This window comes from Saccharothrix coeruleofusca (assembly GCF_014648515.1).
GTDB classification, from domain to species: domain Bacteria; phylum Actinomycetota; class Actinomycetes; order Mycobacteriales; family Pseudonocardiaceae; genus Actinosynnema; species Actinosynnema coeruleofuscum.
In genome coordinates this window covers 12,512-98,888 of sequence record NZ_BMRG01000016.1, presented here as the reverse complement: position 1 = coordinate 98,888, position 86,377 = coordinate 12,512, and the positions used below count along the sequence as shown (strand labels likewise).

General features: G+C 73.0%; 65 protein-coding genes. 45 read left to right on the top strand and 20 right to left on the bottom strand.

Annotation, left to right across the window (positions count from 1 at the left end; all coding sequences use genetic code 11):
• The 8 genes from IEZ00_RS28645 to IEZ00_RS28610 all read left to right on the top strand — a co-directional run.
• Positions 1-520, top strand: a 520-nt coding sequence (locus IEZ00_RS28645) for a helix-turn-helix transcriptional regulator (RefSeq protein ID WP_229796172.1), incomplete at its 5' end; no start/stop codon positions are given.
• Positions 521-635: 115 nt separating this feature from the next.
• The gene (locus IEZ00_RS28640) at positions 636-3,722 is read left to right on the top strand and encodes a DUF11 domain-containing protein (RefSeq protein WP_189226466.1); all 3,087 of its coding nucleotides are present in this window, start codon (positions 636-638) and stop codon (positions 3,720-3,722) included.
• A 28-nt stretch (positions 3,723-3,750) separates the two neighbouring features.
• Positions 3,751-4,452 carry a Pvc16 family protein gene (locus IEZ00_RS28635; RefSeq protein WP_189226465.1) on the top strand — a complete coding sequence of 234 codons (702 nt, stop codon included), beginning with the start codon at positions 3,751-3,753 and terminating at the stop codon, positions 4,450-4,452.
• A complete protein-coding gene (locus IEZ00_RS28630; protein ID WP_189226464.1) occupies positions 4,449-6,500 on the top strand; it encodes an ATP-binding protein in 2,052 nt (683 codons plus the stop codon). The genes IEZ00_RS28635 and IEZ00_RS28630 overlap by 4 nt, the downstream gene beginning before the upstream one ends.
• A gap of 228 nt (positions 6,501-6,728) precedes the next feature.
• A complete protein-coding gene (locus tag IEZ00_RS28625; protein WP_189226463.1) occupies positions 6,729-8,258 on the top strand; it encodes a phage tail sheath family protein in 1,530 nt (509 codons plus the stop codon).
• Between the two features lie 41 nt (positions 8,259-8,299).
• The gene (locus IEZ00_RS28620; RefSeq protein WP_189226462.1) at positions 8,300-8,740 is read left to right on the top strand and encodes a phage tail protein; all 441 of its coding nucleotides are present in this window, start codon (positions 8,300-8,302) and stop codon (positions 8,738-8,740) included.
• Positions 8,737-9,201 carry a hypothetical protein gene (locus tag IEZ00_RS28615; RefSeq protein ID WP_189226461.1) on the top strand — a complete coding sequence of 155 codons (465 nt, stop codon included), beginning with the start codon at positions 8,737-8,739 and terminating at the stop codon, positions 9,199-9,201. Before IEZ00_RS28620 ends, IEZ00_RS28615 begins: the two co-directional genes overlap by 4 nt.
• Entirely contained in the window at positions 9,198-9,356 is a 159-nt protein-coding gene (locus IEZ00_RS28610) for a DUF6760 family protein (RefSeq protein ID WP_189226460.1), read from the top strand. The genes IEZ00_RS28615 and IEZ00_RS28610 overlap by 4 nt, the downstream gene beginning before the upstream one ends.
• 646 nt (positions 9,357-10,002) lie before the next feature.
• Here IEZ00_RS28610 and IEZ00_RS28605 read toward each other — a convergent pair.
• Complete coding sequence (locus IEZ00_RS28605) at positions 10,003-10,446, bottom strand: hypothetical protein (RefSeq protein WP_189226459.1); 444 nt, start codon at positions 10,444-10,446, stop codon at positions 10,003-10,005.
• An 829-nt stretch (positions 10,447-11,275) separates the two neighbouring features.
• Here IEZ00_RS28605 and IEZ00_RS28600 point away from each other — a divergent pair.
• The 12 genes from IEZ00_RS28600 (at position 11,276) to IEZ00_RS28545 (ending at position 21,560) form a co-directional block, all read left to right on the top strand.
• Entirely contained in the window at positions 11,276-12,253 is a 978-nt protein-coding gene (locus IEZ00_RS28600; RefSeq protein ID WP_189226458.1) for a hypothetical protein, read from the top strand.
• Positions 12,250-12,675 (top strand): phage tail protein, encoded by a 426-nt coding sequence (locus IEZ00_RS28595; protein WP_189226457.1) that lies wholly within the window; start codon positions 12,250-12,252, stop codon positions 12,673-12,675. Before IEZ00_RS28600 ends, IEZ00_RS28595 begins: the two co-directional genes overlap by 4 nt.
• A 19-nt stretch (positions 12,676-12,694) precedes the next feature.
• Positions 12,695-13,423, top strand: coding sequence for a CIS tube protein (locus IEZ00_RS28590; protein ID WP_209618203.1), 729 nt, complete (start codon positions 12,695-12,697; stop codon positions 13,421-13,423).
• Entirely contained in the window at positions 13,420-15,123 is a 1,704-nt protein-coding gene (locus tag IEZ00_RS28585; protein ID WP_189226456.1) for a VgrG-related protein, read from the top strand. The genes IEZ00_RS28590 and IEZ00_RS28585 overlap by 4 nt, the downstream gene beginning before the upstream one ends.
• Before the next feature lie 44 nt (positions 15,124-15,167).
• Entirely contained in the window at positions 15,168-15,482 is a 315-nt protein-coding gene (locus tag IEZ00_RS28580; RefSeq protein ID WP_189226455.1) for a PAAR domain-containing protein, read from the top strand.
• Positions 15,479-15,889 (top strand): GPW/gp25 family protein, encoded by a 411-nt coding sequence (locus IEZ00_RS28575; RefSeq protein WP_189226454.1) that lies wholly within the window; start codon positions 15,479-15,481, stop codon positions 15,887-15,889. Before IEZ00_RS28580 ends, IEZ00_RS28575 begins: the two co-directional genes overlap by 4 nt.
• The gene (locus tag IEZ00_RS28570; RefSeq protein ID WP_189226453.1) at positions 15,889-17,826 is read left to right on the top strand and encodes a putative baseplate assembly protein; all 1,938 of its coding nucleotides are present in this window, start codon (positions 15,889-15,891) and stop codon (positions 17,824-17,826) included. The genes IEZ00_RS28575 and IEZ00_RS28570 overlap by 1 nt, the downstream gene beginning before the upstream one ends.
• Positions 17,823-18,362, top strand: a complete 540-nt coding sequence (locus IEZ00_RS28565) for a phage tail protein (protein WP_189226452.1) — start codon at positions 17,823-17,825, stop codon at positions 18,360-18,362. Before IEZ00_RS28570 ends, IEZ00_RS28565 begins: the two co-directional genes overlap by 4 nt.
• Entirely contained in the window at positions 18,359-19,405 is a 1,047-nt protein-coding gene (locus IEZ00_RS28560; protein WP_189226451.1) for an NADase-type glycan-binding domain-containing protein, read from the top strand. The genes IEZ00_RS28565 and IEZ00_RS28560 overlap by 4 nt, the downstream gene beginning before the upstream one ends.
• Before the next feature lie 148 nt (positions 19,406-19,553).
• On the top strand, positions 19,554-20,585 hold the full coding sequence (locus IEZ00_RS28555) for an NAD-dependent epimerase/dehydratase family protein (RefSeq protein WP_189226450.1): 1,032 nt from the start codon (positions 19,554-19,556) through the stop codon (positions 20,583-20,585).
• Positions 20,586-20,713: 128 nt separating this feature from the next.
• Entirely contained in the window at positions 20,714-21,337 is a 624-nt protein-coding gene (locus IEZ00_RS28550; RefSeq protein WP_229796171.1) for a helix-turn-helix transcriptional regulator, read from the top strand.
• A 1-nt stretch (position 21,338) separates the two neighbouring features.
• Positions 21,339-21,560 carry a hypothetical protein gene (locus tag IEZ00_RS28545; protein ID WP_189226449.1) on the top strand — a complete coding sequence of 74 codons (222 nt, stop codon included), beginning with the start codon at positions 21,339-21,341 and terminating at the stop codon, positions 21,558-21,560.
• Here the strand turns inward: IEZ00_RS28545 and IEZ00_RS37875 are convergent.
• Positions 21,553-25,044 (bottom strand): ATP-binding protein, encoded by a 3,492-nt coding sequence (locus IEZ00_RS37875; RefSeq protein ID WP_189226448.1) that lies wholly within the window; start codon positions 25,042-25,044, stop codon positions 21,553-21,555. The two genes, IEZ00_RS28545 and IEZ00_RS37875, sit on opposite strands and share 8 nt — an antisense overlap.
• Before the next feature lie 19 nt (positions 25,045-25,063).
• Positions 25,064-28,441, bottom strand: coding sequence for an ATP-binding protein (locus tag IEZ00_RS28535; protein WP_189226447.1), 3,378 nt, complete (start codon positions 28,439-28,441; stop codon positions 25,064-25,066).
• Positions 28,442-29,049: 608 nt separating this feature from the next.
• On the opposite strand from IEZ00_RS28535, the gene IEZ00_RS28530 reads away from it, so the two are divergent.
• Positions 29,050-29,532: a YybH family protein gene (locus IEZ00_RS28530; RefSeq protein ID WP_229796170.1), complete on the top strand. Its 483-nt coding sequence runs from the start codon at positions 29,050-29,052 to the stop codon at positions 29,530-29,532.
• Between the two features lie 45 nt (positions 29,533-29,577).
• Positions 29,578-29,934 carry a hypothetical protein gene (locus tag IEZ00_RS28525; protein ID WP_189226446.1) on the top strand — a complete coding sequence of 119 codons (357 nt, stop codon included), beginning with the start codon at positions 29,578-29,580 and terminating at the stop codon, positions 29,932-29,934.
• Between the two features lie 52 nt (positions 29,935-29,986).
• Here the strand turns inward: IEZ00_RS28525 and IEZ00_RS28520 are convergent, their stop codons facing one another.
• Genes IEZ00_RS28520 through IEZ00_RS28505 form a run of 4 tightly spaced genes read right to left on the bottom strand, consistent with a single transcriptional unit; the run spans position 29,987 to position 35,313 of the window.
• Positions 29,987-31,264, bottom strand: a complete 1,278-nt coding sequence (locus IEZ00_RS28520) for a cation:proton antiporter (RefSeq protein ID WP_189226445.1) — start codon at positions 31,262-31,264, stop codon at positions 29,987-29,989.
• Positions 31,265-31,277: 13 nt separating this feature from the next.
• Positions 31,278-32,669 carry a cytochrome P450 gene (locus IEZ00_RS28515; RefSeq protein ID WP_229796169.1) on the bottom strand — a complete coding sequence of 464 codons (1,392 nt, stop codon included), beginning with the start codon at positions 32,667-32,669 and terminating at the stop codon, positions 31,278-31,280.
• Positions 32,666-33,745: an alpha-hydroxy acid oxidase gene (locus IEZ00_RS28510; RefSeq protein ID WP_189226444.1), complete on the bottom strand. Its 1,080-nt coding sequence runs from the start codon at positions 33,743-33,745 to the stop codon at positions 32,666-32,668. The genes IEZ00_RS28515 and IEZ00_RS28510 overlap by 4 nt, the downstream gene beginning before the upstream one ends.
• Entirely contained in the window at positions 33,742-35,313 is a 1,572-nt protein-coding gene (locus tag IEZ00_RS28505; protein ID WP_189226443.1) for an NAD(P)-binding domain-containing protein, read from the bottom strand. Before IEZ00_RS28505 ends, IEZ00_RS28510 begins: the two co-directional genes overlap by 4 nt.
• A gap of 361 nt (positions 35,314-35,674) precedes the next feature.
• Between IEZ00_RS28505 and IEZ00_RS28500 the strand changes: the two genes are divergently transcribed.
• Positions 35,675-36,739 carry a spore photoproduct lyase family protein gene (locus IEZ00_RS28500; RefSeq protein WP_209618226.1) on the top strand — a complete coding sequence of 355 codons (1,065 nt, stop codon included), beginning with the start codon at positions 35,675-35,677 and terminating at the stop codon, positions 36,737-36,739.
• Between the two features lie 127 nt (positions 36,740-36,866).
• Here the strand turns inward: IEZ00_RS28500 and IEZ00_RS28495 are convergent, their stop codons facing one another.
• Entirely contained in the window at positions 36,867-46,943 is a 10,077-nt protein-coding gene (locus IEZ00_RS28495; protein WP_189226532.1) for a non-ribosomal peptide synthetase/type I polyketide synthase, read from the bottom strand.
• Between the two features lie 2 nt (positions 46,944-46,945).
• Positions 46,946-48,127, bottom strand: coding sequence for an MFS transporter (locus tag IEZ00_RS28490; protein WP_189226442.1), 1,182 nt, complete (start codon positions 48,125-48,127; stop codon positions 46,946-46,948).
• Positions 48,128-48,912: 785 nt separating this feature from the next.
• Here IEZ00_RS28490 and IEZ00_RS28485 point away from each other — a divergent pair.
• The gene (locus IEZ00_RS28485) at positions 48,913-49,551 is read left to right on the top strand and encodes a response regulator transcription factor (RefSeq protein ID WP_189226441.1); all 639 of its coding nucleotides are present in this window, start codon (positions 48,913-48,915) and stop codon (positions 49,549-49,551) included.
• 498 nt (positions 49,552-50,049) lie between these two features.
• On the opposite strand, the gene IEZ00_RS28480 is transcribed toward IEZ00_RS28485, so the two are convergent.
• From IEZ00_RS28480 to IEZ00_RS28455, 6 genes are all read right to left on the bottom strand, one after another.
• Complete coding sequence (locus IEZ00_RS28480) at positions 50,050-51,000, bottom strand: aminotransferase class IV (protein ID WP_229796185.1); 951 nt, start codon at positions 50,998-51,000, stop codon at positions 50,050-50,052.
• A 46-nt stretch (positions 51,001-51,046) separates the two neighbouring features.
• The gene (locus IEZ00_RS28475) at positions 51,047-51,394 is read right to left on the bottom strand and encodes a winged helix-turn-helix transcriptional regulator (protein WP_189226439.1); all 348 of its coding nucleotides are present in this window, start codon (positions 51,392-51,394) and stop codon (positions 51,047-51,049) included.
• A 318-nt stretch (positions 51,395-51,712) separates the two neighbouring features.
• The gene (solA, locus tag IEZ00_RS28470) at positions 51,713-52,930 is read right to left on the bottom strand and encodes an N-methyl-L-tryptophan oxidase (protein ID WP_189226438.1); all 1,218 of its coding nucleotides are present in this window, start codon (positions 52,928-52,930) and stop codon (positions 51,713-51,715) included.
• Positions 52,930-53,211: a hypothetical protein gene (locus IEZ00_RS28465; protein WP_189226437.1), complete on the bottom strand. Its 282-nt coding sequence runs from the start codon at positions 53,209-53,211 to the stop codon at positions 52,930-52,932. Before IEZ00_RS28465 ends, solA begins: the two co-directional genes overlap by 1 nt.
• A 3-nt stretch (positions 53,212-53,214) precedes the next feature.
• A complete protein-coding gene (locus tag IEZ00_RS28460; protein WP_189226436.1) occupies positions 53,215-54,033 on the bottom strand; it encodes a DODA-type extradiol aromatic ring-opening family dioxygenase in 819 nt (272 codons plus the stop codon).
• A gap of 9 nt (positions 54,034-54,042) precedes the next feature.
• Positions 54,043-55,101, bottom strand: coding sequence for a Gfo/Idh/MocA family protein (locus IEZ00_RS28455; protein WP_189226435.1), 1,059 nt, complete (start codon positions 55,099-55,101; stop codon positions 54,043-54,045).
• 188 nt (positions 55,102-55,289) lie between these two features.
• Here IEZ00_RS28455 and IEZ00_RS28450 point away from each other — a divergent pair, with 188 nt between their 5' ends.
• From IEZ00_RS28450 to IEZ00_RS28350, 21 genes are read left to right on the top strand one after another with little or no spacing between them, the layout of a single operon-like run.
• On the top strand, positions 55,290-56,123 hold the full coding sequence (locus tag IEZ00_RS28450; RefSeq protein WP_209618233.1) for a transketolase: 834 nt from the start codon (positions 55,290-55,292) through the stop codon (positions 56,121-56,123).
• Positions 56,120-57,046, top strand: coding sequence for a transketolase family protein (locus tag IEZ00_RS28445; RefSeq protein ID WP_189226433.1), 927 nt, complete (start codon positions 56,120-56,122; stop codon positions 57,044-57,046). Before IEZ00_RS28450 ends, IEZ00_RS28445 begins: the two co-directional genes overlap by 4 nt.
• Before the next feature lie 2 nt (positions 57,047-57,048).
• Positions 57,049-58,305, top strand: a complete 1,257-nt coding sequence (locus IEZ00_RS28440) for a hypothetical protein (RefSeq protein ID WP_189226432.1) — start codon at positions 57,049-57,051, stop codon at positions 58,303-58,305.
• Positions 58,302-59,306: a phosphotransferase family protein gene (locus tag IEZ00_RS28435; protein WP_189226431.1), complete on the top strand. Its 1,005-nt coding sequence runs from the start codon at positions 58,302-58,304 to the stop codon at positions 59,304-59,306. Before IEZ00_RS28440 ends, IEZ00_RS28435 begins: the two co-directional genes overlap by 4 nt.
• Complete coding sequence (locus tag IEZ00_RS28430; RefSeq protein ID WP_189226430.1) at positions 59,299-60,864, top strand: FAD-dependent oxidoreductase; 1,566 nt, start codon at positions 59,299-59,301, stop codon at positions 60,862-60,864. The genes IEZ00_RS28435 and IEZ00_RS28430 overlap by 8 nt, the downstream gene beginning before the upstream one ends.
• Positions 60,861-63,266, top strand: a complete 2,406-nt coding sequence (locus tag IEZ00_RS28425) for an amino acid adenylation domain-containing protein (protein ID WP_189226429.1) — start codon at positions 60,861-60,863, stop codon at positions 63,264-63,266. The genes IEZ00_RS28430 and IEZ00_RS28425 overlap by 4 nt, the downstream gene beginning before the upstream one ends.
• Positions 63,263-66,274, top strand: coding sequence for a type I polyketide synthase (locus IEZ00_RS28420; RefSeq protein ID WP_189226428.1), 3,012 nt, complete (start codon positions 63,263-63,265; stop codon positions 66,272-66,274). Before IEZ00_RS28425 ends, IEZ00_RS28420 begins: the two co-directional genes overlap by 4 nt.
• On the top strand, positions 66,267-67,136 hold the full coding sequence (locus tag IEZ00_RS28415; RefSeq protein ID WP_189226427.1) for a 3-hydroxyacyl-CoA dehydrogenase family protein: 870 nt from the start codon (positions 66,267-66,269) through the stop codon (positions 67,134-67,136). Before IEZ00_RS28420 ends, IEZ00_RS28415 begins: the two co-directional genes overlap by 8 nt.
• A gap of 3 nt (positions 67,137-67,139) precedes the next feature.
• On the top strand, positions 67,140-67,409 hold the full coding sequence (locus tag IEZ00_RS28410; RefSeq protein ID WP_189226426.1) for an acyl carrier protein: 270 nt from the start codon (positions 67,140-67,142) through the stop codon (positions 67,407-67,409).
• Positions 67,406-68,542: an acyl-CoA dehydrogenase family protein gene (locus IEZ00_RS28405; protein WP_189226425.1), complete on the top strand. Its 1,137-nt coding sequence runs from the start codon at positions 67,406-67,408 to the stop codon at positions 68,540-68,542. Before IEZ00_RS28410 ends, IEZ00_RS28405 begins: the two co-directional genes overlap by 4 nt.
• Positions 68,539-69,618 carry an HAD-IIIC family phosphatase gene (locus IEZ00_RS28400; RefSeq protein ID WP_189226424.1) on the top strand — a complete coding sequence of 360 codons (1,080 nt, stop codon included), beginning with the start codon at positions 68,539-68,541 and terminating at the stop codon, positions 69,616-69,618. The genes IEZ00_RS28405 and IEZ00_RS28400 overlap by 4 nt, the downstream gene beginning before the upstream one ends.
• On the top strand, positions 69,615-70,238 hold the full coding sequence (locus tag IEZ00_RS28395) for a class I SAM-dependent methyltransferase (protein ID WP_189226423.1): 624 nt from the start codon (positions 69,615-69,617) through the stop codon (positions 70,236-70,238). The genes IEZ00_RS28400 and IEZ00_RS28395 overlap by 4 nt, the downstream gene beginning before the upstream one ends.
• Entirely contained in the window at positions 70,238-70,993 is a 756-nt protein-coding gene (locus IEZ00_RS28390; RefSeq protein WP_189226422.1) for an SDR family NAD(P)-dependent oxidoreductase, read from the top strand. The genes IEZ00_RS28395 and IEZ00_RS28390 overlap by 1 nt, the downstream gene beginning before the upstream one ends.
• Entirely contained in the window at positions 70,980-71,567 is a 588-nt protein-coding gene (locus tag IEZ00_RS28385) for an LOG family protein (protein WP_189226421.1), read from the top strand. Before IEZ00_RS28390 ends, IEZ00_RS28385 begins: the two co-directional genes overlap by 14 nt.
• Positions 71,568-71,577: 10 nt before the next feature.
• Positions 71,578-72,897: a UDP-glucose dehydrogenase family protein gene (locus IEZ00_RS28380; RefSeq protein WP_189226420.1), complete on the top strand. Its 1,320-nt coding sequence runs from the start codon at positions 71,578-71,580 to the stop codon at positions 72,895-72,897.
• On the top strand, positions 72,894-74,171 hold the full coding sequence (locus tag IEZ00_RS28375) for an MFS transporter (protein ID WP_189226419.1): 1,278 nt from the start codon (positions 72,894-72,896) through the stop codon (positions 74,169-74,171). Before IEZ00_RS28380 ends, IEZ00_RS28375 begins: the two co-directional genes overlap by 4 nt.
• 2 nt (positions 74,172-74,173) lie before the next feature.
• Positions 74,174-75,418 carry an ATP-grasp domain-containing protein gene (locus tag IEZ00_RS28370; protein WP_189226418.1) on the top strand — a complete coding sequence of 415 codons (1,245 nt, stop codon included), beginning with the start codon at positions 74,174-74,176 and terminating at the stop codon, positions 75,416-75,418.
• A gap of 39 nt (positions 75,419-75,457) precedes the next feature.
• Positions 75,458-76,189, top strand: coding sequence for a methyltransferase domain-containing protein (locus IEZ00_RS28365; RefSeq protein WP_189226417.1), 732 nt, complete (start codon positions 75,458-75,460; stop codon positions 76,187-76,189).
• Complete coding sequence (locus IEZ00_RS28360) at positions 76,189-76,971, top strand: tRNA ligase subunit PheS family protein (protein WP_189226416.1); 783 nt, start codon at positions 76,189-76,191, stop codon at positions 76,969-76,971. Before IEZ00_RS28365 ends, IEZ00_RS28360 begins: the two co-directional genes overlap by 1 nt.
• Before the next feature lie 22 nt (positions 76,972-76,993).
• Positions 76,994-78,913, top strand: a complete 1,920-nt coding sequence (locus tag IEZ00_RS28355; RefSeq protein ID WP_189226415.1) for a phenylalanine--tRNA ligase subunit beta — start codon at positions 76,994-76,996, stop codon at positions 78,911-78,913.
• Between the two features lie 58 nt (positions 78,914-78,971).
• Positions 78,972-80,021 (top strand): helix-turn-helix transcriptional regulator, encoded by a 1,050-nt coding sequence (locus IEZ00_RS28350; protein ID WP_189226414.1) that lies wholly within the window; start codon positions 78,972-78,974, stop codon positions 80,019-80,021.
• Between the two features lie 435 nt (positions 80,022-80,456).
• Here the strand turns inward: IEZ00_RS28350 and IEZ00_RS28345 are convergent, their stop codons facing one another.
• Genes IEZ00_RS28345 through IEZ00_RS28325 form a run of 5 tightly spaced genes read right to left on the bottom strand, consistent with a single transcriptional unit; the run spans position 80,457 to position 85,902 of the window.
• Positions 80,457-81,485: an isocitrate/isopropylmalate dehydrogenase family protein gene (locus IEZ00_RS28345; RefSeq protein WP_189226413.1), complete on the bottom strand. Its 1,029-nt coding sequence runs from the start codon at positions 81,483-81,485 to the stop codon at positions 80,457-80,459.
• A gap of 10 nt (positions 81,486-81,495) precedes the next feature.
• Positions 81,496-82,692, bottom strand: a complete 1,197-nt coding sequence (locus tag IEZ00_RS28340) for a pyridoxal phosphate-dependent aminotransferase (protein WP_229796166.1) — start codon at positions 82,690-82,692, stop codon at positions 81,496-81,498.
• Positions 82,689-83,297: a 3-isopropylmalate dehydratase small subunit gene (gene leuD, locus IEZ00_RS28335; protein WP_209618258.1), complete on the bottom strand. Its 609-nt coding sequence runs from the start codon at positions 83,295-83,297 to the stop codon at positions 82,689-82,691. The genes IEZ00_RS28340 and leuD overlap by 4 nt, the downstream gene beginning before the upstream one ends.
• A gap of 11 nt (positions 83,298-83,308) precedes the next feature.
• Entirely contained in the window at positions 83,309-84,721 is a 1,413-nt protein-coding gene (gene leuC, locus IEZ00_RS28330; RefSeq protein WP_189226411.1) for a 3-isopropylmalate dehydratase large subunit, read from the bottom strand.
• A complete protein-coding gene (locus tag IEZ00_RS28325; protein ID WP_189226410.1) occupies positions 84,721-85,902 on the bottom strand; it encodes a LeuA family protein in 1,182 nt (393 codons plus the stop codon). The genes leuC and IEZ00_RS28325 overlap by 1 nt, the downstream gene beginning before the upstream one ends.
• Between the last annotated feature and the right edge of the window lie 475 nt (positions 85,903-86,377).

Below are 86,377 nucleotides of genomic sequence, written 5' to 3'. Positions count from 1 at the left end.
CGAGACCTCGCGCGCGGCGGTGGCGCTGCTGGTGGTCGACGAGCTGGACGAGAGCTCGGTTCGGCTGCTGCGCAGGCTCCAGCGCTCGTCGTCCACCCGCACTGGAGTGGTCGCGGGCCGCTTCGACCAGGACGCGCTGCAGGTGGCGGTGGACTGCGGGGTCGCGGCGGTGGTGCGCCGCGCCGAGGCCGATCAGGACCGGCTGGTCAACGCCGTGGTCGCGGTGGCCAAAGGAGAAGCGGTGCTACCCGGCGACCTGCTGGGCACGCTGCTCGACCACGTGGGCAGGTTACAGCGCAGCGTGCTGGACCCCGACGCGCCCACGCTGTCCACTCTCACCGCACGGGAAGCGGACATGCTGCGACTGGTGTCCGAGGGGTTCGACACCTCCGAGATCGCGGTGAAGATGTCGTTCTCGGAGCGCACGGTCAAGAACGTCCTGCACGAGGTGACCACGCGGCTGCACCTGCGCAACCGCGCCCACGCCGTGGGCTACGTGATGCGGCACGGCCTGATCTGACGCGGCCTGCCCGAACGTCCCCCGTGCCTTTCCCCGGTGCTGCCCGCGCGGACCTCGGCACCGCACCGGCGCGGCGGCCACGATTCCGGGCAGACCCGCCACCGGAGGTGTGAAGTTGTCCATCAGGGCGAGAACCCGAGGCGTCGCCGCGGCCACCGCGCTGGCCGTGCTGTGCGCTGTGGTCGTGGTGCGCGACGTGAGCGCACCGGCCCCGGCGGCGGCACGCCAGGACGAGCCCGCCGTCGCGGGCCGCATCGCCTACGCGGGCACCGGCCACCGCGGCATCGGCGCGGTGGCCGATCCGGTGCCCGACCGGCTCGACCCCAGTGAGCCGCTGATGGGCGCCGGACCCGCGCACTTCGACGACCACGTCTCGGCACGCGGGGGCCTGGTGGTGTTCACCAGCCTGCGCGACGGGCCGCGGCCCCAGGTCTACCTGCGCGCCGCCGACGGCTCGGTGCGCAGGCTCACCGAGGACCACGACGCGGGCCACCCGCAGCTGTCGCCGGACCTGCGCACGGTGGTGTTCGACTCCGCCGAGGACGGGCAGCGCGACCTGTGGCTGGTGGGCGTGGACGGCACCGCCCCGCGCAGGCTCACCACCGGTCCCGCCGACGAGACCTGGCCGACGTTCTCGCCCGACGGCGCGCAGATCGCCTTCTCCGCCGACCGCGACGGCGCCCCGGAGCTGTACCGCCAGCCGGTCGCGGGCGGCGCGGCGGTGCGGCTGACCGACGAACCCGACGGCGCGGCGGTGGAACCCGCGTGGAACCCGCGCGACGGCCGCATCGCCTACACCCTCGACCGCGGCGCGGACGCGCCCGCCCAGGTGCGGGTGCTCGACGGCGACGGCGCCGCCACCCCGCTGCTGGGCGGCGACCAGGCCGGGTGGCGCAGCCGCTGGCCGGTGTGGCGGCCCGACGGCGCGGGGCTGCTGTTCCTCAGCCACGACCAGGTGTGCAGCTGCCCGGCCGACCCGAACGTGGAGAAGGTCTACCTGGCCGACACCGCGCCGGGGCTGCCGGTGACCGCCCCGCCCGGCCTGCTGCTGGCCGAGGACCGGCAGGTCGGCTCCCCGGCATGGCTGGCGGGCACACCGCCGCGGCTGCTGGTCTCCCGCACCACCGCGCCCACCCGCTCCACGGCCACCCTGCAGGACATCCGCCCCGACGGCGGCGACCCGCGCGACCTCGGCCTGCCCGTGCTGCGCGAGGACCCGGAGAGCGTCAACGACCCCAACCTGCTGTTCCACCCGCGTCCCGGATTCGACCCGTGGACCCAGCGACAGGCGTACTCCCCGGACGGGCGCGGCATCGTGGTGACCCGGTTCGAGAACGTGGAGGACACCCGAGTTCAGCGGCTGTGGCTGGTCGACGCGGACGGGGGCGACCCGCGCAGGCTCCCGGTGGCCGACCGGGAGGTCGCGGACTGGGAGTTCGACCCGGCGTGGTCGCCGGACGGCCGGTTCATCGCCTTCGCCCGCCGCTCGCCCGGCGGCGTGCCGCCCAACGCCGGGAACAGCCGGATCGTGGTGGTGGAGGTGGCCACCGGCGCGGTGGTCGGGCAGCTGCGCCCACCGCCCGAGGCCGCCGGTCTGGAGGACACCCAGCCCGCGTGGTCCCCGGACGGCACCACCCTGGCCTTCACCAGGGGACTGGTGACGCAGGGGCCGGAGGGCGAGGTCCGCGACAACCACATCTGGACCGCTCGCGCGGGCGAGCTCGACCAGCAGCGCGACCTGTCCCGACAGGTGTGCGGGTTCGACTGCGAGGTCACCGACGACAGCGCGGCGTTCCGCCCCGACGGCGGCGCGCTGGTGTTCAACCGGGAGTTCGACGGCCTGCTGGAGGTCTCGCTGCCCGACGGCGCGTGCCGGGTCGTGCTGCCCACCGGGCCGGGCACCTGCGCCACGCCGCAGACCGCGCCGCCGACCGGGCCGTTCCAGCCCAGGGACGCGGCCTTCGCCCCGGACGGCGACCGGCTGGCGGTCACCGCCCGCCGCGTGGGCGACGTGCGCTCCCCGGAGGAGCTGGGCGTGCTCGACCCCACCACCGGGGAGCTGGGCAGCATCACCCGCACCCTGCCGGGCAGGCAGAAGGAGCCCACCTGGCAGCCGTCGGTGGACCTGGCGGTGCAGGCGCCGCCCGCCGTGCCCGAGCTGGAGACCGGGGCCACCACCACCGCCACCGTGACGGTGCTCAACCGCGGCCCGGCGACCTCGCCGGGCACGGCGTTGACCATCGCGGTGCCCGGCGGCGTCCGCGTGGCCGACCTGCGCCCGGACCGGGGCTCCTGCGACGCGACCGCGCTGCGCTGCGACCTGGGCGCGCTGGAGGACGGGGCGAGCGCGCGGGTCGCCGTGGACCTGGTCGGCCTGGTGCCCGGCCGCGACCGGGTCACCTGGTCGGTGACCGGCGGCGTGCTGGACGTGCGGCCCTCGGACAACGCCGCGCGGACCGAGGTCCCGGTGCGCGAACCGGTGACCGACCCGCCCCAGCCCTCCCCGTCCCCGCAGCCCACCCCGTCCCAACCCGTTCCGCCGCCCCCTCCGCCTCCTGCGGCGGGCCCCGGCGTGGCCGTGGTGGTGCAGCCGGACCCCTCCTACGTCGGCGGGCGGGCCACCGCCACCTACACCGTGCGCAACGGGGGCGGCGGCCTGGCCACCGGGCTGCGGCTGGACTTCCAGCTGCCCGAGCGGGTGCCGGTGGCGGCGCTGCCGCCGGGGTGCTCGGCGGCGGGCTGCGCGCTGCCCGACCTGGCGCCCGGCGCGTCCCTGGTGGTGCAGGTGCTCTTCGCGCCCGACGCGCCGCTGCAGACCACCGTGCGCGGCGCGCTGCGCACCACCGGCACCGACGCCGACCCCCGTGACAACGCCGCGAGCGCGCCGATGCGGGTGCTGCTGCCGCGCATCGTGGCCGTGCCGCCGATCGGCGAGCCCGGCTTCGTGACCTCGGTGCGCGGCGTGGACTTCCCGCCCGGCGTCCCGGTCCGGCTGACCTGGTCGCCCGGCATCACCGCGGCCGCGGCGCCGACGGTCCCGCGCGCGGACGGCGGGTTCACCGCGCAGCTGCTCATCCTGCCCAAGGACCAGACCGGACCCCGCACGATCACCGCCGCCGGCCTCGGCTTCCGCCCCGCCACCACGCCGTTCCTGGTGGTGCCCGGCTCCATCGGACCGCCGGACATGGTGGCCCGCCGGTGATCCCGAGGACGAAGGAGGAGGAGCGCCCGTGATCCACGAGGTGGACGAGGGCATCCGCAGGCTGCTGGTGGACGCGGGCGTGCCCGGCGGTGGTGGCGAGCTGGCGTTCGACCCGCCCACCAAGGAGTGGACCGCGCGGCGCACCGCCCCGGCGGTCAGCGTGTTCCTCTACGACATCCGCGAGGACCGGGCCCGCCGCAGCTCCGGCTCGCTGGAGGTGCACGACGACGACGGCGTGCTGCTGGGCTGGCGCGGCCCGACGCGCTGGTTCGTGCTGTCCTACCTGGTCACCGCGTGGACCAACCGACCGCAGGACGAGCACCGCCTGCTGTCCCAGGCGCTGACCTGCCTGGTGCGCACGGAGAAGCTGGCCTCCCGGTGGCTGACCGGCTCGCTGGCCGAGCTGGGGCTGTCGGTGGCCTTGGAGGCGGCCGGACCGGTGTCGGAGGGCCGCGCGGTCGCCGACCTGTGGTCCGCGCTGGGCGGCGAGCTCAAGCCCGCCATCGACCTGAAGGTGACCTCGCCGCTGGCGGGCGAGTGGACCCCCGCCGGTCCGCCGGTGACCGAGGGCGTGGTGCTGCGGGCGCTGCCCGAGCACGCGGCGGGCGAGGCGGCGCGCAGGCTGCGCTACGAGGGGCCGACCACCGCCGAGGGCGAGGGGTTCGCGGTCACCAGGCCCCGACCGCTGCCCACCGGGCGCCGCCCCCGCGGCGGCGGACCGATCCGATGACCGACCCGGAGCGGACCGATCCGCGGCGCGAGGCCGACCTGCGCTACCTGTGGGCCCGGCTCGGCGCGGTGGAGGCGCGGGTGCGGCGGGCGGTGGACGCGCGGCTGGCCGACGACCCCGATCCCGGCGACCCCTACCGCGGGCTCTACCTCACGCCCGAAGCGGTGCAGGGGGTGCTGGCCGAGCCCCGGCAGCCGCCGCTGGAGCACCCCGAACCGGGCTCCGGACCGGACAGCGGCCCCGAGCCCCGGCTCGTCGCGCTCGCCCGCGACTTCGGCCTCACCCCCCTCGACGTGGAGTTCCTGCTCGTGGCGATGGCCCCGGACGTGGACGCGCGCTTCGAGAAGCTCTACGGCTACCTCAACGACGACGTGACCCGACGACGCCCGACGGTGGGGCTGGCGCTGCGGCTGTGCGGCGCGTCGGTGGCCGGACCGGGGCGCTTCCGCCTCGCGGCCACCGCGCCCCTGGTGGCGGGCGGCCTGGTCGAGGTGCGCGACCCGACGGCCCCCGCGCTGTCGCGGGTGCTGGGCGTGCCGGACCGGGTGGTGGCGCACCTGCTGGGGGACGACACCCCCGATCCGGCGGTGGCCCGGCTGGCGCGGATCGTGCCGCGGGCGCACCACCTGGACGGGGAGCTGCCCGAACGGCTCGGCGCGGGACTGCGTGCCGGGGTGACCCCGGTGCACCTGCGCGACACCGGCGGCGACGCGGGGACCGCGGCGGTCGCGGCGCTGGCCGCCGCGGGCCGGGCCGCGGTGGTGCTGGACGTGGCGGCGCTGGCCGAGCGGGACGACGCCGAGCTGCCCGCCGTGCTCGCCGCCGTCGTGCGCGAGGCCAGGCTGCGCGGCGCGGGCATCGTGCTCGGCCCGCTGGAACCGCTGGTGCCCGCGCGGGTGCGGCTGGTGCGCGAGCTCGACGCGGTCGCGGGTGATGTGCCGGTGGTCCTGCACAGCGGGCAGCACTGGGATCCGAGGTGGACCGCGCGGCCGGTGCTGTCGGTGCCGCTGGCATCGCCGCCGCCCGCCGCCCGCGCGGCGTGGTGGGCGCGCGCGCTCGGCGGCGAGCCCGCCTTCTCCGCCGAGCTGGCGGGCTACCGGCTGGGCTCGGCGGAGATCGACCGGGCGGTGGCGGTGGCCACCCGCCTGGCGACGCTGGAGGGCAGGCCGGTCGGCCTGGACCACGTGCGGGCCGGGGTGCGGGCGCAGAACGCGGCCGGGCTGGACCGACTGGCCAGGCGGGTGGTGCCGGGGGTGGGCTGGGACGACGTGGTGCTGCCCGAGCGGACCCGCAGCCAGCTCGCCGAACTGGTCGTGCGGGCGCGTCACCGGGAGCGGGTGCTGGGGCAGTGGCGGATGCGCCCCGGCGGTGGGCGCGGGCGCGGTGTGGTGGCGCTGTTCGCGGGCGAGTCCGGCACGGGCAAGACCATGTCCGCGGAGGTCGTCGCGGCCGAGGTCGGCATGGACCTGTACGTGGTGGACCTGTCCACGGTGGTGGACAAGTACGTCGGTGAGACGGAGAAGAACCTGGAGCGGATCTTCACCGAGGCCGCCGGGGTGCACGGCGTGCTGCTGTTCGACGAGGCCGACGCGGTGTTCGGGAAGCGATCGGAGGTGCAGAGCGCCCACGACCGCTACGCCAACGTCGAGTCCGCCTACCTGTTGCAGCGCATGGAGTCCTTCGACGGGATCGCGGTGCTGACCACTAATCTGCGCTCCAATGTGGACGAGGCGTTCACCCGGCGCATCGACGTCATCGCGGACTTCCCGATGCCCGATGTCGAGCAGCGCCGGGCGCTGTGGGAGCGCTGCCTGGGACCGGGACTGCCCAGGGCGGACGACCTGGACCTGGAGTTCTGCGCCGAGCGCTTCGAACTGGCGGGCGGGTCGATCCGCGCGTGCGCGGTGACCGCGGCGTACCTGGCCGCCGCCGCGGACCGCCCGGTGACCATGGCCGACCTGGTGACCTCGGTGCGCCAGGAGTACCGCAAGCTCGGCAGGCTCGTGCTGGAGAGCGAGTTCGGGCCGTGGTTCGCGGTGCCGGGGTGACCCCGACAACACCGTGAACCGAGCGTTCGAGCACCGCGAACGGAGCGTTCGAGGACCGTGAACCGAGCGCCCCGGTGCCATCGGCACCGGGGCGCTTCGCCGTGTGCCGCGGCGGATGCCTCTAGAGGCAACGGCACTGCCCCCGGTCGAGGTCCGCAGGACCTGCCCGCGCGCGAGGGTTGGCAGCAGGCTGGTGCAGGCAGCAGCGGACACCAGACAGGAGCGACCATGCCGCAGTACCTCTCGCCAGGCGTGTACGTGGAGGAGGTCCAGTCCGGAGCGCGGCCGATCGAGGGCGTCGGCACGGCGGTGGCCGCCTTCGTCGGCTTCGCCGAGAACGGTCCCTTCCACCGGCCGACGCTGGTGGCCAACTGGAACCAGTACGTGCAGAACTTCGGCGGCTTCACCGAAGGCGCCTACCTGCCGCACGCGGTGTACGGCTACTTCGCCAACGGCGGCGGCGCCGCGTACGTCGTTCGCGTGGGCGGCGCGGCGACCGACGGCGAGCCCGAGCCGCCCGCTCCCGAGCCGGTGCGGCTGGGCGGCCTCAGGATCGCCGCGCTGCCGGGCGCGGGCGCGGACATCGCGGTCGAGGTGACCGACGCCGACGGCGAGAACCCGCCCGAGGACCGCTTCAAGCTGCTGGTCCGCCAAGGCGGCAAGATCGCGGAGAGCTACGACGTCTCCACCCGCAAGAACGCCAAGAACTACGTCGTGACCCAGGTGTCCGAGCGCTCCAAGCTGATCGGGGTCACCGAGCAGTCCAGCGGTGCGCTGGCCCGGCCGGACAAGCAGTCCGTCGCGCTGCCCGCGGCGGGCGCGGGCGGTGCGGCGGCGGCCCCGGCCAAGCTCGACGCGCAGGAGTACCTCGGCGACCCGGAGGCGCGCACCGGCTTCGGCGGTCTGGAGAGCATCGACGAGGTCACCATGGTCGTCACGCCCGACCTGATGAGCGCCTACCAGCGCGGCATGATCGACCTCGAAGGCGTCAAGACCGTGCAGCTGGCGATGATCTCCCACTGCGAGCAGATGGGCGACCGCGTCGCCGTGCTGGACGCCCCGCCCGGCCTGTCCGCCCAGCAGGTGCGCGCATGGCGCATGGACGAGGCGGGCTACGACTCCCGCTACGCGGCCCTGTACTACCCCTGGATCAAGGTCTTCGACCCGGCCACCGGCCGCAACACCGTCGTGCCGCCCTCCGGCCACATCGCGGGGGTGTGGGGGCGCAACGACACCGAGCGGGGCGTGCACAAAGCACCTGCCAACGAGGTCATCCGCGGCGCGGTGGACCTGGACTACCGGTTGAGCAAGAGCGAGCAGGACCTGCTCAACCCGATCGGCGTCAACTGCGTGCGCGCCTTCCCCGGTCGGGGCATCCGCATCTGGGGCGCCCGCACGCTGTCCTCGGACCCGGCCTGGCGCTACCTGAACGTGCGCAGGCTGTTCAACTACCTGGAGGAGTCGATCCTCATCGGCACCCAGTGGGTCGTCTTCGAGCCCAACGACGACCGCCTGTGGTCCAGCATCCGGCGCAACATCACCGCCTTCCTGACCGAGCAGTGGCGACAGGGCGCGCTGTTCGGCCGCACCCCGGCGGAGGCGTTCTACGTCAAGTGCGACCGGGACAACAACCCCCAGGAGTCCATCGACCTCGGCCAGGTCGTCTGCGAGATCGGCGTGGCGCCGGTCAAGCCCGCGGAGTTCGTGATCTTCCGGCTGTCGCAGTTCTCCGACAGCACCAGCCTCGTCAGCGAATGAGCCCCTCGCGGGGCGCGTGAACCAGAAAGGCGACAGCACCCATGGCAGAAGGCGATGCCCTCTCCACACACATCTTCGGCGTCCAGCTCGGCGGGTTCATGGTCGAGTCGCTGCAGGAGGTCAGCGGCCTGACCGTCGAGGAGGACGTGGTCGAGGTCTTCCAGGTGACCTCCACCGGCAAGCCGCTGATCCGCAAGCAGCCCGGCGCGCAGAAGGGCGGCGAGGTCACCATCACCAGGGGGCTCGACAAGAGCGAGGAGTTCACCAAGTGGCTCAAGGAGACCCTGGAGAAGGGCGCGGTCACCGCGGCCAGGCAGAACATCACCATCGAGGTCAAGGACACCGAGGGCAACTCGGTCCGGCGGATGCAGCTGATCAACGGCTGGGCCAGCAAGTGGGAGGGCCCCTCGCTCAAGGCCGGTGAGTCCAGCGCGGCCACCGAGAAGGTCACCCTGGTGTTCGAGGAGATCAAGGTCGAATGAGGCGCCGGGCGATCAGCATCGACCAGCTCGACGAACTGGTCGAGGAGACCAAGCCGCAGCCGGAGCGGCCCGCCGCCGTCGCGGCGGGCGGGTTGCGCACGGTGTTCGACTTCGAGCTGCCGCGCGGCTACGTCGACGCCGACGGCGTGGTGCACCGCCGTGGCCGGATGCGCCTGGCCACCGCGCGGGACGAGCTGCGACCGCAGATCGACCTGCGGGTCAAGGAGAACCCCGGTTACCTCAGCGTGGTGCTGCTCAGCCAGGTCATCACCGAGCTGGGCACGGTCGGGGAGGTGCACGCGGGCGTGGTGGAGCAGATGTACGCCACCGACATCGCGTTCCTCCAGGACTTCTACCGGCGCATCAACAGCGAGGGCCACACCCGCGCGGGCGTGACCTGCCCGTCGTGCGGCACCGCGTTCGAGGTGGACCTCGCCGGTGGTCGCCTGGGGGAATCGTGACGTACGCGGCCGAACGGCTGCTCGAGGAGGTCGCGTACGTGGCCTACCACTTCCACTGGCCGCGCGAGGAGATCCTCGACCTGGAGCACCACGAGCGCCAGCGGTGGGTCGGGGAGATAGCGCGGATCAACACCAGGGTGAACGAGGGGAGGTGATCGGTGTGCCGTTCTGGGACAGGCTCCTGGGACGCGGTCGCGCCGCCGAGGCCGAGCCGCACGCGCGCCCGGCGCGGCCCGCCTGGGACGGCGGCTGGCGCGCGGTCGCGCCGTGGGGCGGGGTGCTGCCGGGTGGGAACCCGGCGGTCGGTGACGGGACGCGGTTCCGGGACGGACTGGCCTCCTGGCAGGACCACACCCTGGGCACCGGGCTCGGGCACTCGGTCAGCCCGACCGCCCCGGCGGGGCTCGTGCACGGTGTGGCCGTGCAGCGCACGGTGCGGCGTGGCGAGTACTCCGGCGGTGGGCCGCTGCCGGTGGCGCTGCGGCGGGGGAACGGCGAGGAGCCCGCGACCCCGTCCGGCCCGGACGCCCCGGCGCGGACCGGGCGGGACGCGCGACCGTCCTCGCCGCAGGTCCCGGCGGGGCCTCCACGGAGGACTTCCTGGCTGCCGTGGCGGAGATCCTCGACCAAGCCCTCGGTGGGGTCGTCGGCTGCGTCGTCGGCAGGCGGTTCACCGGTGTCCGCTCCGGGCGGTGAGCCACACCGCTCGGTGCAGCGCTCGGTGGAATCCCCGGCGGCCGGGGGCTCGGCCGTTCCGCCGGGGTCTTCGCCGGAACTCGCGGTGCAGCGCTCGGTGCCACCTCAGGCAGGGCGGAGCGCTGCCGATCCCCATGCGGTGTCCGGGGTGCGGCGGCCCACCGGAGCCGGAACAGCAGCGGTGTCCCCGGTGCGGGGTTCGGCGGAACCGGTGGCGACTGGTTCTCCCGAGCTTCCGGTGATCCCGGCGGCGCCGTCTTCGGTGGTGCCGTTGACGGGTTCCCCGGCGGCTGGTTCTTCGCGGCCCTCGACTGCGCCTCTGGTGCAGCGTTCAAGGCAGTCCTCTGTGGACTTCTCAGGAGGCCGTTCGGCGGTTGGTTCCGTCAAGGACGCGACGGTGTCTCCGCCGGAGTCCCCGGCAGCTGGTTCACCGGAACTGCCGGTGGTGCCCTCGGAGCGGATCTCGGTGCAGCGCTCGTCGCGGTCTTCGACCGGGGTCGAGGCGGCGTCCTCTTCGGCGGTTCCGCCTGCGTCTTCGGCGTCGAGCACGAGAGGTTCCTCGACTGAGCGGACCACAGGCGGTGCCACCGATGTCACGGCGCCGTCATCGGCGCAGTCATCGGCGCAGTCATCTCTACAGTCGTCCGTGCGGCCGTCGGTGCCGTCTCCGGTGGCTCCGCTGGTGGGGTCTGCGGCGGAGCTCTCGGTGCAGCGCTCGCAGGAGTCTCCGAGGCGTTCACCGACGAGCGGTCCCGCCGCGCCCTCGGCGTTGCCTCTGGCGCGGCACTCGCCCACGTCGTCGGGGGAATCGCTCGGCAGTGGTGCGGCAGCGCCTTCGGCTGGAGCGGCAGGTGGCTCCACGATGGCTCCGGCGGCGTCCCCGGAGCGGCGTGCGCCCGAGCCGTCGGCCCGACCGGCGGCGGGCCGTGCTCCGAAGCCTTCGGCGCAGCACTCGGGGACAACCGCGGCCCAGTCGGCCGCGAGCGGCCCGGTGCAGCGTTCGACGGGTACGTCGACGAGGCCGATTCTGGGTGCCCCGGCCGGAAACCCGGTCGCTCCGCCCGCATCTCCGGCGACCGCGGTCGGATCGCCCGGTACCCCTGTGCCCCCGAGGCGTCCGACCAACCCTCCGACTCGCCTCCCGGTGGTGCCGGTGCAGCGCTCGACGCCCGCTGCGCCCGCACCACCCCCCGCAGCTCCCGGCCGACCGGTGCGGCTCAACGAGATCGGGTCGCCGATGACCGTGGCCCGACAGCCCGACCTGCCACTCCGCCCGGTACCCGCGGTGCGGTCGTCGGGCACCACGACGCCACCGGAGAGGGAGGGGACCGGCCTGCCACCAGCTCGAGCGGTCGGGGCTGCGGGTGCCTCACCGGTCGTGCAACGACAAGCCGACACCAGGGCGCGGACCGCTCCAGTCCTGGGCGAGCCGCTGACGCGGCTGCCCGCGAGCGCCGTGGCACCGGGAGCCACCCCCGGCGCACCCGTCGCACGGCGACCGGACCCGGTCGTCCAGCGCAAAGCGGTGCTCGGCATCGGAGAACCGCTCCGGGAGGTCCCGGCCACGGCGGCCCCGGCGGGCCAAGGCCCGCCGCACCGCCGCCCGGCTTCCCCTGCGGTGTCGGCGGAACGCCCGGCGCGGCCTCGGGCCGGGGTGCCCGAGCCGACCGGGAGGCCGGAGCCGACCGGGGGGCGGCGGGCCGCGCTGCCCGTTGTCGCGCTGGACCGCCCACCGTTCCCGCGCGGGAACCCGGACCAGCCGACCGCCTCGGTGGCCCCGTTGCTGCTGAACCGCCCGCTGATGACCAGCACCCCCAGCACCGCGCCCGCGCCCGTCCACCGCGCGGCCAAGCCGGTGGTCCGGCCGCGCTGGTCGGGCGCGCGGCAGCAGGACTCGCCGGTCCAGCGATCGGTGAAGCCCGCACCGCCGCGACCCCTCGGCGGCGGTGCGGGGCAGGCCCGGCCGGTCGTGCCGCCGCACCCGTCCACCACCCCGGTGCCGCCCGGCGCCCACCGGAGCCCACCGGCACCGCGCACCCCCACCGGCGCGGTGCCGGTGACCTGGAAGACCGTGCAGATGGACAGGACCCCCGCACGACCGCCCAGCACGCTGCGGGTCGCCAACCCGACCACCGCGCAGCACCGGGAGGCCCCGGCGGAACCGAGGGAGAACACCACAGCACGGCCGGGAGCGGCCAAGTCCACCACCGACACCTCGAACGACGGCACGGCCTCGCTGGACGTCGACGCCCTCGCGCGCAGGCTCCACGAGTCGATCAGCAGGCAGCTGCGCGACGAGCTGCGCCACGGCCGGGAGCGCTTCGGCCGTCCGCACGACCGGAGGAGCACCCGATGACCAGCACCGTCTTCGCCAGCAGCGTCTTCTTCCAGCTCACCATCGCGGGCAACGACCTGGGCGCGTTCCACTCCTGCGAAGGGCTGGGCGCGCAGGTGGAGGTCGAGCAGTTCACCGAGGGCGGCAACAACGGGTTCACCTGGCAGCTGCCCTCGCGGATCAGCTGGTCCAACATCACCATGACCCGCCCGGTCACCGCGGACTCGGCCAAGGTCCTCGCCTGGTTCAACGACACCCTCCAGCAGGTCGAGCGCAAGGACGGCGAGATCGTCGCGCTCGCGCCGGACCTGACGCCGATCGTGCGGTGGCAGGTGCTGGGCATCGTGCCGATCCGCTGGCAGGGCCCCAGCTTCGACCCCAGCAGCTCGCAGGTCGCCACGGAGACCCTGGAGTTCGCCCACGAAGGGCTCCAGGCGTCCTGATCGGAAGGAGAACCACCTCGTGCCGAAGAAACCGGGGGCGAGCCTGGTCAAGGCCCGCCTGGTGATCATGGAGCCGCCCGCCAAGGTCGGCGCGAAACCGGGGGCGAAGCTGTCCACCGTCCAGTTCCAGTTCAACCCCGGCACCCTGGCGCTGGCCAAGAACACCGAGTGGCGGCGCAAGCCCTCGCGCATGGCGGGCCAGGCGTCGCTGCCGGAGTTCGTCGGCAGCGGGCCGCGCACGCTGAGCGTGGACGTGTTCCTCGACGCCACCGCCACCCACGACAACTCCGTGGAAACGGGGGTGGAGAAGCTGATGGTGGCCTGCGTGCCCACCAAGAAGAGCATCCAGAAGAAGAAGCCCGCCAGTCCGTGGGTGCGCTTCGAGTGGGGCACCGCCAAGTCGGTGTCCTTCGACGGCGTGCTGTCGAGCCTGTCGGTGGACTACTCGCTGTTCGACGTGGACGGCAAACCGCTGCGCGCCACCTGCTCGCTGTCGATCGAGGAGGCGGGGGTCGACACACCCGGCCAGAACCCGACCTCCGGCGCGCTGGAGGCCAGCCGCACGCACCGCGTGGTCGCGGGCGACAGCCTGCCGCAGCTGGCCTGGCGCGAGTACGGGGACGCGACCGCGTGGCGGGTCATCGCCGAGGCCAACGGCATCGACGACCCGCTGGTGCTGCGGCCCGGCACCCGACTGGTCGTGCCCGTCCTGGAGGACGGCGTGCCGGAGCCGGAGGGCAGCCGGTGAGCGCCGCCCGCGCCGCCGGGCGCTCCTTCGCCGCGGCCCCCGTGGTGATGGCGCCGAACGAGGTGCCCGCGCCCTGGGACCGGGAGCTGGTCAGCTGCGTGGTGGACGAGAGCGTCGGGGTGCCCGACACCGCCGTGCTGACCTACAACGACGCCGACCGCGAGCTGCTGTCCTCGACCGGCATCACCATCGGCACCGTGCTGAAGGTCTACGCCTCGACCGTGCGGACCGGTGCCAGGGAACTGCTGTTCAGCGGCGAGGTGACCGCGGTGGAGATGGAAGTGGACAGCTCCGGCACCTTCACCGTGGTGCGGGCCACGAGCAGGGCGCACCGGCTGTTCCGGGGCCAGCGGGTGGAGGCGTTCACCAACATGTCCGCCTCCGCGGTGGTGCGCAAGGTCGCCCGCAACGCGGGGCTGTCCGTCGGTCGGGTCGAGACCTCGCGCATCACCTACAAGCACCTGAGCCAGCCCGGTGTGTCGGACTGGGACTTCCTGCAGATGCTCGCCCAGGAGCACGGCGCCCTGGTGCGGGTCGACGACAAGGGGCGGCTGGAGTTCACCAAGCTCAAGCCCGCCGCCACGGCGCCCAGCCCGAGCACCTCCTCCGACCAGGACCCCCGCGTGCTGGAGTACGGCAAGAACCTGTTCGTGCTGCGGGCCGCCCTGGGCAGCGCGGAGCAGGCCAACGGCGTCGAGGTGCGCGGCTGGGACGTGGCCAAGAAGAAGCCGTTCGTGGCCAAGCAGAGCACCACGGCCAGCAAGACCGTCAAGCCCGGTCTGTCCGCGCTGACCGCGAGCAAGAGCTTCCGCACCAAGGCGCGGGCGCTGGTGGTGGACACGCCGTACGCGACCCAGGCCGAGGTGCTCGCGGCGGCGCGGTCGCTGGAGGCGTCGGTCGGCGCGGGCTTCGGCGAGCTGGAGGCCGTGGTGGAGGGCAACCCGGTGCTGCGCGCGGGCGTGCCGGTGGCGCTCGCGGGCGTGGGCGCGGCGTTCAGCGGTCGCTACACGGCCACCGCCGTGACGCACGTGCTCGAACCCGACGCGGGCTACCGGACCACCGTCGTGGTCAGCGCCTCCCACGACCGCTCGCTGGCCGGGCTCGTCGCGGGCGCGGGCGTGCCCGCGCGCGGCACCCGGATGCCGGGTCTGGCCACCGGCATCGTCACCGACATCAAGGAAGCGGGCGGCCAGCGCGGCTGGGTGAAGTTGAAGTTCCCGTGGCTGGACGACAAGTACGTGACCGACTGGGTCCGCACCGTGCAGCTCGGCGGCGTGGGCGGTGGTGGTGTGTTCAGCCCGGACGTCAACGACGAGGTGCTGGTCGGCTTCGAGCAGGGCAGCCTCGACCGCCCTTACGTGCTGGGCGGGCTCTACAACGGGGTGGACGAGCCGTCGCCGCACGACCAGCCGCTGGTCGACCGCCGCAGCGGCAAGGTCAACCGCCGCTCGCTGGTGTCCCGCGAGGGCAACCGGTTGGAGCTGCTCGACGGCACCAGGACCTCGGGCGTGCGGCTGGTCAGCGGCGACAAGCGCTTGGAGGTCAACATCGACGAGAAGCGCGGCAGGCTGGAGCTCACCGTGCGCGGACCGGGCGGTCGCCGGGTGCTCAGCTCGCTGCTGATGAACAGCACCGGCATCACCCTCGACGCCAAGAACGGCCTGGTGCAGATCAAAGGCAGGCTGATCCGGCTCAACTGAAGCGCGCCCGCCCCGACCACCACGACACGTCAGGAGAACCCGCCATGCCCCCCGCTGCCCGCCTGGGTGACAAGACCTCCCACGGGGGCACCCTCGCCCCGCCGCCGCCCCCGCTGGCGGTGCGGGTGTCGACCGTGCTGATCGAGGGCGTGCCCGCCGCCGTGGTCGGCAGCGTGCACGCCTGCGTCAAACCGCCCGACCCCCTGCTGGGGCCGTCCAACGTGGTCATCCCGCGACCGGGACCGCCCAGGACCGTCCTCATCGGCGGCGTGCCCGCCGCGGTCGTCGGCGACCGCTCCACCTGCCAGGCCAGCATCGTCATGGGCGCGAAGACCGTGTTCATCGGAGGACCGCTGTGAACGCCGACTTCATCGGCCGGGGCTGGGGTTTCCCGCTGCGGGTAGGACCCACCGGCGGCATCGGCATGGTGGAGGGGGAGCAGGAGATCCAGGAGGCGATCCGGCTCATCCTGGGCACCGCGCCCGGCGAGCGGCCGATGCGGCCGGAGTTCGGCTGCGGCATCCACGAGCACGTGTTCGCCCCGGCCGACCACGCCACCGCGGGCGACATCGCCCGCGAGGTGCGCGCCGCGCTGGACCGCTGGGAGCCGCGCATCGAGACCACCGACGTGGTCGTGGCGTTCGACTCGGTCGAGATCGGCACCCTCTACATCGACGTGCGCTACACCATCCGCTCCACCAACGACCAGCGCAACCTGGTCTTCCCCTTCTACACCATCCCCTCCGAGGAAGTGGAGGCAGGCTGATGGCACTGCCCGCGCCCAATCTGGACGACCGGCGCTTCCAGCAGCTGGTGGACGAGGCCAAGCGGTACGTCCAGCAGAGCAGTCCGGAGTGGACCGACCACAACGTCTCCGACCCCGGCGTGACGCTGATCGAGACCTTCGCGCACATGGTGGACCAGCTGGTCTACCGGCTCAACCGGGTGCCGGACAAGAACTACCTGGCGTTTTTGGACCTGCTGGGGGTTCGGCTGTTCCCGCCCACCGCGGCCAGGGCGGCGGTCACCTTCTGGCTGTCCGCGCCGCAGCCGGAGACCGTGCTGCTGGCCGCGGGCACTGAGGTGGCCACGGCGGGCGGCGACACCGCCGACGAGGTCGTGTTCGCCACCACCGACGAGCTGGCGATCGTGCCCTGCGCGCTGGACCGGCTGGTCACCAGGTCCGCCGACGGTGATCACGTCGACCGCACCAGGGATCTGGAGTCGGGCAAGGACGTGCCCTGCTTCCAGGCCGCTCCGGCGGTCGGCGACGCCACCCTGTTCGGCCTGTCCGCCGCCGTGCCCCGGTGCGCGGTGGTGGTGCGGCTGGACAGCCAGGTCGAGGGCATCGGCGTGGACCCCCGCCAGCCGCCGCTGGTGTGGGAGGCCTGGGACGGCCAGGGGTGGGTGGCGTGCGAGGTCGACGAGGACAGCACCGGTGGCCTCAACCGGCCCGGCGACGTGGTGCTGCACGTCCCCGCCGGGCACACCGCCTCGGTGGTCGCCGGGCACCGCGCGGGCTGGCTGCGCTGCCGGGTCACCGAGCCCCTGCCCGGTCAGCCCTTCTACGCCGAGTCCCCGACCGTGCGCGAGGCCGAGGCGTTCACCATCGGCGGCACCACCATCGCCGAGCACGCGGGCACCGAGGTCGACGTGCCGCTGGGGGAGTCGGCGGGCGTGCCGGGCCAGCGGTTCGCCCTGCCCGACGCGCCGGTGCTGCTGGACGGCGAGCCGGTGGTGGTGCAGGTAGCGGAGGGCGATGGCTGGCAGGACTGGACCGCGGTGCCCGACTTCGGCACCTCCGGTCCCGATGACCGGCACGTGGTCCTGGACGCCGCACTGGGTGAGGTGCTGTTCCCGCCCGCGGTGCGCGAGGCCGACGGAACGCTGCGCCGCTACGGGGCGGTGCCGCCCAAGGGCGCGGTCCTGCGGGTGCCGCGCTACCGCACCGGGGGCGGCCGGTCCGGCAACGTGGCGCGTGGCGCGATCTCGGTGCTGCGCAGCTCCGAGCCGTACGTGGCGGAGGTGGAGAACCGCGAGGCGGCCACCGGCGGGGTGGACGCCGAGACCGTGGAGGAGGCCAAGCTGCGGGTGCCGCACCAGATGCGGGTGCAGGAGCGCGCGGTGACCGCCGCCGACTACGAGCTGATCGCCCGGCAGGCGGTGCCGTCGCTGGCCAGGGTGCGCTGCCTGCCCGCGCACGACGCGGGCGGCGCGCGGGTGCTGCTGGTGCCCGACGCGGTCGCCGACGAGGGCGACCGGCTGCGCTTCGAGCAGCTGGTGCCCTCCGACGAGGTGCTGGCCTCGGTGGCGCGGCAGCTGGACGAGCGGCGACTGCTGGGCACGCGCCTGGTCGTGGAACCCCCGCGCTACCAGGGCGTCACGGTGGTCGCGCGGCTCGTCGCGGCGCGGGCCGACGCCAACCTGGTGCGGGAGTACGCCCTGCGGGCGCTGCACCGCTACCTCAACCCGTTGCGCGGCGGCCAGGACGGCACCGGTTGGGAGTTCGGCAGGCCGGTCCAGTTCGGCGAGGTCTTCGCGGTGCTGCAGCGGGTCGCGGGCGTGTCGCTGGTGCAGGAGGTCCGGCTGTTCCCGGCCAACCCCATCACCGGGGCGCGCGGCGCGCCGGTGGAGCGGCTGGAGATCGCGCCCAACGCGCTGGTGTTCTCCTACCAGCACCAGGTCGCGGTCGGCGCACCGTGAGCAGGGCGGCGCTCCCGGAGGTGCCCAGCAGGCACCCGCTGGGCGCGATGCTGCCCGCGCTGTACGCCGCGGACGGGTTCACCCAGCGGTTCACCGCCGGGCTGGACGCGGTGCTGTCCGCCATATTGTCCACTTTGGACAACCTGTCCGCCTACCTCGACCCGGCGCTGGCGCCGGAGGACTTCGTGGCGTGGTTGGCGTCCTGGGTGGCGGCCGAGACCGATCCGGGGTGGCCGCTGGAGCGGCGCCGCGAAGTGGTGCGGCGCGCCGTGGCGCTGCACCGCAACCGGGGTACCGCGCGCGGTCTGGTGGAGCGGCTGGAGCTGTCGCTGGGGGTGCGCGCCGAGGTGCTGGACGGCCCCGGCGCGCGCTGGTCGGCTGTGCCGGACACCGAGCTGCCCGGCGGGGCGGGGCAGCCGGTGGTGGTGCGGGTGCGGCCGGGCCGGTCGGGCCCGGTGGACCGGGAGCGGGTCGAGGCGCTGGTCGCCTCGGTGTGCCCGGTGCACGTCACCTGTGTGGTCGAGGTGCTGCCGTGAGCGCGCGGTCGTGCCCGCAGTGCGGCGCCCCGGTCGCCCCCACCGACGACTTCTGCGGCAACTGCGGCAACTACCTGGGCTGGGCCGCCGATCCGGGGCGGACGGCCGGGAGCGGCTCCGCGACGCGGGATGGGGCGGCGGTACCGCCCGAACGGACGGCGGGGCGGGTGGACGCGGTGCCGCGCGAAGCGGACGACGCCGCGCACCAGGCCCGCTCAACCCCCGTGCCCCCCGCCCCGATGCCGCCGGTCCGGACGTCGCCGGGGGAGCCCCCGCCCGCCGCCCGGCTGGGACCGGTCCTGCCCGGCAGGCCGGAGGCCAAGCGCCCGCTGCCCACCGCGGCGGCCGAGGCGGCGGTGCACGGTCCGCCGTGCCCGAACTGCGGCACCGCCAACCCGCCGGGACGGCGCTTCTGCCGCCGCTGCGCCACCCCGCTGCACCAGGGGCAACGCCCGGCCGGCGGCCCGCGCCGCCGCCGCTGGCGGTGGCGCGGCGACCGCTCCCGCTGGTTGCGCAGGCTGGCCGCGCTGCTGGTGGTGGCCGCCCTGGTGGCCGCGCTGTGGGTGTTCCACCCCCGGCTGCTCGCGCTGTGGGAGGACCTGCGCGACCGAATCGCGAATCCCGCGCCGGTCGCGCCGACGAGCACCACGGCCAGCGCGGCCGTGCCCGACCACCCGGCCGCTGCCGCCGCCGACGGGTTGTCCAACCGCTACTGGGGCGCGCCCGCCGTGGGCGACTCGGTCGACTTCGGCTTCGACGAGCCGTTCCGGCTGCTGTCGGTGGTGGTGCACGCGGGCGCGTCCGCGGAAGAGGAGGGCTTCGTCGCGCAGGCCCGGCCGTCGTCGCTGGAGCTGGTGGTGACCACCGCGGACGGCGGCACGCGCACGCTGCCGGTGACCCTCGCCGACCAGCCGGGCCCGCAGCGCACGGACACCGGCATCAGCGACGTGGTGCGCGTCCGGGTCGTGGTGCGCTCCGCCACCGGTCTGGCGCCGGGCGGGCACATCGCGCTGGGCGAGGTGGAGTTCTTCCGCCGTCCTTGACCGCGGCATTCGGGCAGTCCCACCGGGGAGATCGGGCAGCGGTGGGCTCGGGAGCCGCGATCCGGTCCGGGAGAGCGCACCACCTCCTCGGGCCTCTTGGTCGTCGGCCCTCCATGGACAGAAGTGGCTGCTGAACGTGAGGAGAGACATGGACATCGCAGTGGTCACCGGACCGGCCAGTCTCGTCGGCGGGGAGGCGGTTCGGGTGTTCGCGACCCGGTTCGACCTCGTCGTCGGACTCGGCGACCGGCCACGGCGGCAGCAACCGCCGAACTTCCGCTCCCACCCGGTGGACCTGCGCGACCTCGCCGCGGTCACCGGGGTGCTGCGCGACTACGGCTCGGACGTGCGGCTGGTCGTGCACACCGCCGCGCACCCCGGGGGCGATCGCGGCGAAGAGCTGCCGTCCTTCGAAACCGCCGCGTTAGGCACGGTCAACCTGCTGGAAGCGGTCCGCCAGCACGCCCCGGACGCGGTGTTCGCTCTGGAGTCCACGGTCGAGGTCTACGGCGACGTGCCCAACGCCTTGCCGCTGGTGGAGACGCCGACGAGGTGGGAGCTGGACCCCGGTCACCCGTGGCACGAGCACGGCGTGGACGAGTCCATGGGCCTGGACCGGGCCGACCGCGCGTTCCCCGCCGTGCCGGTGCTCGCCGCCGACCTCACCGCGCAGGACCACGCCCGGCGGCTGGGCATGAACGTCGGCGTCTTCCGCGCGGGCACCGTGGTCGGGGCCGAAGGGCGGCTCGGCCTGCTGCCCACCCTGGTCCGCGACGCCGTGCGCGGCGTGCCGTTCACCATCCGCGGCCACGGCGGCAAGCAGGTGCGCGACGTGCTGGACGCGGCCGATCTGGTCGAGATGTTCTGGCACTTCTACCGCAACCCCCGGCCGGGCGCGGTCTACCACGCGGGCGGCGGGCGGGACCGGGCGGGCTCGGTCCTGGAGATCATCGCCGAGTACGAGCACCTGACCGGTCGGGAGGTGCGGTTCGACTACGACCCCGAACCGGGCTACGCCGACGTGCGGTGGTGGCTCACCGACACCGGGCGCTTCCGCCGCGACTACCCGCTCTGGCGGCCCACGCGCGGTCTGACCGACCTGCTGGCGGCGGCGCACCGGTACTGGAGCGGGGTCCCGAAGGTAGTCCTTGACCGGGGGATCGGCGCCGGTGTTGAGTGACACCGGCTTCCGACCGGCGAATCCGCACGTCCCGAGTGGTGTGCAGAAGGTCTGTAGACGTGTTTGAGAACGCGTGAAGCCGGTCCTCCCAAACTCGGTTGTGCAAGCCGGGACTGTGGGAGGCAGTGGTGGAGCAGCAAGTTCGGGTCGTCGTTCAGGCAGTGGATCACCTCAGCATGGCCGGGCTGACCAGCTACCTCGGGGCGCGTCCCGAGATCGTGCTGGTGGGGGGAGACCAGCGGGCCCAGGCCGACGTCACCGTGGTGGCGGTGAGCAGGTTGACCGGGGAGGTGACCGCGCGCCTGCGCCGGGCGGCTGCGGAGTCCCGCACCCCGGTGGTGCTGGTGCTGGACGAGGTGGGCGAGGCCGACGTGCTCACCGCCGTGGAGTGCCGGGTGGTGGCGATCCTGCCGCGCGCGGCGGCGACCGGGGACCGGGTGCTGCGCGCCGTGCTGGCCGCCTCCTCGGGCGGGGGCGTCATGCCGCCGACCATGGTGGCCGAGCTGCTCGACCACGTGCGGCGGTTGCAGCGGGAACTGGTGACGCCCGCGTCCGACGCGGGCAAGCTCACCGCCCGCGAGGCCGACGTGCTGCGGCTGATGGCCGAGGGGCTGGACACCGCGGAGATCGCCACCACGCTGTGCTACTCGGAGCGGACGATCAAGAACGTCTTCTACGGCATCACGACCCGGCTGAACCTGCGCAACCGCCCGCACGCCGTCGCCTACGCCTTGCGCAAGGGGATGATCTGAGATGACCGCTCGGGGGGAGCAGGGGGTGGAGGAACTGGCCAGGTTGCGCGACGGCGTGGACGTGGCGCTGCGCAGCATCCGCGCGGGCATCCCGGTCACCCGGCCCGCGCGGGCGGCGGAGGCGGACTGGGCGATGTCCGCCGACGGCGTGATCGGCGCCCCGCCCGCGCCCCGCGGCGGTGAACCGGACTCGGCGGGTGGCGGCAGGCACCGCCTCAGGTGACGCGGGCGGTCGCGCGGCGGATGTCCCAGGTCGCGCCCATCCCCCGGTACAGCCCGACCGCCTCGCGCAGCGCCTCCTCGGCCTGCGGCGTGCGCGCCTGGCGGGACAGCAGGGCCGCTCGGTCCTCCAGCGTCTGCGCCAGCTCGAACACCCGGCCGACCGACCGGTAGTGCGCCGCCACCGCCAGCAGCCCGTCCGCGTCCCCGTCGAGCAGGCACCGGCAGCGCCTGGCCGCGGCCGCCGCCCGCGCCGAGGCGCCCTCCGCGGCCGACTCGGCCTGGCAAGCCGCCGCGGCGGCTTGCGCGGTGGCCAGGTCATCGCGGGCCAGCGCCAACCGCACCAGCTCGGGCAGCCACTGGTGGCGCAGCATCATCTGGGCGTGGCGGGGATCCAGGATCGCGCCGAGCAGCTCCACCGCCCGCGCGTCCTCGCCCCGGCGGGCCGCCTCCGCCGCCCGCGCCGCCACCAGGAAGTCGCAGTTCTCCTGATCCGCGACGCTGACCAGGGGCAGGTCCGCTCCGGCGGCGAGGTGGTCGCGCAGCCGGGAGTCGTCGTCGCGGTGCGCGGCGATCAGCGCGGCGACCCCGTGCAGCAGCAGCACCGGCCCGCCTTCACGCAGCCCGAAGCCGGTGAACTCCGGATCGTCCGCGACGATCGCGTCCAGCCGTGCCGCCGCGTTATCCCAGTCGCCCAGCCAGAACCGGTGCACGGCGGCGGTCACCTGCAACCCCGCCACCGGGGCGCCCGCGCCCGCCGTGGCGAAGGCCCGCTCCAGCGACTCGGTGGCCTCGTCCAGCCGGTCCAGGCACTGGAGGGTGAAGACCCGGTTGTCCAGCAGCACCAAGCGCAGGTCGGCCAGGCCGGGAGCGGTGCCGACCACCTCCAGCGCCCGGTCCAGGTGCCCGATCGCGCGCGGGTAGTTCCGCCGCACCGCGTCGACCTGCCACAGCACCCCCAGCGCCTGGCCGGTGGCGAACGGGTCGTTCGCGCGCTCACCGGCCGCCACGGCCTGCCGGGCGCTGGCCGCCGCCGCGTCCAGCTCGCCCACGCCCGCCCGCTGCACCAGGGCGAGCAGCGACAGCAGCCGCGCCCGCCAGGTGTCGGTCAGCGCCGGGTCGGCCAGCGCCTCGCGCAGCGCCTCCAGCGCCTCGTGCGGGCGGGAGGCCCGGTAGGGCACGTAGGCCAGCGTCCAGCGCGCCTCGCCGATCCGGTCCGGCGCGCGCAGCCGGGGCAGCGCCCGCCTGGCGTGCTCGGCGGCCTCGGCGTCACGGCCGACGCGGAACAGCGCGCTGCTGAGGTGGACGGTCAGCGTCGCGACGTGCTCACCGCGCGCGGCGGGCGAGCGCAGACCGCGCTGGAGCAGTTCCACGGCCACCAGCGGTGCCCAGCGCACCAGCGCGGGCGCCCGGTCCATCAGCCACGGCACCGCCCACGAGCCGATCTCCTCCGAGGAGGCGGACAACTGCCCGGCCACCTCCTCCTCCGCAGCGCCGGACGCCGCCAGCGCCTGCGCGGCCTGCTGGTGCAGTGCGGTGCGCAGCGGCGCAGGCGTCGCCTCGTACAGCACCTGCCGCAGCAACGGGTGCCGGAACCCCATGCGCGGGCCCGCGTCGCGCAGCACGCCCGCCGCCACCGCCTCGGTGAAGGCGGGCAGCAGTTCGGGCACCGGTTTGCCGAGCACCACCGCCAGCGCGCCGACGGAGAACTCCCCGCCCAGCACCGCCGCCCACCGCAGCACCTCCCTGGTGGGCGCGGACAGGAAGTCCAGCCTGCCGGTCACCGCGGACACCAGCGACCGCGGCGCGCGGTCCAGCGCGTCGGGCGGCACCTCGGCCACCCCGGTGTCGATCCGCACCGCGTGCTCGTGCACCAGCGCGTCGACCACTTCCCGCGCGTAGAGCGGGTTGCCGCCCGCCATCGCGGCGATGCGGCGCAGCGCCGGACCGGGCGGCGCGCCGACCAGTTCGCCCACCAGGTCCGCGACGGTGTCCTCGGGCAGCGGGGCCAGGTCGAGCACCGCGCCGCCCGCCGTGCTCACCGCTTGCCGCAGCCGGGCCACGTCGGCGCGGTGCGGCACCGGCCGGGCGACGCCCACCAGCAGCAACGGCAGTCTGCGGGTGAGGACGACCAGCCGGTGCCACAGCCGCGCGCTGCTCTCGTCGGACCACTGCAAGTCGTCCAGCGCCACCACCAGCGGGTGGTGCGCGGCCAACCGCTCCACCAGCTCCACCAGCCGGTCGACGGCCACCGCGATCGGGTCGGTGGCGGTGAGCAGGGAGCCGTCGGCGGGCCGGTCGTCGCGCAGCGCCCGCGCGGTGGCCGCGCGACGCGGGTCCGGCGCACGCGGGTCGACGCCGAGGCAGTCCAGGGCCAGCCGCAGCGGGAACCGGGCGCCCAGCTCGTCGCCCGCGGCGTGGGCCACCTGGTGCCCGGCCGCGCCCGCCGCGGCCAGCACGGCGGCGAGCAGGGCGGACTTGCCGATACCCACCTCGCCCTCGATCCACAGGGTCCGGCCGCGTCCGGCCGAGACGTCCTCGACCAGGCCGTGCGCGACGGCCAGCTCGGCGTCCCGGCCGAGCAGCAGCGGCGCCCGCGTGTCGGACCGGCTCGGCCTGCTCGACGGGGCCGGGCCCACCACCTCGGCCCGCGCGCGGGCGGTGTCGACCGGTGGTCGGGGGCGGTCGGGCACCGGCACACCCCCCAGCACGGGCTGCTCGTTGCGCAGCACCCGCTCGTGGGCGGCGCGCAGCCCCGGTCCCGGCTCGACGCCCAGCTCGGCCCGCAGCACCCGCCTGGCCTCGCGGAAGACCTCCAACGCCTCCGCGTTGCGCCCGGTCCGGTGCAGCGCCGTCATCAGCAGCTCCCGCGCGCGCTCGCGCAGCGGCTCCTCGGTGACCAAGGCGCCCAGTTCACCGATCACGTCCAGGTGGATCCCCGCGACCAGCGCCGCTTCGGCGCGCAGTTCCCGCGCGGAGGCGCGCAGCTCGGCCAGCCGCACCCGGTGCGCCCGCGCGACCGGACCGTCCAGCCCCGCCAGCGGAGCGCCCCGCCACAGCGCCAGCGCCGCGTCCAGCGCGCGCACCGCCCCTTCCGGGTCACCGCTGTCGAGCCGTTCCCGCGCGCGTTCCCGCAGCGCCGTGAACTCGGCCACGTCGGAGGCGTCGGGGGCCAGCACCAGCCGGTAGCCCGAGCCGACCGACTCCAGCAGCCGGGAAGCCGTGCCGCGCGCCCGCTCCGGCTCCAACGCCTTGCGCAGCACCGAGACGTAGGTGTGGACGCTGCCCTCCGCGGTCGCGGGCGCGTCATCGCCCCACACGCCCCTGATCAGCTCGTCCCGCCGCACCGGCACGCCGGGGCGCAGCGCCAGCACCGCGAACACGCCGCGTTGCCGCGACGAGCCCAGCGCCACCTCCCGCTCGCCCGACCACGCCCGCACCGGACCCAGCAGGGCGACGCGCAGCGGCTGCGCCGTTGGAGCCGTCATGCCTTCCCCCTCCTCCACCTCATGGACGCCCGTGCGACCCCACTTCGACCCGTCGCGCGTCCAGCTCCGCGCCCATGCCGCGGTAGAGCGCCGCGGCCTCGGCCGACGCCGCCAGCGCCCGCGTCCGCTCACCGCGCGCGGTGAGCAGCGTCGCGGCGTCCTCCAGCGCCTCGGCCAGTTCGACCGGTCTGCCCACCTCCCGGTACCGCGCCGCCGCGGCCAGCACGGGCGCCGGGTCGTGCTCGACCAGGCCCCGGCAGTGCTCGGCGACGTAGAACGCGCCCGCGGGTTTCCGCTCCACGGCGGCTTCCTCCGCGGCCACCTCCGCGACGCGCTCGGCGACCCCCGGCTCACCGGCGGACAGCGCGAACCGGGCGAGGGTGGGTAACCACTGGTGCCGCACAACCCCCCGAGGAGGCCGCAGCAGGGGGCGCAGCGCGGCGACGGCTTCGTCGGGGCGACCGGCGGCTCGCGCGGTGAACGCGCGCGCGGCCAGCAGGAAGTCGACGCTCTCGTGCTCGACCGCGGTGGTCAGCGGGTAGTCGGCGGCGCGCAGGTGCTCCCGCGCCATGCCCAGGTGGCCCCGCCGGGCCGCCACCACGGCCGCGACACCCTGCGCCAACAGGACGGAACCGCTGTCCAGCAACGCGTGCGAACTCGCGTCCGCGCAGGCGACCTCGCGCACCGCCCCGTCCCACCGGCCCATCCAGTAGTCCTGCACCGCACGGGCGACGTGTGCCTCGGCCGCCGAAGGGGTGCCCGCGGCCACCTCCCGGCTCTCCCGCAGCACCGCGTCGGCCTCGTCGAGCCGGTCCAGCTCGCGTAACGCCGCCGCCCGGTCCAGGGACAGCGCGGTGCGCAGCCCGGCGTCCCGCACCTGCCGCGTCCCGACCACCGCCAAGGCGAGCTCGGCCTGCAGCAACGCCTCCTCGTGGTCGCGCCGGGCCGACCCGATCCGCCCCAGCGCCTGGTGGGCGTGTGCCTGCGCGAAGCCGTCGTCGGCTTCGCGCAGCGCCTGCCAAGCCGTCTCCTCGGCCGCCTCCGGCTCGCCCAGCCCGTCGCACTGCACCAGCGCCAGCAGCGCCGCCAGTCGCGCCCGCCACACCGGCGGCACCCCGTCGTCGGCGATGGCGTCCCGCAGCACCGCCGCCGCCTCGGCCGCCGCGCCGTCGAGGTGGCGCAGGCGGGCCAGCACCCAGCGCATCTCGGCGGTCAGGTCCTGGTCCTCGGTGCGGGCCAGCACGTACCGGACCTCGGCGTCGGGCCGCCTGCCCAGCCGCAGCAGCAGGCGGGTCAGCCGGGCGGCCAACCGCTCCCGGTGCGCGGGGTCCACCGCGGGCTGGTCGATCGCGGTCCGCAACAACCCGGCCGCCACCTCGGGCGCGCGTTCGGCCAGCCGGTCCGCGTTGGCCAGCAGCCAGTCCACCACCCAGGCGTCGATGGCGGACGGGGCGGCGGCCAGCTGCGTGGCGACCACCTCGACCGGGGCTCCCGCGTCGGCCAGCGACTGGGCGGCCTGGCGGTGCAGCGCGGTGCGCACCGGCCCCGGCAGGCCGCGGTGCAGGGCGTGCCGCACCAGCGGGTGCCGGAAGGCGAGCTTCGCGCCCGACTCCACCAGCACGCCCGCGGCCGTCGCCTCGTCCACCGCGGCCACCAGGTCCGAAACCGGGCGCCCACCCGCCGTCGCGGCGTCGGCGGGCGAGAACTCCACGCCCAGCAGCGCGCCCCAGCGCAGCACCTCGATCGCCTGCGGCGACAGGAAGGCCAGCTGCTGGTTCAGCGCGGCCACCAGGGCAGGCGAGACCTCCTCCTCGGCGAACTCGTCCACCTCGGCCACGCCGTCGTGGAACTCGACCGAGCCCTCCCGCAGCAGCGCGTCGACCACGCCCCTGGTGTAGCGCGGGTTGCCGCCCGCGCAGCCGACCAGCCGCCTCAGGCCCGCGCCCGCCGGGGCGCCCAGCAGGCCGGTCAGCAGGGCGTCGACCTCCGGGGCGGGCAGCGGGTCCAGCTCGACCACGTCGCCACCCGCGTCGACCACCGCGCGGCAGGCCCGGTCGACGTCGTCGCGCCGCGGCACCGGGCGCGCGGCGGCCACCAGCAGCAGCGGCAGCTCGTCCACCAGCCGCAGCAGCTGCCGCCAGACCAGGACGCTGACCTCGTCGGCCCACTGCAGTCCGTCGACCACCAGCACCAGCGGCGCCCGCGCGCACAGCTCGGCCACGAAGGCGAGCACGCGCTCGGCGGCCAGTGCGACCGGGTCGCTCGCGGCCCACGGCGGCGCGGCTTCCGCCGGGTCGGCCAGCGCCCGCGCCAGTGCCGCGCGCCGGGGGTCGGGGGAGCGGCCGGTCACTTCCAGGCCGTCCAGCAGCACGCGCAGCGGGAACCGCCCGGCCAGCTCGTCCACCGCCACCGAGGCCACCTGGCACCCGAACTCGGCGGCCCCGGCCAGCCCGGCGGTCAGCAGCGCGGTCTTGCCGACACCCGGCTCGCCCGCCAGCCACACCGCGCGCCCCCGGCCCGCCGCCACGTCGGTGACGGCCCGGCGCAGCAGGTCCAGCTCGCGGTCGCGGCCGACGAGCCCGTTCCCGGCCACGTCGGGGGTCCACCGGGCGGGGCCACCCGGCGCGGGCGCGGGGGCGCCACCGAGCGCCTCGCGGTGCGCCCGGCGCAGCGCCGGGCCGGGTTCGATGCCCAGCTCCACCACCAGCGCGCGGCGCGCCTCGCGGTAGACCCGCAGCGCCTCGGCCTGCCTGCCGCCCCGGTGCAGCGCGGTCACCAGCAGCGCGAGCAGCCCTTCCCGCAGCGGGTGCTTGGTGGTCAGCCCGGACAGCTCCGCGATCACGTCGGCGTGCCTGCCCAGCGCCAGCGCCAGCTCGGCGCGCCGCTCCACGGTGGCCAGCCGCAGCTCCGCCAGGCGCGCGCGCTGCGACTCGGCGAAGGGGCCGGGGACGCCGAGGAGCGCGTCACCGCGCCACAGCGCCAAGGCGTCGTCGAGTTCCCCGAGCGCCGCCTCCGGGTTGGTCTCGGCGAGGACCTGGGCGCGCTTGCGGTGCTGCTCGAACCGGTGCACGTCCAATGCGGACGGGTCGATCTGGAGCGAGTAGCCCGCGCCCGTGGACACGACGACCTCCGCCGCCGACCGCTTGGAGCGGTGGGGTTCGAGGACGCCGCGCAGTCCGGACACGTAGGTGTAGAGGCTCGCCGCGGCCGTCGCGGGCGGCGACTCGCCCCACACGCCGTCGATCAGCTCGTCGCGGGAGACGGCCTGGCCCACCCGCACGGCGAGCATCGCGAACACCGCCCGGCGTCGCGCCGCGCCGATGTCCACGCCCTGCCCGTCCCGCCAGGCGCGCACCGGCCCGAGCAGCGCCACGGAGAGCGGCGAGGCGGTGCTCACGGCCGTTCCCGGAGGTCGTGCTCGGCATTCCGACCACGCGGCACCCGGTGGCCGGGGTCGTTGTCCGGTGCTGTGCTCAACCGCGTTAAAGGCCTGGTTCGTCCGAGTGGGTGGGGCATGTCCCCTGCTTTGCTCCGAGGTTATCACGATACCGATCTTGGCGCGTTGAGCTGCGGTTTTAACCGGTTGCGAAGCTGTCCGTTTCCTGTCGATCGATTTGTCGCGCTTTCTGGGGCGGGTTCTGCGGGCATGCTCCGGCCGATGTGGTACAGCGGTTGCGGAACTGCTGCTTACCGGCTTTGTGAGGCGGTATTGCGGAAGTCTCCTGGGCTGTTCGCGCGGCGGTCCGGCGGTGTCCTCCGGTCCTCCGGTGGTCTCATGGTGCCGACGCTATGCGGAGTGCCGGGGGGTCGTCATCGCCCGTGGAAATGATCCCGCCTACCTCCGTGGGGGTAGGTCATCGGCCGTTCGGGGGTGGCCGGCCGGACGGGGCGAGGATCGGACCCCTGGTCGGGGCGCGAGGGTGGGAGCGGCGCACCCTGGTAGGCCGCCGAGCGGCTTCCTAGCGTCGTGGTCGACAGGATTCCGCTCAGCAGAAGGGAAAGCCGGTGACGAACGCTTCCGACGTGGAGGTGGTCGGTGCCCTGCACCGCGACTGGGTGTTCGGCTGGGAGCGCAACCCCGGCGACGCGCCGTTCGACTTCCGGGACGTCCAGGGCGCGCGCTACGACTGGGACTTCGACGGGGTCGTCCTGTACGACGACTTCGACCCCGCGCACCGCGTCGCGCGCGGTGCCGGGGAGTACGCCGAGATCTGGGAACCGGCCTTCCGCGACCTGCGCCTGGCCCACCACCGCGTCGCCGCGGGGCCTGACGTGGTGGTCTCGGGCGATCTCGCCGCGTCGTGGCTGGTGTTCGTCGCCCGGCTGGAGGACCTCAGCGGGACGGTGACCGGCATCCGCACCACGACATCGCTGGTGTGGCGCCGGACCGGGGAGCACTGGAAGATCGTCCGGGAGCACAACTCCTCGGTTGTGCTGGAGGCGGATGAACTCGATGCGGCGATGGCGGACGTGCCGGTCACGCGGTAGTTGTGTACCGAGGCAACCCGTTGGAGCGAGGAGGTGCGGCGAGCGATGCCGAAGATCGATTTCCCGCTGGCCCTCCCGCGGCGGTTCGAGGTGTGGTCCTACCGGGCCCCGCACGGCGTCCTCGTGCTGCGCAGCGACAAGGGCGCCGACGCGCCGACGCGGGTCGACGTGGTGTTCCGGGCGGTCTCCGAGGTGAAGCTGGCCACCGTGATGACCAACCTGGTGGTGGACCGGGCGGGCGGCGCCTACACGCTGGCGTCCAACGAGATGCCGGACGCCTACGTCGTCGCGGCCAACGCGCTGGTGTTCGAGGACGACCTGGAGGGCGGGCAGCCCTCGGTCGCCGAGGACCCGGCGCTGGAGCGCCACGTCATCCGGTCGCTCTACCACCACCGGTACTGACCGGTGGGCAGCGCGCCGCACGGGGGTGCGGCGCGCTGCCCACCGGCGGGGCTCACGCGGGCGGAGAGGTCACCCCCACGGCGGGCGGCAGCACGGCCCCGGTCGTCCCGCGAGCGCGGTCGCGCCGGTCGAACCAGGACAGCAGCGGCGTCGCCATCACCGTCGTGACCAGCGCGACCACCACCAGCGCGCTGAACAGCGCCTGGGTGACGATGCCCGCCGCCAGGCCGATGTTGATCGCGATGAGCTGCATCAGGCCCCGCGCGTTCATCAGCGCGCCCACCCGCAGCGCCACCGGCTGCGGCTCCCCGGCCACCCGCGCGGCCAACCAGCAGGCGCCGAACTTGCCCACCACCGCCACCACCACGCACCCCACGGTGAACAGCAGCACCGAGCCGCTGCCCAGCAGCGCGAAGTCGGTGTTGAGCCCGGAGTAGGTGAAGAACAGGGGCAGGAACAGCGCCCCCACCGGCTGCAGCGCCTCCACCGCCCGGTCCAGCCGCTCGGAGCGCGGGAACACCACACCCAGGCTGAACGCACCGAACACCGCGTACAAGCCGATGACGTCGGTGTACCAGGCGGCCAGGAACAGCACCGCCAGCACCACCAGCAGCAGGTTCTCCGAGGTGATCCGGTCGGCCAGCGGGATGGCCCTGCCGTGTGCCCGCAGCACCAGCGCCAGCAGGGCCAGCAGCACCACCGAGCCGCCGAGGGTGAACGCCACCGGTCCGATGCTGCCGCCCGCGATGCTGAGCACCCCGGCCAGCAGCACCCAGGCCGCGGCGTCGTCCACCGCGCCCGCGCCCAGCGACAGGGCGCCGAAGCGGCTGCTGGTCAGGCCGCGCTCGGTGATGATGCGGGCCAGCATCGGGAACGCGGTGATCGCCAGGGACACGCCGACGAACAGCATCGAGACCAGCAGCGGCACGTCGTCGGGGAACACGTCCACCCGCCCGTCGGCCAACCAGGTCAGGCCGATGCCCAGCAGCAGCGGCGCCGCCATGCCCACCGCGGAGACCAGGCCCGCCGAGCGCGCCACGCCGCGCACCCGGTCGAGGCGGAACTCCCAACCCGCGCGGAACATGAACGCCACGAGCCCGATCTGGCCCACGACGTAGAGCACCGGCCGCAGCTCGCGGGGGAACAGCTCGGCCTCGACACCGGGAAGCAGCGCGCCCAGCAGGGACGGGCCGAGCACCACGCCCGCCACCATCTCGCCGACCACGGGAGGTTGCCCCACGGCGCGCAGCAGCCTGCCGACGACCCGGCAGGTGAACAGGACGACCACGACCGCGAGGAAGAACGCGGGTGCCAATTCGGTAGGGGTCAACGTGCCTCCCGTGTCAGCTGTGAACCACCGGGCAGCGCCCGGCGGGGGGAGCGGCGGCGGTGTCCTGGGCGTCGAAGTACCGGCCCGCGAGCCGCAGGCGGCGGGCGTCGAGCACCATGGCGGTGCCCAGCACGAGCTGGACGACGCTGCGCGTCACGTCCTCCCAGCGGTCGCGCAGCCGCACGAAGGCCCGCAGCGCCCGCAGCCTCCCCGGTCGCGGCGGCGCGTCGTGCGGCACGAGCAGGCACGGCGCCCGGTGCGGGATCGAGCGGGTGTGCGAGGCGGTGGACTCCAGCCGGAACCGCCGCAGCACCTCTCGCGTCGCGGCGCGCAGGGCCAGCGGCGCCAGCCGCCACGCCGGGCACGGCCGGTTGGCGGCCACCCCGAAGGGGATGTGGTGGGCCTCCCGGAGCGACAGCCGCTCCCATCGGTCCGGGTCGAACTCGTCGGGCCGGTCGTAGCCGGTGGCGTGGTAGTCGGGGTAGCTGAAGCACACCACCGACCCGGTGGGCAGCACCGTCCGGTCGTCCAGCCGCACCTCGCCGGTGGTGATGCGGTGGGCGATGCCGAACAGCGGGTAGAGCCGCATGGTCTCGTCCATGACGTGGCCGAGGTAGCGGTCGTCGTCGGGGTCGGCGGTCAGCCGCCGCCGCACGTCCGGGTGCTGGGCGATGGCCAGCAGCAGGTGCGCCGACGCCTCGGACATCTGCACCACGGCGGTGTTGAAGAAGGTGCCCTGGAGGTAGTGCACCCGCTCGGCGGTGCTCAACGACGGGGGCAGCTCGTGCGGCACGTCCCCCGCCTCGACGCGGGCCCGCAGGTAGCGGGTGAGCCGGGCGCGGCGGCGCGGGTGGCGCAAGCCGGTGCACTTGAGCGAGGTGACGACGTCGTCGGCGTGCTCGACGATCAGCTCGCGCGCCCGCCGCGGGCAGGGGGAGCGGAACACCAGTTCGTAGAAGAACTCCGCCCACACCGGCATCATCAGGTCGCGCAGCCGCACCAGGCTGGTGCGGTCGGCGGGCAGCGCGTCCAGCGCGGCGGCCGTGGCGCGGGCGGCGGCCTCGGCCAGCGCGGCGGACGAGCCCGCGAGGATCCGCCGGGTGGCGCGGGCCACCTCGTCGTAGCGGGGGCCGTCCTCCAGGTGCTCCTGGTGCACCTCGGGACCGGGGGAGAGCCAGTACCAGAACAGGTCGGACAGACCCGCGCCGCGGCTGCGGCCGTTGACGGCGGGATCGGCGTAGACCCGCTCGAAGACCTCGGGACCGTGCTCGGCGTTGGGCAGCGTCACCACCCGGTCGCCGTTGACCAGCTGGAACACCCGGACGCGCAGGTCGACGACTCGACCGGGCAGCCAGCGCGGCGCGGTGAGCACCGCGGCGGCCGCCAGCAGGGGCAGGACCTTCACCGCACGCCTGCCCCTCGGCGCACGACCAGGTCGCCGGTGAGGTCGGCGTTGCCGCGCGCACCGCACAGGGCCAGCGCGTGGTCGTACTCGTCGAGCAGGGTGTCCAACACGCGCCGCACCCCCCGCTCGCCCTCGGCGGCCAGGCCCCACAGCACGGGGCGGCCGACGCCGACGGCGGTGGCGCCCAGCGCCAGCGCGATCGCCACGTCGGCGCCGCGCCGCACTCCGCCGTCGAGCAGCACCGGCACGCGCCCGGCCACCGCCTCGACCACCGCGGGCAGCGCGTCGACCGCGGCGGGCACCGCGTCGAACTGGCGTCCACCGTGGTTGGACACCACGACGCCGTCGACGCCGCCCGCCACCGCCAGCCGCGCGTCGGCCGGGTGCAGCACGCCTTTGAGCAGCACCGGCAGCGCTGTCATGGCGCGCAGCCGGGCCAGGTCGTCCCAGGACAGCTCCGGCGACATGGCGATGGGGCGGGTGCCTCCCGGTGGTCCGCCGGGCAGGTCGCGCATGTTCTCCGCGGCGTAGCCGGGCGGCAGGTCGGTGAAGCCGTTGCGCAGGTCCCGCTCGCGCCGCCCGAACACCGGTGAGTCCGCGGTGACCACGAGCGCGGTGCACCCGGCCCGCTCGGCCCGGCGCACCAGGCACTCGGTCACCTCCGGGTCGGGCTGGAGGTAGAGCTGGAACCACACGGCGGCATCCGGGTCCACCGCGCGGGCCGCGCGGACGACCTCGGCGACCGCCGTGGTGGCGGCCAGGCCGGTGACCAGCACGACGCCCGCCGCCGCGGCGGCCCGCGCGGTGGCCAGCTCCCCGTCGGGGTGCGCCAGCCGGTGGAACGCGGTGGGGGCGACCAGCACCGGCGCGGTGGCGGGCGCGCCGGGCAGGCGCACCGCGGTGTCCCGGACCGCGCTGCCGCGCAGCACCCTGGGCAGCAGCGCGAGCCGGTCGAAGGCGCGCTCGTTGTCGGCCAGCGCGCGCTCGCCGCCCGCGCCACCGGCCACGTAGTCGTAGAACACCGGGTCGAGCACCTCGCGGGCCCGGTCGTGCAGCGCGGTGAGCACGCCGGTCACGGCAGGGCCGGGACGGGCGCGGCCAGGTGGACGCGCAGGAACTCCCGCAGCGGGGCGCGGTGCACCGCCTCGCTGTCCCACTCGTTCTCCAGGTTCTCGGTGATGTGGTGCTCGCCGACGAGCTCCCCGTCCCGGTGCAGCCGCACCACCGGGTGCAGGTAGCGGCCGTCCAGGCCCTGCACGTCGTCCTGGGACTTGCGGCCGGCGGTCACCTCGAACGGGTCCACCGCGTCGTGGTCGGCGCCGTACTCCAGGGTGATCACGGCGTGCGCGGCGACCGGCCCGAAGTCCCCCCGAGGCACGGCGACCCGCGCGTGGTCCACGGGCACCTCCTCGGCGTAGCGCAGGTTGCCGTCGGGGGCGACCAGCAGCACGTCGCCGAGGAAGGCGAACTGCTGCCACAGCGCGGAACTGGTGTTGACGCGGCGGATGACCTCGTCGACCGCGGCTTCCACCTCGTGGCCGAGGTCGGCGGTGGGCCAGCCCACGCCGTGGTGGCGGTGTTCGAGAATGCGGTGCAAGGCCCGCACGCCATACCGGAAACCGTGGATGAAACCGCTGGTCGACTTCTTGAAGTCGCGTACCTGGGTGATCGTGCCCGCGAAGTGGACATCGGGCACGTTCGTCGACTCCCAGGTCTCGGTCTGGGCCGGGAACCGGTCGTTGATGGTCAGCTCGGGGCGGCATTCCGGGGCGAAGAGCGAGGCGTCGAAGCGGAATCCGGTGGCCAGGATCACGCGGTCGTAGCGAATTTCCTTGACCACCTCGTCGACCCGCTCGAACGCGACTTTCACGTAGTATCCCGACTCATCCCGGCGAATGGCCACCACCCGGCCGTCGAGCACCGCGTTCTGAGATTTGAGCTGGTAGGTGTCGAGGAAGTTGTTGTTCACCGCCCGCAGGTGGCCGACGAAGTGCGTGCGCCACGCCAGGCGCAGCGAGCCCGCGCCCACCACGTGGATGACCGCGGCGGTCTCGATCAGGTTGTCGGCGGTCTCGAAGGCGGAGTTGCCGCGTCCCACGATCAGCACCCGCTGACCGGTGAAGTCGTCCGGGTCGGTGCTGACCGCGTCGTAGCGCTCGGCCAGCTCGACGCCCTCGAAGGTGGGCAGGTTGGGCAGCGAGACGCCGGTGGCGACGATCACCCGCTTGGCGCGGAAGGTGTTCCCGTGCTGGTCGACGGCCTCGAACTGGTCCGGCCTGCTGATCCGGACCAGCCGGGTGCGGTACCGCACGTCGATGCCGTGGGTGGCGGCGAAGTCGGCCAGGTAGCCGACCATCTCGTCGGCGTGGGGGAAGTAGCGCGGCGTGCGGGCGGTGAACAGCGGGGCGTGCTCGTCGGACAGCAGCGAGTTCCAGTCGTTGCGCAGCCGCAGCTCGGGGTCGTCCCACCCGGTGTGCACCTTGTTGATCGAGATGAGCTTGCGGTGTCGGGGGAAGCGGGTGAAGAAGGTGCCGGGCGCCTCGCCCGATTCGACTACCAGGTAGCTCCGCCCGGCGCGGGCGAGGAAATACCCCGCCTGCAGGCCCGCCGGGCCCGCGCCGATCACCAGGTAGTCTACTTCCACCGCGCTGGGCATAGCGTTCTCCCGTCGTCGTGCTGGCGATTCGGGACGTTAGTTGATTCTTAAATGAGGTAGCTAGATACACCTCATGTGATCTGCGTCACGTACAATTGGGGTATCGAAAACAAATGATCGCCGATAAGTCGTGCTCCGAATGGACTCAATTGCTGTCGGCGAGCTGTCGATTTCTTCTCGCGCTGGTCGCGCGGTGGTAGGCAATTGGCCCGCAACGCGTCGCGCCGAGCGGTCGCACGCGCTTCCCGCCGTGCGCGCCGCTCCGCTCCGGCCGCCACGTCCGGGTGAGCCCGGGCACCTCGCGCCGTTCCTGTGCCGGAACTGTCGGTCCCGTTCGGACACTGGACTGGTGACCGCACCGCCCCTGATCTCACCCACCCGCATCTACGTGGAGCCCGCCGCCGCCGAGCTGCCGCGCGGCCGCGCCGTGCTCGACCGGTTCCCCGACGCCGAGCGGGTCGAGGTGGCCAGCCACTGGCGCATCCCCGAGCTGCACGGCGACGAGGCCAACGCCCGGCGCTGGGTGCGGATCAAGCGCGAAGCCCTGGTGCTGGGCGTGAAGAAGTCGCTCAGCGCCCGGCCCAACGGCCGCTCCGCGCACTTCATCGCCCCCTCCACGGCCAACGGGTGCGCGATGGCGTGCGCCTACTGCTACGTGCCCCGGCGCAAGGGCTACTCCAACCCGATCACGGTGTTCGCCAACATCGAGCAGATTACCGGCTACCTGGCGCGGCACGTGGCGCGCCAAGGTCCGATGACCACGCCCGACCAGGTCGACGACCGGGCGTGGGTCTACGACATCGGCGAGAACTCGGACGGCGCGGTGGACGCGCTCGTCAGCGACAACGTGCGGGACCTGGTGGAGCTGTTCCGCGGGCTGCCCACCGCCAAGGCGTCGTTCGCGACCAAGTACGTCAACCGCGATCTGCTCGACTGGGATCCGCAGGGGCGCACCCGCGTCCGGTTCTCCCTGATGCCCGAGCGCACCGCGAAGCTGCTCGACATCCGCACCAGCCCGGTGGCGCGGCGGCTGGCCGCGCTGGACGACTTCGTGACCGCCGGGTACGAGGTGCACGTCAACCTGAGCCCGGTCGTGGTGCACGACGGGTGGCTGGAGGACTGGGCCGAGCTGCTGGTGGCGCTGGGCGACGCCACCTCGGCGGCCACGCGGGACCAGTTGGCCGCCGAGGTGATCATGCTGACGCACAACCGGGCGCTGCACGAGGTCAACCTGGGCTGGCACCCGCGCGCGGAGGAGCTGCTGTGGCGGCCCGACCTGCAGGAGAGCAAGCGCAGCGAGGGCGGCGGCGTGAACGTCCGCTACCGCTCCGGGCTCAAGCGCGCCCTCCTGGACCAGCTCCTGTCCCTGATCGCCACGCACGCCCCCTACCTCCGCGTCCGCTACGCCTTCTGACCGGCGGCGAGGGCACGTCCAGCCCTTCCGGCCAGGACGTGCCCTCGCCGCGTGGAACCCCCGCCGGGCGAACCGCCTGCTCCGGGCGGTCGAGGTCGCGTGTTCCCGGAGCGCGCCCGCGCGGTGCTCAGGACAGCCGGCTGATCAGCTGGTCCGCCCAGTTCTCCACCGTGGTCGAGTGGAACAGCTCCGTCGAGTACTCGACGTCGAGGACGATCTCCCCCTCACCAAGGGTGAACACGAAGTACAGATCGGTGCGAGCCTGCCCCGGAACGCCGTGACCGCTGATCTCGGTCTCCGCGGACCCCAGGGTCACGGTGGGCGCGGGGGTCGTGATGACGGTGAACAGCACCGCGGGGTAGGGGGTGTCCGCCTCGTCCGGGATGGCGGTGCGCACGACCTCGCTGAGCGGCAGCTCCTGGTGGTCGAGCGCCGCGTACAGGCGGGTGGCGACATCATCGCCCCTGCGCACCCGGACCAGCACGGCCTCCCCGACGTAACCGATCATGGTCTCGTGTTCCGGCCTGGTCCGGCGTGAACTGGACGTGGCGAGCACCACGTCGTCCTGGCCGCTCACCTCCGACAGCCACTGGGCGAACACCTGGGCGATGATCACGTTCGGTGTGGTGTCCGAAGCCGATGCCGCTGCCCGCACCGAGGCCACCGGAGCACTGCGGTGGACGAGCGCGCCCGCGCCGGAGAGCGCCTTCGGACGCGGTTTGTCGTAAGGCAGGGTCGGGTGGAGCGTCGCCCCGGCGAGCTCCCTGGACCAGAAGGACCTCAGCTCCTCGTCGCCTGCCACCGCGGCTCGTTCGAACCGGACGTGGTCCGGGTACTGCGCGGACGGCGGCGGCAGGGGCGTTCCGCTGTACAGGGCCGACAGCTCGCGCCAGAAGATCCCGGCCGACCAGCCGTCGAAGATCATGTGGTGGAAGACGGCGGCCAGCACCCAGTTGTCGTCGGTGACACGGCCGACGCGGACGCGGAACAGGGGGGCGGTGGAGAGGTCGAACTCCGCGCTGGCCTGGGACACGAACCAGTCGCGCACCCGAGCCTGGTCATCGGGCAGGTCCTCCACCGGCACGGTGACCGGCACGTGCGGCAGGACCTCCTGGTGCGTTCTGAAGAACCGGGTGCGCAGTGCCGCGTGCCGCTGAACCAGCTCGGAGAGCGCTCGGCGCAGCGCGTCCACGTCCAGCGGCCCGTTGACGTCCACCCGGAACACCACGTTGTAGACGGACGAGTCGACGCGGGCGTGGTGGCGTTGCCACAGCCTGCGCTGGGCGCAGCTCAGCGGCACCCGGTCGACGAGCTTGGCGGCCAGGCCGCGGATCGTCGGGTTGAGCAGGAACTCGGTCATCGAGACCTCGGTGCCGGTCTCGGCGGTGATCCGGTTGAGCAACCTGACCATCGTCAGGGAGTGCCCGCCGAGTTCGAAGAACGACTGGTCGACACCGATGTCGGCGCTGCCGAGCTCGGCTCGCCACAGGGCGTGCAGGGTCTTCTCCAACGCGGTCGCGGGTGGCGCGACCTCCGCCGGTGACGGTGCGGGCAGCTGGGACGTGGCGAGCTTGCCGTTGGAGGTCAGCGGCAGTCGTTCCATCCTGACCCAGCGGCGCGGGACCTGGGCGGACGGCAGCACCAGGGACAGCGACGACGCGATGTCGGCCGGATCGTCGTCGGTGACCACGTAGCCCACGAGTTCGCCGTCCCGCACCACGACCGCGGCGTCCCGGACTCCGGGGAGCTGCAGCAGGGCGTGCCGGGTCTCACCGGGCTCGATCCGGTTGCCCCGGATTTTGACCTGGTCGTCGGTGCGGCCGTGGAACTCCAGCACGCCGTCGGCACGCCATCGTCCGAGGTCTCCGGTGCGGTACCGGCGCGGTGCCACGAACGCCGCGGCGGTCTCGGCGGGCCTGTCGAGGTACCCGTCGGCGACGCACACGCCTTCGAGCTGGATCTCGCCGACCGCGCCGATCGGGACGCGTCGCCCAGCGGGGTCGACCACCTGCACCCGGACGCCGTCGAACGGTCGGCCGATCGGCGGCCTGCTGTCACCGAGCTCGACCCGGTGGACGGTGGCCAGGATGGACGCCTCAGTGGGCCCGTACGCGTTGTAGAGCACGCACTCCGGGTGCGCCGCCAGGAACTCGTGCACGGCTGGCGTCGGAACCGTCTCCTCGCCCACGGAGACGATCTCCCGCAGCGACGGCAGCGAAGGCACCGGCTCCAGCAGGTGCAGCAGTGGGGTGAACGGCATGCAGACGCGCTCGACCGAGTAGGTGCGGATCACCTCCGCGACCGCGGCCGGGTCGTAGCGGATCTCGTCCTCGGTCAGCACGAGCGCCGCACCGGACGCGAGTGTCGTGAAGATGTCGTACACGCTGACGTCGAACGAGGGGGAGACCCACTGCAGCGTGCGCGTCGGCGGGTGGTGCCTGCCGTGCTGGCGGACGAGGTTCACCGGGCCACGATGCGGTACGAGCACGCCCTTGGGGCGTCCCGTGGAACCGGAGGTGTAGATGCAGTAGGCGAGATCGTCGGGGCTGGTGCTGTTCGGCGGTGGCACCGCGGACGATCCCAAGTCCTCCACGAAGAACGTCGGCACCTCGGCGATGGACTGCCGCGCTCGATCGGTGAGCAGAACCGCGGCACGGGAATCGTCCATCAACAACCGCAGGCGTTCCAGCGGGAGCGACGGATCGAGTGGCAGAAAAGCGGCTCCGCTCTTGAGGACCCCGAGCACGGCCACGATCTGCTCGGGACCGCGTGGCAGGTGGACGCCGACCAACGTGCCCGGTGACACGCCGTGGTCGATCAGGACGTGAGCGATCCCGTTCGAGCGCTCGTCGAGCTCTCGGTAGGTCATCTCACCCAACGGGCCGGTGATGGCCACCGCGTCGGGGTCCCGTCGGTCGACCAGTTCGTGCAGGCAAGCCGTGGAACTGTCGGCATCAGCCCCCTCCCAGCGCGCGAGCAGGTGCCGGTCCTCGGCGGTGATCTCCGCCGGGACACCTGCTCTGGCCGACCGCAGCACGTGCTCGAAGTAGGTGAGCATCCGCTGGATCGTGCTCTCGTCGAACAGGGCGGTGTCGTACTCGACCACGCACCGCACGCCGTCGGCCGCGTTGGTGAGGTACAGCACCAGGTCCATCGGCGCTCGGTCGCTGGGCACGTCCAGCGGGGTCGCGGTCAGCCGGGGCGGGTCGAAGTCGACGGCACCGGCGTTCTCGTACTCGACCAGGACTTGGAACAGCGGGTTGCGCCCCGGATCGCGGTCCGGGTTGAGCTCTTTGACCAAGCGGTCGAACGAAGCGCCGCTGTGCTCGTAGCTGTCCATGGTGGACGCGTTGAGCCGCTGGGCGAGCGCGGCGAACGGCAGGTCACCCGACAGGTCCATCCTGAGCGGGATCGTGTCGACGAACATGCCGATCACGTCGTCGTTCGGGCGGCTTGACAGGCCGGTGCCGATGACCAGGTCGTCCTGGCCGCTGAACTTGGACAGCACGGTGGCGAAGGCGGTCAGCAGGGTGGTGAACGGCGTCACCCGCTGCTCGACGGAGAACTCGCGGATCCACTCGCGCAGGTCACCGGCCAGTTCGCGGGTGAGGAACGCGCCTTCGCCGGTTCGCACAGCGGGCCGGGGGCGGTCGGTCGGGAGTCGCAGCTCGGGGGCGTCGGCCAGGTGGGCCCGCCAGAATTCGACGTCCTGTTCGCGGTCCTGCTCGGGGACGGCGATCTCCTTGATCGCGGGGAGGGCCGCGTCCGAGGGCCAGGACTTGTAGAACGCCGCGAGATCCCTGAGGAACACCACGGTGGAGGCCGAGTCGAACACGATGTGGTGCGCCAGCAGGAACAGCACGTGGTGCTCGGCGGAGAGCCGCAGCAGTCGGGCGGACAGCAGCGGACCGGTGGTCAGGTCGAACACCTCGCGCCCGGCGGTGCCCATCACCTCCCGCAGGCACTCCTCCTCGGAACGCCCCGCGCAGTCGATGACCGGGCAGTCGATGGTCACATCGGGACGGGTGACCCGGTGCGGTTCCCCGTTGATCTCGTGGAAGACGCTGCGCAGCGCCGGCTGCCGGGCGATCACCTTGGCCAGCGCGCCGAGCAGTGCCTGCTCCTCCAGCGGGCCGACGAACCGGATGGCCTTCGGCTCGTGGTAGACCCGCTGCGCCGGGTGCAACCGCTCGAGGAACCAGATCCGGCGCTCGGCCGGAGTGGCGACCCTGGTCTCCTGCCTCTTCTGCGAGTACACCCGCCGGAGTTCGTCCACCGCGGGCAGACCGGCGAGCACCTTCTCGGTCGCGACGCCGAAGTCGACGAAGCACGCGATCTCGTCCACCCCGGCCGCGAGCAGGTCGTCCATCACCTTGCCGCAGCTGATCGGGCTCCCGATCAGGGCGCGGGAGTCGCAGTAGCGCTGGTACGCCTGTTCGAGCAGGAAGGTCACGTCGTCCTCGGCGGCGCTCTCCAGGTCGATGTCCACGCCGAGACTGTTCGTCACCTGGTTGAACAGCGACAGCGACGAGCGGAGGTACGCGCAGAACGGCTCGAAAGCCTCGGCGCGTGCCACGTCCGGGTCATCACCGACGTAGGTGTGGACCAGCACCACGACACGACCCGCGGCCGGGTCCAGACCGTGCTCCTCCCTCGTCCGCCGGTACAGCGCGATGTTCGCCGCGAGCTCCTCGACCGTCTGGGACATCAGGTTCGTGACGACACCGACGTTCGCGGCCGCTGCCTTGCGGTAGCTCTCCGGGTTGCCGACCACCGCCACGTACATGGGCGGCTGCTGCTGCACGGGCCGAGGGTGGGATCGCACTTGGACCACCTCGCCGTTGCCCGCGGTGGCCGTGATGGCCTCACCGGACCACAGCCTGCGCACGGTGTCCAGGCGCGTGTAGAGCTCCTCCCGGTGCCTGCCGTAGTTCTCCGGTGCGAGCACGAAGTCCTGGGCGTGCCAGCCGCTCGCCACGCACAGGCCCGCCCGACCACCGGAGAGGTTGTCCACGACGGACCACTCCTCGGCCACCCGGAGCGGGTGGTGCAGCGGGAGCACGACCGAGCCCGCGTGCAACCTGACGCGGCTGGTCTGCGCGGCCAGCGCGGCGGCGAGCACGGACGGGTTCGGGAACAGGGCGCCGAAGGAGTGGAAGTGCCGCTCGGGCAGCCACAGGGCGTGGAAGTCGTGCTCGTCGGCGAACCTGGCCGCCTCGGTGATCAACCGGTACTTGTCCTGCGCGGTCTCGTCGGGGTAGTCGCCGAAGAAGTACAGGCTGAAGTCGCACGCGGTTCGCGACGGCCACGGCGTCGTGGCGAGCGGGCGCACGTCGACCTGTGGCAGCGGCTTCACGACCGGCTTCACGACCGGGTTCGCATCCGGCTTCGCGACCGGCTTCGCATCCGGTTCGGCAGGCGGCCGCGGGGTTCCCCTCGTCCCGAGGAGATCCAGTTGACGGGCCATGAGCTGGGAGATCTCGGTGGTCAGCCGCTCGGTGATGCGCAGCTGTCGCTCGATGACCGCGTACACGTCGGTGTCCGCCGCCTCGGCCAGGGGCAGCTCGGTTCGGGCAGGTCCGGTTGGCGGCAGCTCGGTCCGGGGCGGCTGGGGCCCTGGCAGCTCGGTCCGGGGTGGCTGGGGTCGGAGTGGCTCGGGAGCGGGCTCGGTCGCCGTGCGGGGAAGCGCCCGCCCGACCTTGGCGGCGAGTTTCCGGGGTGTGTCGGTCTCGCCGAACAGCTCCCGCACCGGAACCCGGACGTCGTGCCTCACGTCCAGCTCGCGAACCACGCTCATCAGCGTCAGCGAGTCGGCCCCCAGCTCGACGAACGACCGGTCGGGATCCACCTCCGGCAGACCCAGCTGCTTGGCCAGCAGCGAGCCGACCACGTCGAGGCTGGACTCGTCAGCCTGCTCCGGGGCCGTGGGCTGAGCTACCGGCGTGCGCTGCAGCGGACAACCTGGCAGCGGGACACGACGACCGTTGACGACTCCGCTCCAGTCCGGCGTCACACCTGTCCGGTAGACCTCGGCGAGGGCGGTGGGCAGGGCGAGCTCGGTGCCCCAGCTCGGTACCCAGCGGCTTCCGGGAAGCGCCCTGCGGGCGATGCCCGTGAGCACGCGACCGGGACCGATCTCGACGAACAACCCAGCGTCAGCGAGCGTGGACAGGACCCGGTCGAACCGCACCGTTCGCCGGGCGTGGTCGCACAGGTAATCCGCGTCCACCGCGGCCAACGGCGTGCCGTCCAAGCCGCTGATCACGGTCTTCCGCAACGGTCCGAGAACGACACCCGACGCGCTCGCGCGCAAGTCCTCGATGATCGGCTCCATCAGGGCCGAGTGGAACGCGCGGTCCACGTCGAGCCTCCGCCAGACCATGCGTTGCTCGTCGAGCAGCTCGATCGCCGCTTCGAGGGCGCGGGCAGATCCGGACAGCACGCACGCCCCCGGTCCGTTCACAGCGGCGATCTCGGTGCCGGTCCTCGTGGCGATCCGATCCACCTCGGGCGGATCACCGACGACGGCGACCATGCCGCCGGGCTCGGTGGCGGACATCAGCTCGCCGCGAATCGTGGTCAGCCGCAGCCCGTCCTCGAACGTCAGCGCTCCGGCGGCATACAGCGCCGCGTACTCACCGACGCTGTGCCCGGTGACGATGTCCGGCTCGACGCCCAGCGAACGCCACATCTCCACCAGAGCGACCTGGAAGGCGAACAGCCTCGGCTGGGCCTGCGGGCTGTCGCAAGCGGCGAGCACTTCCTGCGAGCGCGGAAAACCGGTGAAGTCGGCGCTGGTCGGGAGGGTGTCCTGACCGGAGAACGCGAACACGATCGGGCCGCGACCGGCGGGCTCCGGCAGTTCGGTCAAGGCGTCGGCCAGTTCGGCGACCGTCCTGCCGACGACGGCCGTCCGGTGAGCCAGGTGCCGACGACCGAGAGCCAGGGTGCTCGCGACGTCGGCTGCGGACAGCTCGGGGTGCTCCACCAGGTGGTCGCGCAGTTCCCCGGCCAGTCGGCCGAGCGCGGCCGGAGTGTGCGCGGACAGCGGCAGGACCACCGGACCGGTGGCGGTCGCGGGAATCACCGCAGGCGCCTCCTCCAGGACCACGTGCGCGTTGGTCCCGCCGACTCCCAGCGCGCTGACCCCGGCCCGCCTCGGCCCGCCGCTCGTGGTCCACGGCTGGTGCCGAGTGCCCAGGACGAAGGGACCGTCCGAGAGGCGCAGTTCGGGGTTGGGCTCGCGCAGGTTGATGGTGGGCACCAACTCCCGGTGCCGGAGCATCAGCACGGTCTTGATCAGACCGGCCATCCCGGCGCAGGTGTCGAGGTGGCCGATGTTCGGCTTGACCGAGCCGAGCGTGCAGAACCCGGTGCGGTCGGTGTCCGCGCGCAGCGCCCTGGACAGGGCCTCGACCTCGATCGGGTCACCGAGCGCGGTGCCCGTTCCGTGCGCTTCGACGTACGAGATCGTCTCCCCGGACACTCCTGCCCTGCGCAGGGCCTCGCGGACCACGGCGACCTGGCCGGACACGCTCGGCGCGGTGAAGCCGACCTTGGTGGCGCCGTCGTTGTTCACCGCGGTCCCCAGGATCACGGCGTGCACGGTGTCACCGTCGGCGATGGCCCGGTCGAGCCGCTTCAGCAGCACGGCGGCGACCCCGTTGCCGCCGACCGTCCCGTCGGCCTCGGCGTCGAACGTCCGACAGCGCCCCGTGGCGGAGAGGATCGAGCCGGGGAAGTGCCGGTAACCCGCCTCCTGCGGCACGCGGACGGCCGCGGCGCCCGCCAGCGCCATGTCCGCGTCGCCGCTCAGCAGTCCCTGCACGGCCAGGTGCACGGCGACCAGAGCCGTCGAGCACGCTGTCTGCACGCCGATCGCGGGTCCGGTGAGGCCGAGCCGGTAGGCCACTCGGGACGCGAGGAAGTCCGGCTGGGTGCCGATGGTCGCCTGCATCGCGGTCGGGACGTCGCGGGCGGGCCGGAGCAGGTCCTGGTGACCGTAGAGGTGCATGCCCGAACCCGCGTAGACGCCCACCCGGAGGTCTGGTCCGGTGGCGGCGTATCCGCCGTGCTCCAGCGCCTGGTAAGCGCACTCCAGGAACAGCCGGTGGTCGGGCTCGGTGAGCTCGGCCTCAGCCGGGGACATCCCGAAGAACTCCGCGTCGAACACGTCCACATCGGCCAACGTGCCGCCGACTGGCACCACATCGGGGTCGGCGTCGGTGAACCTGTCGACGCTGTCCACGCCCTCGCGCAGGTTCCGCCAGAACTCGTCGATCGTCGACGCGCCGGGGAACCTCGCCGACATCCCGATGATCGCTATCCTGGTGTCCTCCTGGCGCGCCTCTGCCGTGGCGGGCCCGGTTCGTGGCCTGCCCATCACGTGGGCGGTCAGCGCGGCCACGGTCGGGTGCTCGAACATGGCGGTGCTCTCGATGCTCACGCCCAGTCGCTCTTCGAGGCGGGCCTTGAGCTGCATCAGCGTCACGGAGGTCAGGCCCAGCTCGTAGAACGGCGTGTGCTCGTCGATCTCCTGGCCCAGGATGTCGCTCACGGTCGCGCGCACGTCCGGCTCGACCAGCTCCCGCAGCGCGCCGCGCTTCACCTTGCCGCTGCTCGTGCGGGGGAAGTCGCGAGCGGGCACGGGGATGACGCGCGCGGCGGTCAGCCGCAGGCGCGTGAACACGGCCGCCCTGATGTCACGCTGGATCCTGGCGGTATCAACGCCGTTGTCCTCGAAGAAGACCGCCAGCTCGTCGCTGCCCGTCGCCGGGTTCGAGATGCCGCACGCGCCGACGCCACCGGCCGGGACGCCTGCGACGGAACCGGCGACCTCCTCGACCTCGTGGCACGACACGTTGTGCCCGTTGAGGATGATCACGTCCTTCTCCCGGCCCGTGATCACCAACACGCCCTCGTCGATGAACGCGAGGTCGCCGGTGTGCAGCCACTTCCCGTCACTGGAGAGCGCGGCCCGCGTGGCTTCGGGATTATTGGCGTAGCCGGTGGTGATCCGGTTGCCGGACACCTGCAGGCTGCCGATCCGCCTCTCGGGCAGCGGGTTGCCGTCGCTGTCGACGATCCGGATGGCCGCTCCGGGGGCGGGCGAGCCGGCGGTGACGAATGTCGAGCTGTCCGGGCCCGGTCCCTCCGCCCACCGCAGGGTTGCGCCGAGACTGGACTTGAGCACGTGCCGCACGTGCAACCCGCCATGCGTGATCCCGGTCGTCGTCTCGGCCATGCCCCAGGTCGGCACGAACATGTCGCGGGTCAGCCCGAAGGGTGCCGTGGCCGTGAAGAACCGGTCCACCATCGACAGCGTGATCTGCTCACCGCCGCACACCAGTGAGCGGACCGCGCTCAGGTCCCAGCTCCGGTCGCCCGCGGCCTCGACGGCGCGGGCGACGAGCTGGTAGCCGAAGCTGGGCGCCCAGGTGTGGCTGGCCCGCCACTCGGCCAGCGCGTCGAGCCAGGTGAGCGGATCGGCCAGCACATCCCCGGTCGGCAGGTGGACGTTCGTGCAGCCCGCGAACACTTCGGCCACGTGGTAGAGCAGCAGCGCGCCACTGTGGTCGATGGGCAACCAGTTCAGCGAGACGGCAGGCGGATCGATGCCCAGGACACGTCCGCTCCCCGCGGCCATCTCGGCCAGCGCGCGGTGCGTCAACTGCGCGGCCTTGGGGGCGCCAGTGCTGCCGGATGACAGCACCAACAGCGCGACGTCGTCCTCCTGCGGGTGGTGGACCTGCTCGGCTTCCGGTTCGTCCTCGCACCCGGAGATGTCGATGGTCGCGATGTCCAGGGCCGCGGCGCCGGTGGTGTCGGTGATCACCGGTGGCCTGCCGAGCAGGTTCCAGGTGTGGATCAGCCGGTCGTGGGCCGGGCCGCGGGCGGGCGGATCGGCGATGACCACCGGTTTGATCCCGCCGAGCAGGCACGCCCAGAACGCCGGGAAGAAGGCGGTCAGCGGCAGACCTGCGATGATGGCATGGTCACCGCTGGTCACCCCCGACCGCCGGAGGCGGGTGGTCATGCGGCGAGCCAGGGCCAGGAGATCCGGATAGGTCTGCAGGCCATGGGATGTGCCCACACCCGAGTGCGGGAACTCTCGGGCGGCGCGCAGGAGGGCGGCAACCGCGTCGCGGGGGTCGTCGTCGCTCAGGTGGAGATCGCCACCGCAGGTGAACGAGGATTCTCCCATGGTCATGTTCTCCTCAGAGTGGTCGATATCAGCAGGAGAGTTCCAGCCGTGACTAGCGCGGCGCCGTGGAGCAGACCGACGACCGCCGGAGGAGGAAGCGCCTCCAGCAGACCGGCGGCGATGAGCATGCCGATCGCGAAGCCGCCCGCCTCGACGCTGGCGGACACGCCGAAGGCCCGGCCGCGGAGCTCCTCCGGCAACGTCTGCAGCCTGGACACGTAGCTGATCTCGGTGAGTCCGTCCGCCAGGCCCGCCGCGAACACCACCACGACGAGCCCGACCGCGGGCAGGCCGGTGAAAGCGGTGAAGAACGCCAAGGACATCACGCACGTGCCGATCGCGAAGGCCCGCTCGCCAGGAGGGCTGCCACGTCGCTCGACCCACCTGGACACGACGTGGTGCGCCGAGAACGCGCCTATCGCCCACGCCGTCCAGAACTGGCTCATGAACGCCGGTGCGGGGGTGAAGATCGGCAGCGCGACGTTGTGGGACGCCGATCCCAGCGCGTCGGCGCCGCGGACCGCGAACATGCCCAGGAAGCAGGCGGGAAGCGTCCGCAGCAGCTTCAACGTGCCGATCGGGGCGCTCGGCCGCGACGGTTCAGGTGTCGTGGTGCCCAGCGGAAGCGCGGCCAGAGTCGCGGCGCAGACGACGAATGACGCGGCGTTCACCAGGAAGGCCGCGTCGTACCCGGCTGCGGGTATCAGGACTCCGGCGGAGACGAAACCGAGCACCGTGCCGATCGAACGCCCCGTGACCAGGTAACCGTTGGCCTTCGTGCGCTGGTGCTGGCCGACCATCCGCGGGACGCTGCTGCGCAGGGCGACCGCGAAGAACGTGTTGCCGACGCCCATGACCACCGCCACCGCGCACAGGACGGCCAGGCTCGGCCAGATCACCAGGGCCACCATGGCCGCGGCCTGGGCGATGTCCGATCCGATCATGGCGGTCCGACCGGCCACCGCGATTCGGCCTGCGACCAGTCCGCCGAGGAATCCGCAGGTCAGCCGCAGCGCCATGATCACACCGGTGGTGAACGCGCTGCCGGTGAGGTGCCACGTGAACAGGCTCAACGCGACCAGGTTGAGGTAGGTGCCGTACGCGGAGACTGAGTAACCGCCGACGAGCGCGACGAACAGGCGGAGAGCTCGCCGATCTTCCTGCAACAACGCATTCGTTCCCATCAGAGCTGGTGGACGTGGTCGCAACGGGTGCTTCGCCGGTGGCGTCCGGCGCTGATCGCCGGGCCTCCGCGCAACGACGCTCGGTCGCCCGCAGCGCTGCGGCACGAGTCGCCCTGGTCGTGTCACGTGGTTGGGCCGTTCGATCACCGGGGCGGACGAGAGGGCGGCCGCGACCGGACCGGCCGCGTCGCGGTCTGGTGCCGGGTGCTCCGGCGTGCACCGGTTCGCGCGAACCGGACCCACCGCCGGGGTGGTGCACCGTTCGCGCGCCGTGTGCGGCTCGCCGCCGGTGATCCCGATCTCGCCCTAGTTCCGGTCGGTTCCGCCTGCGGCGTCGGCCCGGGCGGGCGAGTGGAACCGGTGCGCGGTCAACACGTTGCCCGCCCGCTGCTCTGCGTTGGGAAGCATCACCACTCCTGACTCGTGTACCCCATCGTTGACGTGGGTTTCGCGGCAGCGGGCGGAGACACCGTTGAACTCGACGCCAAGTGCCGGGCGCACCCGGCGCGAGTCCACGGGCTGTTGCTCGCGCTGAGCCACAGGAGCAGTGCACCGCGCCTGCCGGGACCGGGGAAGTCGCACGAATCATGACTTGACAACACCGGGCGCGGAGTGCGCGGGTTGGTCGCGCGCGGCGGGCACGGATCGGGATCGGATAGGGAACGCGCGTGTGAAGACTGCTGCGGTGTACCCACCCTCGGCACCGCAGAGGAGGTTCACCGGTGACGAAGCCGATCAGTCCGCTCGCATCCGGACCGCAGGACGGGGATCACCGATGGTGTACCGTGGCCTTCGTCGTACGACACCCGTTGGCGCGAGCCGGTGCGGTCTGGGCCGCGACCACGGAGGACCGGTTCCGGGTGGTCGAGTCGGTCGAGTCATTGGACTCGCTGACCGCTGCCGAGCCCGCCGACCTGACCGTCGTCGGGATCGACTCACTGGGTGAGCCGCCGTGCGCGGCGAAGGTCCGCGCGTTGACCGACGTCAGCAGGGTAGTGCTGCTGGCCTCCTCGGACAATCCCGCGACACGCGCGCTCGCAGCCGACGCGGGCGTCCACCGAGTGGTCGAGCACGACGCGGAGATCTCGCAGCTCATCACCGCCATGCGCCAGCTCGCCGCGGAGGTCAGGGCAGGCCGCGAGCCCCGCTACACGCCCCCCGGCCTGCGTGCTTCGCTCAGCCGCCGCGAGATCGAGACCATGCGGCACATCGGGGACGGGCTGACCTACCGGCAGGTCGCCCGCCGAATGGGGTTGTCCGAGGCCACGGTCGGTACGTACGCCCGCCGGATCCGGGAGAAGCTGAACGCCGCCACCAAGGTCGAGATGGTGATCAACGCGATGGAGTTCGGTTACGTCTCCAGGCCGAACACCCCACGGGTGCGGTGGCGTTCTCAGCAGAGCGGGGAACAAGTAGGGGCTTGATCCCCGCCGACCCACCACCTGGGACCAGCGGAATCGGTCTCCGCGTGGATGCCCCCTCACGGTGTTCGCGCGCGTCCAGGAGCGATGAACGCCTCGTTCGCGCCCCTGGACGCGCGCGAGGCGTCGACGAGGGCATCACGCCAAGGGTGATTCCCGCTCCGGCGCTTCTGCCGCACCGCCCTACCCGCGGTCCTCGCCGACGAGCCGGATGTGCGGCTGTCCGGTGGCCGTGAGGGCCGGTGTGGAACCACAACGCCATCGCGGGGTTGTTCTTCGCCACCGCGCTGCGTCGAGGGCTGGTGCGACACCCGCCGCAGCCACTCCCGCGGCCACTCCAGCGCCTGCTGCCTCAGCCCGGCCGCCTCAGCCCGGCCGCCTGCCGGACAACCCGACACCACCCGGTCGCCTGATCGCGCTCACTGCGCGACGGCGGGATCGGTACCCGCATTCGATCCGCGCAGCGGACGACCGCCCGCTGCGCGGATCGCGGAGATCGGGTCACCCGGCGACGCGCGCGCGCTCCACCGGGACCAACCACTCCTCGTGCGAGTCGACCACGCCGCGAACCACGTCGTGGTAGGCCGCCTCCAGCTGCCGGGTCACCGGTCCGGCCTGGCCGGTGCCGATCGGGAAACCGTCCACCTCGACCGCGGGCAGGATCTCCGCGGCCGTTCCGACCAGGAAGATCTCGTCGGCGAGGTACAGCTCCGTGCGGTCGATCCGGCGCGTCTGCGTGGGGATGCCCGCTTCCTCGGCCAGTTGCAGCACGGTGCGCCTGGTGATGCTGTCGAGCACGCCGCTGGACAGGTCCGGGGTGGCCACCACGCCGTCCTTGATCACCGCGATGCAGGCCCCCGAGCTCTCGGTCACCTCGCCGTTGCCGTTGGTGAAGATCGGCCAATCCGCACCACGTCGGCGGGCGTCTATGGTGCCGAGCCTGCCGTTGTGGTAATTCGCGAACACCTTCATCGTGGCCGGGGATGCGTTGGTGTTGAACCGCGGCCACGAGCTGACCGCGAGCGTGCAGGTGCGCCCCCGGCCCAGCTTGCTCTCGAAGTCCCAGCTGTCGATCACGATCTCGGCCGGTGTGCCCGCGGGCACCATCTGCTCGCGGTGCAGCCCCGCGGCGAATCCCCACGGCCGGACGTAGACGTCGCGGCCGGGCTCGCTCACCCGCCGCAGCAGCTCCACCGCGGCGGCGACGAGCTCGTCGGCGTCGAACGGCGGCGCCAGCCAGCTCAGCCGCAGCGAGTCGAGCATCCGCTGCATGTGATCGCGGAACCGGAATCCCAGCAGCTGACCGCGCTGCGGGCTCCAGTAGGAGTGCACGCCTTCGAAGGCCGCGGACACCGAGGCGTGGCCAACGGCATTGACGTGCACGACCGCCTCGTTCCACGGGATGAACTCGCCGTTGCGCCAGATCACGCGGTCGGGCCGGTCGGCAGGCATCGTCACGGGATCTCCACCTCTCCTCGAAGTCCGGTCACAGCGCTGCTCAGGCCGTCGCCCGCAGCCGGTCGAAGTCCTCACGGGCACGGGTCAGGTGCTCCTCGTGGCGCTCGCTCCACTCGTCGAGGGCGTGCACCAGGTCGCGGAAGTTGCGGCCGAGGCTGGTCAGCTCGTACGGCACGGCGTCGGTCCGGTTGCCCCGGCGCGGGGGTGCGGTCAGCGGCCCGGTCAGGTAGCCGTCGCGCTGGAGCCGGTAGAGCGTCTCGATGAGCACCTTGTGGTTGATCCCCTCCAGGTGGCGGTGCAGCTCGTTGAACCGGCAGTACCCGGCCGAGACGGCGTTGACCACCAGCACCGACCACCGCCTGGACAGCGTGTCGAGCACCTGCGTCATCGGCTGTCCGGCGATCCTCGCGAGGGCGGGCGCCGCAGGCCTCCGGGAACCCCGCACGGCGCTCACCCCTCGTGACCGCGCCAGGTGGCGCGGCCCGCGGCCGAGGCGTTCCAGCCGGTGTCGCCGCATCCGCGTGGAACGGTGGATCGGTGTTGTGCGCTGGACAACTGCTTGCTGGCGAATTCCTTGCTGGAGAATCGCACAGAGGACACAGAAGCCTCCCGGCAGACAGGAATGGAGCCTGGTTCTTCTCACCATCAACGGACGGCCGTTTACAGGATCTTGCCGTCCGGTGGTGAAGTCCACCCCGCTCGCCGTTCAGGAACCTGTCGTTCCACTAGCTGCGCCCCCGGCGGCCTGCGCGCCCAGGTGGAACCGGACCGGCGCGGTCGGCGCCAGCGACGGCCGGTCGGCCCGGAAGGCCTCGACCGGGTAGCGGGTGCGGCCGTCCAGCACGAGGTCGGTGAGCACCCGACCGATCAGGCTCGCGAACTTGCCCGCGTGGCCCGCCCCCACGGCCACGAACACCCGCGGATGACCCGGCATCGCGTCGACGATCAGGTCCCGGTCGCGGGACAGGTCGTAGACGCACGTCTTGGCCAGCACAGCCCGCCCGTCGCAGGCGGGCAGCCGCTCCCGGAGGAACGCCCGCACCAGCGCGGTCTCCGCCGGGTCCGGTTCGTAGCCGCGGGTATCGACCGTGACGAACTTCCCGGCCATGTCCCGTGCGGCTTTCACCGCCCGCTCGCCGTAGACCGGGATGCCGTAGAACTCCTCGTCACCGTGCCAGATCCAGATCGGGAACCTCGTCGGGGCGAACTGGTCGAGGTCGTCTGCGGCGAAGTACTGGACCTGCTCCTGCGACAGGGTGATGGTGAATGGGCTGCCGAGGCGGTCGAGCACCCCGGACAACCAGCTGCCCGCGCACAGCACCAGCGACCCGGCGCTGAAATCCCCCTTGCTGGTGCGGATGTCGACCCCGGTGTCGGTCGCCTCGACGTCCCGCACGACGCACTCGCTCATGACGGTGACACCCCGGTCGACGGCCAGGTCGAGGTGCGTGCGGGTGGCGCGCCGGATGTCGATGAACCCTCCGTCGCGTTGGTACAACGCGGTTGTGCCGTCGTCGATGTTCCACTGCGGCCACTGGGCGCGCACCGCGGCGGCGTCCAGCACGTCGTACGGGATGCCGCCCGCGTCCAAGGCGTCCTGGTAGCTCCGCAACACGGTGAAACCGGGTGTGCCCTCGACGGCGAAGTCGAGGCCGCCGGTGCGGACCAGGAGCGTCCGGCCGCTGTCCTGCTCGACCTCCTCCCACGTCTGGTAGGCGGCAGGCGTCAACGCGGTGTAGATCGGGGAGTGGTAGGCGTGCCGGATTATCCGGGAGTGGTCGTCGGAGGAGCCCCGGGGGTGGCCGGGGGAGAACTGCTCGCAGACCAGGACACGGCCACCGGTGGTCCGGCTCAGCCAGTACGCGGTGGCGCTGCCCAGCGCCCCGGCGCCGACGATTATGTGGTCGTAGACGTTTTCCGCCATCACTTCTGTTCGCCATTTCCGGGACGCGCTGTGCGGATTCGCTCGGCATACAGCTCGGGTGTGAGGCCGAGCACGCGGTGCGTGCCGAGCCGGACCAGCAGGACCGGGTGCGCGCCGCGGTCGTAGAGCGCGCGGACGTCACCGGCGAGCAGCGCCGCGCGTTCCGGCTCCGTCAGCGCGAACTCGTCGAGCTGCCGCCGCGGGTCGGTGCGCAGGCGACCGCGGAATTCATCGTCGTGCGCGACGAGGTAGCAGATCCGGTTGATCTCGTAGACGGACATCGATCAGCTCCAGGCGGCGAACGCGTGGCCCTCTCCGGGGCGGTGGTCCAGGACGGACAGCGGCAGGTCGCGGGCGGCCTCGGCCATCGCGATCCAGGGCAGGAGCTCGCCGGAGACGCTGCCCGCCCGCTCGATCTGCGCGGTGGTGGCCTCGTCGGCCAGCTGGTCCAGCCTGCCCGCCGCCAGGTGCTCGGACACCCGCGCGGCCCAGCCGGGATCCGGGATGCCGTAGAGCTTTCCCCGGTCCATCCGCGGGCCGCCCACCTCGAGGGAGAAGCTGCCGCTGGCCACCACCGCGACCCGCATCGGCGGCAGGTCGGCGACGGCGTTGCGGATGGCGTCGCCGAACGCCCGGCAGCGGGCGGCGGACGGCAGCGGCCCGACCATCCCGTTGACGAACACCGGCACCACCGGCAGGCCCGCGGGGTTGAGGAAGTGCAGCGGCACCGAGATGGAGTGGTCCACGGTGCAGTGCTGCGACAGCACCGGGTCGAACTGCTGGCGCAGCAACCGCTCGTGCAGGTGCTTGCCGACCGCGCCTGCCGCGGCCAGCTCGGTCCGCTCCACCCCCGGCACCTCATCGCTGGGACCGGTCACGCTGTCGGCGGCCACCACCGCGAAGGTGGGCCACGCGTCGAGGAAGAACGTGTTGATGTGGTCGCACGTCAGCACCAGGACCACGTCGGCGTCGGCTTCGGCGAGCACCCCGGACACCGCTGCGTAGCGCGCGGCGATGTCGCGGCCTTGCTCGCTGTCGCCGCGGGCCAGCGCCGGGAAGACCGGGGTGTGCGGCACGCCCGCGGCCGCTACCAGTTCGGCCACCGCGCCCCCTCAGCCCACGGCCACGGCCGCAGGCCGCGCCTGCCCCGCGCCCACCCGGTACAGCTCGTCCAGCAGCAGCAGGGTCTCCAGACCGGCCCGGCCGCTGGCGGCCATCGGCTTCCCGGTGCGGATCGACTCGCAGAAGTCGACTGCCTGGGCGCGGTGGGAGATGCCGTAGTAATCGATCCCGGACGGCTCCTCCCGCACGGCGCGGGCCCGCTGGAGCTCGACCTCGCGCAGCAGCTGCTCGCCGCCCTCGGCGAAGTGCAGCGTGCCGGGGTGGTCGAGGTCGAACACGACCGTGCCCCCGGTGCCGACGAGGGTGATCCGGCTGCGCCACGCCACCACGCTCGCGACCGTCACGGAGAAGGTCACCAGCGCGCCCGAGGGACTGCGCAGCAGTGCGGCGAAGGTGTCCTCGGTCTCCATCGCCTCCCGCAGGCACGTCGTGCCCGCCGCGGCGCTGACGACGTCCAGCCCGTCGCACAACCAGCGCGTCACGTCCAAGCCGTGGTAGCCCTGGTTGACCAGCGCGGAGCCGCCCTCGCCCGCCCAGCTGCCCCGCCAGTAGCTGTCCTGGTAGTAGGCCGGGGTGCGGCCGCACTGCAGCACGGTGTTCACCGACACCAGCCTGCCGAGCAGCCCGTCGCGCAGCCACCGGCGAGCGGCCACGACCAGCGGGTCGTACCGGTGCTGGGAGACCACGGACAGCACCAGGCCTGCGCTCTCGGCGAGCGCGACCAGCTCCTGACCCTCCGCCGCGGTCATCGCCAGCGGCTTCTCCACCAGCACGTGCTTGCCCGCCCGCAGCGCGGCCGCGGCCAGTTCGGCGTGCTGGGCGTGGTCGACGGTGATGGACACGCTGTCCACCGAGTCGTCGGCCAGCACTTCGCGGTAATCGTCGGTCACCTTGACGGCTCCACCGACTCCCGCCAGTTCGGCGGCGTGTTCCGGGGTGCGGTCGCACGCCCATTTAACAGTTACCCCCGGAATCACTGAGAAAGCGTCCAGGTGATTCGGTGCGACGCGGCCGCAGCCGATGATGGCGTGGGTGGTGTTTCGCGCCATGATTCCGTCCCCACATGGTTTTCGGTCCGGGCTGTGGTTGGCCAGGCCGAGCTTAGTGTCATTCGCCGGAAAGGGCACCGAGGTACTTGCAGGTACGTGCCACGTACTTCGAAGTACATACTTGTCGGTCTCGTTCCGGCGATTCCAGAATGACCACATCCGCCCGCCGATGGCGAAGGGAGTGCCCGGTGTCCCCGGCCGTGGACAATGAATCCGCAGATCACGTCGACGCCGATGTGGCGTCGTTCGCGGCGAGTGCCAGGGCGCGCGTGCTGCGACTGGCCGCCCGCAAACCGCTGCACGTCGGATCGGCGCTGTCGGTCATCGACCTGCTCGCCGTGCTGTACACGACGGTGCTGCGGAGGCGTCCGGACGACCCGTGGTGGTCCGGGCGTGACCGCCTGGTGCTCAGCAAGGGGCACGGAGCGTACGGCTTGTACGCCGTGCTCGCCGAGCTGGGTGTGCTGGACGACTGCCTGGACGGTCTGCCGGGCCACCCCTCGGACGGCATCCCCGGGGTAGAGGCCGCCACCGGCGCCCTCGGCCACGGGCTGTCGATCGGCTGCGGGATGGCGCTGGGTCTGCGCCGCGCGGGCCGCGACCAGCGGGTCTTCGTGGTCACCGGCGACGGTGAGCTCGACGAGGGCAGCAACTGGGAGGCCGCGCAGTTCGCCGCGCACCACCAGTTGGACAACCTGGTGGCCGTCGTGGACCGCAACGGCCTGCAGCAGGAGGGGCGCACCGAGCAGGTGCTCGGCCTGGAGCCGCTGGCCGACAAGTGGCGCGCGTTCGGCTGGGCGGTGTCCGTTGTGAACGGGCACGACCCCGCTGCCGTGCGCACCGCCGTCACCGGTCTGATCGACCGCCGGGGACCGGGGGTGCTGATCGCCGACACGGTCAAGGGCAAGGGCGTGTCCTTCATGGAGGGCCAGCCGTCCTGGCACATGGGGCAGCTCACCGAGGAGCAGCTGGACGCCGCGCTGGCCGAGTTGTTCGCCGGGCAGGAGGCGTCCCTGTCATGAGCGGGACGACGATGCGCGCGGCGTGCGCGCCACTGATCGAGGAGTCGGTTCGCCGCTGCGCGGACGTGATGACGCTGGGCGCGGACGGCCACGCGCTGTTCGCACCGGTGCTGCGGACCCGGCCGGACCGGTTCGTGGAAGTCGGCATCGCCGAGGCGAACCTGGTCGGGATCGCCGCGGGACTGGCCCGCACCGGCTGGCGCCCGGTGGTCGGCGCCATGGCACCGTTCCTGGTCCGGCGTGCCTACGAGCAGCTGCGGGTGGACGTCTCGATCCCACGCCTGCCCGTCGTGCTGCTGGGCGTCGGTGGTGGGCTGAGCTACGGCGCGCTCGGCCCGACCCACCACACCGTCGACGATGTCGCCCTGATGTCGGCGCTGCCGTCGATGGACATCTACTGCCCGGCTGACGCGGCCGACGCGGCGGCGGTGCTGCGGCACTGCCTGCCGCCTGCCGCGCCGACGTACGTCCGGCTCACCGCGCGTCAGGACCCGCAGGTGTTCAGCGCCGACACCGTCGGCGACCCGCGCGAGGTCCGACTGCTGCGCGACGGCCGGGACGTGCTCGTGCTGGCCACCGGACGCTGTGCCGCCGAAGCGCTCGCGGCCGCGGACGAGTGCGCCGACCGGGGGGTGGACGTCGCCGTGGGCGTGGTGACGTGCCTGCGGCCGTTCCCCGACGCGCAGGTGGCCGCGCTGGCCCAGCGCTGGCCGCTGATCGTCACCGCGGCGGAGGCGCTCCGGTTCGGCGGGTTGGGAGCCAGGGTGGCCGCCGCGGTCGCCGACCACCCGGTCCGGCTGGTCCAGCTCGCGGTCGACCACCGCCACCCGCCGGTGGCGGCGCACGAGGAGCTGCTCGGGTTCTACGGCCTCGACCGCACCGCGATCGCGGCCGCGGTCGCCACGTTGCTTGTGGAAGGGTGATCATGAGGATCTTGTCCAGCGCCCAGCCATGCGGCTACGGGCCTGTGTCCAAACTGGTCGCCGTCGCGGCCGCGCTCGGCCCCGGTCGCCTCGACTTCGTCGGCACCGGTGTCTCACTGGACTTCGCCCGACGCCACCAGGGGCACTTCAACCAGGTGCGGCCCGGCGACACCGCCGACGAGCGGTCGGTCGCCCCGCACCTCGCCACGACCGACCTGGTGATCAGCGTGATGGACGCCGAACTGGTGTTCTGGGCCGTCCGAGCAGGCCGCCCGGTGCTGTTCTTCGACAGCCTGCTCGGCTTCTGGGCCACGTCCCGCACCCCGGCCCAGCTGGCGGAGGTGGCCGAGGTGGTGCGCGACCGCGACCCCGCCGCCGCCCGGTCCGCGTTCGACGGGCTGAGCCCGCACGAGCGGATCCTGGTGGCGCACCTGCTGGCGGACAGGTCGTTCGCCCAGAACTTCCCCGGCGTGCCCGCGCGGATCGCCGAACTGGCCGAGGTGGGCGCCGACCACATCCAGCTGACCGGTCCGATCATCGACAACGCCGCCGTGCGGTCCGCGCTCGCCGCCGCACCGCCGGAGGACCCGGCGGACCTGTTGGTGAACCTGGGCGGCTTCAAGAACTTCTACCTCGACTACGACTCGCACAACGCCTACTTGGACGTGCTGCGGCGCTGGGTGCTCGACCTCGCCGGGAGCACCGGGGACCTCGAGCACGTGATCGTCTGCTGCGGCGGGTTCAGCAGGCCGGAGACCGTGCGGGTGGGCCGCACCAGGGTCGACTTCACCTGTCTGCCCCACCAGGAGTTCCTGCGGCAGATGGCGTTCGCCCCGCTGTACGCCGTGCCGCCGAGCCTCACCTCGCTGCACGAAGCCGTCCTGGTGCGGCGGATGCCGTGGCTACTGCCGGAACAGCACTACGGCCACATCGTCAACCGCCGCATGCTGGCGGGCACCGCGGTCGCCCGGCACGCGGCGAGCATGCGGCGGCTGGGCCCGCAGTTCCAGGTGCCGGAGGACGACTTCGACGGCACCAGGGAGCTGGACCGGCTGACCCGCCTGCTGGCCGGGGACGAGAAGGCCTACCAGGGGCTGCGCTCCCACCTGGACGACAGCCTGGCCGCCTACCGCGCACTGGACCCGGAGCGGCGCGCGGCCGCGGTGGACGAGCTGGTGCCGTTGCTGGACGGGCCGCCGCTGACCGAACTGCTCGCCGATGTGGACACCGTCGCGCTGGCCTCGGCAGGTGACCGGTGAACAGGACTACGTCGCCCACGGTGGACACCCTGGCGCCGGAGGCCGTCGACGTCGAGGACATCGCCTGGCGCGTGCTGCGCGCACACCTGCGCAGCACCGGGGCCCTGGCACCCGACGAGGCGGCTGTGAACGTGCACACCTGGATCCCGGCGGGTGCCCGCAAAGTCCGACGCCGGATGTTCATCCAGGTGGACGTGCACGGCGTGCCGGTCGGCGTGGCCAAGGTACCGCTGTCCGAGCACGACCCCAAGCTGGCCTTCGAGTTCGATGTGCTCCGCCGGCTGGCCCCCGGCTTCCCGCTGGCGCACCCGCAACCCCTGGAGCGCGTCGGCGCCGGGTTCTGCATGACCCACCTCGCCGGGCTGGACCTGCCCGCGGTGCCGGGCCTCGCGTCCGGACCGCAGGAGTTCTGGCGGGTGCTGCGCCCGGTCGTGGACACCGTCGCCGCGCTGCACCTGGCCCAGGACGAGGCGGGCACGGCCATGAGCCCCGAGCAGGCCGCGGCCCAGTACGTCCGCAGGCCCTTGTTCGGCGTGGAGCACGCCGACCGCGCCCTGCGGCGGGCGCGGCTCGGTCCGACGCACGGCGACCTCGGCCCGTGGAACGTCCGCTACGACCCGGAGCACGCAGCCGTGCGGATACTGGACTTCGAGGACTACCGCCCAGTGGGCGTGACCGGCATGGACGTGCTGAACCTGCTGGTGACGTGCGCGCTGGTGGTGTTCCCGGACTACCGCGAGCGCGGCTTCGACTGGCTCTACGAGCAGGTCTTCAACGGCGACCACTGGTTCCCGGCCGCGCTGGCCACCGGGATCAGGCACTACGCGGCCGCCACCGGGCAGAGCGCGGCGGCCGTCTGCGACCTCACACCGCTGATGTGCCAGTGGTTGATCGAGCGGATCACCGCCGAGGGGCGGGACACCACCGGCATGTTCTACCGAACCTTCGCCGACCGGTACCTCAGCAGCCGGCCGACCTGGGTGGGGAGCCTCGATGACTGAGAACGACAAGCGGCACGTCAACAGCGACCGCAGTGGACGGAGCCGGTCCACGGCTCCGGTCACCTCCGCGGATGCCACCGCCCCGGCGGCCGGGCCTCCCGCGACCGACCTCGTGGTGATCGGCGGGGGGCCTGCCGGGTTGTTCGCCGCGCTGACCGCGGCGCGGGCGGGCCTTCGGGCCACCGTGCTGGAGGCGGGCGGGGACATGGGGCAGAGCTTGTGCCCGCGGGTCGTCGCGCGTCTGAAGGGCCGGACCGTGCGGGAGGCGGAGAAGTTCCGGCTCCAGTGCCCGCGGTGCGACTGCCTGACCGGGCTGGGCGGCGCTGCGTTCCACTTCGACACCAACCTCGGCTACATCGCCGCGCTGACCCGCTCGAAGATCGAGGCGGCCGGGGACGGCACCACGCGGTCCTACAGCGGCCTGGAACGCGCGCTCGGCTCGTTCGACCGCGCTCAGGACCTGATCGCCGAGGTCTACCGGACCATGTTCGCCCTGGGGCTGCCCGAGGCGGGTGCCGCGCACCAGCAGGACGGTTCCGAACTGCAGCTCGAGTGCGGCGTTTTCGAGCACGTCGACACCGCGCAGTCGCAGAGCGTGACGGTGGACGTCGCGCTGGACGTCATCGCCAACCTGTGCGCCGAGTTGGCGGACGCGGGCAGCCAGGTGCTGTTGCGGCACCGCGCGACCGAGGTGCTCCGCCAGGAGGACGGGACCTTCCTGGTCCGGGCGCAGAGCGCGGACGGGTTGGTCGAACTGCACGCACCGGCCGTGGTGGTCGCCACCGGCAAGCTGGGCCTGCCCTGGGTGCAGGAGGTCATCCGGGCCAACGGCGTCCGGCACCGGCCCGCCCGGCGGGTGGACGTCGGGGTGCGCCTGGAGACCTCCCAGCAGGACATGGCGCCGCTGCTGGACAGCTGCCACAACCCGAAGCTGTCTTTCCTCAACGACCGCGGCGAGGCGGTCCGCACCTTCTGCGTGTGCGGCGGCGGCCGGGTGATGCAGTACTCGTTCCTCGGCGCGGTCGCGCTCGACGGGCAGCACTGCCTCAACCAGCCGACCAGCCGCTCCAACATGGGCATCCTGACCACGGTGGACGTCCCGGAGGGCGAGGACGGCACCGACTACGCCCGCCGGTTCGCCACCAGGGTGGCCGAGTACGGCGGCGGGCGGCCCGTGGTGTGCACGGTGGACGAGCTGCGGGGCGCCGCTGCCGCCGGGGAGCCTTCCACCAGCCTGATCGACTACCGGCACGGGAACCTGCGCGACTGCCTGCCCGAGTCGGTGGTCCGGGACGTGCTGGAGATGGTGGACCGGCTCAACGCGCTGCACCCCGGTCTGGTCCCCGGCACCGCCACTGTGGCGGCACCCGTGGTGGAGCGGCTCTTCCCGGACCTCGAGCTGTCCGGTGACATGGAGTCCTCCGTGCCGGGCCTGTACTTCGTGGGCGACTCGTCGTCCAAGATCATCGGGATCACCTACGGCGCCGCGACCGGCATCGCCGCGGCGCGCTCGGTGGCCGCCCGGCTCGCCCCCGCGCTGACGGGAGGCGGGCGGTGACCCTCGACCTGCCTCGTGATCGCCGCGCCCAGCCGGTCCGGCTCACCGGGTTCGAGCTGCCCGCCGCGCCCGGCAGCGGCACCGGCCTGCTGGTCGCCCTGATGGCGGTGGTCCAGAGCCGGTACGGCACCTCGTGGGAGACCTGGGGCGTCGAGGACGGCAGGACCGTCCGGTACGAGACCGACCCGAGCCTGCCCGGCGCGACTTTCGCCGCGCTGGCGCAGCAGCCGCCCCGGACGTGGCCGGGCGAACCGGGAGATGATCCACGACCGTGGATCGCGGTGCTGCCCGAGCGGTCCGAGTCGGTACCCGCGGCCCTCGGCGGCACGATGTGGGCGGTGTCCCACTGCGGAGCGGAGCTGCGCGTCTGGTACGACCAGGCCACGCTCGCGGAACCCACCGCACGGCGGATGGCCGAGCACCTGGCCCTGCTGCTGGGGATCGCGGCCGAGACGCCGGATGCCGCCGTGCAGTCCTGCGAGCTGCTCACCGCGGCTGAACGCGACCTCCTCCGCAGCTGGAACCCGCCCAAGCCGGACTACCCGAAAGCGACGTTGCACCAGTTGTTCCGCGAGCAGGCGGCGCGCAGCCCGGAACGCCCGGCGCTGCGGTTCGGCGACACCGAGCTGACCTACCGCGAGCTGGACGAGCTGTCCGAGGTGGTCGCCCACCGGGTGCGGCCGTCGCTGACCGGCACGGGCGGCCTGGTCGTGCTGTCCGGTGAGCGCAGCCTCGAGCTGTTCACCTCGATTCTCGGGGTGCTCAAGGCAGGCGCGGGCTTCGTCTACCTCGACCCCGCCCTGCCCGCACCCCGAGCCGAGGCGCTGCTGCGGCTCACCGCCCCCGATGCCACGCTGCGCACGTCGTCCGGTCACCCGCTCACCGACCGCCCGGACGCGATCGCCGTCGAGCGGATCCTCGCCGAGGCGACCGGTCCGGTGCCGCCGCTCGACGAGATCGCGCACGACGGCAGCACCGCGTACGTCATCTTCACCTCCGGCACGACCGGTGAGCCCAAGGGCGTGGTGCGCCCGCACCGCCTGCACACCTCGCGGATACACCTGGAACAGCGGATGTACGGCATGGGGCAGGCTGATCGGCACCTGCTGAAGTCGCCGATCAGCTTCCGGGAGTTCCTGTGGCCGCTGGCCAGCGGTGGCACGGCGGTGATCGCCCAGCCCGGCCTCGACCGGGACGACCGCTACCTGGCGGACCTGATCGACCGGGAGGGCATCACCACCGTCAGCTTCGTGCCGTCCATGTTGCGGCTGCTGGTCGAGCAGCCCGCGTTCCGGAGCGCTTCGGCGCTGCGCCACGTCTTCGTCGGTGGCGAGCCACTGGCGGCGGACCTGGAGGCCCGCATCCGCGAGTGCGGCTACCAGGTCCACAACACCTACACGCTCACCGAAGCGGACTACGTCTGCCACCGGCGGGGACCGGTCGAGGGACCGGTGGGCAGCGACGTGCGCACGGTGGTGGGCCGAGCCCTGGACATGCACGTGTACTTGTGCGACCCGGCGGGGCACCTGGTGCCGCCGGGGGCTGTCGGCGAGATCCGCACGGGCGGACCCGGCCTCGCGGACGGCTACCTCGGCAGGCCGGATCTCACCGCGGAGCGCTTCGTGCCCAACACGGTCGACCCGGACGGGCCGCCCGTGCTGTTCCGCACGGGCGACCTGGCCCGGCACCGGGCCGACGGTCAGCTGGAGTACGTGGGGCGCGCCGACGCCCAGGTGAAGGTGCGCGGCCAGCGGGTCGAGCCCGCCGAGGTGGAGATCGTGCTGCGCACCCACCCAGCCGTGGCCAACGCCGCGGTGACCGGCGTCGCCGATCCGGACCAGGGCGCTCTGCTGGTCGCGTACGTCGTCCCGCGCGGCAGCGAGCCGTCGGCGGGTGAACTGCGCGAGTTCGTGCGGCAGCGGCTGCCCGAGTTCATGGTGCCCAGCTACATCGCGTTCGTCCCGGCGCTGCCGTTGCAACCCAGCGGGAAGGTCGACCGCGCCAAGCTCAACGCCCCGGCCAGGACCCGCCCGGACACCGGCGTGCCCTTCGAGCCACCGGCCACGCCCGCCGAGCAGCGGCTGGCCGGACTGGTGGCAGGCGTGCTCGGGCTCGACGAGGTGGGCATGGACGACGACTTCTTCGCGCTCGGCGGCGACTCGCTGCGGCTGATGTTGCTGCGCGGAGCCGTGGAGTCCGCGACCGGCGCCCAGATCGACCTCGCCGAGGTGCTCGCCGCGGCCACTCCGCGCGGCCTGGTGCAGCTGGTGCACGGTGACCCCACCGCCGCTGACGCCCGCCCGGAGCACAGCCCGGACCGGCGGTCCGCGCTGCTGCGCCGCCGCACCGAGCTGGGCAGGCGGCGCACGGGGGTCACCTCCGGTGGAGAGGGGGACAGGTGAGCTCCGACGAGCTGGCCGTCGCGATCGTCGGCATGGCGGTGCGCCTGCCCGGCTGCGACGACCTGGACCAGTACTGGGACGGCCTGGTGGCGGGCCGCAGCTGGATCACCCGGCGAGGCCGGGTCGAGGGCGAGTTCGTCCCGGCCTACGGCGCACTGGCAGGCGCGGGGCGGTTCGACCCGACGCGGTTCGGCATGTCCGAGGCCGAAGCCCTGCTGGTCGACCCCCAGCAGCGCATCCTGCTCCAGCTCACGGACGAAGCGCTGGCCATGGCCAACGTCGATCCCGGCCAGGGCCGCTCGGTGAGCGTCTACGCGGGGGCCGGGCGCAACGACTACGAGCGCTGGGTGGGCACCGCGCTGGCCGGGCGTCCCGGCGTCGACGAGATGGCGCTGGAGGTGGCCAACGGGCGGGACTACGCGGCGACCCGCATCTCCTACCGGCTGGGCATGACCGGCGCCGCCGTCAACGTCCAGTCGGCGTGCTCGTCGGCGTTGGTCGCGGTGCACCTGGCGTGCCAGGACCTGCTCGGGTACGCCTCCGACGTCGCAGTCGCGGCGACGGCCGCGGTGCGCGTGCCCGCGCCTCGCGGCTACGCCGCACCCAGCGGCGGGATCGGTTCGCCGGACGGCGTCTGCAGGCCGTTCGACGCCGGGGCCAACGGCACCGTGCCCGGTGACGGAGCCGGTGCCGTGGTGCTCAAGCGGCTCGCGGACGCGACGGCCGACGGCGACGAGATCCTGGCGGTCATCCGCGGCTCGGCGGTGAACAACGACGGCAGCGCCAAGTCCGGCTTCGCAGGCGTCAACTCCCGTGCCCAGCGGGACGTCGTGCGCGCCGCCTTGGACGTCGCGGGCGTCACCCCGGAGGAGATCGACTTCGTCGAGGCGCACGGCAGCGGCACCCGGCTGGGTGACGCGGCCGAGTGGGCCTCGCTGGCGGAGGTGTTCGCCGACGCCGGACACCCGGTCCGGATCGGCGCGGTCAAGGCGAACGTGGGCCACCTGCGGGAGGCGGCGGGCATGGCCGCGCTCGCCAAGGTGATCCTGTGCCTGCGCCACGGGCGGTTCGTGCCCACCCCGAACTTCCAAGCGCTGCCCGCAGACCTGGCCCGGCACTCCGGCGTGCTGACGCCGAGCGCGGACGAGCGGGAGTGGGCCGCCCGTCCGGACGGCGTGCGGCTGGCGGGCGTCAGTTCTTTCGGGCTCGGTGGCACCAACTGCCACCTGGTCGTCCAGTCGGCGCCGCCACCCGCGCCGGGGGGCGGGGGGCGTTCCGGGCTGCTGCTGGTGTCCAGCCACAGCCAGGAGACGCTGGAGCAGGACACCGAGGCGCTGCGGCAGGCGGTCGAGGACCAGCCTGATCGGGTCGGTGACATCGCGTTCACCACCCAGACGGGCAGGCGCAGGCTGCGCCACCGCCGCTTCGTCGTCGTGGGGGAGGGCGAGGCGTTCGCGGCCGAGCGGTTGCGCGTGCAGACGGCGACGGCCACCGGCGCCACCCCGCGAGTCGGGTTCCTGCTGCCGGGGATCGGCAGCCACTACCGAGGCATGGGCGCGGGACTGGCCGCGAACATGCCGGTGTTCGCCAAGCACCTGGACGCGGTGCTCGACATCGCCGACCGGCTGACCGGGGGAACGGTCCGCGCGCAGTTCACCGAACCCGCGCCCGCCACCACCGGCGCCGACCGGATCGACATGCGGGCGTTGCTGCGCAAGCGGGACGCGCCGGTGGACCCCGGCCAGCGGCTGCGAGAGCTGCACCTCGGCCTGTTCTGCTTCGAGCACGCGCTGGCCAGTACCGTGATGGAGCTGGGCGTGCGACCCGCTGTGCTGGTCGGGCACAGCCTGGGGGAGTGGGTCGCCTCGGTGCTGTCCGGCGTGCTCGGCGTCGAGGATGCCATGGCGGCGGTGGCCCGTCGCGCGGAGCTGATCACGCTCGCCGGGCCCGGTCGGATGCTCGCCGTGCTGGCCCCGGTGGACGAGGTCGAGCGGTTCGTCGGCGACGACGTCTGGGTGGCCGCGGACAACGGGCCCATGCACTGCGTGCTCTCCGGCCGCCCCGAGGGCGTGGCCAGGATCGAGCAGGTGCTGCGGCGCGAGGGCCTGACCGTGCTCGACCTGGGCACCTCCCACCCGTTTCACACCCCGCAGCTGGACGGCGCGGCCGAGCGCCTCGGCGACGACCTGCGGGAGGTCCCGCTGGGACCGCCGCGGATTCCGCTGGCGTCCAGCGTGCTGGGGCAGTGGCTGGACCGCGTGCCGGCCCCGGAGTACTGGCGTCACCACATGACCAGCAGGGTGCGCTTCCGCTCGGCCGTCCGGCTGGCCCTGGAGCACGTGCGGGTGCTGGTGGAGATCGGCCCCGGCACCACCCGCCCGTGGGTGGTGCAGGCGGACCCGGACGTGGCCTGCGTCAAGACGGTGCGGCAATCCTACGAGCAGGTGCCCGACGAGCAGATCCTGATGGAGGCGCTGGGCCAGCTGTGGCTGCACGGCGTGGAAGCGGACTGGGCGAAGCTGCACGAGCCGCGCCCCGCCCGCGTCCGGCTGCCCCGGCCGCGCACGGCACCCCGGCGCTTCCTGCCCGACGCACCGCCCCCACCCGGCCCGACCTCCGTCCCGCAGGGCCTGACCGGTGCCGTCGCTCCCGCCGCGATCGACCCGGCGGAGCAGGCGGTGGCCGCGGCTCCCGCGACGTCGACCCAGCCGCCACCGGGAGCGGCTGAGGAGTGGATCGGGCGGGTGCCGGGCGCCGAGGTGCTGGCCGACCACCTGGGGGCCCAGTGGCGGGCGTTGCTGGGGCTCCGCGAGCTGCACCCCGACGACCACTTCTTCCACCTCGGTGGGGACTCGCTGATGGGAGTGCACCTGATCGCGGGAATCCGGCGGCTGAGCGGCAAGGAGGTGCCGTCGTCGGTGGTGTTCGCGTCGGCCCGCTTCGGCGAGATGGTCGAGCACGTCCACCGGTGGCTGACCGAGGAGGAGGGAGTGGAAACCGATGTCTGACCACGACGGGCGGACGCCGATCCGGTCGGTCGGCGTCGTCGGTGCCGGTGTGATCGGCGCCAGCGTCGCGCACGCCGTCGCGCAGAGCACGGGGTTGCCGGTGGTCCTGGTGGACAGCGATCCGGATGCTCTGCGCACGGCTGCCGACAGCGTGCGCCGCCAGCAGCGGCTCTCGCTGCTGACCGGCAAGGGGAGCCGCGCCGCGGCACTGGACCTGAAGTCGACCACGAACGTCGACGAGCTGTCCGATGTGGACGTGGTGGTGGAGAACATCACCGAGTCGCAGGTGGCGAAATCCCGGCTGTACAAGGACCTGGATCGGGTGCTACGGCCGGGAGTGCCGATCGCGGCGAACACATCGGCGATCCCGATCGCCGTGCTGGCCGAGCCGCTGACCGATCCCAGCCGGGTGGTCGGCGTGCACTTCATGAACCCGGTCTCGCAGATCGCGACCGTGGAAGTGGTCCGGGCGCAGCGCAGCTCGGACGAGGCGATGCGCGCCGTGACCGACCTGCTGCGGCTGATGGGCAAGTCGTGGGTCGAGATCAACGACGCCGCCGGGTTCGTCATCAACCGCGTGCTGATGGTCGCGGTGAACCTGGCCGCCGCGGTCGTGGCCGAGGGCGTGGCCACGCCCAACCAGGTCGACGCGCTGTTCACCGGCTGCCTCGGGCACACCACTGGTCCGCTGCGCACCGCCGACCTGATCGGGCTCGACACGGTCGTCCACACCCTCGACGTGTTGCACCACCACTACGCGACCGCGGAGTACGTCGCACACCCCGCGCTGCGCGAGCGAGTGGCCCGTGGCGAGCTCGGGTGCAAGAGCGGCCGAGGTTTCTTCTCGTACGGAAGGAGTTGAGCGGTGTCCGGCACGAAGCAGGTTGTCAGCTACGACGAGGTGCACCAGCAGGTACGCGAATACGTGCTCGGCCTGGTGGGGGTGTCAGAGCTGGACGGTGACCGCGAGCTGATCACCGAGCACGTGGTCGACTCGGTCGCCGCCATCCAGATGGTCGACTTCGTGGAGCGGACCTTCGGCATCGAGGTCGAGGACGAGGACCTGGAGCTGGCCAACTTCAACACCGTCAACGGCTTGACCCGCCTGGTCGCAGAGAAGCTCCGGCTGTCATGAGCGCCTCGGTCGTCGACGTGCTGAAGTGGTTGCGGCACGGAGACTTCCCCGACCGCGCCGACCACTGGGAACAGGCGGGCGCGGTAGACGCCCAGGGCGTCCGGGAGGCCGCGGACGCCGGGCTGCTGGGCCTGACCGTGCCCCGGCGCTACGGCGGTGACGGGTGGTCCCTGCCGGAGGTGGTCGAGGTGCACCGCACGATGGCGGGCTTCTCGCCCAGCCTGCAGAGCCTGCTCGTGGTGCACAGCATGGTGTGCCAGGCGGTGCTGCGCTGGGGACGGTCCGATCTGCGCGAGCTGGTGCTGCCGGAACTGGCTGCCGGGACCAAGATCGCCGCGTTCGCGCTCACCGAAGCCGAGTCCGGCAGCGACATCCGATCGCTGCGCACCACCCTGGCCGAACGTGACGGCGAGATCCTCGTCACCGGCCGCAAGAGGTGGATCAGCTTCGGCGAGCTGGCAGACGTCTTCCTGGTCTTCGGCATGAGCGACGGCGGCGGGAGCTGCGCGCTGGTCCCGGCGGGCGCGGGCCAGCGGGTCAGCCCGGAGCCGCCGACGACCGGGCTGCGCGCCTCCCGGCTGGCCGATATCGAGTTCGACGCCACACCGACCTCCGCGAACCTCGCCGTGGGTCGTCCGGGGTTCGGAGTGCCGCACGTGGCCACCTCGTGCTTGACGCTGGGTCGCGTGCTGGTGGCCGCGGCGGCGGTCGGAGTCGCCCAGGCGGCCGTGGAGCTGGCCACCGCGCACGCCGCGCAGCGCCAGGTCGGTGGCGTCGCCCTCGGCGACCGCCAGCTGGTGCGCGGCCTGCTGGCCGAGGCGTCGATCCTCGCCGAAGCGGCGTGGGCGATGGTCCGCGCCGCCGCCGAGCGCGTCGAGGAGCGCGACCCGGAGGCGGCCACCGCCGCGGGCCGGGCCAAGGTGCTGGCCGCTCGCGCCGTCTCGGTCGCCACCGATCACGCCTCCCGCGTGCTCGGCGCCGCGGGACTGGCCGAGGGACACCGGCTGACCCGACTCAGCCAGGCGGCCCGCACCTACCAGGTGATCGAAGGTCCGAACGAGGTGCTGCTCGACCTCGTCGGCGCGGACCTGCTGCGCCGCGAGGCGGCCACCCGACAAGGAGGTGACCGGTGAGCGAGCCGGTGAAGTGCGTGGTCTGGGACCTGGACGACACCCTGTGGGAGGGCACCCTCGTCGAGGGCGACCGGGTCGTGGTCCCCGACCGGCACCGCGAGTTCGTCCGGCTGCTGGACCAGCGCGGCGTGCTGCAGTCCGTGGCCAGCCGCAACGATCCGGAGCCGACGCTGGCCGAGCTGGCCAGGCAGGGCCTCGCCGAGTACTTCCTGCACCCGCAGGTGGGCTGGCAGGCCAAGTCCGAGTCGCTGCGGCTGATCGCCAAGCAACTCAACATCGCCACCGCGAGCCTGCTGTTCGTCGACGACTCCGACTTCGAGCGGGCCGAGGTCGCCAGCGCGCTGCCCGAGGTCCGGTGCGTGTCCCCGTCGCGGTTCGCGGAGTTGCTGGAAGGTGGTGACGTGCTGCCCGCCGCGGTCACGCCCGAGGCCGCCCAGCGCAGGCAGCTCTACCTCGCCGAGCAGCGCCGCGGCGTGGAGCAGGCGAACTTCACCGGCCCGGCCGAGGAGTTCCTGCGCTCGCTGCGCATGCGGCTGACCGTGCGGGACGCCACCGCGCAGGACCTGGCCAGGGCAGCCGAGCTGACCCAGCGCACGCACCAGCTCAACACCACCGGTCTGACGTTCGGCGAGCGGGAGCTGGCCGAACTGGCCGAGGACCCCGGCCACCGCGTGCTGGTGGCCACGCTGACGGACCGGTTCGGCGGCTACGGCACGATCGGGCTCGCCGTGGTGGCCACCAGTGGTCCGATGTGGACCATCCGGCTGCTGCTGATGTCCTGCCGGGTGATGGGCCGCAACATCGGCACCGCGTTCGTCGGAGTGGTCGTGGGCCTGGCACGGGCCAGGGGCGCCGGTGTGCGCGCGCACTTCCGGCCCACCGACCGCAACCGCCAGATGCGGATGACGTACCGGTTCCTCGGCTTCACCCCGGTGGCGACGCAGGACGACCTCGTGGTGTTCGAACTGCCCGGCTCGGTGGACCTCCAGGTGCCGGACTACGTGCACCTGGACGTGCCCGCCGACCTCGGAGAGCTCTTGTTGACCACTGCCAACGCATCGGAGGAGATCAGGTGAAGGCGTTTACCGACAGCTGGGTGGACAAGTTCGCGACCGTGTACGCCGACAGCCCGCTGGCCGAGCTGTCCTGGTTCACCGCGTCACCCGGCATCGAGCTGATCAAGCTGGTCATCGACGGCGTGATCCGGCGCGGTGACCGGGTGGTCGACCTGGGCTCGGGCCCCGGCGTCGACGCCGTCTTCCTGGCCGCCCAGGGCATGGACGTCACCGGCGTGGACCTGTCCGAGCAAGCCGTGGAGCGGGCCAGGGCCTGGGCAGATCTGGCAGGCGTGTCCGCGCGGTTCATCCAGGGCGACGCGCTGGATGTGCCGCTGCCCTCGCACCAGGCTGACGTCGTCACGGACTCCTTCGTGTTCCACAACATGCGCGACGAGGCCCGGCCCGTCTACGCCGCCGAGGTGCACCGGCTGCTGCGGCCCGGCGGGTTGTTCGTGCTGAACTCGTTCTCCGACCACATGGTGGAGGGCACCGGCCCGCGCCGGGTCACCAGCGCGGAGATCCTCGCCACGTTCGACTCCAACCGGTTCGAGTGCGTCGAACTGCGGCTGTACCGCAACCTGCCGACCGCGACCAAGCCGAACCAGGTGCACTGGATCGGCCAGTTCCGGGCGCGGTGATGGCAGGCAGGTTCGCGGGCAGGCGGGTGGTGGTCACCGGCGGCGGGCGCGGGATCGGCCGAGCGGTCGCCCTCGCCTTCGCCGCCGAGGGCGCGGACGTCGCCGTGCTGGCGAGGACCAAGGAGCAAGTCGACGCCGTGGCCGCGGAGATGGCGCCGTTGGGCGGTCGTTACGTCGCGGTGAGCTGCGACGTCGGCGACGCCGAGCAGGTGGCCGCCGCGGATCGGCAGGTGACCGAGGCGTTCGGCGGGGTCGACGTCCTGGTCAACGCCGCAGGCGTGTTCACCATGGGCCCGTCCGCGGATTTCCCGGCCGACCAGGTGAACGAACTGCTGACGACGAACGTCGCGGGCACGCTGCGGTGCTGCCAGGTCTTCGGCAGGCACATGCTCGCCGCGGGCGCGGGGAAGATCGTGAACTTCGGCTCGCTGCTGTCGTTCACCGCGTTCCCCGAGCGCGCCGCGTACGCCGCGAGCAAAGCCGGGGTGGTCCAGCTGACCAGGGTGCTGGGCGTGGAGTGGGCGGCAGCCGGGGTCAACGTCAACGGCGTGGCCCCGGGGATGATCCGGATCGAGACCCCGCACCCGGCCGCGTTGGCGGAGGACGACATCGTCGCGCGCATCCCGGCGGGCAGGCGCGGGGCGCCCGCCGACATCACCGGACCGGTGCTGTTCCTGGCCTCCGCGGACGCGGACTACGTCAACGGCCAGACCATCGTGGTGGACGGAGGGTGGCTCAGCTATGGATACCTCTAGCCCCAGGTACGCGCTCTGCGTCTTCTGCGGCTTCTCGACCGGCAACTCGCCCCGCTACCAGCAGGTCGCCACCGAGCTGGGCCAGCTGCTCGCCGACCGGCGCCACCAGCTGGTGTACGGCGCGGGCGGAGTCGGGCTGATGGGCGCGGTGGCGCGCGGCGCGGCCGACCGCGGCGGGGAGATCCTCGGCGTGATCCCGCACTTCCTGCGCTCCAGGGAGGCAGGCCACCACCTGCCGCCGCAGACGGTCGTGCTCACCGATGACCTGCTGGACCGCAAGCGGATCATGATCGAGCGCGCGGACGCGTTCATCGCCCTGCCCGGCGGCTACGGGACTCTGGACGAGGTGCTGGAAGTGGTCTCGATGACCGCGCTCGGCCTCGACGTGGGGCCGCTGGTGCTGGTCGACGTCGCCAACGACTGGGCCACCCTGCGCGACCTCGTCCGCGACCTGCTCGGCCGCGGTTTCGCCCGGCGGCACGACCTCTTCCACGTCGTGGGCTCCGCGGAGGAGGCGCTGGACGCGGTGGAGTCGCTGCTGGCCCCGGCTGTCGCCGTGAACAGCGTGGGATGAGAGGACCGCCATGTCACAGCCGAACTCACACCCGAGGGCCGTCGCCGTCGTCGGCGCGGGCTACGTCGGCCTGACCACGGCCGCCTGCCTGGCCGCCGAAGGGCACCAGGTGACCTGCGTCGACGTGGACGCGGCCAAGGTCGACCGGCTGCGCAGCGGCCAGGTCGGCATCCTCGAACCGGGCCTGCCCGACCTGGTCGCCACCGGCCTGCGCACCGGGCGGCTGAGGTTCACCACGGACCTGGCGGCCGCCGTCACCGGCCAGGTGCCCGCGGAGGTCGTCTTCATCTGCGTTCCGACGCCGATGGGCGACGGTGGCGCGGCGAACATGTCCGTCGTGGACGGTGTGGCGGCGGACTTGGAACGGCTGCTGCCGCGGGGCGCGGTGCTGGTGCTCAAGTCGACGGTGCCGGTGGGCACCGCGGCGCGGGTGCGCGGGCTGATCGCGCGCCCGGACGTCGCCGTGGTGTCCAACCCGGAGTTCCTCCGGGAGGGCAGCGCCATCGCCGGTTTCCGCGAGCCGGACCGGGTCGTCATCGGTGCGGACGACCCGGCCGCGGCCGAGGTGGTCGCAGGGCTGTACCGGACCACCGACGCGCCCGTCGTGCTGACCGACAACGCCAGCGCCGAGATGATCAAGTACGCCGCCAACGGGTTCCTGGCCACCAAGCTGTCCTACGTGAACATGCTCGCCGAGCTGTGCGAGTCAGTCGGCGCGGACATCGTGAGTGTCACCGCCGGACTGGGCTACGACGCCCGGATCGGCCGTTCGCACCTGGAACCCGGCCCCGGCTGGGGCGGTCCGTGCCTGCCGAAGGACACCTGGGCGCTGCTCACCTTCGGCCGCGAGCAGGGGGTGGCGCTGCCGCTGATCGAGGGCGCGCTGGAGATCAACACCCGCCAGCACCAACGCGTAGCCGACAAGGTGCGGGCCAGCCTCGGCGGTTCGGTCCGCGGCGCCCGCATCGGCGTGTTCGGCCTGACGTTCAAGGCGGGCACCGCGGACTTGCGGGACTCGCCCGCCCTGGCGGTGGCCGAGATCCTGCGCGACGAGGGCGCCGAGCTGAGCCTGTACGACCCGACGGTGCGGCCGGGTGCTCCCGGCCTGGCGGAGGACTGGAATGTGGTGGACGACCCCGGCCTGGCGGTGAAGGGCGCCGCGGCCGTCGTGCTGCTGACCGAGTGGCCGGAGTTCCGCGAGCTGGACTGGGCGCTGCTGGCGCACCTGATGGCGGGCGACATCGTGATCGACGCCCGCAACCTGCTCGACGAGAACCAGTTGCGTGGCCACGGGCTGACCGTGACCGGAGTGGGACGACGGAACCGATGAGCACAAGGGTCACGCGGTTGCCGTTCGGCAGGCGCTACCTCGCAGGCTGGGCGCTCACCACGGCGGGCACCGGCCTGGTGTTCCCGCTCACCGCGGTCTACCTGCGCGAGCAGATGGGCCTGTCGGTGTTCGGCGTATCGCTGTACTTCATGCTGTTCGCCGTGGCGGGCCTGGTGGTCAATCCGGTCGCGGGCGCGTTGTGCGACCGGGTCGGGCCGGGGCGGATCGCGGTGTTGGCCACCGCCTGCCAGGCCGTCGGACCCTTCTTCCTGGTGGCCAGGCAACCCGCCGACCTGAACCTGCTCGCGGCGCTGCTGTCGGGCGCGGGCACTGGGATCTTCTACGCCGTGCAGACACCGATGCTGCTGTCGGTGTTCGGGGCGGACAACCTCGGGCGCGTGCTGGCCGCCAAGTACCGGGTCAGCGCGGGCGCGGTCGGCGCGGGGTCGATCGCGGGCGGCGCGTTGGCCAGTTCACTGGGCACCACGGGCTACCAGTTGAGCTTCGCGGTCAACGGGTTGACGTACCTGGGCTACGGCCTGGTGCTGATCGGGATCGCGCGGGCCCGCCGACGGGACCGCGTCGGGACACCCGGCGAGACGACGGGGGCGTCGCTGGCCGAAGTCGTCGCGCCGTTCACCGACCGCGTGTTCCTCTGGGTCCTGCTGCTCCAAGGGATGCTCGTGGTCTTCGGGCTCGGCCAGGTCGAGTCCGTGCTGCCGATCGTGCTGCGCGACAGCGCACAGCTGACGGTCTCGGGCATCAGCGTCGTGCTGGCGGTCAACTCGATTTCGGTGATCGCCTTGCAGGGACTGGTGGTTCGCGCGGTGGAGCGGATCGGGTACATACCGGCGCTGCGCGCGGCGATCATCTGCTGGTGCGCGAGCCTGGTGCTGCTGGCTGGAGCGGGCGTGGTGTCCGCGGGCTGGGCGCGGCTGCTGCTGGCGGCCGGGTACTCGCTGGTGTTCGCCATCGGTCAGTGCCTGATCGCACCGAGCCTGCAACCGGTGGTGGTGGCCAACGCGCCACCCCATCGGGTCGCGGTCTACTCGTCGTCCACCTCGCTGGTCTACGGAATGGGCAACCTGGCGGCCCCGGCGCTGTGCCTGCCGCTGTTCACCGCGCTGGGCTTCGGCGGTTACCTCGGCCTGCAACTGGCCGGCTACGTGGTCGGCGGTGTCGCGATCGCGGTGATCGCGGCGGGACAGCGTCGCGACAACAGACAGAGCGAGACGAATGCGGCCGGTCAGCGGTCGGCGAGAGGAGTGGTGTGACGATGTCCGGTCAAGGCGGGACGCGACGGCGGGAGACCCTGCTCGTCGTCGGGTCGGGTTACCAGCTCAGCAACGAGCCGATGTTCAACCAGCTCGCCACCGAGGCGGACCTGGTGCTGCTCGACTCGGCGCCGCTGACCTGGCAGCACCGCTGGGTGCGCGACCACGAGGTGTTCGACCCCAACGACGAGGGGGACGCGCTGCGGCTGGCCAAGGTGCTGGCCGGGCGCAACCGGATCGACGCGGTGTGCACGCACACCGAGGGCTCGGTGCTGCTGGCCGCTCGGCTCGCCGAGGCGCTGAGCCTGCCCGGACTGCCGGTGGCCGCGGCCGAGCTGGCTCGCGACAAGCACCGGCAGCGGCAGATGCTGGCGGCCACCGGGCTGTCGCCGACGCGGTCGGTGCTGGTGCACGACCTGGACGCGGCGCGGGCCGCCGCCGCGCAGATCGGCTTCCCGCTGGTGGTCAAGCCGCGCGGGCTGTCCGGCAGTGCCGGGGTGTGCCGGGTGGACGACCCGGCGGACTTCGACGCCGCGTTCCTGGCATCGGTGCACATCGACAAGAAGGGCATGGCCAGCGAAGGCACCCTCATCGAGGAGTACATCGACGGCGAGGAGTTCGCCGTGGACTTCTGGGTGGTCGACGGCGTGGCCACGCCCGTGTCCTGGTACCGCTACGTGATGGGGTACGACCAGCACCCCATCCAGATCGGGTACATCGCGGGCAACGGCGCGCTCACCGAGCCCGCCACCACCGACGGGTTCGAGCTGGCCCGCCGGGCCGTGCTCGCCGCCGGGATGGACCGGACCGTGGCGCACGTCGAGATCAAGCTCAGCTCCCGGGGTCCGCGCGTGATCGAGCTCAACGGCCGTCCGCCGGGGGACATCTCGTCGCTGATCGTGGAGGTGGCCCGCGGCGTGCGGATGGGCGGCCTGCTCGCCGCCGCCGCGCTGGGCCGCGAGCCGGAGCGGCGGGAGGTCCGGGACCACGCGGCCGGTTGCCGCTTCCTCTACCCGCGGGGGCGGCAACGGTTCGACGGCCTGGCCCCAGCACCGGAACTGCGGTCGCGGCCGTGGGTCTACGAGGTCGGCGAGCTGCGCCCGCGCGGCGACATCGTCGCACCGCCGCCGGAGGACCTGTACGGGCGCGTCGGCTACGTGATGGCTACCGGACCCGACGCCGACGAGGTCGCCGACCGGCTGGCGCTGGCCACCCACGAACTGGAAGTCCTCGGTCCCCTGGTCTGAACGCGCTTGAGGACCGCACACACAGAGAGGCAGAGACGCATGGTCGACTGGAGCCCCGAGACCTACGGCCCGCGGTGGAAGAACGTCTACGACGAGGTCGGCTGGCCGCGCCCGGACGCGGCGGTGGAGTTCCTCAGCGCGCGCCGGGGCAGCGGCCGGTGCCTGGAGCTCGGCATCGGCACCGGACGGGTGGCGATCCCGCTCGTGGCACGCGGTGTGCCGCTGGACGGCCTGGACGCGTCGCCGGAGATCGTGGAGGTCATGCGCACCAAGCCCGGCGGCGAGGCGATCGAGGTCACCATCGGCGACATGGCCGACTTCAAGCTCGAGCGCAAGTACTCGCTGATCCTCCTGCTGCTGAACTCCCTGTACGCTTTGCAGACGCAGGAGGATCAGATCCGCTGCTTCGAGTCGGTGGCCGCGCACCTGGAGCCCGGCGGGTTGTTCGTGGTGGAGACGTTCATGCCGGACCCGACCCGGTTCCGGTTCGGCGGCCGCGCGCACGTCTACGAGGTCGGACTGGACCACGTGCGGATCGAGGCGGACACCTTCGACCGGGCCACCCAGCAGATCCTCGAGAACCACATCGAGGTCCGCGAGGACGGGATCAAGCTGTACCCGGCGTTCCTGCGCTACACCTGGCCGTCCGAGATGGACCTGATGGCGCGGATCGCCGGACTGCGGCTGCGGGAGCGCTGGGGCGACTGGGCGAACGTGCCGTTCGACGCGTCGTCGGAGAACCACATCGCCGTCTACGAGAAGCCGGCCTGATGAGCCTGCGGACAGGTGCACCCGTCGCCACCCGGCTGCGCGATCCGGGGCTCCCCCCGGCCGGACCCCGAGTGGGGCGGGTGCACCCCGTGGTATCGCTGGCCGACCGCATCGCGGAAGCGTTCACACCGCTGGGCTTCGAGGTCGTCGACCTGCCGCTGCTGGCCACCGCGGCGGACAACTTCGACGTGCTGGGCTACCCGGCCGACCACCCCACCCGCACGCGGCTGACCTTCAGCCCCGCGGACGGGGTGGTGCTCACCACGCACAGCTCGGCGGGCGTGCCCGCGCTGCTGCGCCGCGCGGCGCCCGGCCCGCTGCGCGCCCTGCTGGTGGGCAGCTGCTTCCGCAATGAGACCGGGTCGGCGTACTCCAACTCCCAGTTCACCCAGGCCGAGGGCGTGGTCGTGCAGCCGGGGCTGGGCCTGCCCGACCTCGCGGGGCTGTTCGACCGGTTGGTGACCGGCTTGTTCGGCGCGGGTCACCGGTGGTGGCTCAAGCGCAGCGACTACCCCTTCACAGCGCCGGGGTTCGCCCTGGACATCGAGTGCCCGGTGTGCGAGGACGGCTGCCCCGAGTGCAGGCAGCGCGGCCGGGTGGAGATCGGTGCCGGGGGAGTGCTGCGCGACGAGGTGCTCACCGCCTGCGGTTACCCGCCCGGTCGGACCACCGCGCTGAGCTTCGGCTGCTCCCTGGAGCGGCTGCTCAGACTCGACTACGGCCTGACCGACATCCGCGAGCTGCTGATCAACGACACGCGCGTGCTGGAGCAGTTCGACTGAGCGCACCGAGGAGGTGATGGTCGTGCGGGTCCCACTGGCATGGCTGGACGACCTGTGCGGCCGCCGTGTCGACCGCTCGCACCTGGCGGGCTGGCTGCGCGCGGCGGGCGCACAGGTCGGCGAGATCGACGACGCCCGCGGGGCGGCGGTGGAGGTGCTGGCGCCCCCTGGCCTGGGGCACTTGACGTCCGTCCTGGGACTGGCCGCGGAGATCCGCGGTCGCCTCGGGCAGGCGGCGGACGAGCGTGCCGCGGGGGCACTGCCCGTCGACCCCCCGGTTCTGCGCGCCGACTTCGCCCTCCTGGTCGAGCCCGCCCCGGCGAGGCTCGCCGCAGCGGCGGTCGTCCTGCCCGGACCGGTCGAGGTTCCCGGTCCGCAGGCGGAGTGGCTGACGGCGGCGGGTGTGCGGCTCACCGGCACCGTGGCCGACGTGCTGGCCTTCGTTCAGCTGGAGACCGGGCAGCCCGTGCACGCGGCCGAGGGCACGCTGGACGGCCTCGCTCTGCGGACGAACGCCGAGGGCGAGGTCGTGGTCGCCGCCGGGGACCAGGTGCTGGCGGTCCCCGGCAAGGGTGCGGCCGAGCTGCCGCGGAACTGCCGGGAGGTGGTCGTCTACTCGTGGTGGTTGCCGCCGGAGGCCATGCGGCAGGTGCTGCGCACCGCGGGCCGGTTGGACGGCACGGGGCAGCGGCTGGCGTGCGGGCTGCCGTCGGCGGGGTGCGACTTGGCGGTGGCCAGGGTCGTCGAACTGGTGACGGCATGGGCGCGGGGTGAGGTCAAGGCGACCGCGGCGGGAGGCGTCACGCCCGCGCCCCGGCCGGTGTTCACGATCGGCGAAGCTGAGCTGCGCGCCATCATCGCCCCGGACGTCGACGTCCGAGCGGCCGCGACCCTGCTCAGCGCCGCGGGCGTGCCCGCCGTGGTGGAGCACGGCGCGCTGCGGGTCAGCCCGCCGTTCTGGCGCGAGGACCTCACCTGCGCCCGGATGGTCGCCGGGGAGGTCGCGCGGCTGCGCGGGTACCGGTCGATCCCGGTCCGCTTGCCCGCGTGGGACCGCGTGCCGTCGGTCGACCCGGCGAGGCAGCTGCGCCGGACGTTGCGCGACGTGGCCGTCCGGTGGGGCTTGCAGCAGGTCACCACCCCGGTGCTGTGGCCGTCGTCGTCGGACCTGCCGTCCATCGACCCCACCGGCGTCGACCCGATGGAAGTGCGCGGCCGCACCGGGTTGAGGAACCTGCGGGTCCGTGATTCCCTGCTGCCCGCCGTGCTGGACGTGGCCACCCGGTCGTTGGAGCACACCGGGGCGGCTCACCACTTCGAGATCGGCCCGGTCCCGCGCTCGGCCCGACCAGGGGACGAGCAGTGGCGCATGACCGCCGTGCTGGGCGGGGCGCTGCTGCCGCCGTCCCTGGTCGACCCGGAGCCACGGGCCGTCACCTTCGCCGACCTGGTCGGGTTGGTGGGCATGCTGGGCGCGGGGCGCGGAGAACCGGAGCTGGTGCCCGCGGAGCGCTCGGTGTTCGATCCGTCCTTCACCGTGCTGGTCGGCGGTGAGCGGGTGGGCCGGGCGGGGGTGTTCGGTCCGCAGCTGTTCTGCGTCGACCTCGATCTGGGGGCGCTGCAAGCGCTGCCGCTGGTGCGGCGGTCTGTGCGGCCGGTGCCGCAGGTCCCGTTGCCCGCGTTCAACGTGACGGTGGACCTCGCGCCCGGCCAGCAGGCGCGGGAGGTGCTGGACCTGGTCGCCGAGGCGGGCATGACTCGGCGGGACCTGGTGCGGGTGCGGGACGTCTACCAGGGTGAGCGGATCGGCCACGGCCGCACCTCCCTCACGATCCGGGCCGAGTTCGACATGGCGGACGCGACGGGCGCCAAGGCGGAGGGGCGCAGACGCCGCGAGGCCGTGCTCGCCGCGGCCAGGGGACGCGGGTGGGACTGCCGCTGACGCGACCGCGGTACGGCTGCGGGAACGGATCAGGAAGCGCGGCACGCACGCTGGGCACGTGAACGAGCAGACGACAGGCGAGGAGCGATCCGGCGGGATGTCGTGGGGATGCGGCGTCCCGCCGCTGAGCGAAGAGGGCATGCGGGTCTACAAGTGGGGCTTGAACGGCGACGGCTTCACCGTGCGCGAAGCGGCCGCGATGCTGCGGGTCCCACTGCCGGAGGCCCGGCGGGTCGTTGACGAGCTGCGCGCGCTGCAGCTGGTCCAGTCGCTGCCGGGGGAACCGGACCGGCTCGTGCCCGCCAACCCCGACCTGGCCGCGGCCGGGGTGCTCGCCCCCATCGAGATCGACATCCTGTCCCGGCAGCGGAGCGTGACGCGACTGAGGGACGCGCTGACCCGGCTGTCACCGCTGTACCAGGCGAGCAGGAGCGGCGCCTCGGTGGAGGAGGTGGTCGACGTCGTGCCGGACGCCCAGTCGGTGCGGTGCCTGCTCAACGAGTGGGCCGTGCGCTGCCGTGCCGAGGTGCTCATGGTGCAACCCGGTGGCGGCCGCAGCGCCGACCAGTTGCGCGAAGCCCACGAGCGGGACCTGCAGATGCTGGAACGCGGTATCCGCATGCGCACCCTCTACCAGCACTCGGCCCGCTTCGACCTGCCCATCAGGGAGCACATCCGCACCTTGCGCGAGGCGGGCGCGGACATCCGCACATGCGAGGTGCTGTTCAGCTATCTGGTCGTCTTCGACGACGAAGTGGCGTTCATCCCCGCGGCCACCGGTTCCGGCGGCGCGGCGGTGATCCGCGGCTCCGCGACGATCGGCTTCCTGCGCGGCGTGTTCGAACACATCTGGACGACCGCGAAGCCGTTCGTCCCCCACCACCTGGACGACCAGGCGGTGACCGATGAGATCAAGCAGACGATCCTGAACATGCTCACCGAAGGCGTCAAGGACGACATCATCGCCCGCCGTCTCGGCCTCTCGGTGCGGACCTGCCGCAAGCACATCGCCCAGCTGATGCGCCAGATGGACGCCCAGAGCCGCTTCCAGTTCGGCTACCTCGCCGGTCGCGGGGGCCTGACCCGCGCAGGCCGGACTCCCGCGTGAGGATCAGCCCGGTCGGCTGGAGCCGTCGGGACCGATCCGCTGTCCGGGCCACGCCGACGGCACTGCCGTCGGCGTGGTGGCGGTCGATCCGCACTTGCTTCGTCGCCGTCGACCGATCGAGCCGACATCCCGTGCGTGTCTCACCGCCTGCGCCCTTGTCCGGCCTCGCCCGGTGGTGCGTACCTCCGCCTCGCGCCGTCCGATGAGGACCCCTCGACTGTCCCGCGCCCGCCCACGGCGAGGTGACGGCAGCCGAACCTGGCAGGAGTGCCGGGCGGCACTCGGCCCGCCTCACCACCTCGACCCGCCGCGACGAGCACCGTGGAGCCGTGCTTGGGGATCGGCACCTGAACGCAGCGGGTCCGCGCGGCGGAGCAGCGGTGATCGCCTCCCCCGGCTGGTTCCGGGGGAGGCGATCACCGCGCGCGACACCTCTCAGCCAAGCTCCGCCCGAATGGCGGCGCCGGCTTCGGTGGTGGTCAGCGAGCCGCCGAGGTCCGGGGTGCACCGTCGCTGGATCACCGCCCGCGCCACCGCGGAGCGCACCGCGGCCGCCGCGTCCCCGTGGCCGAGCCGTTCGACCATCAGCGCCGCCGAGAGGATGGCGGCGACGGGGTTGGCGCGGTTGAGCCCGGCGATGTCGGGAGCGCTGCCGTGGACGGGTTCGTACAGGCCGAAGCCGGTGGTGGGGTTGAGGTTGCCCGATGCGGCTGTGCCGATGCCGCCGCCGAGTTCCGCCGCGAGGTCGCTGAGGATGTCGCCGTAGGAGTTGTTGGTGACGATCACGTCGAAACTGGCGGGGTCGGCCACCAGGAGCATCGCGGCCGCGTCGACGTACAGGTGCCGGGTGGGAGTCCCAGGGTGACGACCGCGGTGCTCCGCCCAGCAGCGTTGCCAGAGTCGGCCGCCGTTGGGCACCGCGTTGGACTTGTCGACCATGCAGACTTCGGACCGGGCGATGTCGAACGCGTAGTCGAGCAGGCGGGAGACGCCGGTGTAGGTGTTGACCTCGACGTCGAGGGCGACTTCCTGCGGCGTGGACTGGCGCAGGGAGCCGCCGATACCCGCGTAGAGGCCCTCGCTGTTCTCCCGCACCACGACGCAGTCGATGGCGCCGCGCTTGGTGTCCTTGAGCGGGCTGAGGTGGTCGGCCAAGAGGCTCACCGCGCGGTGGTTGACGTACAGGTCCAGCTCGAAGCGCAGGCGCAGCAGCACTCCTCGCACGTAGTCGGGGGTCGTGACGCGCGGATCGCCGACAGCGCCGAGCAGCGCCGCGTCGCTGCGCTGGATGCGCGCGACGTCGTCGGCGGTCAACGCGGTGCCTGACGCGAGGAAGGTGTCGGCGTTGACGTGCTCGAGGACGTCGAACGTCAACCCCAGGTCGAGCTCGTCGAGCGTGCGGACGGCCTCCTGGATGACCTCCGGCCCGATGCCGTCGCCAGGGAGCACGGCGATGACAGTCATGGTTCCCCTCTCAAATCCGGCCGAACAGCCGCGCTTCGACTTCCCGCCAAACGGCAGGTGGACGGTTGAACGCGATGCGGACGTAGCGGTCACCGCGCGCGCGGTTGTGGAAGAACGGCCTGCCAGGGGCCAGCAGGATGCCGAAGTCCCGCAGCAGCCGTTCGCAGAACGCGGTGCTGTCCTCTGTGGTGAGCGCGTCGATGCGGCCGAACGCGAAGCAACCGCCCTCGATCGTCTCGAAGCCGACGCCGAAGCGCTCGAACAGCGCCACCGCGGTGTCCTTCAGGCAGGCCAGTGCTTCCGCCTGCCGCGCCGCCCAGTCGGGTTGCAGCCCGACGCTGCCGATCGCGGCTTGCAGCGGCGCGGCCGTGCCGTTGGTGGTGACCTCGTGGATCCGGCGCAGGATGCTCGTCCGCTCCGCCTCGGCCCGCAGGTATCCCAGCCGCCAGCCGCTGATCGCGTGGCTCTTGGACAGCGAGCCCACGACGATGCTGCGCTGCCGCAGACCGGGCACGTCCGCGGCCGACAGGTGCCGCCGCGCTCCGAAGACGAGCCCCGCGTACGCCTCGTCGGACACCGCCACGGCGTTCCACCGCTCGCACAGTTCGGCGATCTCGGCCAGCTCCTCGTACCGCAGTGCCCGGCCCGTCGGGTTGCTCGGCGAGTTCAGCAGCACCGCCCTGGTGCGGGGGCCGAAGGCGGCGCGCAGGTCGGCCGGGTCGTAGTGCCAGTCCGGTTCGTGCAGGGGCACGAACCGCGGCACACCCCCGGCCAACGCGATCGTGCCGAGGAAGTTCTCGTAGAACGGCTCGAACACGACGACCTCGTCACCTGGGTCGACCAGCGACTGCAGCGCCACGCACAACCCCTCGGTGGCGCCCGCGGTCACGGTGATCTCGGTCGACGGGTCCGCCGGGGAGTTCAGCGATGAGGCGATCCGCTCCCGCAGGGCCTGCTCGCCCAGCGGAAGCTCGTACTGGTTGCGCCCGGTCTTCAAGGCGGTGATCGCCGCGCCCACCGCTGTGCCGGGCGTTTCGGGGAACTGTGGGGTGCCCACGGCGAGGTTGACGACGTCACTCCGGCTCGACCGCAGCAACTTGGCCAGTTCGCTGTCGCGCAGTCCGCGGGCGCGCTGCGCGGTGTGGCCCGCCACGCCGTCCATGCGGACGCGGCCCGCTCCGGGGGCTGCCCGCACCTCGGTGGTCATGACGCGCCCCGCCCGGACAGGCACCCCGGCCGCAGCGACGGCAGCCACGGCTTGCGCCCGCGCTCGTACCGGCTGATGTCCTCGTCCTGCTGCTCGGTCAGCGCGATGTCGTCCAGGCCGTTGAGCAGCAGGTACCGGGCGTGGCTGTCAACGTCGAACCGGCGCCGCAGCTCCCCGGCGCGCACCTCGCACTCCTCCAGGTCGACGGTGACCGGCAGGTCCGGGTCGGTCTCCGCTGCCTTCGACAGCGCGGCCACGTCCGCCTCCGGCAGGCTGATCGCCAGCAGGCCGTTCTTCAAGGCGTTGCGGCGGAAGATGTCACCGAAGCTGATGGCGATGACGGCCACGAACCCCCAGTCGCGCAACGCCCACACGGCGTGCTCCCTGGAACTGCCCGTGCCGAAGTTGTTCCCGGCCACCAGCACGCTGGCGTCCCGCAGGTGCGGTTGGTCCAGCGGGAACCCCGGCTGGCCCCGCCACCCCGCGAACAGCGCGTCCTCGTAGCCGTGCTTGGTCAGCCGCTTGCAGAACTGCGCCGGGGTGATCTGATCGGTGTCCACGTCGTCCCGCGCGAGTACGACGGCCCGTCCGGTGTGGACGGTCAACGGCGGTGGTGTCACCGGTCGCCTCCGATCAGGTCCCGCGGCGAGGCGAGGTGCCCGGCCACCGCCGTGGCCGCCGCGGTCGACGGCGACACCAGGTGGGTCCGGGCGTGGTCGCCCTGCCTGCGCTCGTAGTTGCGGTTGGACGTGGACGCCACGCGGGCGGGGCCGCCGAGCCGGTCGTTGTTCATGCCGAGGCACATCGAGCACCCGGCCAGCCGCCACTGCGCGCCCGCCGCGGTGAACACCTCGTCCAGGCCCTCCCGCTCGGCCTGGGCGCGGACCTGCATGGAGCCCGGAACGACGATCATCCGCACACCGGGGGCGACCTTGCGGCCGTCGAGCACGGCCGCCGCCGCCCGCAGGTCCTCGATCCGGCCGTTGGTGCAGGACCCCAGGAACACCGTGTCGATCGGGATGTCGCGCATCCTCGTGCCGGGCTCGAGACCCATGTAGGCCAGCGCGCGCCGGGCGGCGGCCTGCTCGCCGGGCTCGCTGAACGAGTCCGGGTCGGGCACCACACCGTCGCCGAGCGGCGCTGCCTGACCGGGGTTGGTGCCCCACGTGACGAAGGGTGTCAGCTCGGACGTGTCGACCACGACGGTCCGGTCGAACCTCGCGCCTTCGTCGGTGCGCAGCTCCCGCCACGCGGCCACGGCGTCGTCCCACTGCGCCCCGGTGGGCGCGGCCGGGCGTCCGGCCAGGTAGTCCTCGGTGATCTCGTCGGGCGCGACCAGTCCGGCGCGGGCACCGGCCTCCACGGTCATGTTGCAGATGGACATCCGGCCCTCCATGGAGATCTGCCGGATGACCGGGCCGCGGTACTCCAGGACGTGGCCGTGCGCGCCGTTCGCCCCGATCTGCGCGATCAGCGCCATGACGAGGTCTTTGGGGGAGACGTCCGGCGGCAGCGCGCCGGTGAACTCCACGGCCATGGTCCGCGGCCGGGCCAGTGACAGCGTCTGGGTGGCCAGCACGTGCTCGACGTCGCTGGTGCCGACGCCGAACGCCAACGCCCCCAGCGCGCCGTGGGTCGAGGTGTGGCTGTCGCCGCACACCACGGTCATCCCCGGTTGCACGAGACCCAGCTCCGGCGCGACGACGTGCACGACGCCCTGCCTGCCGTCGCCGTGCGCGAGGTGCTCGATGCCGTGCCGCTCGCAGTTCGCGCGCAGCTGCTGCACCTGGGCCTTGCTCATCGCGTCGCGGATCAGCAGGCTGTCGGTCGGGACGTTGTGGTCTTCCACCGCCAGGGTGAGGTCCGGTCTGCGCACCGCCCTGCCCTGGTGCTCGATGCCGTCGAACGCCTGCGGTGACGTCACCTCGTGCACCAGGTGCAGGTCGATGTAGAGCAGGTCGCTCGCATCGCCGGAGCGCACCACGTGGTCGTCCCAGACCTTGTCGATGATGGTGCGGGGCGCGGACATCAGGAGTCCGCCGTCGCCAGGAGGGTGGAGCTGAGGACTCGGGCCAGTTCGGTGGTGGAGATGTACTCGCCGTCGGCCTGGCCCGCGATGTGCTCCTCGTAGAACTTCTGGCCCAGCTCGGGGTCCCACGGCATGCCCAGCTCGTCGAACACGTGGCGCAGCACCGCCCTGCCGGAATGCCTGCCGACCAGGATTCGCCGCTCTCGGCCGAACCGCTCCGGCTCGACGTACTCGTAGGTGATCGGGTTGCGCAGCATGCCCGCCTGGTGGATGCCCGCGAGCGTGCTGAAGACGTTGTCGCCGAAGATCGGCTTGTTGCGCGGCGGAGCCATGCCGATCCTGTCGGACAGCAGTTGGAACACCTCGTACAGGCGGGAGGTCTCCAGCGTGGTGTGCGCCCCGAACCGGTGGCCCTTGTAGGTCAGGACCGCCGCCAGCTCCTCCAGCGGGGTGTTGCCCGCCCGCTCACCGATCCCGGCGACCGTCGCCTGCACCTCGTCGGCGCCCGCCTCGATCCCGGCCAGCGCGTTGGCCAGCGACAGGCCCATGTCGTCGTGGCAGTGCGTGGCCAGCACGATCTCGTCGGGGATCCAGGAGCGGACCTTCGCGATCATCTCCCCGAACTCCGACGGCACCATGTGGCCGGTCGTGTCGGCGAGCAGCACGGTCGTGGCGCCTTCGGCCAGACCGGTGTCCACCAGGGCGTGCAGCAGGTCGTCCGAACCGCGGCTGGCGTCCTCGACACCGAGCGAGATGTCCCGCAGCCCCAGTGAACGCGCGAACCTGATGGCGTCCCTGGTCTCCGCGAGGTTCTGCTCACGCGTGATACCCCGCTTGTGCTCCATGTGCAGCTCGCTGCCGGTCACCAGGATCTCCACCTGGTGGCGCTCGGTGCCGCCGCCCGCCACGGCCGCCTCGATGTCCGCGCGGTTGGCGCGGGTCAGCGAGCAGAACCGGGCGGTGGTCAGCGCCTGGGACACCATCTGCAGCGCGGCGAAGTCGCTGGGGCTGGAGTTGGGGAACCCGACCTCGATCACGTCGACGCCCAGCGCCTCGATGGCCAGCGCCAGCTCCAGCTTGGTGTGAGCGGACATGGCGTTGCCCGGTGCCTGCTCGCCGTCGCGCAGCGTGGTGTCGAAGATCGAGATCCGGCGCGAACCCTGCTCATCGTTGGAACCCATCACCACTCCTGACTCGTGTTCGTTTCCGGGCGTCTCATGCGGACTGGCGCGAGGCGCTGGGGCACTGGGATGAGTGCACTCCGGAGCACCGCGACCGGGAAAGTCGCACGAACCGTGACTTGACAACCGGTTCGGCCCAGTGCTGTCGCCACGGCGGGCGCGGACCGGGGGCGAGGGGAGTGGGCGTGTCGGAGCTCACGGTGGCGTACCGCCTTCGGCACCACGGAGTGGGAGCGAGCCTCGGTCACCGGGCGCTGGTCCCGTGGGATCGGGGAGAAGCCCAGCGTCCCGACCGAGGTGGAGACGGTGTTCCGCCAGGGGCGCCCGCCGGAAGCGCGACGAGGTGGCCGACCGCTCGGCGGCGTCGATCGCGGGAGACGTCCACCGCGCAGTCGGCCGCACCCGGCCGGGCGGAACACCCGGCCCTCGCCACGTCGGGCACGGGGGTCGCGCCCAAGCGGTCGTCAGCGGGCGT

Excerpts from the sequence above, each read along its gene's own strand:
- IEZ00_RS28630 (WP_189226464.1), top strand. The coding sequence starts at position 4,449 with ATGACCGACCCGGAGCGGACCGATCCGCGGCGCGAGGCCGACCTGCGC.
- IEZ00_RS28625 (WP_189226463.1), top strand. The coding sequence starts at position 6,729 with ATGCCGCAGTACCTCTCGCCAGGCGTGTACGTGGAGGAGGTCCAGTCC.
- IEZ00_RS28620 (WP_189226462.1), top strand. The coding sequence starts at position 8,300 with ATGGCAGAAGGCGATGCCCTCTCCACACACATCTTCGGCGTCCAGCTC.
- IEZ00_RS28615 (WP_189226461.1), top strand. The coding sequence starts at position 8,737 with ATGAGGCGCCGGGCGATCAGCATCGACCAGCTCGACGAACTGGTCGAG.
- IEZ00_RS28595 (WP_189226457.1), top strand. The coding sequence starts at position 12,250 with ATGACCAGCACCGTCTTCGCCAGCAGCGTCTTCTTCCAGCTCACCATC.
- IEZ00_RS28580 (WP_189226455.1), top strand. The coding sequence starts at position 15,168 with ATGCCCCCCGCTGCCCGCCTGGGTGACAAGACCTCCCACGGGGGCACC.
- IEZ00_RS28570 (WP_189226453.1), top strand. The coding sequence starts at position 15,889 with ATGGCACTGCCCGCGCCCAATCTGGACGACCGGCGCTTCCAGCAGCTG.
- IEZ00_RS28555 (WP_189226450.1), top strand. The coding sequence starts at position 19,554 with ATGGACATCGCAGTGGTCACCGGACCGGCCAGTCTCGTCGGCGGGGAG.
- IEZ00_RS28545 (WP_189226449.1), top strand. The coding sequence starts at position 21,339 with ATGACCGCTCGGGGGGAGCAGGGGGTGGAGGAACTGGCCAGGTTGCGC.
- IEZ00_RS37875 (WP_189226448.1), bottom strand. The coding sequence starts at position 25,044 with ATGACGGCTCCAACGGCGCAGCCGCTGCGCGTCGCCCTGCTGGGTCCG.
- IEZ00_RS28525 (WP_189226446.1), top strand. The coding sequence starts at position 29,578 with ATGCCGAAGATCGATTTCCCGCTGGCCCTCCCGCGGCGGTTCGAGGTG.
- IEZ00_RS28495 (WP_189226532.1), bottom strand. The coding sequence starts at position 46,943 with ATGGGAGAATCCTCGTTCACCTGCGGTGGCGATCTCCACCTGAGCGAC.
- IEZ00_RS28490 (WP_189226442.1), bottom strand. The coding sequence starts at position 48,127 with ATGGGAACGAATGCGTTGTTGCAGGAAGATCGGCGAGCTCTCCGCCTG.
- IEZ00_RS28480 (WP_229796185.1), bottom strand. The coding sequence starts at position 51,000 with ATGCCTGCCGACCGGCCCGACCGCGTGATCTGGCGCAACGGCGAGTTC.
- IEZ00_RS28475 (WP_189226439.1), bottom strand. The coding sequence starts at position 51,394 with ATGACGCAGGTGCTCGACACGCTGTCCAGGCGGTGGTCGGTGCTGGTG.
- solA (WP_189226438.1), bottom strand. The coding sequence starts at position 52,930 with ATGGCGGAAAACGTCTACGACCACATAATCGTCGGCGCCGGGGCGCTG.
- IEZ00_RS28465 (WP_189226437.1), bottom strand. The coding sequence starts at position 53,211 with ATGTCCGTCTACGAGATCAACCGGATCTGCTACCTCGTCGCGCACGAC.
- IEZ00_RS28455 (WP_189226435.1), bottom strand. The coding sequence starts at position 55,101 with ATGGCGCGAAACACCACCCACGCCATCATCGGCTGCGGCCGCGTCGCA.
- IEZ00_RS28445 (WP_189226433.1), top strand. The coding sequence starts at position 56,120 with ATGAGCGGGACGACGATGCGCGCGGCGTGCGCGCCACTGATCGAGGAG.
- IEZ00_RS28440 (WP_189226432.1), top strand. The coding sequence starts at position 57,049 with ATGAGGATCTTGTCCAGCGCCCAGCCATGCGGCTACGGGCCTGTGTCC.
- IEZ00_RS28430 (WP_189226430.1), top strand. The coding sequence starts at position 59,299 with ATGACTGAGAACGACAAGCGGCACGTCAACAGCGACCGCAGTGGACGG.
- IEZ00_RS28415 (WP_189226427.1), top strand. The coding sequence starts at position 66,267 with ATGTCTGACCACGACGGGCGGACGCCGATCCGGTCGGTCGGCGTCGTC.
- IEZ00_RS28405 (WP_189226425.1), top strand. The coding sequence starts at position 67,406 with ATGAGCGCCTCGGTCGTCGACGTGCTGAAGTGGTTGCGGCACGGAGAC.
- IEZ00_RS28390 (WP_189226422.1), top strand. The coding sequence starts at position 70,238 with ATGGCAGGCAGGTTCGCGGGCAGGCGGGTGGTGGTCACCGGCGGCGGG.
- IEZ00_RS28385 (WP_189226421.1), top strand. The coding sequence starts at position 70,980 with ATGGATACCTCTAGCCCCAGGTACGCGCTCTGCGTCTTCTGCGGCTTC.
- IEZ00_RS28380 (WP_189226420.1), top strand. The coding sequence starts at position 71,578 with ATGTCACAGCCGAACTCACACCCGAGGGCCGTCGCCGTCGTCGGCGCG.
- IEZ00_RS28375 (WP_189226419.1), top strand. The coding sequence starts at position 72,894 with ATGAGCACAAGGGTCACGCGGTTGCCGTTCGGCAGGCGCTACCTCGCA.
- IEZ00_RS28370 (WP_189226418.1), top strand. The coding sequence starts at position 74,174 with ATGTCCGGTCAAGGCGGGACGCGACGGCGGGAGACCCTGCTCGTCGTC.
- IEZ00_RS28365 (WP_189226417.1), top strand. The coding sequence starts at position 75,458 with ATGGTCGACTGGAGCCCCGAGACCTACGGCCCGCGGTGGAAGAACGTC.
- IEZ00_RS28360 (WP_189226416.1), top strand. The coding sequence starts at position 76,189 with ATGAGCCTGCGGACAGGTGCACCCGTCGCCACCCGGCTGCGCGATCCG.
- IEZ00_RS28345 (WP_189226413.1), bottom strand. The coding sequence starts at position 81,485 with ATGACTGTCATCGCCGTGCTCCCTGGCGACGGCATCGGGCCGGAGGTC.
- IEZ00_RS28340 (WP_229796166.1), bottom strand. The coding sequence starts at position 82,692 with ATGACCACCGAGGTGCGGGCAGCCCCCGGAGCGGGCCGCGTCCGCATG.
- leuC (WP_189226411.1), bottom strand. The coding sequence starts at position 84,721 with ATGTCCGCGCCCCGCACCATCATCGACAAGGTCTGGGACGACCACGTG.
- IEZ00_RS28325 (WP_189226410.1), bottom strand. The coding sequence starts at position 85,902 with ATGGGTTCCAACGATGAGCAGGGTTCGCGCCGGATCTCGATCTTCGAC.